General features: G+C 72.1%; 71 protein-coding genes and 1 rRNA gene (1 of these 72 running past the window's edge). 16 read left to right on the plus strand and 56 right to left on the minus strand.

Annotated elements, in window-relative coordinates; all coding sequences use genetic code 11:
* The 5 genes in view from ACFY3C_RS13520 to ACFY3C_RS13540 are tightly spaced (at most 6 nt apart) and all read right to left on the minus strand, a layout consistent with a single transcriptional unit that may run on beyond the window.
* Positions 1 to 922, minus strand: the 5' portion of a protein-coding gene (locus ACFY3C_RS13520) for an ABC transporter ATP-binding protein (RefSeq protein ID WP_390770822.1). The gene continues 137 nt to the left of window position 1, outside the view; only the first 922 of its 1,059 coding nucleotides appear in the window; the start codon lies at positions 920 to 922; its stop codon lies beyond the left edge, outside the window.
* Positions 915 to 1,889 (minus strand): ABC transporter ATP-binding protein, encoded by a 975-nt coding sequence (locus tag ACFY3C_RS13525; RefSeq protein ID WP_390770823.1) that lies wholly within the window; start codon positions 1,887 to 1,889, stop codon positions 915 to 917. The genes ACFY3C_RS13520 and ACFY3C_RS13525 overlap by 8 nt, the downstream gene beginning before the upstream one ends.
* A gap of 6 nt (positions 1,890 to 1,895) precedes the next feature.
* Entirely contained in the window at positions 1,896 to 2,876 is a 981-nt protein-coding gene (locus tag ACFY3C_RS13530; protein ID WP_390770824.1) for an ABC transporter permease, read from the minus strand.
* Positions 2,869 to 3,795, minus strand: coding sequence for an ABC transporter permease (locus ACFY3C_RS13535; RefSeq protein WP_390770825.1), 927 nt, complete (start codon positions 3,793 to 3,795; stop codon positions 2,869 to 2,871). The genes ACFY3C_RS13530 and ACFY3C_RS13535 overlap by 8 nt, the downstream gene beginning before the upstream one ends.
* Before the next feature lie 6 nt (positions 3,796 to 3,801).
* Positions 3,802 to 5,430: an ABC transporter substrate-binding protein gene (locus tag ACFY3C_RS13540; RefSeq protein ID WP_386578153.1), complete on the minus strand. Its 1,629-nt coding sequence runs from the start codon at positions 5,428 to 5,430 to the stop codon at positions 3,802 to 3,804.
* Between the two features lie 166 nt (positions 5,431 to 5,596).
* On the opposite strand from ACFY3C_RS13540, the gene ACFY3C_RS13545 reads away from it, so the two are divergent.
* Positions 5,597 to 6,406 (plus strand): class I SAM-dependent methyltransferase, encoded by an 810-nt coding sequence (locus ACFY3C_RS13545; RefSeq protein ID WP_390770826.1) that lies wholly within the window; start codon positions 5,597 to 5,599, stop codon positions 6,404 to 6,406.
* On the opposite strand, the gene ACFY3C_RS13550 is transcribed toward ACFY3C_RS13545, so the two are convergent.
* The 7 genes from ACFY3C_RS13550 to ACFY3C_RS13580 all read right to left on the minus strand — a co-directional run bounded on the left by ACFY3C_RS13550 (position 6,337) and on the right by ACFY3C_RS13580 (position 17,248).
* Positions 6,337 to 7,446, minus strand: coding sequence for an ABC transporter ATP-binding protein (locus ACFY3C_RS13550; RefSeq protein WP_386578151.1), 1,110 nt, complete (start codon positions 7,444 to 7,446; stop codon positions 6,337 to 6,339). The genes ACFY3C_RS13545 and ACFY3C_RS13550 overlap by 70 nt on opposite strands.
* A gap of 13 nt (positions 7,447 to 7,459) precedes the next feature.
* Positions 7,460 to 8,521, minus strand: coding sequence for an ABC transporter ATP-binding protein (locus ACFY3C_RS13555; RefSeq protein ID WP_390770827.1), 1,062 nt, complete (start codon positions 8,519 to 8,521; stop codon positions 7,460 to 7,462).
* Positions 8,522 to 8,536: 15 nt separating this feature from the next.
* Positions 8,537 to 9,514, minus strand: a complete 978-nt coding sequence (locus ACFY3C_RS13560; protein ID WP_390770828.1) for an ABC transporter permease — start codon at positions 9,512 to 9,514, stop codon at positions 8,537 to 8,539.
* A gap of 99 nt (positions 9,515 to 9,613) precedes the next feature.
* Complete coding sequence (locus ACFY3C_RS13565; RefSeq protein WP_390770829.1) at positions 9,614 to 11,410, minus strand: ABC transporter substrate-binding protein; 1,797 nt, start codon at positions 11,408 to 11,410, stop codon at positions 9,614 to 9,616.
* 102 nt (positions 11,411 to 11,512) lie between these two features.
* Positions 11,513 to 12,559, minus strand: a complete 1,047-nt coding sequence (locus ACFY3C_RS13570; RefSeq protein WP_390770830.1) for an ABC transporter permease — start codon at positions 12,557 to 12,559, stop codon at positions 11,513 to 11,515.
* 361 nt (positions 12,560 to 12,920) lie between these two features.
* A complete protein-coding gene (gene typA / locus ACFY3C_RS13575) occupies positions 12,921 to 14,828 on the minus strand; it encodes a translational GTPase TypA (protein WP_386578145.1) in 1,908 nt (635 codons plus the stop codon).
* 140 nt (positions 14,829 to 14,968) lie between these two features.
* On the minus strand, positions 14,969 to 17,248 hold the full coding sequence (locus tag ACFY3C_RS13580) for an ABC transporter family substrate-binding protein (RefSeq protein ID WP_390770831.1): 2,280 nt from the start codon (positions 17,246 to 17,248) through the stop codon (positions 14,969 to 14,971).
* Positions 17,249 to 17,535: 287 nt separating this feature from the next.
* On the opposite strand from ACFY3C_RS13580, the gene ACFY3C_RS13585 reads away from it, so the two are divergent.
* The 4 genes from ACFY3C_RS13585 to ACFY3C_RS13600 are packed head-to-tail and all read left to right on the plus strand — an operon-like array spanning position 17,536 to position 21,413.
* The gene (locus ACFY3C_RS13585) at positions 17,536 to 17,826 is read left to right on the plus strand and encodes a hypothetical protein (RefSeq protein WP_386578143.1); all 291 of its coding nucleotides are present in this window, start codon (positions 17,536 to 17,538) and stop codon (positions 17,824 to 17,826) included.
* Between the two features lie 22 nt (positions 17,827 to 17,848).
* Positions 17,849 to 18,670 carry a hypothetical protein gene (locus ACFY3C_RS13590; RefSeq protein WP_386578142.1) on the plus strand — a complete coding sequence of 274 codons (822 nt, stop codon included), beginning with the start codon at positions 17,849 to 17,851 and terminating at the stop codon, positions 18,668 to 18,670.
* A gap of 23 nt (positions 18,671 to 18,693) precedes the next feature.
* Positions 18,694 to 20,646, plus strand: a complete 1,953-nt coding sequence (locus ACFY3C_RS13595; protein WP_390770832.1) for a fumarate reductase/succinate dehydrogenase flavoprotein subunit — start codon at positions 18,694 to 18,696, stop codon at positions 20,644 to 20,646.
* On the plus strand, positions 20,643 to 21,413 hold the full coding sequence (locus tag ACFY3C_RS13600) for a succinate dehydrogenase/fumarate reductase iron-sulfur subunit (RefSeq protein WP_390770833.1): 771 nt from the start codon (positions 20,643 to 20,645) through the stop codon (positions 21,411 to 21,413). The genes ACFY3C_RS13595 and ACFY3C_RS13600 overlap by 4 nt, the downstream gene beginning before the upstream one ends.
* On the opposite strand, the gene ACFY3C_RS13605 is transcribed toward ACFY3C_RS13600, so the two are convergent.
* Both ACFY3C_RS13605 and ACFY3C_RS13610 read right to left on the minus strand, forming a co-directional pair.
* Positions 21,394 to 21,702, minus strand: a complete 309-nt coding sequence (locus ACFY3C_RS13605) for a hypothetical protein (RefSeq protein WP_390770834.1) — start codon at positions 21,700 to 21,702, stop codon at positions 21,394 to 21,396. The genes ACFY3C_RS13600 and ACFY3C_RS13605 overlap by 20 nt on opposite strands.
* Before the next feature lie 37 nt (positions 21,703 to 21,739).
* Complete coding sequence (locus ACFY3C_RS13610; RefSeq protein ID WP_390770835.1) at positions 21,740 to 22,831, minus strand: hypothetical protein; 1,092 nt, start codon at positions 22,829 to 22,831, stop codon at positions 21,740 to 21,742.
* 81 nt (positions 22,832 to 22,912) lie between these two features.
* Here ACFY3C_RS13610 and ACFY3C_RS13615 point away from each other — a divergent pair, with 81 nt between their 5' ends.
* Complete coding sequence (locus ACFY3C_RS13615) at positions 22,913 to 24,457, plus strand: hypothetical protein (protein WP_390770836.1); 1,545 nt, start codon at positions 22,913 to 22,915, stop codon at positions 24,455 to 24,457.
* Positions 24,458 to 24,604: 147 nt separating this feature from the next.
* On the opposite strand, the gene ACFY3C_RS13620 is transcribed toward ACFY3C_RS13615, so the two are convergent.
* The 6 genes from ACFY3C_RS13620 to ACFY3C_RS13645 all read right to left on the minus strand — a co-directional run bounded on the left by ACFY3C_RS13620 (position 24,605) and on the right by ACFY3C_RS13645 (position 31,271).
* Complete coding sequence (locus ACFY3C_RS13620) at positions 24,605 to 27,244, minus strand: SpoIIE family protein phosphatase (RefSeq protein ID WP_390770837.1); 2,640 nt, start codon at positions 27,242 to 27,244, stop codon at positions 24,605 to 24,607.
* A 249-nt stretch (positions 27,245 to 27,493) separates the two neighbouring features.
* Complete coding sequence (locus tag ACFY3C_RS13625) at positions 27,494 to 27,922, minus strand: ATP-binding protein (protein ID WP_386578135.1); 429 nt, start codon at positions 27,920 to 27,922, stop codon at positions 27,494 to 27,496.
* A 186-nt stretch (positions 27,923 to 28,108) separates the two neighbouring features.
* On the minus strand, positions 28,109 to 28,537 hold the full coding sequence (locus ACFY3C_RS13630) for a (deoxy)nucleoside triphosphate pyrophosphohydrolase (RefSeq protein WP_386578134.1): 429 nt from the start codon (positions 28,535 to 28,537) through the stop codon (positions 28,109 to 28,111).
* 50 nt (positions 28,538 to 28,587) lie between these two features.
* Positions 28,588 to 28,779, minus strand: coding sequence for an SPOR domain-containing protein (locus ACFY3C_RS13635; RefSeq protein ID WP_386578133.1), 192 nt, complete (start codon positions 28,777 to 28,779; stop codon positions 28,588 to 28,590).
* A gap of 336 nt (positions 28,780 to 29,115) precedes the next feature.
* Complete coding sequence (locus ACFY3C_RS13640; RefSeq protein ID WP_390770838.1) at positions 29,116 to 29,868, minus strand: GntR family transcriptional regulator; 753 nt, start codon at positions 29,866 to 29,868, stop codon at positions 29,116 to 29,118.
* 179 nt (positions 29,869 to 30,047) lie between these two features.
* A complete protein-coding gene (locus tag ACFY3C_RS13645; RefSeq protein ID WP_390770839.1) occupies positions 30,048 to 31,271 on the minus strand; it encodes a DUF4190 domain-containing protein in 1,224 nt (407 codons plus the stop codon).
* 105 nt (positions 31,272 to 31,376) lie between these two features.
* On the opposite strand from ACFY3C_RS13645, the gene ACFY3C_RS13650 reads away from it, so the two are divergent.
* Positions 31,377 to 32,597, plus strand: coding sequence for a serpin family protein (locus ACFY3C_RS13650; RefSeq protein WP_390770840.1), 1,221 nt, complete (start codon positions 31,377 to 31,379; stop codon positions 32,595 to 32,597).
* Here ACFY3C_RS13650 and ACFY3C_RS13655 read toward each other — a convergent pair.
* The gene (locus tag ACFY3C_RS13655) at positions 32,594 to 33,154 is read right to left on the minus strand and encodes a YbaK/EbsC family protein (RefSeq protein WP_390770841.1); all 561 of its coding nucleotides are present in this window, start codon (positions 33,152 to 33,154) and stop codon (positions 32,594 to 32,596) included. The two genes, ACFY3C_RS13650 and ACFY3C_RS13655, sit on opposite strands and share 4 nt — an antisense overlap.
* Before the next feature lie 263 nt (positions 33,155 to 33,417).
* Here ACFY3C_RS13655 and ACFY3C_RS13660 point away from each other — a divergent pair, with 263 nt between their 5' ends.
* Positions 33,418 to 35,145 (plus strand): BTAD domain-containing putative transcriptional regulator, encoded by a 1,728-nt coding sequence (locus ACFY3C_RS13660; RefSeq protein ID WP_390770842.1) that lies wholly within the window; start codon positions 33,418 to 33,420, stop codon positions 35,143 to 35,145.
* 343 nt (positions 35,146 to 35,488) lie between these two features.
* Here ACFY3C_RS13660 and ACFY3C_RS13665 read toward each other — a convergent pair whose 3' ends face one another.
* A complete protein-coding gene (locus ACFY3C_RS13665; protein ID WP_390770843.1) occupies positions 35,489 to 35,977 on the minus strand; it encodes a hypothetical protein in 489 nt (162 codons plus the stop codon).
* Between the two features lie 59 nt (positions 35,978 to 36,036).
* Positions 36,037 to 36,801 carry a 4'-phosphopantetheinyl transferase family protein gene (locus ACFY3C_RS13670; protein WP_390770844.1) on the minus strand — a complete coding sequence of 255 codons (765 nt, stop codon included), beginning with the start codon at positions 36,799 to 36,801 and terminating at the stop codon, positions 36,037 to 36,039.
* 236 nt (positions 36,802 to 37,037) lie between these two features.
* Between ACFY3C_RS13670 and ACFY3C_RS13675 the strand changes: the two genes are divergently transcribed.
* Positions 37,038 to 37,994, plus strand: a complete 957-nt coding sequence (locus tag ACFY3C_RS13675) for a TauD/TfdA family dioxygenase (protein WP_390770894.1) — start codon at positions 37,038 to 37,040, stop codon at positions 37,992 to 37,994.
* Positions 37,995 to 38,060: 66 nt separating this feature from the next.
* On the opposite strand, the gene ACFY3C_RS13680 is transcribed toward ACFY3C_RS13675, so the two are convergent.
* The 17 genes from ACFY3C_RS13680 to ACFY3C_RS13760 form a co-directional block, all read right to left on the minus strand.
* Positions 38,061 to 40,622, minus strand: coding sequence for an FtsX-like permease family protein (locus ACFY3C_RS13680; RefSeq protein WP_390770845.1), 2,562 nt, complete (start codon positions 40,620 to 40,622; stop codon positions 38,061 to 38,063).
* The gene (locus ACFY3C_RS13685; protein ID WP_145884418.1) at positions 40,622 to 41,401 is read right to left on the minus strand and encodes an ABC transporter ATP-binding protein; all 780 of its coding nucleotides are present in this window, start codon (positions 41,399 to 41,401) and stop codon (positions 40,622 to 40,624) included. Before ACFY3C_RS13685 ends, ACFY3C_RS13680 begins: the two co-directional genes overlap by 1 nt.
* A gap of 173 nt (positions 41,402 to 41,574) precedes the next feature.
* Positions 41,575 to 42,297: a hypothetical protein gene (locus tag ACFY3C_RS13690; RefSeq protein ID WP_390770846.1), complete on the minus strand. Its 723-nt coding sequence runs from the start codon at positions 42,295 to 42,297 to the stop codon at positions 41,575 to 41,577.
* 136 nt (positions 42,298 to 42,433) lie between these two features.
* A complete protein-coding gene (locus ACFY3C_RS13695) occupies positions 42,434 to 43,255 on the minus strand; it encodes a 4'-phosphopantetheinyl transferase family protein (protein ID WP_390770847.1) in 822 nt (273 codons plus the stop codon).
* Between the two features lie 30 nt (positions 43,256 to 43,285).
* Positions 43,286 to 44,674, minus strand: coding sequence for an alkaline phosphatase family protein (locus ACFY3C_RS13700; protein ID WP_390770848.1), 1,389 nt, complete (start codon positions 44,672 to 44,674; stop codon positions 43,286 to 43,288).
* On the minus strand, positions 44,671 to 45,828 hold the full coding sequence (eboE, locus tag ACFY3C_RS13705) for a metabolite traffic protein EboE (RefSeq protein WP_390770849.1): 1,158 nt from the start codon (positions 45,826 to 45,828) through the stop codon (positions 44,671 to 44,673). The genes ACFY3C_RS13700 and eboE overlap by 4 nt, the downstream gene beginning before the upstream one ends.
* Before the next feature lie 9 nt (positions 45,829 to 45,837).
* Positions 45,838 to 46,695 carry a TatD family hydrolase gene (locus tag ACFY3C_RS13710; protein WP_390770850.1) on the minus strand — a complete coding sequence of 286 codons (858 nt, stop codon included), beginning with the start codon at positions 46,693 to 46,695 and terminating at the stop codon, positions 45,838 to 45,840.
* A gap of 57 nt (positions 46,696 to 46,752) precedes the next feature.
* The gene (locus ACFY3C_RS13715; protein ID WP_390770851.1) at positions 46,753 to 47,412 is read right to left on the minus strand and encodes an EboA domain-containing protein; all 660 of its coding nucleotides are present in this window, start codon (positions 47,410 to 47,412) and stop codon (positions 46,753 to 46,755) included.
* Entirely contained in the window at positions 47,409 to 48,422 is a 1,014-nt protein-coding gene (locus ACFY3C_RS13720) for a sugar phosphate isomerase/epimerase family protein (RefSeq protein WP_390770852.1), read from the minus strand. Before ACFY3C_RS13720 ends, ACFY3C_RS13715 begins: the two co-directional genes overlap by 4 nt.
* Positions 48,419 to 50,113: a UbiA family prenyltransferase gene (locus tag ACFY3C_RS13725; RefSeq protein ID WP_390770853.1), complete on the minus strand. Its 1,695-nt coding sequence runs from the start codon at positions 50,111 to 50,113 to the stop codon at positions 48,419 to 48,421. The genes ACFY3C_RS13720 and ACFY3C_RS13725 overlap by 4 nt, the downstream gene beginning before the upstream one ends.
* Positions 50,110 to 51,309, minus strand: a complete 1,200-nt coding sequence (locus ACFY3C_RS13730; protein WP_390770854.1) for an inositol-3-phosphate synthase — start codon at positions 51,307 to 51,309, stop codon at positions 50,110 to 50,112. Before ACFY3C_RS13730 ends, ACFY3C_RS13725 begins: the two co-directional genes overlap by 4 nt.
* 42 nt (positions 51,310 to 51,351) lie before the next feature.
* Positions 51,352 to 52,143: a Tat pathway signal sequence domain protein gene (locus ACFY3C_RS13735; RefSeq protein WP_390770855.1), complete on the minus strand. Its 792-nt coding sequence runs from the start codon at positions 52,141 to 52,143 to the stop codon at positions 51,352 to 51,354.
* Positions 52,144 to 52,251: 108 nt separating this feature from the next.
* Positions 52,252 to 53,535 (minus strand): MFS transporter, encoded by a 1,284-nt coding sequence (locus tag ACFY3C_RS13740; RefSeq protein WP_390770856.1) that lies wholly within the window; start codon positions 53,533 to 53,535, stop codon positions 52,252 to 52,254.
* 77 nt (positions 53,536 to 53,612) lie between these two features.
* Entirely contained in the window at positions 53,613 to 54,581 is a 969-nt protein-coding gene (locus ACFY3C_RS13745; protein ID WP_390770857.1) for an ornithine carbamoyltransferase, read from the minus strand.
* A 5-nt stretch (positions 54,582 to 54,586) separates the two neighbouring features.
* Entirely contained in the window at positions 54,587 to 61,438 is a 6,852-nt protein-coding gene (locus ACFY3C_RS13750) for an amino acid adenylation domain-containing protein (RefSeq protein ID WP_390770858.1), read from the minus strand.
* Positions 61,435 to 66,456, minus strand: coding sequence for an amino acid adenylation domain-containing protein (locus ACFY3C_RS13755; protein WP_390770859.1), 5,022 nt, complete (start codon positions 66,454 to 66,456; stop codon positions 61,435 to 61,437). The genes ACFY3C_RS13750 and ACFY3C_RS13755 overlap by 4 nt, the downstream gene beginning before the upstream one ends.
* Before the next feature lie 64 nt (positions 66,457 to 66,520).
* Positions 66,521 to 66,751 carry an MbtH family protein gene (locus ACFY3C_RS13760; protein ID WP_390770860.1) on the minus strand — a complete coding sequence of 77 codons (231 nt, stop codon included), beginning with the start codon at positions 66,749 to 66,751 and terminating at the stop codon, positions 66,521 to 66,523.
* Positions 66,752 to 67,254: 503 nt separating this feature from the next.
* On the opposite strand from ACFY3C_RS13760, the gene ACFY3C_RS13765 reads away from it, so the two are divergent.
* The 4 genes from ACFY3C_RS13765 (at position 67,255) to ACFY3C_RS13780 (ending at position 72,629) form a co-directional block, all read left to right on the plus strand.
* Positions 67,255 to 68,199, plus strand: a complete 945-nt coding sequence (locus ACFY3C_RS13765; RefSeq protein ID WP_386578125.1) for a hypothetical protein — start codon at positions 67,255 to 67,257, stop codon at positions 68,197 to 68,199.
* A gap of 153 nt (positions 68,200 to 68,352) precedes the next feature.
* Positions 68,353 to 69,177: an Imm49 family immunity protein gene (locus ACFY3C_RS13770; protein ID WP_390770861.1), complete on the plus strand. Its 825-nt coding sequence runs from the start codon at positions 68,353 to 68,355 to the stop codon at positions 69,175 to 69,177.
* Between the two features lie 471 nt (positions 69,178 to 69,648).
* A complete protein-coding gene (locus ACFY3C_RS13775; RefSeq protein WP_390770862.1) occupies positions 69,649 to 71,070 on the plus strand; it encodes an FG-GAP-like repeat-containing protein in 1,422 nt (473 codons plus the stop codon).
* Positions 71,071 to 71,141: 71 nt separating this feature from the next.
* Positions 71,142 to 72,629, plus strand: a complete 1,488-nt coding sequence (locus tag ACFY3C_RS13780) for an FG-GAP-like repeat-containing protein (RefSeq protein WP_390770863.1) — start codon at positions 71,142 to 71,144, stop codon at positions 72,627 to 72,629.
* Between the two features lie 60 nt (positions 72,630 to 72,689).
* Here ACFY3C_RS13780 and ACFY3C_RS13785 read toward each other — a convergent pair whose 3' ends face one another.
* The 8 genes from ACFY3C_RS13785 to sbnA form a co-directional block, all read right to left on the minus strand.
* Positions 72,690 to 73,865 carry an FAD-dependent monooxygenase gene (locus tag ACFY3C_RS13785; protein ID WP_390770864.1) on the minus strand — a complete coding sequence of 392 codons (1,176 nt, stop codon included), beginning with the start codon at positions 73,863 to 73,865 and terminating at the stop codon, positions 72,690 to 72,692.
* Positions 73,862 to 75,319 (minus strand): condensation domain-containing protein, encoded by a 1,458-nt coding sequence (locus tag ACFY3C_RS13790; protein WP_390770865.1) that lies wholly within the window; start codon positions 75,317 to 75,319, stop codon positions 73,862 to 73,864. Before ACFY3C_RS13790 ends, ACFY3C_RS13785 begins: the two co-directional genes overlap by 4 nt.
* Positions 75,316 to 76,008 carry a 2-hydroxychromene-2-carboxylate isomerase gene (locus ACFY3C_RS13795; RefSeq protein ID WP_390770866.1) on the minus strand — a complete coding sequence of 231 codons (693 nt, stop codon included), beginning with the start codon at positions 76,006 to 76,008 and terminating at the stop codon, positions 75,316 to 75,318. Before ACFY3C_RS13795 ends, ACFY3C_RS13790 begins: the two co-directional genes overlap by 4 nt.
* Before the next feature lie 41 nt (positions 76,009 to 76,049).
* Positions 76,050 to 76,793, minus strand: coding sequence for a 3-oxoacyl-ACP reductase FabG (gene fabG, locus ACFY3C_RS13800; RefSeq protein ID WP_390770867.1), 744 nt, complete (start codon positions 76,791 to 76,793; stop codon positions 76,050 to 76,052).
* Positions 76,794 to 76,856: 63 nt separating this feature from the next.
* Positions 76,857 to 77,951 carry a beta-ketoacyl synthase N-terminal-like domain-containing protein gene (locus ACFY3C_RS13805; protein WP_390770868.1) on the minus strand — a complete coding sequence of 365 codons (1,095 nt, stop codon included), beginning with the start codon at positions 77,949 to 77,951 and terminating at the stop codon, positions 76,857 to 76,859.
* Between the two features lie 41 nt (positions 77,952 to 77,992).
* Positions 77,993 to 79,231 carry a beta-ketoacyl-[acyl-carrier-protein] synthase family protein gene (locus ACFY3C_RS13810; protein WP_390770869.1) on the minus strand — a complete coding sequence of 413 codons (1,239 nt, stop codon included), beginning with the start codon at positions 79,229 to 79,231 and terminating at the stop codon, positions 77,993 to 77,995.
* Positions 79,228 to 79,491: an acyl carrier protein gene (locus ACFY3C_RS13815; RefSeq protein ID WP_097252620.1), complete on the minus strand. Its 264-nt coding sequence runs from the start codon at positions 79,489 to 79,491 to the stop codon at positions 79,228 to 79,230. The genes ACFY3C_RS13810 and ACFY3C_RS13815 overlap by 4 nt, the downstream gene beginning before the upstream one ends.
* Positions 79,492 to 79,558: 67 nt before the next feature.
* The gene (gene sbnA / locus ACFY3C_RS13820) at positions 79,559 to 80,569 is read right to left on the minus strand and encodes a 2,3-diaminopropionate biosynthesis protein SbnA (RefSeq protein ID WP_390770870.1); all 1,011 of its coding nucleotides are present in this window, start codon (positions 80,567 to 80,569) and stop codon (positions 79,559 to 79,561) included.
* Between the two features lie 311 nt (positions 80,570 to 80,880).
* On the opposite strand from sbnA, the gene ACFY3C_RS13825 reads away from it, so the two are divergent.
* The 3 genes from ACFY3C_RS13825 (at position 80,881) to ACFY3C_RS13835 (ending at position 84,401) form a co-directional block, all read left to right on the plus strand.
* On the plus strand, positions 80,881 to 82,482 hold the full coding sequence (locus ACFY3C_RS13825; protein ID WP_390770871.1) for a tryptophan halogenase family protein: 1,602 nt from the start codon (positions 80,881 to 80,883) through the stop codon (positions 82,480 to 82,482).
* Between the two features lie 85 nt (positions 82,483 to 82,567).
* Positions 82,568 to 83,137, plus strand: a complete 570-nt coding sequence (locus ACFY3C_RS13830; RefSeq protein WP_390770872.1) for a flavin reductase family protein — start codon at positions 82,568 to 82,570, stop codon at positions 83,135 to 83,137.
* Positions 83,118 to 84,401 carry a cation:proton antiporter gene (locus ACFY3C_RS13835; protein ID WP_390770873.1) on the plus strand — a complete coding sequence of 428 codons (1,284 nt, stop codon included), beginning with the start codon at positions 83,118 to 83,120 and terminating at the stop codon, positions 84,399 to 84,401. Before ACFY3C_RS13830 ends, ACFY3C_RS13835 begins: the two co-directional genes overlap by 20 nt.
* 81 nt (positions 84,402 to 84,482) lie before the next feature.
* Here the strand turns inward: ACFY3C_RS13835 and trpD are convergent, their stop codons facing one another.
* The 8 genes from trpD to rrf all read right to left on the minus strand — a co-directional run.
* Positions 84,483 to 85,559: an anthranilate phosphoribosyltransferase gene (gene trpD, locus ACFY3C_RS13840; RefSeq protein ID WP_390770874.1), complete on the minus strand. Its 1,077-nt coding sequence runs from the start codon at positions 85,557 to 85,559 to the stop codon at positions 84,483 to 84,485.
* Between the two features lie 41 nt (positions 85,560 to 85,600).
* Positions 85,601 to 85,822, minus strand: coding sequence for a hypothetical protein (locus ACFY3C_RS13845; RefSeq protein ID WP_390770875.1), 222 nt, complete (start codon positions 85,820 to 85,822; stop codon positions 85,601 to 85,603).
* A 238-nt stretch (positions 85,823 to 86,060) separates the two neighbouring features.
* Entirely contained in the window at positions 86,061 to 86,648 is a 588-nt protein-coding gene (locus ACFY3C_RS13850) for an anthranilate synthase component II (protein WP_390770876.1), read from the minus strand.
* Positions 86,645 to 88,159 (minus strand): anthranilate synthase component I family protein, encoded by a 1,515-nt coding sequence (locus ACFY3C_RS13855; RefSeq protein ID WP_390770877.1) that lies wholly within the window; start codon positions 88,157 to 88,159, stop codon positions 86,645 to 86,647. The genes ACFY3C_RS13850 and ACFY3C_RS13855 overlap by 4 nt, the downstream gene beginning before the upstream one ends.
* A 42-nt stretch (positions 88,160 to 88,201) precedes the next feature.
* Positions 88,202 to 89,239 carry a 2,3-diaminopropionate biosynthesis protein SbnB gene (gene sbnB, locus ACFY3C_RS13860; RefSeq protein WP_390770878.1) on the minus strand — a complete coding sequence of 346 codons (1,038 nt, stop codon included), beginning with the start codon at positions 89,237 to 89,239 and terminating at the stop codon, positions 88,202 to 88,204.
* Positions 89,240 to 89,398: 159 nt separating this feature from the next.
* The gene (locus ACFY3C_RS13865; RefSeq protein WP_390770879.1) at positions 89,399 to 92,389 is read right to left on the minus strand and encodes a BTAD domain-containing putative transcriptional regulator; all 2,991 of its coding nucleotides are present in this window, start codon (positions 92,387 to 92,389) and stop codon (positions 89,399 to 89,401) included.
* Between the two features lie 314 nt (positions 92,390 to 92,703).
* Positions 92,704 to 94,890, minus strand: coding sequence for a DEAD/DEAH box helicase (locus ACFY3C_RS13870; RefSeq protein WP_390770880.1), 2,187 nt, complete (start codon positions 94,888 to 94,890; stop codon positions 92,704 to 92,706).
* A gap of 143 nt (positions 94,891 to 95,033) precedes the next feature.
* Positions 95,034 to 95,124: ribosomal RNA gene (gene rrf, locus ACFY3C_RS13875) — 5S ribosomal RNA — on the minus strand; the annotation flags it as partial.

Genomic DNA, 95,124 nt, shown 5'->3' on the forward strand with positions numbered 1-95,124 from the left:
CCTCCAGGGTGCAGCGTTCTTGGGCCTTCCAGCAGCGGGTGCGGAAGCGGCAGCCCGAGGGGATCTTCGTCGGGGACGGGACGTCGCCGGCGAGGATGATCCGCTCACGGTGGTCGCGGGCCTCGGGGTCGGGGACCGGGACGGCGGAGAGGAGCGCCTGGGTGTAGGGGTGGGTGGGGTGGTCGTAGATCTCGGCGTCCCTGCCGATCTCCACGATGCGGCCCAGGTACATGACCCCGACCCGGTCCGAGATGTGCCGGACGATCGACAGGTCGTGCGCGATGAAGACGAAGGAGAGGTCGAACTCCGACTGGAGGCGGTCCAGCAGGTTGATCACCTGGGCCTGGACCGAGACGTCCAGGGCGGAGACCGGCTCGTCGGCGACGATCACCTCGGGGCGCAGGGCCAGCCCCCGGGCGATGCCGATGCGTTGGCGCTGGCCGCCGGAGAACTGGTGCGGGTAGCGGTTGATGTACTCGGGGTTGAGGCCGACCACGTCCAGCAGCTCCTGCACCCTGCGGCGGCGGTCGCCCTTGGGGGCGGCTTCCGGGTGGATCTCGTACGGCTCCCCGATGATGTCCCCGACCGTCATCCGGGGGTTGAGGGAGGTGTACGGGTCCTGGAAGACCATCTGGATGTTGCGGCGCACCGCCTTCAGGGCCCGGCCGGACAGCCGGGTGATGTCCTCGCCCTTGAACCTGATCGAGCCCGCCGTCGGCCGCTCCAGGCTGCACAGCAGCTTCGCCACCGTCGACTTGCCGCAGCCCGACTCCCCGACGATGCCGAGGGTCTCGCCCTTGGCGAGGGCGAAGTCGACGCCGTCGACCGCCTTCACCGCGCCGACCTGCTTCTTGAACAGGATTCCCCGCATCAGCGGGTAGTACTTGACGAGGCCGCTGACCTCCAGGATCGGCTCAGCCATGCAGGCACTCCCTCCAGAAGTGGCAGGCGCTGCCGCGCTCCTCGGAGACCTCGTAGAGCGGGGGTACGTCGGTGCGGCAGACGTCCTGGGCCATCGGGCAGCGGGGGTGGAAGGCGCAGCCGGGCGGGATGTCCATGAGGTTCGGCGGCAGGCCCTTGATGGCGTACAGCTCCTGCCCCTTCTGGTCCAGGCGCGGGATGGAGTCCAGCAGGCCCCGGGTGTAGGGGTGGGCGGACGCCTTGTAGATGTCGTGGACGGGGGCCGACTCGACGATCTTGCCCGCGTACATCACGGCGATCCGGTCGGCCACGTCCGCGACGACGCCCAGGTCGTGCGTGATCAGGATCAGGCCCATGTGGTACTCGCGCTGCAGCTCCGCGAGCAGGTCCATGACCTGGGCCTGGACGGTGACGTCGAGGGCGGTGGTGGGCTCGTCGGCGATGATGAGGGCCGGCTCAAGGGCGAGGGCCATCGCGATCATGATGCGCTGGCGCATACCGCCGGAGAACTGGTGCGGGTAGTCCCTGACCCGCTCCTCGGCGGCCGGGATGCGCACCCGGTCCATCAGCTCGACGGCCTTGGCCCGCGCGTCCTTCTTCGACATCCCCCGGTGCACCACGAACATCTCGCCGAGCTGGTCGCCCACGGACAGCACGGGGTTGAGCGCCGACAGGGCGTCCTGGAAGATCATCGCCATTCCGGCGCCCCGGATCCTCCGCCGCTCCTCCTCCTTCAGCTTCAGCACGTCCTTGCCCTGGAAGAGGACCTCGCCCCCGGTGATCCGCCCGGGCGGCATGTCGAGGATGCCCATGACGGCCTGCGCGGTGACCGACTTGCCGGAGCCGGACTCACCGAGCACGGCGAGCGTCTCCCCCGCGTCCACCCCGTAGCTGACACCGTTGACGGCCTTGGCGACCCCGTCCCGGGTCCGGAACTCCACATGCAGGTCACGGACTTCCAGCAGCACGGCCACTCACCTCAGCTTCGGGTCCAGGGCGTCGCGTACCGCGTCGCCGAGCATGATGAAGGCCAGGACCGTGAGGGCGAGGGCTCCCGAGGGCCACAGCAGGGCGTGTGGGGCGTTGCGGATGTAGGGGGAGGCCGCTGAGATGTCGATGCCCCAGGACACGTTCGGCGGCTTCAGTCCGACGCCGAGGTACGACAGGGTCGCCTCCAGCGTGATGTACGTGCCGAGCGCGATGGTCGCCACGACGATCACCGGCGCGACCGCGTTGGGCGCGATGTGCCGCATCAGGATGCGGGAGTTGGAGGCGCCGAGGGAGCGGGCGGCCTGGACGTAGTCGTTCTGCTTGGCGGTGATGACCGAGCCGCGCGCGATGCGGGCGATCTGCGGCCAGCCGAGCAGCACCATGAACCCGATGACCGGCCAGACCGTGTTGCTGGTCACCACGGAGAGCAGGACGAGACCGCCGAGGACGACCGGGATGGCGAAGAAGATGTCGGTGACGCGGGACAGCACCGAGTCCCCCAGGCCGCCGTAGAAGCCCGCGAGCGCGCCGAGCACCGACCCGAGCACGGCGACGCCCAGCGTGGCGCACACGCCCACTGTGACGGACGTACGGGCGCCGTAGACGGTCCGTGTGTAGACGTTGCAGCCCTGGCCGTCGTACCCGAAGGGGGCTCCCGGCTGTGAGCCCTGCTGGGCCTTGGACAGGTTGCAGGTGAGGGGGCTGCCGGAGGCGATCGCCGAGGGCCACAGGGAGATGAAGACCAGGAAGAGGATCACCAGCCCCGAGACGATGAAGACGGGGTTGCGGCGCAGGTCGCGCCAGGCGTCGGACCAGAGGCTGCGGGGTTTGCCCGCCGGGCCGGTCCCTTCTGGTCCCCCTGGTGTCTTCTCCAGCGTCTCCGCTTCGCTCGCCGCCAGGTCCATCCCGCCGCCCGCGCCGGTGGGCGCGATCGCGCGATCGGGGTCGTACGGCTGCTCAGGCATAGCGGATCCTCGGGTCGAGTACGGCGTAGAGCAGGTCGACGAGCAGGTTGGCGATGAGGAAGACCAGGACCAGGATCGTCACGAAGCCGACCACGGTCTGGGTGTTCTGCCGGACGATGCCCTGGTAGAGCTGGTAGCCGACGCCGTGGATGTTGAAGATCCGCTCGGTGAGGATCGCGCCGCCCATCAGCGCGCCGATGTCGGCGCCGATGAAGGTGACGACGGGGATGAGCGAGTTGCGCAGCAGGTGCCGGGTGACGACGCGGTGCCTGGGCAGGCCTTTCGCGATCGCCGTACGGACGTAGTCGGACCGCTTGTTCTCCGCGACGGACGTGCGGGTCAGCCGGGTGACGTAGGCGAGGGAGACGGAGGCGAGGACGAGGCCGGGCACGATCAGCTCGTCGAAAGGGGCCTCCGGCGAGACGGACGGCTGGATCCAGCCCCATTGGACGCCGAGGAGGAGCTGGAGCAGCAGGCCGGTGACGAAGACCGGCACGGAGATGACGACCAGGGTGCCGAGGAGCACGCCCGTGTCGAGGGGCCGCCCGCGGCGCAGGCCCGAGAACACGCCCAGGGTGATCCCGATGACGATCTCGAAGAGGATCGCGACGATCGTCAGCCGGATGGTCGGCGGGAACGCCGTCGCCATCAGCTCGGTGACCGGCTGGCCGTTGAAGGCGGTGCCGAAGTCGCCGGTGAAGATGTGCCCCATGTACGTGAGGTACTGCTGCGGGAAGACCGGCTTGTCGAGCCCGTACTCCTTCCTGAGCTGGGCGGCCGTCGCCGGGTCACAGGCCCGCTCGCCGCACAGCCCGGCGATGGGGTCGCCCATCACGTTCACCATCAGGAAGATCAGCAGGGTGGCCCCGATGAAGACCGGGATCATCTGCAGCAGCCGCCGGACGACATAGCGCCCCATGGCGGCTCAGCCGACCTTGATCTCGTTGTAGACGGGGACGCTGAACGGGTTGAGGGCCACGTTGGACAGCCGCGGGGAGTAGCCCGCGCTGCCGTTCTGGTACCAGAGCGGGATGGCGGCCATGTTGTCCCGGACGACCCCCTCGGCCTGCTGGAAGGTGGAGACGGCCTTGGCGGCGTCCGTCTGGGCGTTGGCCTGGTCGACGAGCTGGTCGAAGTCCTTGTTGGACCACTTGCCGTCGTTGGAGGAGGCGTTGGTGTAGTAGAGCGGCTGGAGGAAGTTCTGGATGAGCGGGTAGTCCATCTGCCAGCCCGCCCGGAACGGGCCGCTCATCTTGTGCTGCCCGATCTGGTTGCGGAAGTCGGCGAAGGTGCCGACGGGGTTGCCCACGCAGGCCTTCTCGTTGCCGAGCGCGTTGTTGATGGAGTTGCACACGGCGTCGACCCACTCCTTGTGGGAGCCCGCGTCCGCGTTGTACGTGATCCTGACCTGGCCGCCGGGGAGCCCGCCGCCCTCCTGGATCAGCTTCTTGGCCTCGGTGGGGTCGTACTCGCAGGCCTTGCCGCACAGGCCGTCCTGGAAGCCGCCGGCCGTGCCGAGGACGGGGGAGGTCCAGTCGGTGGCCGGGGTGCGGGTCTTCTGGAAGATCGTGTCGGTGATCTGCTTGCGGTCGATCGCCATGGACAGACCGGTGCGGACCTTCTCCGAGCCCGCCTTGTTCCAGGCCGGGTCGTAGTACGGGAAGGCGAGGGTCTGGATGATGCCGGCGGGTGTGTTGATGTACCGGCCGCTCAGGTCGCTCTTGACGTTCTTCAGCTGCGCGGCGGGGATGTCGTCGACGAGGTCGAGGTTGCCGGCCATCAGGTCGGTGTAGGCGGTGTTGTTGTCGGTGTAGACCTTCAGGGTCACACCGGCGTTCTGGGCCTTGTCCGGGCCCGGGTAGCCGTCCCACTTCTTCAGGGCCATCTGCGCGCCCTTCGTGTAGGACTGGATGGCGTAGGGCCCGTTGCCGACCGGCTTGCTCAGCCAGGCCGAGTGGTCGGTGAAGAACGACTGCGGCAGCGGGGCGAAGGCCACGTAGCCGAGGGTGTCCGGGAAGCCGGAGAACTTCTGGTTGAGCTTGACGGTGAAGGTGTGGTCGTCCACGACCTTCAGACCCGACAGGGTGTCGGCGCTCTGCGACCCGCTCTCGGGGTGGACCTTGTCGTAGCCCTCGATGTAACCGAAGAAGTAGGCGTTCTTCTGGTTGTTCTTCAGGCTCGCGCCGTAGTTCCAGGCGTCCACGAAGGACTTGGCGGTCACCTTCTCGCCGTTGGAGAAGGTCCAGCCGTCCTTCACCTTGATGGTGAAGTTCTGCGAGTCCGTGGTGTCGATGCTCTCGGCGAGCATGTTCTCGGCCTGGGCGGTCTTCGGGTTGTACCGCTTCAGGCCCCGGAAGACCATGTCGAGGACCTTGCCGCCCTGCACCTCGTTGGTGTTGGAGGGCTCCAGCGGGTTCTGCGGGTCGCCCCAGGAGGAGCTGAGCACCCCGGCGGCGGTCCCGCCGCCGGTGTCCGCGCCGCCCCCGCAGGCCGCCGCGGCGAGCGCCACCGCCACCGCGCCGGCGGCCCGTCCGGCGTGCCTGGCTCCGCGCATGGGGTACCTCCTCGTGGTCACCTACCGGCAAATATCACATCAAAAGGTGCACCGCGCACACGTTACCTGCCCCTTTGGGTGAGCACCCGTCAGGCGGAGGACGGCGAGCAGGACAGAATCGTGGAATCGCTTACCGTTCAGCCGGACCAGCAGGCAGACTCCCGGCATGGTGGATCGCGCTTTCCGTGACGTCGAACTCGCCGCGCTGTACGAGAGGTTGAACCCATGGGGCCCCGGTGACGACTTCTACCTGGAACTGGTCATGGCGGCCGGATCGGTCCTGGACCTCGGCTGCGGTACGGGCCGGCTGCTGCGCGCCGCCCGGGAGGCCGGGCACCGGGGACGGCTCACCGGCATGGATCCGGCGGCCGCCATGCTCGTGCAGGCGCGGCGGGCGGAGCCGGACATCGAATGGGTGCTCGGGGACTTCACGACGCACCGGTGGGAGGGGGCGTTCGACCTGGTCGTGATGACAGGTCACGCCTTCCAGGAACTCCTCGGGGACGAGCAGGTGCGCAGCACGCTGCGCGGGGCGTGCCGGTCGCTGGCCGACGGCGGCCGGTTCGTCTTCGAGACCCGGAATCCGGCCGCGCGGGCCTGGGAGCGCTGGACCCCGGACCGGGTGCATGAGTTCACCGACGGGGACGGCGTCCCCGTGCGCGTGTGGTACGACGCCGATCCGGACCTCGTCGGGGACCGGATGACGTTCACCGAGACCTACGCCGGGGCGCGCTGGGAGCGGCCGCAGGTGTGCCGGAGCACCCTGCGGTTCCTGGACGCCGACGCGCTGGACGGCTTCCTCGGCGAGGCCGCACTGGCCGTCGCCGAGCGCTACGGGGACTGGGGGCGGGGGCCATCGGCCCCCGCCCCCAGTCCCGAGATCATCACCGTGGCCAGGGCCGCGGATCAGTCCTCGGAGGCGTGCTCCTCCAGCGACTTCAGCGCCGGGTCGAGGACGACGTCCTCGTCGCGCTGAGTGGTCGGCTCCTCCGGGAAGTGGCAGGCCGTCAGGTGGCCGTCCCGGTTCCCGGAGAGCTGGACCAGCGGCGGCTCCTCGCTCGCGCACTTGTCCTGGGCCTTCCAGCAGCGGGTGCGGAAGCGGCAGCCGGACGGCGGGGAGATCGGCGAGGGGACGTCACCGGAGAGCCGGATCCGCTCGCGGTCCTCGTCCTCGACCCCGACCTCGGGGACGGCCGACAGCAGGGCGTGCGTGTACGGGTGGCGGGGCCGGTTGTAGATCGCCTCCCGGTCGCCGACCTCGACCACCTTGCCGAGGTACATCACCGCGACGCGCTGCGAGAAGTGCCGCACGATGGCGAGGTCGTGGGCGATGAACAGGAACGCGATGCCCAGTTCCTTCTGGACCTCCTGGAGCAGGTTCACCACCTGCGCCTGGATGGACACGTCCAGCGCGGAGACCGGCTCGTCCGCCACGATCAGCTTCGGGTTCAGCGCCAGGGCGCGGGCGACGCCGATGCGCTGACGCTGGCCGCCGGAGAACTCGTGCGGGAAGCGGTTGTAGTGCTCCGGGTTCAGGCCGACGAGCTCGAGCAGCTCCCGGACCTTCTTCTCCCGGCCGCCCTCCGGCTCGATCCCGTTGACCTCCATCGGCGACTTGATGATCGTGCCGACGGTCTGACGCGGGTTCAGCGAGGAGTACGGGTCCTGGAAGATCATCTGGATCTCGGACCGCACGGGCGCCAGCTGGCGGCGCGACGCGTGGGTGATGTCCTGCCCGGCGTAGCTGATGCTGCCGCTGGTCGGCTCCAGCAGGCGGGTGATGAGCCGGCCCGTGGTCGACTTGCCGCAGCCGGACTCGCCGACCAGACCGACGCTCTCGCCGACGCCGACCGTCAGGTCGATGCCGTCGACGGCCTGCACCGCGCCGACCTTCCGCTTGATCGGAAAGCCGCCGTAGATCGGGAAGTGCTTGGTCAGGCCCTTGACCTCGAGGAGGGTCTCCGACGAGGTCGTGGTGGAGCCCTGCTGTTCGGGGAGGGTGAGGTTGTCGCTCATGTCTCGGTTCTCCCTACCGCAGCCGCGGCTGGATCTGGTCGATGAAGATGGTCTGCTTCTGGTCGGCCGTCAGGTGGCACGCGGCCGCGCGTCCCTCGCCCAGCACCGGACGCGTGTCCGAGCAGAGGCCGCCCTGCACCTCGTCCTTGAACGCGCAGCGCGGGTGGAAGCGGCAGCCCGAGGGCGGGTTGAGCAGCGAGGGCGGGGCGCCGGGGATCGGCGTCAGCTTCTCGTGCAGGTCGCCGTCCAGGCGCGGCATCGAGCTGAGCAGACCCCAGGTGTAGGGGTGCTTCGGCTCGTGCAGCACCTCGCGGACGCTGCCGCGCTCCACGGCCCGGCCGGCGTACATCACCAGCAGGTCGTCGGCCATGTGGGAGATGACGCCCAGGTCGTGGGTGATGAAGATGATCGCGGAGCCGAACTCCTGCTGCAGGTCCTTGAGCAGGTCCAGGATCTGCGCCTGCACGGTCACGTCGAGCGCGGTGGTCGGCTCGTCGGCGATCAGCAGGTCGGGGTCGCACATCAGCGCCATGGCGATCATCGCGCGCTGGCGCATACCGCCGGAGAACTGGTGCGGGTAGTCGTCGAAGCGCACCTTGGGCTGCGGGATGCCGACCTTCTCCAGCATCTGGATGGCCCGGTCCTTCGCCTCCTTCTTGGAGGCGCCGCGGTGCTTCATGAACGGCTCGGACAGCTGGCGGCCCACCGTGTAGAACGGCGACAGGGCGGTCAGCGGGTCCTGGAAGATCATCGCCATCTTGTTGCCGCGGAGCTGCTCCAGCTCCTTCTCCTTGGCGGTGACGAGTTCCTTGCCGTCAAGGATGATCTCGCCGTCGACGGTGGAGGTGCGGGGGTTGTGCAGGCCCAGGATCGTCAGGTTGGTGACGGACTTTCCGGAGCCGGACTCGCCGACGATGCCCAGGGTCTTGCCGCGCTCGACGTCGAAGGACAGGCCGTCGACCGCCTTGACGATGCCGTCCTCGGTGGAGAACTGCACCTTCAGATCGCGGACCGACAGGAAGCTCTCCGCACCGGTCGGGGCCGGAGTGCCCTCGGTCTTGGTCAGTGTGGTCACGGTGGTTCGTTCTTCCTAGGAGAGCCGGACGCGCGGGTCGATCCAGGCGTACGCGATGTCGGTGAGGATGTTGAAGATCAGGATGAAGAAGGCACCGAACAACATGACGCCCATGGTCAGGGGGAGGTCCTTGTGGACCGCGCCGTCCACCGCCAGGCGGCCGATGCCCTGGAGGGAGAAGGTCAGCTCCGTGACGACGGCACCGCCGAGCATGCCGCTGATGTCCATGCCGAGGACGGTGACGATCGGGATCAGCGAGCCGCGCCAGGCGTAGCGGAAGAAGACGTACTTGCGGGACATGCCCTTCGCGCGGGCGGTGCGCACGTGCTCCTCGGCGAGCTGCTCGATCATCGAGGAGCGCGCCATACGGGTGTACTGGGCGGTGAAGATGCTGGCCATGACGAGGGTCGGCAGCAGCATGCCGGTGAACCAGCGCCACGGGTCCTCGCTGATGGGCACGTACTGGGAGTTCTCCATCCAGCCCGTGCTGTAGACGAAGATCCACAGGACGATCGGGCCGAGGAAGTAGATCTGGAACGAGCTGAGCACCATCGAGGCGCCGGTGGCGACCTTGTCGATCATCGATCCGCGCCGGTAGGCGGAGACCATGCCGGCTCCGACACCGACCACGAGGAAGACGACCGCACCACCGGCGGTCAGCGTCAGGGTGGTCGGGAAACGGTCCTGGATGGTCGACCAGACCATGTCGCCCGAGTAGAACGACTGGCCGAGGCACGGGGCGCTGCAGTGACCGGTCGGGAAGTCACGGCCGGCGAAGATGCCGGTCATGAAGTCCCAGAACTGCTGGGTGATCGGCAGGTTCAGACCGAGTGCCTGCCGGATGTCCTCCAGCCGCTGAGGAGAGCAGTCCTTGCCACAGGCCAGGGAGGCGTAATCGGATGGCGCGGCGACGAACAGGAAGAACGTGGCGGCGCCGATGAGGAACAGGGTGACCAGGGCACCGACCGTGCGCCGGATGATGAACTGAAGCATGGCGGGAGGGCTGCTCTCTGCGGAGACGAGTGGGAGGTTTCACGGAGGTGCGGGGACGCGCTCCGCCTGGTGCGCGTCCCCACGATCAGCCGTAGAGAGTTACGACTTCTTCAGGAACAGGTGGTTGATGTCGATGAGGCTGGACACCGAACCGTAGCGGGCGCCGCCCACGTTGGACCCGGAGAGCTGGAACTGCTTGGTGTACCACAGCGGGGCCGCCGGGAGGACCTTCTCCAGCAGGTAGTGCTGGGCTTCCTTCCAGGTCTTCGCCGCCTCGGTCGGCTGCTGGGTCAGCGCCTTCTTGATCAGGGCGTCGACCTTGGCGTCCTTGACGTGCGAGTAGTTCGGCGCACCGTCGGCGACCTGGGTGCCGTCGTAGACCGGGGTGACGACGGTGGACGCGGACGGCCAGTCCTGGCCCCAACCCGTGATGTACATGTCGTACGGGTTGTCCAGCTTGCCGATCTGCTCGTAGTAGCTCGCGGCGTCGACCTCCTTGGAGACGACGTCGAAGCCGACCTTGGTCAGAGCGTCCTCGATGGCGACCTTGCGCTTCTGGCCGTTCTCGCTGTTGCCGTAGGCGAAGACGACCTTCTTCTCGGCCGCCGGGACGCCCTTCAGCAGCTCCTTGGCCTTGGCGATGTTGCCCTGCGGCGTCTTCAGACGGCCGTACGGGTCGTAGCCGGCCTCGTAGCCCGGCAGCGTCGGCGCGAAGAAGTTCGGGGCCACGTCACCGCCGTAGACACCACCCTCACCGGCGATGAGCGACTTGGAGTTCACCGCGTAGGCGATGGCCTGACGGACCTTGAGGTTCTTGACGCGGTCCAGGTTGAAGCTCAGCTGCATCACGTAGGGCTGGTAGCCCTTGACCGTGCGCTTGTTGACGGACGGGGTCTTGATGACGTCCTGGATCTGCGTGGCCTCGACGCCGCCGGTGAGCTGGATGGCGTTCTTGTCCTCGCCCTGGTCGGCGATCAGACGCTTGGTCTGGGTCGACTCGGTGACGCCGAACTGGAAGTTGAAGCCGTCCACGTACTGGTGGCGCACGGAGTCGGACTTCGGGTCCCAGTTGGTGTTCTTGACGAGCACCAGGGACTTGCCGTTCTTGTACGACTGGACCTTGTACGGGCCGGTGGCGACCGGAGCCTTGTCGTACTTCTCCTTGGTGTCGTCCTTCGTCGGGACGATGGCGTAGCCGGCCATGGCCAGCGTCTGCGGCAGGTCCGGACGCGGCTGGTCGAAGTGGAAGACGACCGTCTTGTCGTCCGGCGTGTCCAGGACCGACTTCGGCAGGTGCTTCTTGCCGAAGCCGCCGTCCGGCAGCGCCTTGCGGTAGTCGGCGCCGCTCAGCCAGGTCTGCAGGTAGGTCGGGCCGTCGAAGATGAACTTCGCGTACAGACGCTCGACGGAGTGGCGGACGTCGGCGGACGTGATGACGTTGCCCTTGGCGTCCTTGATGCCGTCCTTGAGGGTGAACGTCCAGGTCTTGCCGCCGTCCGACGACTTGCCGGAGTCGGTCGCCATGTCACCCACGACCGAGACGTTGCCCTTGTCGTCTTCCTTGAACTGGGTCAGGCGACGGAAGAGCAGGTTGGCGACCTGACCGGCGTCGGAGACGTAGGTCTGGCCCGGGTCCAGGTGCGAGAGGCCCGCCTCCTGGTAGACCGTGATCGTGCCGCCCGGCTGGGCACCGGTGATCTCCTCGGCCGGACCGGTGGAGCCGGCAGCGTCGGCGTACGTGACCGCCTTCGACTGGACCTGGGCTTCCTGCTGGTCCTTCTTGGAGTCCTTGCCGGTGTTGGTGCCCTTGTTCTCGGAGCACCCGGTGAGCGCGAGGGAGCCGGCCGCGATAGCGACGACGATGGCCTGCGCTCTGCGCGAGCTGAACGACTTCATGAGGCGAATGCACCTACCTGTCGGTTGTTATCCATGAGTACTGCCTGACGCGGCTGGTAGGCCGACTCGGGGGTGGCAGTCATCCCCCCTCCAGCGGACGAACTACCGCCCGGACTTGGGGTCGAACGCGTCCCGCACCGAGTCTCCGAGGAGATTGAAGGCCAGGACGAAGATCACCAGCGCCATGCCTGGGAAGAAGATGAACGCCGGGTCCTGCTCGGTGTACTTGGAACCGTTGGCGAACAGTCGTCCCCAGTCCGGGGTCGGCTCGACGAAGCCGACGCCCGCGAAGGAGAGGAAGGCGATGGTGAGGATGGTGCTGGGCAGCTGGTACGTGAACTGCACCAGGATCGGGGTCACCACGTTCGGCAGGATCTCCTTGCGGACGATCCGCCAGGGCGACGCACCGGAGACCTTGGCGGCCTCCACGAACTCGCGCTCACGCAGGGACAGCACGGTCGAGCGGACCAGGCGGGCCATACCCATCCAGCCGAGCACCCACAGCACGATCAGCATCGCGACCGCCCGGAAGTAGGTCGGCGTCTCCTCCCGCGGGTCCACGAAGAACGCGGTCACCACGGGCATGAAGGCGATGAAGAAGAGCTGCTGCGGGAAGGCGAGGAAGAAGTCGGTGACCCGGCCGATCCAGTAGTCGGTCTTGCCGCCGAAGTAGCCGCCGATCAGGCCGAGGATGATGCCCGTGCCCATCATCAGGACGGTCACACCGATCGCCATGAACAGCGAGGTACGCATGCCGTACACCAGCATGGCGAACACGTCACGGCCCACCTGCGGCTCGACGCCGAACCAGTGCGTTCCGGATAGACCGCCGAAGTAGCCGAGCGGCAGACCGAAGTCGTCGAGGACGGGTGTGTCCTGGTAGGTGGGGTCCTGCCCGTACAGCGTGTACGGGTCCGTCCCGCTGAGCTTGGTCAGCAGCGGCGCGGCCAGCGCGACGACGAAGTAGAAAATCACTATCGCGGCGCAGATGACACCGGTACGGTCACGCTTGAAGCGCTGCCACATCAACTGGCCGGGAGAGCGACCCTCGAGCTTCTTCTCCTCCTTGGCAGGAGTGGGCTTCGACTCGAGTTCGGGCTCCAAGGCAACCGACGGCCCGGAGCCTTCAGCCTTGGCTGGACTGGTCATGTGTGTTCTTCCCCCGGGGGGTTGGAGAGTTGAGCGCAGCGCAGATACCGGAGAGTTCTGCGGTTTGGGGGAACTTTCGCCAATGTGTTCAACGCGCGTCAAGGGCGGACGACATAGGGATCTCCCTACCGTCAATATTTTGAGCAAAAATTGCAAAGATCGACACCTGTGCGCGCTTGACACGGGCGGCGACAGACCGGCGAATCGGACACTCCGTCATATTTTTTTGTTTTACATGTCCGAAACGTGACGCGTGCTGCTCCGGTATCCGAACACTCGCCCCCTCCAGGGCCCGTGAGCACGCCGAAAGCCCGGCCCTCCTGTCGGCGGAGGACCGGGTCTTACGGGGTGTCAGGAGGCGTCAGCCGTGCTTCGCGCGGCTCGCGGCGCGGGCGCGCTCGCGGGCGTCCAGGTTCACCTTGCGGATGCGGACCGCCTCCGGGGTGACCTCCACGCACTCGTCGTCGCGGCAGAACTCCAGCGACTGCTCCAGGGAGAGCTTGCGCGGCGGGACGATCGACTCGGCCACGTCGGCCGTGGACGACCGCATGTTGGTGAGCTTCTTCTCCTTGGTGATGTTGACGTCCATGTCGTCGGAGCGGGAGTTCTCACCGACGATCATGCCCTCGTACACCTCGGTGCCGGGCTCCGTGAACAGCACGCCGCGCTCCTGGAGGTTCGTCATCGCGAACGCGGTGACGGCACCGGCGCGGTCGGCGACCAGCGAGCCGTTGTTACGGGTCTGCAGCGTGCCGAACCAGGGCTCGTGGCCCTCGTGGATGGAGTGGCCGATGCCCGTGCCACGGGTCTGGGTCAGGAACTCGGTACGGAAGCCGATCAGACCGCGGGAGGGCACCACGAACTCCATGCGCACCCAGCCGGAGCCGTGGTTGGACATGTTGTCCATGCGGCCCTTGCGGACGCCCATGAGCTGCGTGACGGCGCCCATGTGCTCCTCGGGCACGTCGATCGTCATGCGCTCGACGGGCTCGTAGACCTTGCCGTCGACGTCCTTGGTGACGACCTGGGGCTTGCCGATGGTCAGCTCGAAGCCCTCGCGGCGCATCTGCTCGACCAGGATGGCGAGCGCCAGCTCACCACGGCCCTGGACCTCCCAGGCGTCCGGACGCTCGGTCTCCAGGACACGGAGGGAGACGTTACCGACCAGCTCGCGGTCCAGGCGGTCCTTGACCTGGCGGGCGGTGACCTTGCGGTCCTTGACGGCCGACTTCGCGTCGGCGCCCTTGCCGGTGCCGCCGCGGCCGACCAGCGGGGAGGTGTTGGTGCCGATGACCATGGAGATCGCGGGCTCGTCGACCGTGATCAGCGGGAGCGGGACCGGGTTCTCGGTGTCGGCGAGGGTCTCGCCGATCATGATGTCCGGGATACCGGCGACGGCGCAGATGTCACCGGGGCCGGCCATCTCCGCCGGCTTGCGGGTGAGCGCCTCGGTCATCATCAGCTCGGAGATGCGGACGTTGCTGACCGAGCCGTCGCGCTTGATCCAGGCGACCGTCTGGCCCTTGCGCAGCTCGCCCTGCTCGACGCGGAGCAGGGCGATACGGCCGAGGAAGTTGTCGGCGTCCAGGTTGGTGACGTGGGCCTGGAGCGGGGCGGCCTCGTCGTAGGTCGGGGCCGGGATGTGCTCCAGGATCGTGGAGAAGAACGGCTCCAGGCTGTCGCTGTCGGCCGGGACCGTGCCGTCGTCCGGCTTGGTCAGCGAGGCGACGCCGTCACGGCCGCAGGCGTAGACGATCGGGAACTCGATCTGGTCCTCGTCCGCGTCCAGGTCGAGGAAGAGGTCGTAGGTCTCGTTGACGACCTCGTCGATGCGGGAGTCCGGACGGTCCGTCTTGTTGATGCACAGGATGACGGGCAGGCGCTGCTGCAGGGCCTTGCGCAGCACGAAGCGGGTCTGCGGCAGCGGGCCCTCGGAGGCGTCCACCAGCAGCACGACGCCGTCGACCATCGACAGACCGCGCTCGACCTCGCCACCGAAGTCGGCGTGGCCGGGGGTGTCGATGATGTTGATGGTGATCGGGTCCCCGCCGTCCTTGGGGTGATACTTCACCGCCGTGTTCTTGGCGAGGATCGTGATGCCCTTCTCACGCTCCAGGTCGTTCGAGTCCATGACCCGGTCGTCGACCTGGTCGAGCTGGTGGGCGGCGAACGCGCCGGCCTGCTTCAGCATGCCGTCGACGATGGTGGTCTTGCCGTGGTCGACGTGGGCGACGATGGCGACGTTGCGGATGTCGTGGCGCGTGGCCATATTGCGACGTACTCCCGGGATGTGAGGAAGGCCCTCTCGTACGTCCGTGTGACGCGGGCCCTGCCGGGCTTGACATGCCACGGCCTCACCCCATGTTACGTGGCCCTGAGGGGGTCGGCCTCCTCAGGGCCACGGCGGTCTCAGCTGCCGGACGGGCTCGGCGAGACCTTGGCGCCCTTTTTCAGGAAGCCCATGTCCTCGTAGACGGGTGTCTGGAACCCGAAGGCACCCGCGTTGACCAGGTTCTTCCGGGCTCCGACCAGCTGCGGGCGCTGGTAGAGCGGGATGGAGCCGGCGGCCGCCCAGATCCGGGAGTCCGCCTTGCGAATCAGGTCTCGCGCCTCGTCCTCGTCCAGCGTCGAGGCGGCCTGGTCGAAGAGCTGGTCGACCTGGTCGGTGCCGACCCGGGTGAAGTTCTGTTCGACGTTCACCGAGCCGTCGGCGGCCGGGACCGGCTTGGCGTAGATCGGCCGGGCGTCGGTCGCGGGGAAGGCGGAGGACGGCCAGGAGTACAGGGCGAGGTCGTAGTCGCCTGCGGCGACGTGGTCCTTGAAGTAGCTCTCGTCCGAGACCTTGGTGATCGTGGTGCGGATGCCGACCTTGTCGAGCATCGCCGCGATCCGCTCGGCGACGGAGTTCAGGGTCTCGGAGCCGGGCCCCGAGGGGAGCACGAAGCGCAGGGCGAGGGCCTTGCCGTCCTTGGCCAGCGGCGCGGTGACGGCGCCGGCCGGGGCCGCGGTGCCCTTCGGGGCGTAGGCGCCGGGGGCGCCGCCCTGCCCGCCGTTGTACTGCTTGCCGTCCTGCGAGAGGTGCTTGCCGCCCTCGTCGCCCTCGTCGCCCTTCTCGCTCTTCTCGCTCTTCTCGCTCTTCTCGCTCTTCTCGCTCTTCTCGCTCTTCTCGCTCTTCTCCTCGGCCGACTCGTGGTGCTTGCCCTTGTCGTCGCTGCCCTTGTCGTCCTCGCCGACGATGTACTGGCCGTCGTCGCCGCCGTCGGACTCCTCCGCCTTCTTCTTCTCGGCCTCGGCCTTCTTCTTCGCAGCCTCGGCGCCGGCCGCCTTCTCGGTCTTGTTCTGCTCCTTGACCGGTCCGCCGAGCACCCAGCCGGCGTCCGCGAGCAGCGCCGCGGCCTCCTTGGTGTCCACGCCGCCCAGGGCGCCGCTGTTGTCGACGTAGTCGGCCTGCCCGGACAGGGCGAGGTGGCTGCCGACCGGGACGGCCGGCAGGCCGAGCGGGGTCAGCACGAGCTTGGCCAGTTCCTCGCGGTCGATCGCGCGGGCGATGGCCTGGCGGACCCGCTCGTCCGTGAGGGGGCCCGAGGCGCCGTTGAGGGCGAGCTGGGTGTAGGCGGGCTCCAGCGACTTGCGGACGTCGAAGGCGTGCAGGTTCTCCTGCTCCTCCAGGTACCGGGTGATGGCCTTGCGCAGCTTCTTCTGGCCGGCCTTGACCTCGTCGGAGTCGAGGCCGTGCGCGAGGGCCCAGGAGCGCAGCTTCTTGGCGGAGGTCTTGCCGGCGCCCTGCAGCGGGGTGCCGGTGCCCCCCTGGCGGGAGGCGAGGTTGATCCGCTCGGCCTCGGCCGAGTCGATGTCGGCGAGGTCCACGGTTCCGTCGGCGAGCGCCGCCGCCCGCTTGTCGCGGTCCACGGCGTGCAGCACGATCTCGTTCAGCTTGGCGGGCTTGCCCCACCAGCGCGGGTTGCGGGTGAGGACGACGTCCTTGGTGGCGGTGTCGACCTTCTCGACCTTGAAGGGGCCCGCGGTCACGTCCAGCTTGCGGCGGGCGCCGTCGTTGAAGGCGTCCGGGGTGCCCATGACGTCCTTCGGGTACAGCGGGGAGAACAGCGACTTCCAGTCGGCGAAGGGGCGGGAGAAGGTGACCCGGACCTGGAGGTCGTTCGCGCCGCGCTCGATCTTCTCGATGCGGTCGTAGCCGGCGTTGCGGGCGGTCCAGTAGGCGCTGTCCTTTCCGGACAGGGCGCGCCACTGGGCGACGAAGTCGGCGGCGCCGATCTCCCGGCCGTCGCTCCAGACGGCCTGCTGGTTCAGCTTGTACAGCACGACCTGCCGCGGCTCGGTCTCGATGACCTTGGCGGACTCCAGATAGGCGGGGTTGGCCACCGGACGCCCGGTGGCGTCGAGGCGGAACATCGACGGCAGCACGGCCTGGGCGACCCGGGTGGTGCCCGCGTCGGCGTCCGCCTGGAACGTGTTCAGGGTCTCCGGTACGGCGTCCACGGCCCACTTCAGGGTGCCGCCCTCGGCCACCTGGTCGCGGGCGACGAGGTCGATGTCCTGCCCGGCCAGGGGACGGCTCGGCTCCTCGTCGGAGCCGCAGCCGGCGAGCAGGGACGCCGCGAGGGCCCCCGCGGTCAGGAAGGCGACCGAGCGCAGGACCGCGCGGATTCCGACGCCGTCGTGGGACATCTCTGCTACCTCCGGGAAGCCGAGGGCGTTATGATCACTTTTGGCCGTATATGGAGCTGATCAGATCTATGCGCCCAGTGAAGAGGAAAGGATCCGGCAACAGCGGGCGACACGACGACGACGGAAAGTAAGCCACCCGTGCGGCGCAACACACCCGGAGATGCACCCACGCGACTCCGCCAATCGATGCACATCTCTTCACAGCGACAGGTGTGACGCGCAACACTCCAAGGCGCATGAACGTTGCCGCCCAGGGCCCGCAGGACCCGTGGAAGTGAGGGCAAGTCATGTCCGTGCACGACGAACTGACAACCGTCCAGCGCAGCCTCGACGATCTGTACCGGTCGCTCGGGCGCCTGGAGAAGCAGCTGGGCAGCGGTGGCCTGGAGATGCGCCGGGTCCGGATGGACGCCGACCATCTGCGCGAGAGCCTGGCGCTGCTGCGGGACGCGGCACGCAGCCCGGCCGCCGCGGACCGGCCCGACCTCGTCACCATCTCCGACACGCCGTACGACATCAGCCTGTGGACGGACTCGGACGACGAAGGCCTGGGCGCCCGCGACCGGCACGCTCCCTGAACCGAACCGACCGGAGTCTGTCTTGGCGACTGGTACGGAACCTCAACAGAACAGCGGCGGCGTACGTTCGCGTACGCGCGCCGCGATCGACGCACCGCATCTGCGGACCGACCGCTGGTGGCTGGCGCCCGCCGTCACCGCGGCCGGTCTGTTCGCCTTCGTCGTCTACTCGACCTGGCGGGCCTTCGCGAACGCGGACTACTACGCGGCGCCGTACGTCTCCCCGTTCTACTCGCCGTGCCTGGCGCAGAACTGCGCGACCATGCACGCGGGGCCGAACGCCGACCTCTTCGGGAGCTGGTGGGCCATCTCCCCCGCCGTCATCATCCTGATCTTCCCGCTCGGCTTCCGGCTGACCTGCTACTACTACCGCAAGGCCTACTACCGCAGCTTCTGGGCGTCCCCGCCCGCCTGCGCGGTGGCCGAGCCGCACCGGACGTACACCGGAGAGAGCCGCTTCCCGCTCATCCTGCAGAACGTCCACCGGTACTTCTTCTTCGCCGCCCTGCTGGTCGCCGGCGTGCTGACCTACGACACCGTGCTGGCCTTCCGCGACGAGCACTACCGCTGGGGCCACATGGGCCTCGGCACCCTCGTCTTCCTGGTCAACATCGTGCTGATCTGGGCGTACACGATCTCCTGCCACTCCTGCCGGCACATCGTCGGCGGCAAGCTCAAGCACTTCTCGAAGCATCCCGTGCGCTACAAGGCGTGGCAGTTCGTCGGGAAGCTCAACGCCCGGCACATGCTGCTCGCCTGGACGTCCCTGGTGAGCGTGGCGTTCGCCGACTTCTACGTCTATCTCGTCGCGTCCGGCGTCTTCGACGATCCGCGCTTCTTCTAGAGACCCCAGTGAGGAACTGACTGATGTCCGTGGTGGACCGGCAGGAGTGGGACGTCGTCGTGGTCGGTGCCGGCGGCGCCGGGCTGCGGGCCGCGATCGAGGCGCGCGAGCGGGGCGCCCGTACGGCGGTGATCTGCAAGTCGCTGTTCGGCAAGGCGCACACGGTGATGGCCGAGGGCGGCATCGCGGCGGCCATGGCCAACGTCAACGAGCACGACAACTGGCAGGTCCACTTCCGTGACACCCTGCGCGGCGGTAAGTTCCTCAACCAGTGGCGGATGTCCGAACTGCACGCGCAGGAGGCCCCGGACCGGGTGTGGGAGCTGGAGACCTGGGGCGCGCTGTTCGACCGCACGAAGGACGGGAAGATCTCGCAGCGCAACTTCGGCGGCCACGAGTACCCGCGGCTCGCACACGTCGGCGACCGTACGGGTCTCGAACTGATCCGCACCCTCCAGCAGAAGATCGTCGCGCTGCAGCAGGAGGACAAGAGGGAGACCGGGGACTACGAGTCGCGGCTGAAGGTCTTCCAGGAGTGCACGGTCACCCGGGTCCTCAAGACTGTGCCTGACAGCGGCTCCGCCGCGGGGTCGCGCGTATCCGGAGTCTTCGCCTACGACCGCGAGTTCGGTCGCTTCTTCGTGCTGCGGGCTCCCGCCGTGGTGATCGCGACGGGCGGCATCGGCAAGTCCTTCAAGGTGACGTCCAACTCGTGGGAGTACACGGGCGACGGGCACGCCCTGGCCCTGCTCGCGGGCGGTGCGCTGCTCAACATGGAGTTCGTGCAGTTCCACCCGACGGGCATGATCTGGCCACCCTCGGTCAAGGGCCTCCTGGTGACCGAGTCGGTGCGCGGCGACGGCGGGGTGCTCAGGAACGCCGAGGGCAGGCGGTTCATGTTCGACTACGTCCCCGACGTCTTCAAGGAGAAGTACGCCGAGTCGGAGGAGGAGGGCGACCGCTGGTACGAGGACCAGGAGAACAACCGGCGCCCGCCCGAGCTGCTCCCCCGCGACGAGGTCGCCCGCGCCATCAACGCCGAGGTGAAGGCGGGCCGCGGCTCCCCGCACGGCGGGGTCTTCCTGGACGTGTCGACACGTATGCCGGCCGAGGTGATCAAGCGCCGACTGCCCTCCATGTACCACCAGTTCAAGGAGCTGGCGGACGTCGACATCACGGCGGAGCCGATGGAGGTCGGGCCGACCTGCCACTACGTGATGGGCGGCATCGCGGTCGACTCCGAGACGGCGGCGGCGCGCGGGGTGCCGGGGCTGTTCGCGGCCGGTGAGGTCGCGGGCGGCATGCACGGCTCCAACCGGCTCGGCGGCAACTCGCTCTCCGACCTGCTGGTGTTCGGGCGCCGGGCCGGCTGGCACGCGGCCGAGTACGCGGCGGGCGCGGCCGAGCGCCCCCCGGTCGCCGACACACAGGTCGACGCGGCGGCCGCGGAGGCCCTGCGGCCCTTCTCCGCCCAGCCGGAGGGCGAGGCGGGTCCGCCGGAGAACCCGTACACCCTGCACCAGGAACTCCAGCAGACCATGAACGACCTGGTCGGCATCATCCGCCGCGAGGGCGAGATGGAGCAGGCCCTGCAGAAGCTGGCCGAGCTGCGCGTACGCGCCCGGCGGGCCGGTGTCGAGGGGCACCGGCAGTTCAACCCGGGCTGGCATCTCGCCCTCGACCTGCGGAACATGCTGCTGGTCAGCGAGTGCGTGGCACGGGCCGCGCTGGAGCGCACCGAGTCGCGCGGCGGTCACACCCGCGAGGACCATCCGACGATGGACCGCGCCTGGCGCAACGTGAACCTGCTGTGCTCGCTGGCCGATCCCACCGGAGGCCTCGCGGCGACCGATCCCGCGCGCGGCCAGATCCGGCTGACCCGGGAGACCACCGAACCCATCCGCCCGGACCTGCTCGCCCTCTTCGAGAAGGAGGAGCTGGTCAAGTACCTCGCCGAAGAGGAGCTGTACGAGTGAGCAGCTACGAGGCCCGCTTCAAGGTGTGGCGGGGTGACGTGGAGGGCGGCGGCCTGGAGGACTTCGGGGTCGAGGTCCACGACGGGGAGGTGGTGCTGGACATCATCCACCGGCTCCAGGCGACCCAGGCGCCCGACCTCGCCGTGCGCTGGAACTGCAAGGCGGGCAAGTGCGGTTCGTGCTCGGCGGAGATCAACGGGCGCCCGAGGCTGATGTGCATGACGCGCATGTCGGTGTTCACCCGGGACGAGACGATCACCGTCACCCCGCTGCGCGCCTTCCCGGTGGTCCGGGACCTGGTGACCGACGTCGGCTTCAACTACCAGAAGGCCAGGGAGGTTCCGGCCTTCGTACCCCCCGCCGGTGTGGGCCCGGGCGAGTACCGCATGTTCCAGGAGGACGTGGACCGCTCGCAGGAGTTCCGCAAGTGCATCGAGTGCTTCCTGTGCCAGGACACCTGCCATGTCGTCCGCGACCACGAGGAGAACAAGAAGGCGTTCGCCGGGCCGCGCTTCCTGATGCGGGTCGCGGAGCTGGACATGCACCCGCTGGACGCGGCGGAGGAGACCGGCCTGGACCGCAAGGAGACTGCCCAGGACGAGCACGGCCTCGGCTACTGCAACATCACCAAGTGCTGCACGGAGGTCTGTCCGGAGGACATCAAGATCACGGACAACGCGCTGATCCCGCTGAAGGAGCGCGCGGTGGACCGCAAGTACGACCCGCTGGTCTGGCTGGGGTCGAAGATCAGGAGGAGGTCTTCGTAGAGTCCCGGCCGGGGCGCTGGGCGAGGGCCTGGATGACGAATCCGGCTACGAAGAGCGCGAGATACCCGAAGAACCCGACGTCGCCGAAACCGGCGTCGTCGAACGGCCCGAGGAACAGGAGCAGACTCAGCCCGAGCGTCGTGACCAGGGTGCCGTACCCCCACAGTCGCGGCCGTACCACCCGGCGGCGGGCGGGCCACGGCACCCAGTCCGCCGCGACGGACGCGATGCCGCCCGCCGCGAGCAGTGCCACGACCAGCCATGCCGCCACCACCAAGTACATGTGCATGACGATCAGCGTCCCACCGGAACGCCCGCCTCGGTAGTCATCCGGCCCAGTCCTTCCGGTACGCCCGCCAGTCCGCCTCCGTCGCCGCGAAGTCGACGTACAGGGCTACGCCGAAGCGGGCGCGGTCGGCGTCGGTGCGGGACAGGCCCAGGCGGACACCGCGTACGGCGGCCGGGACGGTCTCCGCGTGGGCCCAGTGGCCGAAGCGGTTCTCGTGGTAGAAGGGCAGGCCCATGAGGAGGTCGGTGGTGTCCGGGGTGACTTCCAGGGCGAGGCTGGTCTGCTGGGCCACATAGCCGCCGTACAGGCTCTCCAGCGGCTGCATCGTGTCGTACGACATCACGGCGATCTGGTCCACCCGGCGGGCCACCTGCCCGAAGTAGGCCTGTGACCACCACTTGGGGTGGCCGGTGGTCGCGCCCCAGAAGGAGTGGAACGCGGGCAGCGGGTCTATCTGGTGGGCCGCGACGGAGAGCAGTGCGTGGTGGGCGTGGGTGAGCGCGCGGAGGTCGTCCAGGAGGGAGAGGTAGTCGCTGTCGCCGGAGTGCAGGGGCTCCAGGTCGAAGTGGGCGCCCTCGAAGCCGGCGGCCAGGATCCGGCGGGTCGAGGCGACGACGGCGGTGCGGGTGGCGGCGCGCTCCAGGTGCAGGCCGTCGGGGGTCTCACCGGCCAGCTTGTCGCCCAGCCAGGCCTGGACGCGGATGCCGGGCAGCTCCCGGTGTACGGCTCTGATCAGCCAACGTGCCTTCGGATAGGCCGACTCGGGCAGGGTGCCGTCGTGTTCCAGCGGGCCCGAGTGGACGTACAGGTCGCGGATGCCGGTGCCCTGCAGACGGCGGGCGAGAGCTGTGACGTCCTTGTCGGTCTTGCGGCCGTCGACCCAGGCGTGGCCGAGCCACACGGCGTCGCGGTTCCGGGTCTGGGTCCCCTTGGCGGGGTCGCCGGTGTAGTTGAGGCGGAGGGCTGTTTCCGCGGCGAGGACGGGGAGGAGCAGGAGCGCTAGTGCGGCGGCAACGATGATGACGATGCGCCGGCGCCGGCGTCGTGGCCGTGGCTGTGGCCCCTGTGAGAGGTTTTCGCCGTCGGCGGCCTCCGCGCCCGTCGGTTCGCCGGTCTTCTCCTCGTTCAATCCTGCCTCCCGGTCTTCCTCGTCCCCCAGCCGTATCCGCCCCACTCGCGAAGCCGCCTACCTGCCCATACGCTCCAAAATGTGACGTCCTCCCTGATCCGGGGCCGGCCCCGGCGTGCCAAGGCGCACATACGGGTGCGGGTGACGCATGCCGTGCTGGGCGCGCTCGTGGGGGCCGGGTGGCTGGTGTTGCCGGTGATGACGGCCGGTGAGCATGATCCGGTTCCCGTCTCCCCGGCCGGGCCGGTCGCGAGCGCCGCCACGACGCAGCAGGAAGGGACGTCCGTCACCGATCTCCTCATGCCGCTGGTCGCCGTCGGTGCGGCCGGGGCGCTGGCCGGGTACGGCTATCTGCGGCGCACCCGGCGGGCCCGGACCCGGACGACGCCGGGCGTGGTGTCGGCGGCGCCGCCTGTGCCCACCGCGCTGGAGAACGAGCGGCAGGCCCGCGCCGCGCTGGTGCTGGCCGACGACTGTGTGCGCGCCAGCAGCGAGGAACTTCCCTTCGTCGAGGAGCTGTTCGGCAGCGAGGCCGTCGAGCCGTACGTGCACGCCCTGCGGGCCGCGCAGACCGAACTGTCGGCCGCGTTCGCGATATGGCGGCGGTACGAGGAGGGGGTTCCGGGGGACGCGAGTGCCCGGCGGCAGGCGCTGGTGGGAGTGGTCGGGCGGTGCGCGGAGGCGGGGCGGCGGCTGGATGCCGAGGCGGAGGGGCTTGACCTGCTGCGGGGGCTGGAGCAGGGGGTGGGCGCGGCCCTGGAGGTCGCCGAGGGGCGGTTCCGGGAGCTGACCGCGCGGACGGCGGCGGCCGAGGCCACGGCGGCGGAGCTGCACCTGCGGTACGCGCCCTCGGCCGGGGCCCCCGTGACCGGGTATGTCGAACAGGCCAAGGACCGGCTGGTGTTCGCCACGTCGCACCTCAACGAGTCCCGGCAGGCGGCCGATTCGGGGGACGGGCAGCGGGCGGCCCGCCGACTGCGCGCGGCCGAGGGCGGAGTCGCCCAGGCCGGTGTTCTCGTCGGCGGGGTCGAGCGGCTCGCGGCACAGCTGCGGGAGGCGGCCGCGCTGGTGCCGGCCGCACTGACCGGCGGGGAGGCGGAGATCGCCGAGGCACGGCGGAACGGCGGACGGCTGGCCCCCGGTGAGCTGCACGCGCGGATCGCCCACGCCGACGGGGTACTGGCCGCCGTACGCGCGGAGCTGACCGCCGGCCCGTACGACCCACTGGACGCGCTGCGGCGCATCGCCCGGGCGGTGGAGCGGCTGGAGGTGGGGCGCTCCGGAGCGGTGCAGGCGGCCGCGCGGCTCGTGTCGCACAGCGCGCTCGGTGGGGCCGAGGACTTCATCGCGGTGCACCGGGGGGCGGTGGGCGCTCAGGCGCGGGCACGGCTGGCGGAGGCGGAGCGGGCGCTCGGCTCGGGCGCCGACGCGGACGTACTCGCCCGAGAGGCCCGCGATCTGGCCGAACGCGATGTGCGGGCCCACGGCAACCCGTACGCCGACGGCCACGCCACCGGCCTCACCGGTGCCGTCCTCGGCGGAATCCTGCTGGCCGAGGAGCCGGACGGCGGTCCCCCGGCCAGCTTCGGCGGCCCGGAGACCCGGGGGCGCCGCCACCTCGGCTAGCCGCCGCGCTCCCTGGGGGCTCCGCCCCCAGACCCCCGCTTCCCACCCGCCCACCCGTCTCGGTCGGCCACGCGGGCACCCTCGCAGGTGGTCCCCGCCTGGACAGCTCGGTCGGATGCTGGAGGCGGAGCCCCCAGGTCGGCGTTGTCAGAAGAGGCTGAGCAGGGCCTCCGCCGGGTCCGTCAGGCTGTTCTCGCCTCCGGGGAGCGGGAGTTCGAACCAGACGGTCTTGCCGCGCGGCGTACGGCGTGAGCCCCACGCCGCGCTGAGTAGACCGACCAGTTGCAGGCCCCGGCCCCCCTCGTCGGTGTCGCGGGCACGGCGGCGGCGGGGCTGGACCAGGCCGGAGTCCCAGACCTCGCAGACCAGGGTGCGGTCCAGCAGCAACCGCAGCCTGATCTCGCCCTCGCCGTAGCGCAGTGCGTTGGTGACCAGCTCGCTGACCAGCAGCTCCGTGGTGTCGACCAGAGGCTCCATGTCCCAGCTGAGCAGCTGCGCGCGGGCGTATTCACGGGCCCGCCCCACACTGCGGGGCTCGCGCGGCAGCGTCCAGTCGCCGACGGAGTCGGCGGGCAGGCCCTGGACCCGGGCCATCAGCAGGGCGATGTCGTCCTCGCCGTGGTGGGTGTCGAGGGTGTTGAGGACGTGGTCGCAGACGTCCTCCAGGTTTCGATGGGTGTCGGCGCGCAGCGCCGTCGTTGAGGGGTGGTGGCCGGGTGACGGGTGGGCGGGGTCGGTCAGCGCGCCGACGAAGGCCTGGAGGCCCTCGTCCAGGGGGTGGTCGCGGGATTCGACCAGGCCGTCCGTGTAGAGGGCGAGCAGGGCGCCCTCCGGGAGTTCGACCTCCACCTCCTCGAAGGGCTCGCCGCCCACGCCCAGCGGCATGCCCGGCGGCACGTCGAGCATCAGGGCCGCCTCGCCGGGTTCCACCAGCACCGGGGGAAGGTGGCCGGCGTTGGCGAACGTGCAGCGTCTGGTCACCGAGTCGTAGACCGCGTACACGCAGGTGGCGAGGTAGACCTCGGAGAGGTCGGCGTCGCGGGGCTGGCGGGCCGCGCGGGTGGCCTGCTGGACGCCGCCGGGGGTGCCGAGGCCGCGGGCGATCTCGTCCAACGCCGAGAGGACCTCGGCCGGTTCGAGGTCGAGCAGGGCCAGCGTGCGGACCGCCGTACGGAGTTCGCCCATCGCCACCGCGGCGCGCAGACCGCGGCCCATGACGTCCCCGACCACCAAGGCCGTACGGTGGCCCGGGAGTTCGATCACGTCGAACCAGTCGCCGCCGACCTCCGTCGCCGCGTTGCCGGGCAGGTAGCGGCACGCGATGTCGAGGCCGGACGCCTCGGGGTCGCCGGGCGGGAGCAGGGATCGTTGCAGGATCAGCGCGCGTTCGTGCTCGCGGCGGTACAGGCGGGCGTTGTCGATGCAGACGGCGGCCCGCGCGGCCAGCTCCACCGCGAGGTCCCGGTCGCGGTCGCCGAACGGCTCGCTGCCCTTCGTGCGGGCGAACCGGGCGAGACCCACGACCGTGTCGTGGGCGACCATCGGCACCACCAGCATGGACTGCACGAGACCGCCGTCCTCGGCGGGGACGCGCTGCGGGCGGGCGGTGCGCAGGGCGTCCGCGCAGGGCGAGTTGAACGGGAAGTGGTGGACCGCGCCGACCGCGACGGGGTCGCCGTCGCCGTCGAACGGCGCGTCCGAGACGGCGCTGGCGAAGGCGACACGGCGCAGCTCCGCACTGCCGTCGGCGAGGCCGGGCGGGGTCTCGTCGCCGGTGAGCAGGCCCTGGTAGAGGTCGACGGTGGCAAGGTCGCAGAACCCGGGGACGACGACGTCGAGGAGTTCGCGGGCCGTGGTCTCCAGGTCCAGGGAGTTCCCTATGCGGGCGCCGGCCTCGTTGAGCAGGGCGAGGTTGCGCCGGGCTGCGGCGGCCTCGCGGGCTGCGGCGCGGCGGGCGGTGATGTCGGTGCCGAGCCAGGCGATGCCGATGGGCCGGCCGCTGCCGCTGTGCACGCGGTAGAGGTTGACGGACCAGTGCCGGCGCTCCTCGGAGCCCGGGACGAAGCCCGTGACATGCATGTCGGTGATGGAGTCGCCGGTCTCCAGCACACGGCGCAGGGTGGCCGAAACCCGCTCGGCCTCAGCGCGCGGGAGGTAGTCGTGAACTCCCTTGCCACGGTGGTCGTCCGGGGTTCCGCCGAAGATGGAGGCGAAGCGCATGTTGGCGCGGCGCACCCTGAGGTCTATGTCGATCAGCAGGAAACCGAACGGGGATTGACCGAAAATCGCCTGCGAGGCGGCGAGGTCGGTCTCGATGCTGCGCAGGGTGCGGACGTCCACCACTATGCAGACGGCGGCCTTGTCGCCCTCGGCGGTCCGGGTGGGCATGACGTAGACCTCGGCGAGTCCCTCCTCGCCGCGCGCCCCGTCCGGCAGGTCCGGCATCCGGAAGGGGACCACCCCGGTCCACTCCCGCCCGTCGAGGATTTCGGCCATCTTGTGCTGGCCGCGCTCGCGCAGATCGGGATCGATGAAGGCCTCGATGGGGTCCATGCCGACGGCGCGTTCGGCGGGGATCCCGAAGAGTTGCTCGGCGCGCAGGCTCCACTGCTCGACCACCCCGCCGGGGCTGATGGAGAAGGACGCGACCCTGATGTAGTCGTAGATCGAGCCGGGCGGACTGCTCTGCCACATGGCGTCGCCGGGCACCGCGGTCTGTACGGCCTGGCTCCTCGCGCCGCCCGACGGGTCCTCGGACTCCGTGGCCTTCGCTGGTATCTCGCTCACGCGAACCGTCCCCTCCAGCTCACCGCACCCGGCACCGGTCACCGGGGGCGGCTGCCCGCAGTATCCAGCACTACGGCGCCGCACGACACGGTGTTCACGATCACAGCTCGGTCCAGGCGTTTTTCGGACCTACTGCGACGACACATCCAGTCTTCTAACCAGGGAACACGCCCTCGAATCACGCACCCCCACCCCGGTACCGGGCGCGCGTCGCAGCATGGACGGCGCACGGCGGCCTGTACACCAGGCTCACCCGGGCACCGCCAGTTCGAACCAGACGGTCTTTCCGGTCTCGCCGGGCCGCGTCCCCCAGCGGCGCGAGGAGCCGGCGACCAGTTGCAGACCGCGGCCGCTCTCGTCCTCGGCGCGGGCGGTGCGCTCGCGCGGCGGGTCCGGGAGCGGGTCGGAGACCTCGACCAGCAGCGTGTCGCCGAGCCCGGCGGGGCGTACCAGCCGTACGCCGATCGGCCCGGTCGCATGCCGCAGGGAGTTCGTCACCAGCTCGCTGACCAGCAGTGCGGCCAGATCGGCGAGGCAGTCGAGGTCCCAGCCGTGCAACTGGCCCCGGACCGCGGCGCGGGCGGTGCGCACGGCGCCGGGTTCCGCGGGAAAGGTCCACTCGGCGCAGTCGCCTTCGGTGTCGATCACGCCGATCACTTCCCAGGCCAACGAGCCCACCCATGTCCGGTTTCGTGGGGTTAATGGGGACATACCCGGTATCCGGGAAGCATTACCGTGCGGAAGGGCGCGCGGTGGCACGAACGGCGTACGGGGCGCTCCGCGCAACTGACGTGGGCACCGGGCTTCAAGGGCGCCGGCCCTTCGACCGCCCGCCAGGGGGCTCCGCCCCCTGGACCCCCCGGCCTATGCCCACCCACCACCCGACTCCGTCGGCAGAAGGGCCAGAGTTTCAATTTCTCGCACCGCTGCCACGTCCTGGTCGAGCCAGTTCACGTCCCAGACCTCGTCCGGAGTCAGCCAGCGCACGTCGTCGTGGTCCTGGAGGGGGCGGGGCGCGGCGGAACCGGGGCGCAGGCGCGCGGTCCACACCTGGAGGACGTACGGGGATCGCAGGGGCCACTCCCCCGGCACGCGCTCGACCGCCTCGGTGTCGATGCCGAGTTCCTCGCGCAGTTCGCGCACCAGGGCGTCCTCGGGCCGCTCACCGGGCTCGACCTTGCCGCCGGGCAGCTCCCAGCGCCCGGCCAGTTCGGGAGGCGCGCTGCGCCGCGCGGCGAGCAGCCGGCCGGCGTCGAGCAGGGCGGCTCCCACCACCACGATCCGTTCGGTCATGGAGCGGAGCCTACGGGAGCGCGTCAGTGGTCAGTTGAGCGCGCCTGAGGTCAGTTGTGGGTGCCGTCGCCGTTCTGGCCGATGCGTTCGACCCAGTAGAGCTGCTTGTGGCCGCGGTCGTCGAGACTGTCGGCGATCTTCTGAGCCTCGGCCCGGGTCGCATACCGTCCCACGCGGTAGCGATTGCCGTTGTCGTCCTGCCTTATGACGATCCAGGGCAGGGCGACCGTGCCCTCACTCATCGCCCCCACCGTTCCTTCTCGCACCGCCCCACCCGCTTTCCCTCCCGGGCCCCCGTCGCGCCCCGCCTAAGGAAACCGCAATCCGCATATGCCCGAGCGTACGCCCTACCTTCACGCAGCGAATACGCCTTTTCACAAAGAGGTACGCAACCAGCCAGAACACAGGGGGCGCACGATGGGGAACGCGCCGCCCTACCCCCCTCTGTCGTGCGTCGGGGGCATATCGGGCGGACCCTGGATCACCTGGGAAAACGGCCGGAATGCAGCGGGCCGTAGGGGGCGGGTGCCGAATCACCGGGCGAGGACGCCCGCCCCGGGAGCGTGCGGGGGTGTGCGCTACTTCACTGGCAGGTGGTACGCGACCCGGTAGCGGTCGGCGGGGATCACGACGTCGGCGGTCTCCACGGGGCGGCCGGAGGCGTAGTAGGTGCGCTGGATGACGAGGACCACATGTCCGGGGACGCCGCCGAGGACGTGCAGTTCCTCGGCGAGGCCGGGGCGGGCGCCGACCTCCTCGGTGACGTTGTCCACGACGACGTCGATGGCCCGCATGCGCTCGACGACGCCCATGCCGCCGAGCGGGCCCTCCTCGGGCAGCATCACGGGCGTGCGGCCGGTGACGGCGAGGGGCTCCCAGGAGGTGGAGAGCATCATCGGCTCCCCCGCGTCCCGGAACAGGTACCTGGTGCGCATGACGCGCTCGCCGGGCTTGAGGCCGAGCCGCTCGGCGACGGCGGCCCCGGCCTCGGCCTGCTCGCTGCTGGACTCCCAGGTGCCACGCATCGTGGCGTCGGCCTGCTCCTGCCTGAAGGGCGTGGCGCCGGAGGGCGGCCGGAACCCGGAGCGGGCCACGCGCCGGGGCACCGGACGCTCGCGCACATACGTCCCGGAGCCGGAGCGGCCCTCGACCAGGCCCTCGGCCATCAGCACCTTGCGGGCCTCCAGCGCGACCGTGTCCGAGACGCCGTACTCCTCGCGGATGCGGGCCTGGGAGGGGAGCCGGGTGTGGGGCGGCAGCGAACCGTCGACGATCTTCTTGCGGAGATCACCCGCGACACGCAGGTACGCCGGCTGCTCACCGAAAGTCACTGGCCGCTCCCATCAGGTTGTACAGACAGCAACAGCCTGGCAACCGTGGGTTGTGCCATGCAAGCGAAGGCCAGAGAATCACTCGATGTGATGACTTGTGGCCGGGGAGGCCTTTACCCAGGCACTTTCTCCCCGCTATAGCCGCCGTCACACCTCTCCGTGATCACGCCCCGGCGCGCTCACACCGCCAGCGCGCCCCCGCTCCCCCCGCCGGAGTCGCCCGAGCCGCCGTCACCCTTCTCGTCGGCGGGCGGGGTGGTCTCCAGCCCCAGGGCCCCCCGCACGGGGACCGCCTTCTTCGGGTCGAGCAGCTTGAGCCCGGTGTCGTAGTGCTGGTAGAAGGCGTCCACGTCCTTCGCCTTCGCCGCCTTCGCCCACTCCGCCCGCGCCTTGTCCAGGTCGGACGCGAGGACGGTGACCTGCCCCACGGTGTCGGCGGGCCACTCGTTCGCGCGCAGCATCCGGGCCTGCTCGGCCAGGGCGGCCGACACCCGGCCCGCCCACGCCTCGTGCCCCGGCAGGTCGTCCTCGACGTACTCCGTGTCGGGGGCGGTGGCGAGGGCCGCGTTGAGGACGTGAGCCGCCTTCAGATAGGCGACCTGGTCGGGGTCCAGGACGGTCGCGTCGTTGCGCAGCGAGCCGGTGAGGTTCCCGCCCTCGGTCACGCTGCCGAACACGCAGGTGACCTCCCGGTCCCCGGTGGACCAACTGTCCTCGGTGGGCGTGAGGTAGTAGACGTCGACGTCGTCGGGCACGGCCCAGCCGTCCATCGCGTAGGTGTCCTGGAGGCCGTAGCAGCGCTTGTCGGCGGTGCCGCCGACCGAGTCGTCGCCGGGGTAGGCCCCGTCCTTCAGCAGGAAGGAGGCGAACACCTCGCCGTCGTGCTCGCCGGAGCAGGGGACCTTGTCGACGTCGTACGTCTCGCCGCTGAGGCTTCCGCCGGGCGCATCGAAGCACTCGCCCTTCGCCAGCGAGATGCTCGCGCCGTCGCGTGCGCCCTCCTTGACGCCCTCCCAGAAGGAGGACGCGCCGCCCGTGGCGAGCATCAGCACCCACACCGCGAGCCCGAGCCCGGACAGCACCGAGCCGCCGATCGCCAGCCCCTTGCCGCGCTCGCCCCGCCGGCCGATCTGCCGCAGCGCGATCAGCCCGAGCACCAGCCCCACACCCGGCAGACAGCACAGCACACCGAACACGAGCGAGGTGATGGCGAGTCCGTTGACGGGCGCCGGCTGGTTGTAGGGGCTGTAGCCCTGCACCCACGGCTGGTACGGCCCGTAGGGGCTCTGCGGGCCCTGCGGCGGCGGGTACGACGGCGGCCCGTACGGCCCCTGCGGGTACTGCTGGGGTGGCTGATACGGCCCTTGTGGCTGGTGGGGGCCGGGGGGCGGGGGTATGGACACCGGTACCGTGCTCCTGGGTCGGGGATTGTCGGACAGGCCCCAGCGTCGGCGGCTGGACTGACGTACGACTGGGCGCATGGTAAGCGGGGCACGAGTGGGGGCGGAATGAGGGTGGAACCCCGAGCGGACAGCCGGGTGGGGAACACCACCGTGGGTGCGGTGAACGGGCTCACCGCACGGTGGGCGGCGGCAGCGGCACCGGAGGGTACGGCGTTCTCGGCGGCCGGAGTCTGGCCCCTGCTGGCCTTCCTCGCGGACGGCGCGACGGGCGCCGCACGGGCCGAGCTGGCCGGGGCGCTCGGCGTGCCCGCGGACCAGGCGGCCGCCGCCGCACGGGAGTTGCTGGCCGGAATGCAGTCGGTGTCCGGCCTGGACGCGGCGCTCGGCCTGTGGACGCACGAGACGCTGCAGCTGCGCGAGGAGTGGCGGGCCGGGCTGCCGGCCGGGACGTACGGGGTGTTCGGGGAGGACCTCGTCACCGCGCAGGAGCGGCTGGACGCCTGGGCGGCCGAACGGACCGGTGGGCTCGTGGAGCGCATGCCGGTGACACTGACCCGGGAAGCACGGATGGTGCTGGCCAGTGCGCTCACGCTGCGCACGGACTGGCGGCATCCGTTCACCGAGACGATGCTGCGCCCGGACTCCGGTCCCTGGCAGGGCCGTTCGCTGCTCGGGCTGCACCGCAGGAGCGTGCGGCCGGACCGGATCGGCGTGACGAGTACGCCGGACGGCTTCGTGACCGCGCTGACGGTGCCCGGCGACAACGGCATCGACGTCCATCTGGTGCTCGGCGAGGAGCGGATGACACCGGGCCAGGTGCTCACGGCCGGGGTCGGGGTCGTGGAGCGCACGCTCGCGGTCACCGGGGGCGGGCAACTGCCGTTCGGGCATGTCGGCCCCGGCCTGCACGTGGAACAGCAGCCCGCGCTCGCGCCGGAGCCGATCACGCTGGACGTGCGGACGGTGGCGTACGAGGTGCGCGCCGACCACGATCTGCTGGCGCTGCACGCCCTGTTCGGGCTCACGGCGGCCCAGGACGCCGAGCAGGGCCACTTCCCGGGCGTCAGCGTCCTGCCGCTCGCCGTCCAGGACGCCCGCCAGTCCGCCCTCGCCCGGTTCGGCGCGCTCGGCTTCCGGGCGGCGGCGGTGACGGCGGTCATGCCGAGATACGGCGCCGGCGTCCCGCAGTACCGCTACGAGACGACCGTCGTGCGGGTGGCCTTCGACCGCCCCTTCGGCTTCCTCGCGGTCGACCGCGAGTCCCGGCTGGTGCTGATGGCGGGCTGGGTGACGGATCCGGCGCCGTATCCGGCCATGGGTCGTTAGGAGCGCCGCCCCTGCGGGACGTCCGCGCCGGGTCCGAGGACGCCCGCCAGCGGCGGGGTGGTCAGCGGGGCCGTGCGGGGGCGGGTCAGGGTGACGTACGCGGGCACCGGCAGGGCGATCGACAGGTCGAGGCGGGCCGCGTTGAAGTAGATCCAGTCGTTGTCCAGCAGGGCGGTGTCGACAACCAGTTCCAGGTCCGGGTCGAACGTGAACGGCACGACACAGCCGCTCACACAGCCCGACAGTCTTTCGGCCACCTCGCGTGCGGCGAAGGCGGCGTCCGTGCCGCCGTACAGCTCGCGCACCCGGGTCATGTCCAGGCGGCGGTCGCCGGGTACGACGGCCAGGACGTAGCGACGGCTGCGGCGGCCGGTGCTCACCCGCACCACCAGGCACTTGGCGGCCTGGTCCAGCGGATGGCCGCGCAGCTCGGACGCGAGGTCCGTACGGCCCTCGGGTGCGTGCGGTATCAGACGGTACGGGACGCGGGCGTCGTCCAGCAGCGACAGCAGTCGGTGGGAGGTGTCCGGGGGCAACAGGTCGAGGTCGCGGGGCACGGTGAGGCCTCTCTGTGAAGGACGGGCGGCGCTCTCACCGTGCCGGGCCTGCCTATATTTCTCCGCTGCGCACCCCCGCCACGGCGTTCCCCGTGCGGCCGGCTCCCCCGGCGATAACCCGCCAATAACGCCCCTCTCTAGCTTCTGGAACCGTAGAGATGGCTGGCCGCACCAGAAGGGGGTGGTGTCCCATGGAGTTCCGGGTCCTTGGGCCAGTGGAGGCGTGGCGAGGGGGTGAGCGGGTTGCCCTCTCCGGTTCGAAGATGCACACGGTGCTGGCGACGATGCTGCTCGCGCAGGAGCGGGTGGTGTCCGACAGCCGCCTGAGCGCATTGCTGTGGGGGTGGGAGCCGCCGGCGACGGCGAGCGCGCAGATCTACACGTACATGTCGCGGCTGCGCAAGCAGCTCGGCGAGGAGGTCGAGATCGTACGGCGGCCTCCGGGGTACGTGCTGCGCGCGCCCGGTGCCGTCGTGGACCTCGTGGAGTTCCGCAGGCGGGAGCGGGACGGGCGGCGGGCGCTGGCGGAACGGCGCTTCGAGGAGGCCGCCGACCTGCTGCGCGAGGCGCTCGGGCAGTGGCGGGGAGCCGCGCTGGCGAACGTCACCGAGCACATGCTGGACGCCGAGCTGGCGCCGCTCGAGGAGGAGCGGATGCTCGCCCTGGAGTCTCGCCTGGAGGCGGACCTTGAGCTGGGGCGGCACGAGCAGGTGATGGCCGAACTGACCGCCCTGGTCGCCGAGTTCCCGGTACGGGAGCGGCTGCGAGCCCAGCTGATGACCGCGCTGTACCGCTGCGGCCGGCAGGCCGACGCGCTGCACACCTACTACGAGGGCCGCAAGGTGCTGGCCGAACAGCTCGGCATCGACCCCGGCGAGGCGCTGGGCTCCACGTACCAGGCTGTGCTGGGCGGCGAGTTGGGGCTGGGACCGCGGCGCGGTGCGCAGCCGGCCGCACGGCCCGTGCCGTCGATGCTGCCCGCCACGGACGGCGAACTCGTCGGCCGGGAGCGCGAACTCGAGGCGCTGCGGGGGCGTCTCGGCCAGGGCGGCGGCGCGCCGCGGCGGATCCTGGTGACCGGCATGGCCGGCCTCGGCAAGACGGCGCTCGCGGTGCGGGCGGCGGCCGAGAGCGGCGGACTCTTCCCCGACGGGCTGCTCTTCGCCGAGCTGTGCGGACTCGACGGCGCCCCGCGGGCCCCGCGCGCGGTCCTCGCCCAGCTGCTGCGGGCGCTCGGCGAGAGCGACCACGTGCTGCCGGCCGGCGATCTGGACGAGCTGGTGCGGCTGTACCGGGCGCGCACGGCCGAGCGGCGGCTGCTGCTGGTACTCGACAACGTCAGCGGCGACCGGCAGCTCGCGCCGCTGCTGCCGGCCGGTGACTCGGCGGTCCTGATCACCAGCCGGAGCCGGCTGGCACGGGTGGCCGGCGGGGACACGCTGGCACTGTCGCTGCTGGACGACGAGGCGTCGCTGGAGCTGCTCGCCGCCCGGGCGGGCCGGCAGCGGCTGGACGACGACCCGGACGCGGCCGACGACCTGGTGGCGTACTGCGGCGGGCTGCCGCTCGCGCTGTCCATCGCCGGCGCCCGCCTCGCCGCCCGCCCGCACTGGACCGCGGCGCGGCTCGCGGCCCGGCTCGCCGACCCCGCCGTGCGGCTCGCCGAACTCTCCTTCGGCGACCTGGACCTGAGCCGGGTCCTGCGCTCCTCCGTAGAGCCGCTGCCGCCCGCGGTGCACGACGTGCTGGCCGGGCTCGCGGATCCCGCCCTGGGCGGCGAGCCGTTCTGCGCCCAGTGGGCGGCGGACCGGCTCGGCCTGACGGAGGACGCGGCGGAGAACGCGCTGGAGTCCCTCGTCGACACCGCCCTGCTGGACCTGTCCGGCCTGGACGACCAGGGCCGCCCGCTGTACCACTGCCACGAACTGGTACGCCTGCTCGCCGCCACCCTCGACCTCCCGGACCGAGCAACCGTCCGCGCGGGCCGGTGAGGGAGGCGTGCCGGTGCGGACACCCTGCTCGCCGGAGCCGTGGGCGGACGGGGCCTGCGAGCCCTGTGCGCGGGCCGGTGAGCGGCATGTGACGGGGCCGACACGCTGCTCGCCCCCGTCGGCGACAGCTCCGGGCCACCGGCCGTCCGTGCCAGGCCCTGCGGAGGCCGTACGGGTGCGGACACCCTGCTCGCCGACGACCTGGACGGACGGGGCCTGCGAGCCCTGTGCGCGGGCCGGTGAGCGGCATGTGACGGGGTCGACACAGTGCTCGACACCACCGGCCACGACTGCGGGTCACCGGCCGTCCGTGCCAAGCCCTGCGGAGGCCGTACCGGTGGGGTCACCAGGAGCCGCGGGCTCGGACGTAGGCCTGGCCGGACGGGGCGATGATTTCCTGGGCCACTGCCCAGGCGTCGGAGACGACGCGTTCGCGTGGTGGGCGGGGGGACTGGGTGATGGCCTGGGCGGTGACGGCCCAGACCGCGGCGACGGCGGCGGTCGCGCGTACGTCCACGGTGGGGCGGGCGGGGCGGATGCCGTTGCCGCAGACCTCGAGGCGCAGGCCGAGCGCGGCCGCCATCGCGTCGCGCACGCCACGGGCGACACCGGCGTCGGGGTGCGCGAACACCTGGGACGACAGCGGGTGTTCGTAGGCCTGGCGGACCCAGGTGCCCAGCCGCAGCCGTTCGCGGGCCTCCCAGCCGCCCGGGGCGGAGGGGCCGGGGTCGATGCGGTCGACGGCCTCGGCGAGGGTGTCGAAGTAGGCGATCAGGTCACCGGACGTGAGCAGAGGTGCCGCGGCGGGGGCGGCGACGGTCTGTACGGTCATGATGGGCTGCTTCCTTTCCTGGTCGGTGAGTTGACGCGAGGACGCCGCCGTGGGCGCACTCAGACGGGCGGGTGCAGGTGCACCGGTCCCCGGGCCGCCGGTCCCGCGGGGCGGGCCAGGGCGACCGCGAGGCGGTCGGAGAGCTGCAGGTCCTCGACGGTCCAGGCGGTGGCGTGGCCGTCGGCGTCGTGGGTGACGCGGACCGGTCCGGTCCGGTCGGGCAGGGTTTCCAGGCGGCCCAGTTCGGTGCCGGCCAGGCCCACGCCGACCGCCTTGACGACGGCCTCCTTGCGGGTCCACACCCGGTGGAACGCCCGCTGCCGGGCCGTACCCTCCGGGACGTCGCGCAGATGGCCGCGCTCGGCCGCGGTGAGCACGGTGTCGGACAGCAGCGCCTCCCGCACCGGCCGCAGCGCCTCGGCGTCGACGCCGATGGCGGTGCCCGCGCCGACCGCGAAGACGCCCCAGCCGGCGGTCCGGCTCAGGCTGATCGCGAGCGGCACGGCGGGGTGCAGCACCTGCGGCGGCCCATGGCCGTCCGAGCCGCAGCCCGGGCAGCGCCGGCGGCCCAGGTCGACATCGGCGGCGGTGGTGCCGAGGAGTTGACCGAGCGCGCGCCGGGCACCGGCCCGGGTGTGCACGAACTCGGCCGCGTCCCGCTCGGACAGCATGCCGAGCGCACGCCGGAACTCCGCCGTGGCCAGCAGCCGCAGATCGTCCGGGTCGACCCGGACGGGCGAGCGCCACCACCACACATGAGCCTCACCCCGGGCGATGAGCCGGTCCACCTCGGGATAGACCCTTTCCTCGCCTCCTTGACGCATCAGCACCACTCCCGCGTTTCCTCAGAGACGTCGGACACACAACGTCCGGACTTTTTGGCGGACTTCTCCGGGGCCAGGTTCCGTCCGCCCGCTATTTCCGCCCTATACAGCGTTTACGGCCCTTTTCCATAGGGCCGCGATAGGCGCTGCCCGGAAGCTTTTCCGAGCAATGCCGTCGACCAGAGGAAAACGCTGTGACGCAGACAGAGATTCTGGCTCCCGCCGTGCAGAGCACGGTGGCCGCACGCGAACTCACCGCGGCGGAGAAGACCGGCCTGATCACGCTGGCCGGCCGGCTGACCGGTCCGGAGCACCCGCTCATCGACTCCCCCGACTGGCTGGGCGCGGCCCGCGAGGCGACCTCGCTGCTGCCCCGGCAACTTCTCGACACCCTGCGCGCGTTCCGGCACGACCCGGGCGCGGACGGGGTGCTGCTGCTGCGCAACCTGCCGGTGACGGCGGGCGATCCGCTGCCGCCGACGCCGGGCGTGCCGAATTCCGTCGAGCGTGTTCCGACCACGGCCGCCGCCGTCATCGTCTCGGTCATGCTGCAACTCGGTGAGGTCATCGCCTTCCGGAACGAGAAGAGCGGTGCCCTGGTGCAGAACGTGGTGCCGGTTCCCGGCAGGGAGGAATCCCAGAGCAACGCCGGTTCGGTGCTGCTGGAACTGCATGTCGAGAACGCCTTCCACGACAACCGTCCCGATTACGTGGGCCTGTTGTGCATGCGCGAGGACCCGACCGGCGACGCCAAGCTGTGCACCTCGTCCATCCGCCGTGCGCTGCCGCTGCTGTCCGAGGTGACCCGGCGGGTGCTGGCCGAGCCGCGGTTCCTGACCGAGCCGCCGCCGTCCTTCGGCTCGCTGGGCGGGGTCCGCCCGGCACACCCGGTGCTGCAGGGCGACCTGGACGACCCCAACGTCCTGGTGGACTTCGCCGCCACGCACCCGCTGGACGAGCGGGCGAAGGCGGCGATGGCCGAGCTGCGCGAGGCTTTCGTCCAGACCATGGCGGCGCACCGGCTGCGGGTCGGTGACCTGGCCGTGGTGGACAACCGGGTCGCGGTGCACGGCCGTACCTCCTTCACCCCGAGCTACGACGGCGAGGACCGCTGGCTGGAGCGGGTGTACGCCCACCTGGACAACCGGCGCAGCCGGGTGGACCGGCTGGGCGGCGGCGCCGTCCTCAACTGAGGGACCCGCAGACCGGTTGAAGGGCCGGCCCCCACGAGGGGCCGGCCCTTCAGGCGAACGCTCGCGTCATTGCCGGGAGCCGATGACGTCCGCGGGACGTCCGGTCAGCGCCAGCCGGCCCGGCACCACGGTGGCCAGCAGGGCCAGCAGACCGCCGAAGCCGAGGACGGCGAGATAGGTCCCCGGTGCCACGGAGGGCGCCGCCGAGCCGGTCATGCCGATGCTGAACGCGGTGAGCACGGCGTAGGCGATGCCGGTGCCGAGCGCGGCCGCGACGAGGACGACGATGCCGGCCTCGATGCGCAGCATGCCCATCACCTGGCGGCGGGTGGTGCCGACCAGGCGCAGCAGCGCGAACTCGCGGAGCCGGTCGGAGACCGACATGGCGAGCGTGTTGACGACGGCGATCGCCGTGAACGCGATGATCAGGCCCATGGCGACGTAGTTGACCTCGGCGTTGTTCTGCTGCACCTCGGCCTGCAGGTCCTCGACCTGGGCGCGGTCGAGCACCCCGATGCCGGGGAACTGCCCGACGGCCTTCTGCAGCTGCTCGCGTCCCGCCTTGCCGTCACCGCTGGTGCGGACCAGGACGGAGGAGGCGAGCGGGTTGTCGACGTGCCGGGAGACCAGCGCGTGGCTCATGGTGAGGTCGCCGAAGCCGAGGCCGCGGGAGTAGACGGCGGCGACCTTCAGGTGGACGACGGTGCCGTCGCCGAGGGTCACCTTCAGGTCGTCGCCGACCTTCTTGCCGAGGTGGTCGGCGGCGACCTCGCTCATCGCGACACTGCCGTCGCCGAAGCCGTTCAGCGAGCCCTTCTGCACGTCCGGGTCCCAGGTCTCGCGCAGCCCCTGGGTGGACAGGCCCTGCGCCGGGTACTTGTCGAGGCCGATCCGTACGGAGGTCCGTACGACCTCGGTGACGGCCGTGACGCCGGGGGTCTGCCGCAGCGCCGCGGTCGCCTGCTCCGGTACGCCGGGGCCGGCGGAGGCCACCACCCAGTCCGCCTTGTTGCCCTCGCGGGCCTGGGCGGTGGCGGCGTCGCCCATGGTGGTCTGCACGAAGAACACCGTGCAGGCCATGCCGATCAGCAGCGCCAGCGGGGTGATCGCGGAGGCCATCCGCTTGGTGTTGGCGCGGACGTTGGCGGTGGCCAGGTGGCCGGCCACGCGCGAGGCACGCAGCGGGATGCCGAGCAGGGCGACGGCGACCCGGGCGATGAGCGGGCCGAGCAGCGACACCGCGACCGCGAGGACCACGACCGACAGGAACGTCACCGGCGTGGACGCGGGCTCGGTGTCCAGCACGCTGAGCACCACGAGCAGCACGATCCCGCCGGCCAGCGTGAGGATCCCGGCCAGCGTCCGGCCCCAGGCGAACCCGGGCCGCTCTACCGCGGACTCGGCGAGCGCCTCGGCGGGGCGGATCCGGGCCGTGCGACGGGCGGAGATCCGGGCCGCGGCCCACGCGCCCAGCAGGGCGGCGCCGACGGCGGCGAAGAACGGGAAGACGCTGAAGGTCACCTGCAGCGTGTCCGGGATCGCCTTGAAGTCGACGAACTTCCGGTGCAGCCAGTACGCGATGGGCAGGCCCAGCAGCGAGCCGGTCAGGCCCGCGAGCAGGCCGACGATCAGCGCCTCCCGGCCGATCAGCTGCCGCACCTGCTTGGGCGTGGCGGCGATCGCGCGCAGCAGCGCGAGTTCCCGGTAGCGCTGCTGGATCGACAGCGCGAAGGTGCCCACGACCACGAGGATCGCCACGAGCAGCGAGGTGCCGCCGATGGCGCCGCCCATGGAGACCAGCTTCACCCGGGCCTTGGCCGCGTCCAGGAACTCGACCGGGCCGCGGTCGCCGCCGGTGGCCACCTGGGCGGTGGTGCCGGAGAGCGCCTTGCGGACCTGGTCGGCGAGTTCGCCGGTGGACACGCCCTGCTTGGGCAGCACGCCGATCGCGGACACCTGTCCGTCCCGGCCGGACAGCCGCTGTGCCTCGTCGGCGGAGAAGAACAGCGAGGTCTGCTGCTTGAGGTCGCCGTCGGCCGGGGCCGCGATGCCGGTCACGGTGTAGCTGCGCGGGGCGTCGGTGGCCTGCACGGTGAGCTTCGCGCCGGGCTTGAGACCGGTGCGGGAGGCGAGTTCGCGGTCCACGACGACATCACCGGCGGCGCTGGGGGCGCGGCCGGCGACGAGCTTGAACGGGGTGAGGGCGGCGGAGGCCCAGGCGTGCCCGTAGGAGGGCTTGTCGTCGACGCCGGGGACGACCTGTCCCTTGGGGCTCACCGCGTAGGCGGGGAAGGTGACTTCGGGCACCACGGACCGGGCGCCGGGCACGGAGCGCAGCTTGTCGACCATGTCGGCGGACAGCCACACGCGCTCGGCGAGCGGCTTGGCCTTGTGCTTGACCTTGGTCTTGCCCTTCTTGTGCTTGACGGTGGTCTGGTGGACGTTCTGGTCGCCGCCGACGATGACCGGCGCGGCGGCGTACCGCTCGGTGCCGATGGTGCCGCGCAGACCGGTCTCCAGGAGGATGCCGCACGCGGTGACCAGGGCGGCGGCGCACATCAGCGCGAGGAACGCGCCGATGAAGCCGCCCTTGCGGGCCTTGAGGGTCTGAAAGGCGTAGCGCAGCATCAGGCCCACGCTCCCAGGTGCGTCATACGGTCGGCGACGCGCTCGGCGGTCGGGGCGTGCATGCGGTCGGCGATGCGGCCGTCGGCCAGGAACAGGACGGTGTCCGCGTAGGAGGCGGCGACCGGGTCGTGGGTGACCATGACGACGGTCTGGCCGGTCTCGTCCACGCAGTTGCGCAGCAGCGAGAGGATCTCCTTGGCGGTGACGGTGTCGAGGGCGCCGGTGGGCTCGTCGCCGAAGATGACGTCGGGGCGGGTGATCAGGGCGCGGGCGATCGCCACGCGCTGCTGCTGGCCGCCGGAGAGTTCGGACGGGCGGTGGGCCGCGCGGCCGCCGAGGCCGACGCGCAGCAGGATGTCCTCCAGCCACTGGCCGTCCAGCCGGGAGCCGGCCAGGCGGAGCGGCAGCTCCACGTTCTGCCGGACGGACAGGGCGGGTACGAGGTTGAACGCCTGGAAGACGAAGCCGATGCGTTCGCGGCGGAGCTTGGTGAGCTGGGTCTCGTTCATGCCGCCCAGCTCGGTGTCGCCGATGAAGGCCCGGCCGGAGGTCGGCTTGTCCAGTCCGGCCGCGCAGTGCAGGAAGGTCGACTTGCCGGAGCCGGAGGGCCCCATGACGGCGGTGAAGGAGCCACGGGCGATGTCCACGGAAACACCGTCGAGGGCCCGGACACCCCGGCCGCCGCGGCCGTAGACCTTGGTGACCTCCTCCAGACGCAGGGCGTGGCTCCGGGCTCCCGTGCCGCTGCGCGGCTGTGTGTTGGTCCTCTCGGTCCTCATGCGTGACCAGTCCTCTCCATCCATCGTCGTGGGGGTCGGGACGAACGTGGCCGGACGATCTATATCGGGGCTATGGTCGCGGAAGGGAGCGGGAGTTGACGGGTGATTTTCAGCCGACCGAGTCGGGTGGTGGGTGGGCGAGGTCGGGGTCCGGGGGGCGGAGCCCCGTGACGTCAGCGGCGGTGCAGACGGCGATATACGAGGGCTGCCGCCGTTGCCGTGAGGCAGAGGGCGTACGCGGCCACTACCCAAGTCGCAGGGGTGCGGCCCGCGGTGAGGCCGTGGATCACCGCGGTCAGCCAGCCGGCGTAGGAAGCGCCGTGGAGCATGCGGAACGGGCGGATCCAGCGGTGGGTGGCGAAGACGCCGCGCCAGACGCCCGTGGCCACGGCGAGGAGGAACAGGTAGCAGGCCAGGGTGCCGAGACCGACCAGCGCGTCACCGCTGCCCCAGCCGAGCGCCGCGGCCGTCGCGGCGACCCGGCCGCCGGCCACCTTCACGCCGATGTGCAGCAGCAGGAAGCCGATACCGAGCACGCCGAAGGCGCGGTGCAGGTGCTGGACGGCGGTCCGCGGACGGGGTGGCAGCACACCGCGCAGCGCGGTCGCGAGCCCCAGCATCACGGCCAGCGACAGCGCGACCAGCGCCACGACCCCGGCCATCTTGTCGAGGAACCCCCGCAGCGCCCCGCCCGCAAGACCGCCGCCCACGAGCACGCCGCCGGCCAGGACGAGCCCGGCGATCACGGAGAGGGGCCGGGGCGGCGGGGTGTGCGGCGGCCCGGTCCGCACCGCCGGCGCGACGGGCGCGGTGTCACCGGTGACGGTCTCACCCGTGACGTGGGCGGGGGCTTCGGCTTCGGGGGTCGCCACGGTTCCGTACGTGGGTCGGCTCATGTGTGCTCCCTGGCTGTGGAGGGCTGTGGGGCCGGACATGGGGCGGTTCCCGGCCTCCGCCGGGGAGGGCCGGGGGCCGGGAACCGCGTCTCTCGGTCGCCGAGGGGGGATCGGCTCCGAGGTCTGGAGTCGGCCGTCAGACGGCCGGGGGGTGGAGGTGGACCGGGCCGAGCGGGGTGGCCGACGAGGGGCGGGCCAGAGAGGCCGACCACGGGCCGTTCAGGTTCAGGTCCTCCACGTGCCAGGTGGTCGTACGGCCCTCGTGGATGTGGGTCACCGTCAGCGGGCCCTCCTGCCCCGGCGCCACGTCCAGGGTGTTCAGGGGCATGCCCAGCAGACCGAGGCCCACCGCCTTCACCACCGCCTCCTTACGGGTCCAGGCGCGGTGGAACAGGGACGTACGGCCGGGGCCCTCGGGGAGCGAGAGGATCCGGTCGGTCTCGTCCGGGGTCAGGACGAGCTGGGCCAGGGCCTCCGACTCCATCGGGCGGTACGCCTCCACGTCCACGCCCACCCAGTCGCCCGCCCGGACCGCCAGCACCCCGCACCCGTCGGTGCGGGAGAGGCTGATCGCCAGCGGGACCGGGGGCCGTACCACGGCGGGCGGGCCGTGGTCCGCGTCGCCGCAGCCCGGGCAGATGCGTCGGCCGAAGCGCACGGTGTGGGCCGGTACGCCCAGCAGCCCGGCCACCGCGCGCCGCGCCCCCGCGCGGGTCGTCGTGAATGCCGCCGCGTCCCGTGGCGCGTGGAAGCGCCGCATGCGGGCCCGTTCCTGCTCGTCCAGCAGCACGAAGTCCGCCGGATCGGTCGCCTCGCCGAGCGGCCACCACCACACGTGGGCCGCTCCGCTCTCCCGCAGCCGCGCCACCACCGCGCGTGCCGTCTCGGGTACGTACACCTCGCCGACGTCCGCCGCGTGGTCGATGTGCGCGGCGGCCGTGGCCGGTCGCGTGGTCATCCGTCCTCCTCTCTCTCGTCACGGCCGGTCTCAGGCCAGTCCGTTGAGGCGCAGGAGCAGCTCCTTGACCTCGGTGGCGTGGTAGCGGTCCCGTTCCTGAGCCGGGTCCGAGCACAGCAGCAGCGGCCCGTCCCGGTCCTCCGAGGGCAGCCGTCCATGGCTGCCCCTGACCAGGCCGGGGTCGAGCGGCACCACGGTCAGCGGTGCGCGCATCCCGGCCTTCTTGCGCAGCACGGTCCACGCCGCCTTGGCCTTCACCGCCGGGATCGACGGGTCGAAGAACAGCTCGGCGGGGTCGTAGCCCGGCTTGCGGTGGATCTCGACGCCGCGCGCGAAGTCGGGTGCGCGGTCGTCGTCGAGCCAGTAGTAGTACGTGAACCAGGCGTCCGGTTCCGACACGAGGACCAGTTCACCGGCGTCGGGATGGTCGATGCCGTACGCCGCCTGCTCGGTGCGGTCCCAGATCTCGTCGACGCCGTCCACCGCCTTCAGGACGTCCCGCACCCGCGGGATGTCGACGGGGTCGGCGACGTACACGTGCGCGGCCTGGTGGTCGGCGACGGCGAACGCCCGGGAGGTGTAGGGGTCGAGGTACTCCATGCCGCGCTGGGTGTACACCTCCAGCAGTCCGGCGCGGCGCAGCGCACGGTTGATGTCGACGGGCCGGCTCACCGGTGTGATGCCGTACTCGCTGAGCGCCACCACCGTCGTGCCCCGGTCGCGCAGGTCGGCGAGCAGCGGCGCGAGCGCGGCGTCCGTCTCCCGCGCCGCGCGGACCGCCTGCGGGCTGTCGGGGCCGTAGCGCTGCAGGTCGTAGTCGAGGTGCGGCACGTAGACGAAGGTCAGGTCGGGGCGGCGGCGGTCGACGACGTAGCGGGCGGCGCCGGCGATCCACCGGGTGGAGGCGATCGACGCCGTCGGACCCCAGTACTGGAACAGCGGGAACTCGCCCTGTGCGGCGGTGAGTTCGTCGCGCAGTCCGGCGGGCACGGTGTAGCAGTCGGGGGACTTGCGGCCGTCGTAGTGGTAGACCGGGCGCGGGGTGAGGATCGTGTCCACGTCGGCGCCCATCGCCCACCACCAGCACAGGTAGGCGGTCGAGTGGTCCGGGTCGCGGCGGCGGGCCGCCTGCCACACCTTCTCGCCCCGCACCAGGGCGTTGTGCTGGCGCCACATCATGACCTCGCCGTGGTCGCGGTGGTACCAGCCGTTGGCCACGGCCCCGTGCTCGCGCGGCAGCAGCCCGGTGGTCAGGGTGGCCTGCACGGTGGCCGTGACGGCCGGGAACACCGTGTCCAGGGGGGCCGTGAAGCCCTGCTCGCCGACCGCCTTCACATGCGGCATGTGCTCCAGCAGCCGCGGGGTGAGGCCGACCGTGCACAGCACGGCCGTCGCCGCCGTCGTACGACCGCCGCTCATGACGTCTCCTGCCGCAGCCCGAGGCCCGCCAACTCATCGCGCAGCCAGGTCAGTTCCGCGGCCAGGCCGAGCGCGAGGGTCTCGTCTCCGTGGCCGGGGAGCACGGACCAGGTGTACGTCTCGATCTCGATGTGGTCGGTGACCGCCCGCTCCCCCGCCAGCAGCGCCCGCAGGGTCTCGCGCAGCACGGGCCGGGTGCTCGCCAGCGGCGGAAGCGGGTCCTCGTGCAGGGGCACGTGGTAGTGGATGCGCCAGGGCCGGCTGCCGGGCAGCGCGCCGGAGAGCGCGGGGCCGAGGTCGTCGGTGCCCAGCAGCCGGCCGCCGCCGGACGGCTCCCGGGTCTGGTGCAGGAAGCGGGGCTCGGCGAAGTCCGTGAGCAGCTCCCGTACGACCGGGTCGGCGGGGTCGGCGACCTCCAGCGCGGTGGCTGCCTGGAGCTTGACGACCGGGATGCCCGCCTCGCGCAGCAGGGCCAGCGCCTCGGCCGGGTCCTCGTGGGCGACCGCCAGGTGGCAGGCGTCCAGGCACACGCCGATCCACTCGGAGTCGGTGCCGGCCAGCGCGTCGACGGCCTGCTCGGTGCGCTCCACGACGCAGCCGGGCTCCGGCTCGATACCGACCCGGACCGTACGGCCGGTGTCGGCGGCGATCTGCTTCAGCCCCTCGGCGAGCGCGTCCAGCTGACGGGCGGCCATCGCGCGCTGGGCCGACGTCCACACGGTGCGCCAGGCCAGCGGCAGGGTGGAGATGGACCCGCGGGCCCCCTCCGGCAGCAGCCCGGCCAGCACCCGGGCGAGGTCCAGCGTGTACTCCAGGCGGGCCGGTTCCGACCAGTCCGGGTAGTACACGGCCCGTTTGACGACCCGGGCGTGGAAGCCGCGGTAGGGGAAGCCGTTGAGGGTGACCGTCTCCAGGCCGCGCGCGGTCAGCTCGCGGCGCAGCCGGGCCACGGCCGCCGGGTCGGCGGCGAGCCGGCCCGCGGTCTCGGCGGGCAGCCACAGGCCGACGCCGATCCGCTCGGCGCCGGCCGCGACCCGCACCGGTTCGGCGTAGGCGGCGAGCTGGCCGATGATGCCGTCGAGGGTCTCGGCGGGGTGCACATTGGTGCAGTACGCCAGATGGACGGTGCTGCCGTCGGGGTGTCGCACACGCATGACTGCTCCTCAGCTCCCGCCGCGGGCGATGGAGTTGCCCGCGAACAGGCCTGCGGCCTGGGTGTCGTTGTAGCCGTCGAGGTCGAGCCGGCCGGACTGGCCGTAGAACGCGACCGGGTTGCGCCACAGCACCCGGTCCACGTCGTCCTCGTCGAACCCGGCGGCGAGCATGGCCTCGGCGGTGGCCCGGGTCAGCAGCGGGTCGCTGTGGCCCCAGTCGGCGGCCGAGTTGACCAGCATGCGCTCGGTGCCGTGCCGCTTGAGGACGGCGACCATGCGCTCGGGGGTCATCTTGGTGTCGGGGTAGATGGAGAAGCCCATCCAGCAGCCGGTGCCGGCCACCTCGTCGACGGTGACCTCGTTGAGGTGGTCCAGGACCACGTACGCCGGGTCGATGCCGGACTCGCGGATCACGTCCAGCGAGCGCTGGGTGCCGCCGGCCTTGTCGCGGTGCGGGGTGTGCACCAGGGCGGGCAGCCCGAACTCCACGGCGAGGGCGAGCTGCGTGGCGAAGGCATGGTCCTCGGCCTCGGTGACGGTGTCGTAGCCGATCTCGCCGACCGCCACGACACCGTCCTTGGCGAGGTAGTGGGGCAGCTGGTCGAGGACGGGGGTGCAGCGCGGGTCGTTCGCCTCCTTCGGGTTGAGGCCGATGGTGCAGTGGTGGCGGATGCCGAACTGGGCGGCGCGGTACGGTTCCCAGCCGAGCAGGGAGTCGAAGTAGTCGGTGAAGCTGGCCGGGGAGGTGCGTGGCTGGCCGAGCCAGAACGCGGGCTCGACCAGGGCGCGGACGCCCGCGGCGTGCATCGCCTTGTAGTCGTCCGTCGTACGGGACGTCATGTGGATGTGTGGATCGAAGATGCGCATGGCCGGGGCTTTCCGCTCGGGAGTGGATTCCGGGTTCGGGGTCGGGGTCGGGGTCGGTCAGTTGTCGGGGGTGGCGATGAGCCAGAGGTCGGCGGGCACGGTGCGGGACGCCGCGCGGCGCTCGGCGGCGAAGCCCAGGGCCATGCGGGCGAGTTCGGCGTCCCGTCGTTCGCGCAGGCCGGCGACCGTGCGCAGGGGGATGCCGGTGAACAGGCACTTCAGGACGGCCTGGCGCCAGCGGTACTGGTCAAGGTGGGTACGGGCGTAGGGGCCGAGGGCGGCCGCGATGAGGCGGGTGTCGTTGGTGCGGAGGGCGTCGTCGGTCAGGGGCAGGCCCGCGGCACCGATCGGGAGGAACGGGAGGGCACGGAGCACTCCGCGGCGCTCGGCCGCGTCGCCGCCCCAGTAGCGGGCCGCGGCCTCTTCGGCCAACTCATCGCTGTCGAGAGGGAGTTTGGTGAGGAAGAGGGCGCGGATGCCGTCCTCCACGTGCCAGTCGGCCCAGCCCGGGAGGGGGCCTCGGCCGTAGTGGCGGCCGGCCGCGGGGAAGCGGGGGTTCAGGGCTGTGGGGCCCTGTTCCTCGACCGCCGCGGTGTCCTCGGCGAGGCGTTGGCGCTGCGGCTCCGTCAGGACGGAGAGGAGGGACTCCTTCAGGGTGCGGGTGGTCAGGGCGTTGTGGATGGGCGCGGGGGCTTGGGCGAGGGTGGGGGCGGTCATGCGGCTACCTCCTTCGGGGGGTTGGGTGCGGGTGCGGGTTTGTGGGTGGGCATCCGGCCTTCGGCCGGATGCGTGTTCCCACCCGCACCACCCGTGCGGGTTTCGTGGTCGGGTGCGGGTGGCCCTTGTGGGGCGAAAGCGCCGTCGGCAGGTGCGGGAATCGTTGCGGCCGTCCGGTGCAGGAACTCGATGCTCTGGCGGGCCGTCGTCGTCGCGGCGTGGCTGTGGCGGGGCAGTTCCACAGAGACCAGGCCCGTGTAGTGGGCGGCGCGCAGGGCCTGGAGGATCGGCGGGAAGTCCATCTCCCCTTCGCCGAAGGGCAGGTGCTCGTGCACCCCGCGGCGCATGTCCTCGATCTGCACGTGGGCCAGCCGGTCCGCGGCCAGCGCCACGCAGCGCGCCTCGGGCCACGGCTCCAGACAGCGGCAGTGCCCGATGTCCAGGGTGAGCCGGAACCGTTCGTGGCCGCCGAGGGCGCGCAGCAGGCGGCGGTAGCCGGTGAGGTCCTCGACGAGCATGCCGGGCTCCGGCTCGAAGGCCAGGTCGATCCCGGCCCGCTCGGCCTCGGCCAGGGCCTGCGCACAGCCCTCCTCCAGCCGCTGCCAGGCCTGCTCCCGGGTGGTGCCGGGGTCGGGCGTGCCGCTCCAGAAGTGCACGGCCTCCGCCTCCAGTTCGGCCCCGATGCGGATGGCCCGGCGCAGCAGCTCCAGGCGCGCGGCGCGTCCTTCCGGTTCGGCGCTGACCAGGGTGGGGCGGTGCTTGCGCAGCGGGTCGAGCAGGTAGCGCGCGCCCGTTTCCACCACGACGGCGAGTCCGGCGCGGCGCAGGTCCCGGCCGACGCGGCGGACCCGGGGTGCGAGGCCCAGGGCGTAGGGGTCGACGTGCTGGTGGTCGAGGGTCAGGGCCACACCGTCGTAGCCGAGCCCGGCCAGGACGGAGAGGGCGTCGGAGAGCCGGTGGTCGGCGAAGCCGTTGGTGCCGTAACCGAAGCGGAGGCCTCCGGCGGTCATGTCGGGGACACCTTCCTGGCGAGTCGGGCCGCCTGCGGGAGGCCGGCGGCGAGGACCACGGCGAGCCGGGGAGCCCCGGCCCGCGCGACCAGCGCCGCCTGCAAGGGCAGCAGCGCGTGGATCCCGGCGCCGACCGCGGCCCTGACGCGTGCGGGGTCCTGCGGGGTGCGCAGAGCTGCCCACTGGAAGCGGGCGCAGGTCGTGGCGTAGGCGGCGCAGGCGAGGAGGGGTACGGAGGTCTTGGGCGCCAACAGGGCGCGCAGGGAGGGGAGTCGGGCGAGGAGGGTGGTTCGGGTGACGGCATCCGCCACCGGCAGGGAGCCCTGCCGCAGCGTCGCCAGGCCTGCCGGGGCCAGGCCTGCCGGGCCGTCCGGCAGCACCCGATACGCCGCCAGGCGCCCGAGGACAGCCCTGGCCGCACTGCGTGAGCCAAACACCGACCCGACCGCACCACGCAAGCCGAGCACCGCCCCAGCCGCACCACGTGAGCCACGCACCGCTCCAGCCGCACCACGCAAGCCGAGCACCGCCCCGGCCCCACCACGAGAGCCGAGGACCACCCCAGCCGCACCACGAGAGCCACGCACCGCCCCGGCAGCACCGCGTACGCCCAGCACCGCCCCAGCCACACCACGTGACCCGAACAAAGCCCCAGCCGCACCGCTCGCGCCCAGCACCGTCGCCGCCGTCACCGCCAGTGACACCAGTGGCTCGTGGCCCGCCTCGCCGTTCACCTCGTGGCGGCTGAGACGTGTCACCGCCCAGGTGTGCAGGCCGACCGTGGCCGCGGCGCGCAGGGCCGGGGCGGCAGGGGCGGGGCCCGTGCCGTGCAGTACGTCGAGGAAGCGTGCCGCCGCCATGGCCAGGGGGCCGAGCGGGGTGCGCTTCAGGCCGAGGTCGTACGCCCAGACACTGGCCGCGAGGGGCAGGGTGCGGCGCAGCAGGACCCGCCGTCCGCCGGCCAGCGCGCCCAGGCCGAGGCCCGCCGCGGTGAGTCCCGCGGCGATGCCGAGTGCGGTCCCGGCGCCGATCCTGCCGGACGGCACGGGCCGCTCCGGGCGCTCCGTCGCGTCCTCCTCCCGGTCCGCCCAGTCGTTGAGTGCCATGCCGGCCCAGTACAGGCTGACGGAGGACGCGGCCAGCAGCAGCGTCCGCCCGCCGGCGGGACGTCCCACGGCCAGCGCACCGGCGAACACGTCACCGGGCACGGTCAGCGCGGCGGGCGCCCGCACCAACTCGGCGACGTCGCGGGCATGTTGCCGCAGGGCGACGGAGCGGGGGCGGTATCCGGTGTCGTACGGCCGGCTCCGGCGAGGAGCGGCCGCCCCGGCAGGGGCATCGACGCCCGCCTGATCGGGGGCAGCGGCAGACGCACCGGCGCCGGAGACACCGGAGGCACCGGAGACGCCGGACTCCCCCGCCGTCTCCCCCCGGGCCGTACGAAACGCGCTCCCCGCCGCCCGCGCCGCCTCCCTGGCCGCACGGGCCAGGTCGGTGAGCGGGCCGCGGGGCCGGGGTGCCCGGGGTGAGGAGGCCGCCCGGGCCGTGGGCCGGGGCGGTGCGGCGGCGGAGCCGGCCGGGCGCGCCGGGCGGACCGCCGTCACCGTGCTCGCCACGGCCCGGCCCAGGGCGGCCACGGTCACCGCGGTGACCGCAGCCCGCCCCAGGCCGGACACCCGGGTCCTGCTCACCGTGCCCCCTCGGGCAAGCGTGTGCGCTCGGCGGAACCGGCCCAGGTGACGAGGTCGCCGTACTGGAGGGTCAGGTTGTGCTCCGTCGAGGCCACCGGGTCCTTGAAGAAGAAGCCGAGCGCGGGCAGGGCGCCGCTCTCGCCGCGGCGGTGGGCCAGGGCCGCGAGGCGGACGAGGTCCAGGACCAGGGGCGCGGCGAGGGCCGAGTCGCAGCCCTGCCAGGTGAACTGCAGCGACATGCGGACGCCGAGGAAGCCCTCGAAGGAGATGTGGTCCCAGGCGGTCTTCCACTCGCCCATCTCGGGCACGTTGTCGATGTGCACCTGGCCCTCGACCGCGTGCCCCACGGTCTCCTCCAGGGCTCGCTGCTTGGAGTCGGTCTTGCTGCGCGCCGCCGCCGGGTCGGCGAGAGTCGCCCCGTCGCCGCCGCCGAGCAGGTTGGTGCCGGACCAGGAGCGCACCCGCAGCGCGCGCTGCGCGAACATCGGGGCGAGGGCGCTCTTGACCAGCGTCTCGCCGGTCTTGCCGTCCCGCCCCGCGTGCGGCACCCCGCGCAGCCGGGCCAGCTCCTCCAGGGCGGGCAGCGCGGCTCCGGCGGACGGGGTGAAGTTGACGTAGGAGCAGCCGGCGTGGAAGGCGGCGTACGCGTACAGGGAGCTGGGCGGCAGCAGGGTGGTGCTGGTGGCCAGCGCCTTGTCGAGGTCGGCCAGGTCGAGGAAGGCGGGGTCGGGGTCGGGCAGCGGCTCGGTGGAGGAGACGTTCACGACCACCACCTGCGCGAGGCCGTGGCGGGTGCGGAAGTCCGCGATGTCCGCGGCGAGCCGGCGGGCGGTCGTGTACTGGGGTTCGCCCGCGCGCGGGGAGCCGTCCCGGATCTCCCGGTCGGCGGCTTCCAGGGCGGGTCGTACGGCGGCGGCGACGCGGGCGGGCAGTACGCCCGCGTCGGCCAGGAGGCCGGCCCTCGCCGACAGCGGCACGTCGACGATGTCGTGGCCGCCGAACACGAGGTCGGCGAGGGCCGGCAGGGATGCGCCACGGAAGACGGGGGACTCGGTGACGCATCCGGTCGCGGAGGCCAGATCAGCGGCGATCGCGGCTGTGCCGGCGACCACGGTGGTCGCGACCGAGCCACGGGCGCCGACCAGCCAGACGCCGACGCGGGGGGAGGTTCCGGGGGAGCGGTCAGTGTCCTGCATGGTGAGCTTGCCTCCTGCTGGTGGTGCCGTACGGAACGAGGGCTACTTGCCGAGGTCGGCCGGGAACGGGGAGATGTCGAAGGCCGCGTCCAGCTCGTCGCGGTCACGGCGCAGCCACTTGGCGGTGATGTGGCGCACGGTGTGCTTCGGCAGGTGCGGGTTGTCGGTGTGGTCGGTGATCGGCTGGGCCAGCGACTGCAGCTCCCAGGCGGCGCCCGCGAGCCGGTTGACGTGGGTCCACCAGCGGGGCTCGATGCCGAGCAGCACGAAGCCGGCCAGGAAGGGGTGCCAGCGGTGGTAGGCGTGCGTGGGCTCCGGCGGCGTGTAGTTCATCATGTGGACCTTCTGGCCGACCGGGCGGCGCGGGTCGAACAGCGTGCCCTGGCCGAACTCCTGGAAGGCGAAGACGAGTCCGCGCGGGTCACGGCCGTAGAACTGGTCGTAGACCGCGAGCTGGTTGCGCGACAGGACCTCGAAGGCGTCCTTGTTGGGCTGGATCAGCTCCAGGAAGCTGCGCGGGTAGCGGCCGCTCTTGCGGGTGGCGAGCCAGGCGTCGTACGTCTTGGTGAAGCCGCCGAACGGGGTGGTGATGGCGGTGACGGCGTCCTTCATCTCCTGCGAGGGGGTGTAGTAGGACATTTCGTCGTACTGGTACCAGAACTCGTTGGCCCAGCGGTCGCCGACCATGCCCGGCACGTCCGGCAGGGACGGGTGGCAGCGCTTGGGAGCGGCCGAGGCCGGCGCCGCGCCGATCAGCGTCGCGGCGGCGGCCGCGCCCGCCACGCCGAGGGCGGCCCGCAGCGCGCCCCTCCGGTCCAGGGTGTTGAGCGACATGGGTTCTCCTTACGAGGGGCGAAGCGTTGTGTCGGCGAGGGCCGAAGGTTTCCTTGGTACGACTTTCCAGGTCCGCCCTATCGGCGGCCTATACCGGGAATCCGCAGGTCAGGAAGGGCTTTCGGATTCGGGGTAGGGGGCCTTGCGCAGGCCCGGGGAGAGCAGGGCGCAGACGGCCGTGAGGGCCATGACCGCACTGAGCGCCAGCACCGAGCGGACGGGTCCGGTGGCCTCCAGCAGGAAGCCGGCGGCGACCGGTCCTGCCGCCATGGCGCCCGAACCGACCAGGTTGGCGAGGGAGTTGGCGCGGCCGCGCATCCGGTCGGGGGCGGCCCGCACCAGCAGGACGCCGCCCGCCACGTTGAAGACACCGCCGACGTAGCCGCTGGCCGCGAACAGCGCGCCGAGCAGCACGGGCGTGTGCAGGGCGGCGGCGACCGGGGCCATGAGCGCGGTCCAGGCGAGCAGTCCGCCGAGGACGAGGGTGCGCAGCCGCAGCCGGTGCTGCCACCAGCCGCCGGTGAGGGCGCCGACCAGTCCCCCGGCACCGCTCAGCGAGAGCACCAGGCCCACCTCGAACTGGGTGCCGTGGTGGTCCTGGATGCCGGTCATCACGGCCAGGTTGAGGCCCTGGAACAGGACGTTGGTGACGGCGACCGCGGTCATCACGGCCCGCAGGAAGGGCTGCCGCCACATCCACACCAGGCCCTCGCGGATCTCGGTGCCGATCCTTGCCGGCGGCGCGGTCCGCTGCTGCTGGAGCCGCCCACGGATGCCGAACAGGCAGAGCACCGAGGCGAGTTGGGCGACGGCGGCGGCCGCGTACGGCAGGGACGCGCCGAGCCCGACCAGTCCGCTGCCCAGCGGTTGCCCGGCGATCGCGGCCCCGCGGGTGCGGGCCTCGTTGCCGGTCAGCGCGGCCGGCAGCTGTTCCGCGGGGACCACGCTCGGTACGGCGGCCCGCTCGGCGAGCTGGTGCAGCACCCCGAGCGTCCCCTCGGCGAACGCGGCGACGAGCAGCGCCCACAGCCAGGTACGGCCGCTGAGCAGCAGCGCCATGACCAGCCCCGCGACGAGGGCCTGCCCGAGCCCGGCGGCCACCATGACCCGCCGCCGGTCCCAGCGGTCCACGAGCGCGCCGCCCGGCAGCTGCATCACCAGCTGCGGCAGCAGCAGGGCGGTGCCGACGAGTCCGGCGTCGCCCGGCGACCCGGTCGCCCACAGCACGGTCAGCGGATAGGCCACGGCGGTGGCCCGCCCGGCCAGCAGCGAGAGCCCGGCGCCGCCCCAGAGAAGACGGAAGTCGCGGTTCTGCCGCAGGGGTTGGGGGGCGGGTTCGGCGGAGACCTCGTCGGTGACCGTCATGACACTCTCCGCCACACTCTCCGTCACGCTCTCCGCTCTCCCCTCCTCGGCCATCAGCCACGGCACCTCCGCCGGATCGACGGCTGTCCGTCGTGTCGTACCGCTCATCGGACGGCCAGCGGGACCGGTGCCGGGGCGTGGACGTGTTCCAGGACCGCCATGGCGCTGTGCATCTTGTTGGTGGCCTGGGCGAAGGCGATGCTCATCGGGCCGTCCAGGACCTCGGCGGTGACCTCCTCGCCGCGGTGTGCGGGCAGGTCGTGCATGAAGACGGCGCGCGGGCTGGTCCGCCACAGGTCCTGGGTGATCTGGAACGGGGCGAAGATCTCCCGCCAGTTCGCGTCCGGCTTGCTGGTGCCGGTGGTCTGCCAGCGGGTGGTGTAGACGACGTCGTACGCCCCCTGGAGTGCCGCCATGTCGTGCCGCTCGGTGATCCGCGCGCCGGTGCGGGCCGCGTTCGCCCGCGCCCGCTCCAGGATCGAGGGGGTGAGGCCGTAGCCGCGCGGGGTGCGCAGTTCGAAGTCGACGGCCGGGTAGCGGGTGAGGGCGAGGGCGAGGGCGGCCGCGGTGTTGTTGCCCTCGCCGACGTACAGGACGCGCAGGCCCTCGATGCGGCCGAAGTGCCGCAGCAGCGTGGTCAGGTCGGTGAGTGCCTGGGTGGGGTGCTCCTCGGCGCTCATGGCGTTGACCACGGCCATCCGCTGCTGGCTCGCCCAGCCGCGCAGCTCGGCCTCCGGTCCCGCGGTGCGGGCGACCAGCACGTCGAGCATGCCGGAGAGCACGCGGCCGGTGTCCTCGGTGCTCTCACCGGTGTTGAGCTGCAGGTCGCCGGGGCCGTAGGCGATGAGGGAGGCGCCGAGCCGCAGCGCGCCCGAGGAGAACGCGGTCCGGGTGCGGGTGGAGGTCTTGGCGAAGTAGACGCCGGCCACCAGCCCGGCCAGCGGCCGGACCGGGCCCGCGAGCCCGGCGGAGAACTCCGCGCCGCGCTCCACGACGTGGTGCAGTTCCGGGTCGGTGAGGTCGTCGATGGAGACGAGATGGCGCACGCGGCGCCCGTCCGTACGGACGTCCATGAGGATCAGCTCTCCCTGTTCGAGTCGTTGGCGCGCTCGTCCAGCGCGGCGGCCAACCGGGCGATGGTGTGGTGGCGCAGTGCCGTGGGCAGATCCAGCGCGAGTCCCGCCCGCCGCGCCGCCACCAGCAGCGGCGGCACGAGCAGCGAGTCCCCGCCCAGGTCGCGGAAGTCGTCCTGGACGCCGACCTGTTCGAGGCCGAGCACCTCGGCCCACACAGCGGCGAGCCGGTGCTCCGTCGGGGTGCGCGGCGGGGCGTAGGGGTGGACGGCGGCCGCGGTGGCCGCGCGTTCGGCCAGGGCGCCGCGGTCGCGCTTGCCGTGCGTGGTGAGCGGGAGGGTGTCGACGACCGTGACGGTGGCCGGGACCAGCGCCGCGGGCAGGACCGTGCGCAGCCGGTCGCGGAGCGCGGCCACCTCCACCGTGTGCCCGTCCGCCGGCACCACCCAGGCGGCGAGGCGCCGGCCGCCGTCGGCCGCCGGTACCGCGCTGACCAGTGCGTCCCGGACGGCGGGGTCGGCGGTCAGGGCTGCCTCGGCCTCGCCGGGCTCGACCCGGTGGCCGCGGATCTTGACCTGCTGGTCGGCGCGCCCGGCGAACTCCAGGCTGCCGTCGGCGAGCCGGCGGGCCAGGTCGCCGGTGCGGTACAGGCGGGTGCCGGGCAGCCCATAGGGGTCGGGCACGAAGGCGAGGGCGGTGAGGTCGGGGCGGCCGGTGTAGCCGCGGGCGAGCCCGTCGCCGCCGAGCCAGACCTCGCCGGTGACGCCGTCGGGCACGGGCCTGAGGCCGGCGTCGAGGACGCGGACCAGGACGCCGGGCAGCGCCGAGCCGAGCGGTACGAGCGTGCGCCCGGACCGGGGTCGTACCCGGGCGAAGGTCGCCGCGACGGTGGCCTCGGTGGGCCCGTACTCGGCGGCCAGCTCCATGCCGTGTCCTTCGTCCGGCCCGCCGGCGGTCCGGATCCGCGCGGCCACCCGGTCGGCCTGGGCCGTCGGGTAGGCGTCGCCCGCGCACACCGCGAGCGCGGCCAGCCCGGCCAGCTCGCGGTCGCCCAACTGGTGTTCCAGCAGGGCCAGATGGCCCGGGGTCAGGCCGACGAAGGAGTACGGCGCCCGGCTCAGCAGCAGCGGCCCGAAGTCGGCCGTCTCGTACAGCTGCGGCAGCACGTGCACCGGCTGCCCGGTCATCAGCGGCGCGTACAGCGCGGGCATCCCGAGGTCGAAGCCGACCGGGGTGAACCAGGGTGCTCCCCCGTTCCCGGCGGCCACGTACTCGCGCACGGCCCAGTCGAGGTAGTGGGCGAGCGCCCGGTGGGACACCTCGACACCCTTGGGGGTGCCGGTGGAGCCGGAGGTGTGCAGGACGTAGGCCAGCCGGTCCGGGTCGTGCCGCAGGCCGAGCGGCGAGCCGTCGCCGTCGTGCGCCGCCTCCTCGGCGAGCACCAGGTCACAGGCGGGCAGCCGGTCGGCGTACGACGCCTGCGTGACGGCGAGTTCGATGCGGGCCGTGGCGATGCGCGCGTCGGGGGTGCACGGGTCGACCGGCACCTGGACGGCGCCCGCCTTCCACACCCCGAGCAGCGCGGCGACCAGGTCGGGGCCGCGGTCCAGGAGCACCGCGACGCGGGTCTCCGCGCGGGCGCCGAGGTCGCGCAGCCGGCGGGCGACGCGGTTGGCACGGGCGTCGAGGTCGCCGTAGGAGACCGTGAACCCGGTGCCGTGCAGGGCGGTCGCCCAGGGGGTGCGGGCGGCCTGCGCCTCGAAGACGGCCAGGGTGTCCACCGGGGTGTCGGGGTGGGGCAGCGCGGGCGCCTTGAGGCGGGCGCGTTCGTGGGCGTCCGGGAAGGCACCGGTGCTGTCGCCGTCGGCACCCGCACGGGCCATCTCGGTGAGCACGGCCTGGTACAGCCTGAGCAGCCGGTCGGCGGCGGCGCGGGAGAGGGTGCGGGTGCGGGAGGCGAGGGAGAGGTGGCCGCGCACGGGGGTGCCGACGACGACGGGGAACTCGTTGGGGCTGTCGTCGCGGCTGGCCATGATGTCGATCAGCTCGGTGTCGACCTGGCGGAAGTCCAGGTAGTGGAAGAGAACGTCGATCAGGTGCCGTTCGCCGCCCGGCAGCCGCATCGCGGGCATCGGGTACCGCCGGTGCGGCCACAGCGCCACCTCGTGCGCGAACACCTGCCGGGCCAGTTCGCCCCAGGTGCGGGCGCCCCGCTCGTACGGGAAGGGCACCGAGTTGAGGTACATGCCGGAGACCGTCTCGGCACCGGCCTGTTCGGGCCGGGCGTCGGCGACCATGCCGCCGCGGAACGCCCGGGCGGGCGTGAGCAGCGACAGCACCTTGCTGTGCGCGGCGTGCAGCACGCTCTTGTACGGCACCTCGGCCGCGGTCGCCAGCGCCCGCAGTCCCGGCTCCAGTTCGTCGAGCGAGAGGTCGAGACGGTAGCGCTCGTCGGGGCCCTCGGGATCGCCGGCCCAGCCCGCGGGTACGGTGAACTTCTCGTACCCCTCGACGATCCCGCGCCAGTACTCCTGGTCGGCGGGGTCGGACAGGGAGTGCAGCTCGGCGGCGATGAAGTCGGCGTAGCGGACGGCGGGCCTCGGCGGTGCCGGGGCGATTTCGCGGCCCTGGCGCAGGTCGTTGTAGGCGCGCAGGAGTTCCATCAGCTGGGAGTGGTAGCTCCAGCCCTCGATGACGGGGTGGCACTCGGTGATGGACAGCCACCAGCTCTCGTCGTCCAGCACGTGCACCGCCATCCGCATCAGCGGCGCCCGGGTCAGGTCGAACAGCTCGGCCCGGTCGCGGTCGGCGAACTCCCAGAGCGCGGTCTGCCGTTGCTGCTCGGGCAGGTGCCGCAGGTCCTCGTGGACGACGGGCATGGTCGCGGCGGCGTGCACCAGCTGGAGGGGCTCGGAGTAGCCGGACAGGGCGAAGGAGGTGCGCATCACCTCGTGCCGCTCGGTGATCAGGTCGGTGGCGCGGCGGAAGGCGTCCGGGTCGAAGGGCAGGTCGTCGCGGATCCGGAAGGAGGTGATGTTGTGGTAGCGGTTCTCGCCGCTGCCGCCGTGCATCTCGATCAGCATCCCGGCCTGGATGCGGGAGATCGGGTAGGCGTCGGTGACGTCGGCGGGCAGCGCGGCCCGGTCGGTGGCGTCGATCATGGCGAACGGCTCGACGGGCACGAAGCCGCCGGGTCCGGCGGAGCCGCCGCGGGGCACCGCGGCGCGCAGCCGGGCCACGGTGCGGTGCTCGAAGACGTCCCGCACGCTGGTCTCCCAGCCGGCCGCCCGGAGCGCCCCGACCAGGGCGACGGCGCGCAGCGAGTCCCCGCCGAGGTCGAAGAAGTTGTCGTGCACCCCGACCGTGTCGAGGCCGAGCACCTCGGCCCAGACGGCGGCCATCGCCCGCTCGTCGGCGTCGCGGGCCTCGACGTGCTCGCCGACGGCGGTCGCGGCCCGGCCCGGGGCGGGCAGGGCGCGCCGGTCGAGCTTGCCGTTGCCGGTCAGCGGCAGCGCGTCCAGCCGCAGGTAGGCGGTGGGCACCATGTACGGCGGCAGGGTCTCGCCGAGCCGGTCGCGCAGCGCGGCCGGGGCGAGGGCCTCCTCGTCGGCGTCCTCGGCGGGCACCAGGTAGGCGACGAGCTGCTGGTCGCCCGGGGTGTCCTCGCGGACCAGGGCGACGGCCTCGGCGACGGCTGGGTGGGCGGTGAGGGCGGTCTCGATCTCGCCGAGTTCGATGCGGTAGCCGCGCAGCTTGACCTGGTGGTCGACGCGGGCGACGAAGTCGAGGTTGCCGTCGGGCAGCACCCGGGCCACGTCGCCGGTGCGGTAGAGGCGGGCGCCGGGCGGGCCGTAGGGGTCGGGCAGGAAGCGCTCGGCGGTGAGGCCGGGGCGGCCCGCGTAGCCGCGGGCGAGTCCGATGCCGCCGATCCACACCTCGCCGGGCACGCCGACGGGCAGCGGGCGCAGCCGGTCGTCGAGGACGTACATGGTGGTGTGCGGGATGGCGCGCCCGATGGAGACCAGTTCGGTGGCCACGGGTCCGTCGCTGTGCGGGGCGAGGAAGTACGCCGAGTTGCCGACGGTGATCTCGGTGGGCCCGTACTCGGCGCCGAGCCGGGTGCCGTGCGGTCCGGCCGCCTGCGTCCACCGCTCGGCGAGCCGTGCGGTGAAGGAGTCGCCGGCCGCGATGACGAGACCGGCCAGCTGCTCGATCTGCTCATCTCCCAACTGCTGGGTGAGCAGGTGCAGATGGCCCGGGGTGAGCTTGATGAAGGCGTACGGGCCGCCCGCCGCCAGCTCGGCCCCGAGGTCGGCGGTGTCGAGGTCCTGCGGCAGCAGGTGCACGGACTGCCCGGTCATCAGCGGCGCGTACAGGTCGGGCACGCCGAGGTCGAAGGCGACCGAGGAGAACAGCGGCGCTCCACCGGTGCCGGCGCTCGCGTAGGCCTGCACGGTCCAGCCCAGGTAGTTGGCGAGCCCGCGGTGGGTGATCTGCACGCCCTTGGGCTTGCCGGTGGAGCCGGAGGTGTAGATGACGTAGGCGAGCCGGTCGAGGTCGCAGGAGGCCGGGAGTTCGGCGTCGGCGGCCTCGATCGCGGCCCGCTCGGCGGGGTCGTCGACGACGATCCGGCGCACGCCCTGGAAGCGTTCGGCGTGCCGGGACTCGGTGACCACGAGCGTGGTGGCGGTCTGGTCGAGCATGTAGGCGATGCGGTGGTCCGGGTACGCCGGGTCGATCGGCACATAGGCCGCTCCGGCCCGCCAGATGCCGAGGAGCACGGCGACCAGGTCGGGGCCGCGGTCGAGCAGGACGCCGACGGTGGCCTCGGGGCCGGCGCCGAGCGCGGCCAGGCGGCGGGCGAACCGGTCGGCGCGGGCGTCGAGTTCGGCGTAGCCGACGGCGGTGTCCGCGTACCGGATCGCCACGGCGTCCGGGGTGGCCGCCATCTGGTCGCCGATGGTCTCGATCACGGGGCGCAGGCCGGTGAGGTCGAGGGGCCGGTCGGTGCCGACGGGCTCGGCCGGGCCGTCGAGGAGCAGGGCGCGCTCGGCGGCGGAGAGGAAGTCCAGGTCGGCCACCGGGGTGTCGGGCGCCTCGGCGATCGCGGCGAGCAGCGCGCCGTAGTGGGCGGTGATGCGCTCGGCGGTGGCCGTGTCGAAGAGGGCGGTGGCGTACTCGAGGCTGCCGTGCAGCGAGCCGTCGGCGCGCTCGGCCAGGTGCAGGGTGAGGTCGAAGCGGGCGATCCGGCCGGAGGCCGGCACCGGGGCCGTGACCACGCCGGGCAGTTCGGGGCCGTCGGCGCCCTCCCCGCCGACCAGGTCGAACATCACCTGGAAGACGGGGGTGGTGGACAGGTCCCGGTCGGGCTCCAGCGCGTCGGCGATCCGGTCGAACGGGGTGTCCTGGTGGTCGAAGGCGTCCAGGACGGCACCGCGGCCGGCAGCGAGGAAGTCCCGGAACGGCACCTCGGGACGCCAACTCGCCCGCAGCGCAAGCGTGTTGTACGCATATCCGGCCATCCGCCGCAGCTCGGGCCGGGTGCGGGCGCTGGCCGCGCTGCCGACGCACACATCGGTCTTCCCCGCGTACCGGCCGAGCAGCAGCTGCCAGGCGCCGAGCAGGGCCATGAAGGGGGTCGCGCCGGTCTCCCGGGCCAGGGCCCGCACCCGGTCGGCGACGGCGGCGTCGACGTCGAAGCCGACGGCGGCGCCGCCCCCGTCCCGTACGGCGGGCCGGGGCCGGTCGGTGGGCAGCCCGAGCGGCCCGGTACCGGCCAGCCGCTCCCGCCACCAGTCCAGACCCCGCTCGGCGGCGGCCCCGGAGTGCCGTCCGGCCAGCCAGGCCGCGTAGTCGGCGTACTGCACGGGCGGCGCGGGCAGCTCGGCACCGGGGTCACGCCCCGCCACGGCGGCCGCGTACAGGGCCGACAGGTCCTCCAGCAGCAGCGGACGGGTCATCGCGTCACAGGCGATGTGGTGGACGACCGCGACCAGCACGTGGTCGTCTTCGGCGAGCCTCAGCAGCCGTACCCGCAGGGGGTGTTCGGTGGCGAGATCGATGGGCCGCGCGGCCTCGGCTTCTGTGAAGGCGACGGCTGCGGCATCCCGATCGGCGAACCTGCCGTCGACGAGCCCCTCGACCTCCGACCCGGCACCGGTGCTCCCGGAGGGGCCGGACGACCGTGCGGCCTCCGCCTCCGCACGAGCAACGGCCCCCGCATCACGGCCCGCAGACCTGCCCTCGGCGAAACCCGGGGCACCCGGACCCGCACCGGTGCCCCCGGAGGGGCCGGACGACCGTGCGGCCTCCGCCTCCGCACGAGCAACGGCCCCCGCATCACGGCCCGCAGACCTGCCCTCGGCGAAACCCAGGGCATCCGGACCCGCACCAGTGCTCCCGGCGAGGTCGGCGGCGTCGGTAGCCCCGGCGTCCCGCCCCGCCCCCTCCTCATCGGTGACGGGCGCGGCGTCTCGGTCCCCCGCCTCCACCAGGGCGAAGTCGGCCTCCCCCGCCGGGTCGATCACCTGGCAGGGCTCCGTGCCGTCGAGGGTGTAGCGGGTGCGGAGAATCTCGTGGCGGGCGGCGAGGGCGTCGACCGCGCGGCGCAGGGCGTCGGTGTCGAGGGTGCCGCGCAGCCGGTACGCCATGGGCAGCAGGTACTCGGGGCTGGCCGGGTCGAGCTGGTGCAGGAACCACAGCTGGCGCTGGCCCGCGGACAGGGCGAGCGGGCGGGTGCGGTCGGCGGGCGGGATCGCGGCCTGCTGCGGCCGGGTGGTGCCCTTGCGGGCGGCGAGCCGGCGGCGCAGCAGTTCGGCCCGCAGCTCTTCCTGGGTGGGCGCGGTGGGTGCGGTCACGGCTGGAACTCCCGGTGGGCGTGGGCCAGTTCGGTCTCGGTGAGCGATTCGATCTCGGCGCGTACGGCCTCTTCGACGGCGGTGGCGAGGCCTTGCACGGTGGGCCGTTCGAACACGGCCCGCAGGGGCAGCTCCACGTCGAACTCCTCCTGGATGCGGGCGATGACCCGGGCCGCCTTCACGGAGTTGCCGCCGATCCGGAAGAAGCCCTGGCGGGCGCCGACCCGGCGGGTGGAGCCGGGCCCGTACAGCTCCTCGGCCCAGATCTCGGCGAGCGCCTCCTCCACCGGACCCTCGGGCGGGCTGTACGGCTCGTCGGCGAGGGCCCGGGCCAGGTCCGGCACGGGCAGCGCGGCGGTGTCGACCTTGTTGTGGCGGGTGAGCGGCAGCCGTTCCATGCGGACCAGCAGCGAGGGCAGCATGTAGTCGGGCAGCCGCAGCGCGCAGTGGTCGAGCAGCTCGCTCTCGGCGGGCCCCTCGGTGCCGGGCGCGGGCGTGAAGTAGCCGACCAGCGCGGCCTCGGAGCCACCCGTGTGGACGGTGACGAAGGCCTGGGCGACGGCCGGGTGCTCGGCGAGCACCGCCTGCACCTCGCCGGTCTCCACCCGCCGGCCACGGATCTTGACCTGGCCGTCGGCGCGGCCGGCGAACTCCAGCGTGCCGTCGGGCCGCATCCGCGCCCGGTCGCCGGTGCGGTAGAGGCGCGCGCCGGGGGCGCCGTAGGGGTCGGGCACGAACGCGGCCGCGGTCAGTGCGGGCCGGGCGTGGTAGCCGAGGGCAAGTCCGGTGCCGCCGACGCACAGCTCGCCGGTGACGCCGTACGGCACGGGCCGCAGGTCCGCGTCGAGGACGTGGGCGGTGACGTGCGGGTAGGGGTGGCCGACGGGGACCGCGGTGGCGGTGTCGTCGGCGTCCCAGCGGGTCGCGGCGATGGTGGTCTCGGTGAGCCCGTACTCATTGATGAACCGCATCAGCCGGCGGGACAGCTCGCGGGCGAGCACGGGCGGGCAGGGCTCGCCGCCGGTCTGGCCCACGACCGGGCGGTGACCGAGGCCCGCGTCGATCAGCATCTGCCAGTGCGGCGGGGCCACCTGGAGGTGGCTGACCTCGTGCCGGTCCATGAGCCGCAGCTGGGCCGCGTGGTCCTGCTGCTCCCGCTCCCGCGCCAGGACGACCCGGCCGCCGGCGACCAGCGGCATGAACAGCTCGGTGCAGGAGATGTCGAAGGTCACCTGGGCGAGCGCCAGCCAGGCGTCGTCCGGCCCCTGCCCGAAGTCGAGGTGGGCCTGGGAGGCGCGCAGCATGGTGAGCAGCGAGCGGTGGGCGACGGCAACACCCTTGGGGCGGCCGGTGGAGCCCGAGGTGTACATGATGTAGGCGAGGCGGTCGGGGTCGTCGTACGGCTCCGGTACGGCCGTGACTTCGCCGGTCAGTCCCGCGTCCACGGTGCATACAGCCGCCTCGTGGCGCCCCGCCAGCCGCTCCGCGCCCGCGGCGTCGGTGACGAGCACCTGTGCGCCGGAGTCGGCGAGGACGTGGAGGGTGCGCTCGTCGGGGGCGGCCGGGTCCAGCGGGACGTAGGCGGCGCCCGCCTTCCAGGTGCCGAGGAACGCGGCCACCAGGTCCGGGCTGCGGCCCAGCATGACGGCGACGACCGTGTCGGGTCCGGCGCCAAGACCCCGCAGCCGGTGGGCGAACCCATCCGCGCGGCGCTCCAGTCGCGCGTACGTCCAGCTCTCGTCGCCGCACACCAGCGCGGTGTCCTGCGGCGCCCGGCGGGCCGAGGCGGCGATCGCCGCGTGCACGGTGGTGCCGGCGACGGTGTCCGCGCCCGGTTCCGGTCTGCCCCGGCCGCTCGCGAGCAGTTCGGCGCGCAGCGGCGCCGGCAGGATGTCGGCCTCGCGCAGGCGGCGCGCCGGGTCGTCCGTGACCGACTCCAGCAGCCGGACCCAGCAGTCGGTGAAGCGCTCGATCGTGGCCGCGTCGAACAGCGAGGTGGCGTACTCGGCGAGGCCGAGCAGCGAGCCGTCGGCCTGGCGCTGGAGCACCAGGGTGAGGTCGGTGCGGGCGGTGCTCCAGGCGCCGCGGAACGCGTCGGCGTCGGCGGCGCCGACCGCGGTGCCGGTGCGGCCCTCCTCGTGCAGGTCGAACATCACCTGGTAGAGCGGGGTGCGGGCCGGGTCGCGGGTGTCGTCGAGTTCCTCCACGAGCCGGTCGAAGGGCAGCTCCGAGTGGGCGAAGGCCTCCCGGGCGGTGTCGCGCACCCGCACGAGCGCGTCCCGGAACGGTGTGTCGGCGCCCGCGTCGCAGCGCAGCACCAGCGTGTTGAGGAAGTAACCGGCCACGTCGGCGACCTCCGGTCCGGTCCGGCCGGCGACGGGCACCCCGACCGGGACGTCCCAGCTGCCGGTGTACCGGGCGACCAGCGCGGCGAAGGCGGTGAGCAGCGTCTGCTGCAGGGTGGCCCCGCAGCTGCGGCCGAGGGCGGCGGCCCGCTCGGCGAGCGGGGCGGGCACGGTGAACACGTGGGCTCTGCCTGCCGCGTCCCGGGTGGCCGGGCGGGGCCGGTCGGTGGGCAGCTCGACCGGCAGGATGCCGTCCAACCGGCCCTTCCAGTACCCCAGTTCGGTGGTGACGAAGTCCTCGGTGAGGCGGCGACGGCGGTGCACGGCGTGGTCGGCGTACTGCACGGGCAGTTCGGGCAGCCGGGCGTCGGTGCCGGTGTGGGCGGCCTCGGCGAGCGCTCTGAGGTCGCGTTCCAGGACGACGGAGGACCAGCCGTCGCAGGCGATGTGGTGGATGCTCAGGACGACGGCGAGGGTGCCACGCCCGCGCACCGCGAGAGCCCGGCGCACCGGCCCGCGGGCGAGGTCGAAGGGGAGCGTGAACTCCTCGGCGACCAGGGCGTTCAGCTCTTCGGGGGTGTCGGCGCGGGCGGTGCGCAGCTCCCACTCGGCGGGCAGGTCGGCGATCTGCACCGGCTCGGCGCCACGCAGGGTGTACCGGGTGCGCAGGATCTCGTGCCGCTCGGCGAGGGCGGTCAGCGCCCGGCTCAGGGTGATGTCGTCGTAGACGGCGGGCAGGGTGAGGAAGACGGGCGCGTTCCACTCGGCGCTGCCCGGGCGGAGCCGGTCCAGCAGCCACATGCCCTGCTGCCCCGGGGAGAGCGGCAGGCCCTGCGGGTCGCGCGGCACGGGCCCCACGGGCTCGTCGGCGGCCGGCGCCGCGCCCTCCGAACGGGCGGTGAGCAGGTTGGCCTGCTGCTCCACGGTGGTCGCGGTGAGCAGGGCCGTCGCCGGGATGGTGCGGCCTGCGGCCTGGGAGAGTCCGGCGGCGAGCTTGTTGAGCATCAGCGAGGAGCCGCCGAGCTGGAAGAAGTCGTGCAGCGCGCCGATCTCGTCGGCCCGGGTGCCGATCAGCCGTGCCCACTCCTCGGCCACCGCCCGCTCGGCGGGGTTGCGCACCGGCACGTGCGCGGTGTCGGCGGCCGTGTCGGCGGGGTCGGGCAGCGCGGACCGGTCGATCTTGCCGTTGGGGGTGAGCGGGAACTCGGTGACCGGGACGTAGGCGGTCGGCACCAGCGGGTCGGGCAGCGAGCCGCGCAGGAAGGCGCGCAGCTCCTGCGGGCGCAGTGCCTCGCCGCGGGACTGCACCCAGGCGACGAGCCGGTAGCCGCCGGTGCCGTCCGGTACGGCGGCGGCGACGGCGGCCCGCACCCAGGGGTGGGCGGCGAGCGCGGCCTCGACCTCGCCGGGCTCGATGCGCACGCCGTTGACCTTGACCTGGTGGTCGAGGCGCCCGAGGTACTCCAGCGTGCCGTCGGCCCGCCAGCGCACCCGGTCGCCGGTGCGGTAGAGGCGCTCGCCGGGGCGGTGCGGGTCGGGCACGAAGCGCTCGGCGCTCTGGCCGGGGCGGCCGAGGTAGCCGAGGGCGAGCCCGACACCGCCGGCGTGCAGCTCGCCGGGGACGCCGACCGGGACGGGGCGGCCCGCCGGGTCGAGCACGACCACCCGCATGTTGCCGATGGGCCGCCCGATCGGCACCGCGCCGGTGTCCTGGGCCGGGTCCCAGCGGTGCTCGGTGATGTCGACGGACGCCTCGGTGGGTCCGTAGGTGTTCCAGATCTCGGCGCCGGGGGCCCGCTCGGCGATCGCCCGGCACAGTTCGGCGTGCAGCGGCTCGCCCGCGCTGAACAGCAGGCGCAGGCTGCCGGCCCGCTCCCAGCCCGGCTCCTCGACGAGCCGCCGGTACAGGGACGGCACCCCCTGAAGGATCGTTACGCCCCTGTCGGCCACCGTCCGCAGCAGCGCCGCCGGGTCGCGCTCGGCACCCTCGGGGGCGAGCACGACCGCACCACCGGAAACCAGCGGGGCATACAGCTCCAGACCGGCCGCGTCGAAACCGACCGTGGTCTTCAGCAGCATCCGGTCGCCGGCACCCAGCTTGTGCCGGTGGGCCAGCCACCGCACCCGGTTGGCGATACCGCCGTGCGGCACCAGGACGCCCTTGGGCCGGCCGGTGGAGCCTGAGGTGTGCAGCACATAGGCGGGCCGGTCGCCGTCAGCGGCGAACTCCACCCTCTCGTATGCCCCTTCACGCTCCACGGACTCCACGGCGATCCGGTGCCGGGCGGAGGCGGGCAGCCGGTCCTCGGTGGCGCGCTCGGTGAGCACGACCGGGTGGGCGGTGTCCTCCAGCACGGCCTCCAGCCGGGCCGCCGGGTGCTGCGGGTCCAGCGGCACGTACGCGCCGCCCGCCTGCCACACCCCGAGCAGCGCGGCAACCAGCTCCGGGCCACGCCGCAGGCACGCACCGACGAAGTCGCCGGGCCGCACCCCGGCCGCCCGCAGCCGGGCAGCGACGCGCCCCGCCAGCTCGGCCAGTTCGGCGTAACGGACGGCGCTTCCATCGGCGCGCAGAACGGCGGGCGCATCCGGCGTGCGCGCGGCCTGGGCCGCGAACAGTGCGGGGAGCAGCAGACGGCCGGGGACGCGTCCCGACTTCGCAGGCTCGTTCACGATCTCTCCTCCATCGGGATCTTCGGGGTCGGCATCGGAAGGGCTGGGCGCGTGGTACTGCGCCTCAGGCCGCCGTCGGCCCGGCCTCGGCCTCGGCCATACGGCGGCGCAGGCTCAGGGGGCGCATGTCGGTCCACACGGTGTCGATGCGCGCGAGGCACTCCTCGCGGGAGCCCTCGGTGCCCTCGGCATGCCAGCCGGCCGGCAGCGGACGCTCGGCCCACCAGATCGAGTACTGCTCCTCGTCGTTGAGCACCACGCGGTACACGGCACCGTCGGTCGTCTGTTCGGCCATGGGACGTCCCTTCAATGGGGTCAGTTCTGGCCCATGGTTGAACTCGGCGCTATCAGGGGCGTATCGGGTCTCTATACGCCCCCGGGCACGCCCTCTTGTGCGCCGCGGCGGCGGGGCAGGACGACGGGCGCCCTCGACGCCGGTGAGGGACGCTGTTGGTCGGAGGTCTTCGAAGTTGAGCGGTGGATGCACCGCGAGATTGGCAGCTCTGGGCCGCTCGCGACCTCTTCACGGGCGTCGGAGCTGGCCCAAATCTGCCAATCACCGTCCTTGGCGAGAGCTACGATCTCTACTGCCAGCGCCGCACGCACCGCTCAAGTTCGAAGACACCAACGCCTCCTTGTCCCGCAGGTCGGGCAGCACCGTCTCCGCGACGCCGGTGTACCGGAAGCCCTGGTGAGGCGGACCACCCGCCCGTCCCGTTGAGGCTCCACAAGTCGCCAACGGGACAGGTCCCTGAAACAACTGCGCGGTCGACCGCGTGCACCACTTATGGTCACGGCATGCGGCGCACAGACATCACTCGGGACGACGGCACGTGGACGGGCCTGTCCGTAGAGGTACAGACACGCCGCCAACCAGGTCTGTGCCTGTTCAGTGCCGAGCGGCGGCTGCTTCTTGCCCAGCAGTCGCGGCCCGTGCTCCTTGCCGCTGTCGACGAGGACCGCTGCGGAGTTGAGTTCTGGCGGACTGACGCCTACCGCTCTCTCATCCCGCCGTTGCGAGCCGAGGCGGGACGGGCTTTGGCCGGTCACCCGGATCGCTGGGCGTACCGCTTCGTAGAGCATCTGCTCGATTCACCAGGCAGCCCTCTGCACGACGGCCGATGGCTGCTCTCGTGCGAGAGCCCGCTCCTGCGCTGGAACCACGGCCGCCGGCCGCAGGCCGAGTACTGGAACTCCATGCTCATCCAGGGCCATCCGGACGGATACATCGACTGGTTCATCCATTCCGGCTCGTGGGAGATCCTCCCGCTGTGCCCGATGCCGGATGCGGGCGACGGCCGGGTCAAGGCGTACCGCAAGCAGGCTCGTGACGGAACGCTCCCGCCCGTCCTGTTGTGGTGGGTCAGCGGCTTGGACTGCCATCTGGTTCTGGACGGTCACGCGCGACTCGCAGCAGCGATCGCGGAGTCGGCCTCACCCTCGCTGCTGAGTCTGCACCGCACTGCACCGAGCGACGAGGTGGTCGCAGGCACCGAGCGGGCGGTGCACTCCTACAAGGCCGAACTGGCCCGCTTCGCCGAACTGCGCACCATCCACGGCGCCGCCGTTCCAGATGGTGCCGCCATCGCGGGCCCATCCCTTGCCCGCCGCCTCCAGGAACTACACACGGCGCAACGGCCCACCTGGGCCTGGCCGCTGCCAGGCGGGGAAGCCCAGTGGCGCCGCATCGCACGTGAGGTGACTGCCAACCAGTGGTCCGGAAACGGTTGGTCATCAGCGTGATCGATACCCGGGTGCAGGCCTGCGTTGTCAGTGGGTACTGCCAGGATGACGTGCATGACGATCAGGGAAGTGACATGTCACGGAGTCGCACAGCAGCGGATTGAGGACACCCTCCAGCGCGGGTTCCGCCGGGCCGTCGACCATTGCTCCGACATGCGCCACAACGGCCGGCCCCTACGTCAGGGCCTGCGGGAAATGGGCGGCGACCTCCTCGACCTCGCCGCCGCCCACACCCTTCAGGATCCCGCCCTGGAGACTCCGCAATCCCGCACCGTCCTGCTCACCGCAGCGGAGTGCGCTCTCGGGGAGCTGACTTTGGGCTGCTTCCCCCACGGCGACTTCCACGTCCCCCTCCCTCTCGTCGACGAGACGCTCAGAAACGCGGACATCTATTACCGGGAGTTCAGGGAACCGACCACCCCGGCGACCACGGCGCAGACCTGGGTCAAGGCCTTCGCCCTGTGCGTGATCAGCGGCCTGATATGGGAGCGCAGCCGAGTGATCGGCCCGCTGCTGCACGAAGACTTTGCGCCCGCCATCCGTGACGGAATCCCCCACTCGAAGCGGAAGTCGGTATCGGCACCCGCCGACCTGGCCGAAATGGACGCGCTGTGCGCATACCTGACGGTCGTACAGGGGCAGTATCCCGGCGCGGTCCCCGGCCCGGTCCCGCTGGGCAAGCCGGACATCGCAGCCCGTGCGCGGGCGGCCGCGCAACTCGATGCGGCTGGCGTGCTGACGCCGGATCAGCGGTTGCTGCAGGTCCTGCTCGATGACGACCAGGTTGCCTTCGAATCCGCCCTGGGAGAACGGCTCCTGACGCACCGCGAGAACGTCGGCACCGACCCGGCCCCCGGAAGCCTGCTGCCCGTGGGGGCCGTTGCGGTGGCCGCGCTCGCCTCCCTCGCGCATGGCTGGCACCTGGGCATCCGGTCCGCCTACCTGCCCGAATCCGTGATGCGCGCCCCGCAGCAGTAACCGCCGGTGAGAAGACACGCCGGAAGCGTGCGGGCCCCCGCCGCCAATGACGGCATCGGGGGCCCTGGGCAAGGAACACTCACGCGGCGCTGTCCCGCCTCGGCCGAGGCAGAGGGCGAGCGCGACGCCGTCGTCCTCGATGACATGGTTGGCGCCCTGCCCGTGGTGTGGGGCTGCATCGGGTGAGCCGCGTCGCCTAGCAGCGCGCTGCGCGCGGTGCTCCAGCGGCGCAGCGGCGCCCGGTCGTACGTGCCCAGCGCCGTACGTTTCAAGCCGCCTCGACGAGCCCCCCGCACCTGCGGTGCCCAGCCGTCGAGCGCCGCGTCGAGGTCGGCGCACTCTGCTGCGCTGGTCCAGGCGGTAGCGGTGGTGATGGCGCGCGTTCACCTTGTGCTTTGTCGTGTACAACCCTTCGTTCATCACGCGTGTCGTACGTCGCTGAAGCCTCGGTTCACTGACGGGAGCATGACCTTGCGCATACGTACCTTCGCCGTTGTGGTGGCTGCCGCCCTGGCCTGTGCGGGGCTGGGCGCTCCCGGTGCCGTTGCGGCGCCCTCCGGGCTGTGGGACGACTTCAACGGTGACGGGTATCGCGATCTGGCCATCGGCACGCCCAAGGCGAGCGGTGGCACGGTCACCGTCCTCTTCGGCTCGTCTTCCGGCGTCAGCCCCGCCCGGTCGGTGAACATCACCCAGAACACCCCGGGCGTTCCCGGGACCTCGGAGTCCGATGACCAGTTCGGCGAGAGCGTCACCAGCGGTGACGTCGACGGCGACGGCTACGCCGATCTGATCGTCGGCGCACCCTACGAGCAGATCACGGGTAAGGCGAACGGCTCGGTGACCATCGTCTGGGGCGGAGCGAATCCGTTCACGTCCGGCGGCACCATGCTCACCGCCCCGAACGCCGAGGCCGGCGGGTTCGGGACGGGCGCCGCGTTCGCCGACCTCGACGGCGACGGCACCGGCAACCTGGTCGTCGTCGGTGGCAACACCTTCTGGTGGTACGCCGACGGGAAGCCCACCCAGGACGGCGCGCTGGCGCCGGAGGTGGGGTTCCTGCCCGAGGGCGTACGCCTGGACGGGATCGTCGCCGGTCACTTCTCCGCCACCGACGGCAGCGACTTCGTCGTGCACGGCGGCCGCTCGGACAGCACCGGCGCCACCCACGGTTACGTGGGCCTCCTGCGCGGCGGTCCCGGCGACATCGGCTCCGGCTACACGGTGCTGGCCGACGGCACCGGAGCGGGCGGCACCGCCTGGGATCAGGCCGTTGCGGCGGGGGACATCGACGGCGACGGATACGACGACCTGGTCACCGGCAACACGGAGACCGGTAAGGGCGGTTCATTCACCGTGCGGTACGGCAAGGCCGCCGGACTGCCCGCCACGGGCACCCGGTACACCCAGGACAGTGCCGGTGTGCCGGGCATCGGCGAGGACTACGACGGCTTCGGCGCCGCCGTCGCGGTGGGCGACGCGACCGGCGACGGCTACGCGGACATCGCGGTCGGCGCCTCGTACGAGGACGTGGACGGCCACCGAAACGTCGGCAACATCGATCTCTTCAGGGGCAGTTCGGCCGGACTGACCACGAGCGGGGCCCAGTCCTTCCACCAGGCCACGCCGGGCGTACCGGGCGCCGCCGAGGCCGGCGACCACTTCGGCTCCTCGCTGCGGCTGGGCGACATCAACGGCAACGGCAGGGCGGACCTGGCGATCGGCGCGTTCGGCGAGGACGTGGTGCCCGGCGGGTACGACGACGGGGCGGCGTGGGTGCTGCGCGGCACGAACTCGGGCCTGACGACGTCGTACGCAACCGCCTTCAACGCGACGGACTTCGGCTATCCGGTGGTCGAGGGCCGCAAGTTCGCGGATGTCTTCGCCCACTGACCACACCGGTTCATACCGGTTCATACCAGTTCACATCGATTGCCTTGAGTACCACCAGGAGAACGACAACGATGCGTAACAAGATCCTTTCCGCGACGGTGATCTGCGCGGCGACCCTGCTGGGCGTTACCGCGCCCACCACCGCGCAGGCCACCGACGCCGCCGCGCCGCAGGGAGACTTCAACGGCGACGGCTACCCGGACCTGGCGGTGGGCGTGCCCTCCGGGCAGGTCGGCGACAAGGCCAAGGCCGGCTATGTGAACGTCGTGTGGGGTGGCCCGGACGGTCCGGGCAAGTACGGCTCCGTACGGATCAGCCAGGCCACGAGCGGAGTGCCGGGCACCCCCGAGGCGGGTGATCTCTTCGGCTCCGCGGTCACCGCCGCGGACGTCGACGGCGACCGCTACGCCGACCTGGTCGTGGGCGCCTCCAGCGAGTCGCTCTCCGCCGACAAGTCCGCCGAACACGGCACCGTCACCGTGCTGCGCGGCTCTGCCTCCGGCTTCACCAGCGGTGGCTACACGGTCGCGCAAGGTGCGAGCGAGTTCTCCCGGATCGGCGCGGTGATCGCCGCCGGGGACGTGACCGGCGACGGCCTCACCGACCTGGTTCTCAGCCGCAGCGGCGAGGAGCACGGCGGCGCTGTGCTGCGTCCCGGCCCGCTCACCGCCGACTCCCCGGACACCCTGAGCGGGGAGATCGCCGGAGCGGACTTCGGCGGCGTGAGCGCCCTGACCACCGGCGACTTCGACGGCGACGGCGACGACGACCTGGCGGTCTCGGTCTCGGCGTCGGAGAGCAGATTCGTCCGGGTCTACCGCTGGCAGGGGGGCGCCCCGGAGCAGCTGTGGAGCACCACGGCCTCCGCCGCCTCCCTCGCCGCCGCCGACTTCGACGCGGACGGCACGGACGACTTGGCCCTCGGCTCCTGCTACCCGAACTACGAGGCCGACGCTCCGGACTGCGCGGACTACTCCACGGGTCGTGCCGAGGTGTTCAAGGGCGGACTGGTGAAGGTGGCGTACGGCTCGAAGTCCGACGGCTTCGGCACCCGCACCCAGGAGATCCAGCAGGACACCCCGGGCGTCGCCGGCACCGCCGAGTCCGAGGACCGCCTCGGCGCAGCGCTCGCCGCGGGCGACATCGACGGCGACGGCCACGCCGACCTCGCCATCGGCGACGCGTACGAGGCGGTCGGCTCGCAGCAGAACGCGGGCACGGTGGTCCTCGTCCACGGCACCGCCACCGGCCTGCTGTCCTCCGGCGGTACGGCGACGAGCGTCGGCTTCACCCAGAACAGCAGCGGCGTCCCGGGCACCGCCGAGACGAACGACCGGTTCGGCGCATCGGTCCGCCTTCAGGACTACGACGCCGACGGCTACGCGGACCTCGCGGCAGGCGCTCCCGGCGAGAACTCCGCCCAGGGCGGCGTCTGGCTGCTCCCGGGCACCGCGCAGGGCACGACGGCGACGGGTTCCAGGGCCCTGACGCCGAAGAGCCTGGGGCTCCCGTCGTCGACGAGCGCCCTGGAGTACGGGCTGGTGATCGGGCGCGGCTAGCGAGCCCCCACGCCTTGGCCCCCGGCGCCGGTGACGACATCGGGGGCCCTGGGGTGTCGGTCAGGCGGCGTTGTCGCCGGACATCTCGTCGTAGAGGCTCTGCTCGACGTCGTGCGAGAGGATCCAGGACACGTCGGCGGCCTGGTCCCGTACGCCCTTGCCGGGCCCCCGGCCGCCGCCGTCCCGCGAGCCCAGTTGCACGCGCGTGGTGTGCGGGCGGCGCACCGCCTCGTAGCGGGCCAGTGCGGTGGCGATGCCGTCGCCGCCGGGGCCGGCCTCGGCGAGGCAGACGGCTAGTGCGATGCCGTCCTCGATGGCCTGGTTGGCGCCCTGTCCGTGGTGCGGCAGCATCGGGTGGGCCGCGTCGCCGAGCAGCGTGGTGCGGGCGGTGCTCCAGCGCCGCAGCGGCTCGCGGTCGTACAGCGCCCAGCGCCGTACGTCCCGAGCCGCCTCGACGAGCCCCCGCACCTGCGGTGCCCAGCCGTCGAGCGCCGCGTCGAGGTCGGCGCGCTCCGCGGCGCTGGTCCAGGACTCGGCGTGGCCCTCCGGTGCCGGCGCGACCACGACGTAGGTGAACTGCCGCCCGCCGCTGACCGGGTACACCAGCACGCGTGCCGTCGGCCCGGCGAACATGTACATCTGCGTGGGGTCGAGCCCGGGCACGTCGGCCGCGTCCACCAGGCCGCGCAGCGCGCTGTTGCCCGAGTAGCGGGGCTGCTCTTCCCCGGCGAGCGAGCGCCGCACCACCGAGTGCAGCCCGTCCGCGCCCACCAGGGCGGAGGCCCGGGTCGCGGTGCCGTCGGCGAAGCGCAGGGTGACGCCCTTGCGGCTCTCCTCGTACGCCACCAGCTCGCGCCCGGTGTGCACCCGCGAGGCGGGCAGCAGGGAGGCCAGCATGCGGTGCAGGTCGCCGCGGTGGACGGTGAGGTAGGGCGCGCCGAATGCGCGCTCCCAGGCCGTACCCATCTCCTGCCGGGTCACCAGCGAGCCGTCGTGGAAGGCCCGCACCTCCAGCGCCTCGGGCCGTACGGCGGCCCGCTCCAGTTCGCCGGCCAGTCCGAGCCGGTGCAGCAGCCGGGTGCCGTTGGGCCCCAGGTGCATGCCGACGCCCTGTTCGCGCAGGGTGTCGCCGCGCTCGTAGACGTGCACGTCGATGCCCCGGTGGTGCAGGGCCGCCGCGGCGGCGAGTCCGCCGATACCGGCGCCGGTCACCGCGATCGTGGTGGTCGTCATCATCGGTGGTCCCAGGCGTTCTCGAAGGAGTCGAAGGAATCGAAGGAGTCGTACGACTCGTCGGTCGCGAAGTCGTCGTAGGCGCCGGAGTCGCCAAGTGCGAGAAGGGCGTCCAGGTCGGCGGCGCCGGCCAGTTCCACGTCCGCGATCCGCGTGTCCGGGTCCCGTACGGCGGCCGCGAGCAGCCGCTCGTAGCCGTCCGCGAGCCGCTCCACGCTCGTGCGGTCCAACACGTCGGTGTCGTAGGAGAAGACGGCGGTGACGCCGTCGGGGGTCTGTTCGATGCGCAGCAGCAGGTCGAGCTGGCCCTCCTGCTGCGGTACGTCGATGAGGGCGATGTCGAGGCCGGCGTAGGAGATGGCCGGGCCGACGGCCGCGCCCGGCGGGACGTTGGGCACGGGCGGCTGCATGCGGTCCATCTGGACCAGGAACAGCGCGGCCCGGAACAGCACGGTGTCCGGGAAGGCGAGCCCGCAGGGGTAGCGCACCCCGAGCATGCCCCGCATGATCCGCTCCCCCGCCTGCCCGGCCGCCGACCGGAACGTGGTGTCGGGGCGGAACTCGGCCCGTACCGGCATGGTGTTGAGGAAGCAGCCGATCAGGTCCCGTTGGCCGCGCCCGGAGCGCGCCGAGGCGGGCACGCCGAGCAGGAAGTCGTCCTGGCCGCTCCAGCGGTGGGTGAGGGCCTGGAACACGGCGAGCAGATAGGCGAACGGGGTCACGCCGGCGGCGTGGGCGGCCGGGCCGAGTCCGTCTGCCGACTCCGGCGCGAGGCGTCGTACGACCGTGTCGCCGCGCAGGGAGCGCACCCTCGGCCGGTGCCGGTCCAGGGGCAGCTCGGCGGGGGCCGAACCGCTCACCGCGGCCCGCCATTCCTCGGCGGCCCTCAGGCCCGCGTCGGAGGCGGTGAAGCGCAGTTCCTCGGCCGCGTACTCGCTGTAGGAGGAGGTCAGCGGGCGCCAGGCGGGTGCGGTGCCGGTGGCGTGCGCCGCGTAGGCGTCCAGGACGTCACGGACCAGCAGCCAGCGCGAGGTGAAGTCGCTGACGATGTGGTGGGCGGAGGTGACCAGCGCCCAGTCGTCGTCGGTGCGTCGAAGGAGGACGACGCGGAAGGTGCCCGCCTCCAGCCGGAACGGGCGCGCTCCGGCCTCCTCGGCGGCCTGGAACAGCCGGCTCTCGTCGGCGCCGTCCAGGTCACGGAACTCCAGCCGGATCACGGGCTGTTCGGCAACGACGCGGACCGGGCGGCCGTCGTGCTCGGTGAAGACGGAGCGCAGCAGCTCCTGCCGCTCGCCGACCGAGGCGACGGCCGCGTCCATGGCGGCGGGGTCGACCCGGCCGCGCAGCCTGAGCGGCATCACGATGTTGTAGGCGGCGCTGTCCGGGGCGATGCGGTACGCCGTCCACATCGACTCCTGGATCGTGGTGAGTGGCAGCGCGCGTACGGCGGTGCTCATCCGCAGCCTCCCGCGTGGCTCAGGTCGGAGGTGCGGCCCGCGACGACGGACAGGTCGGCGGCGTCGGGGGTGGTCTCCTCGCCCGGCTGGTCGAAGGAGGCGACGAAGTCGGCCACCCGGTCCAGGCCCCAGTAGGGCTCCGAGCCGTTGATGAAGTACGGCACGCCGAACACGCCGTCGTGTACGACGTCCAGCAGCGCCTTGGCGCCCTGGGCGCGCAGCTCGGGGTCGTCGGTGTCGGCGGCCTCGAAGCCGAGTTCTGCGGCGAGTTCGGCGACCGTGGCCGGGTCGCAGAGGTCGCGGCCCTCCAGCCAGCGGGCCCGGCCGGCCCGCTCGACCCAGGCCTGGCCGAGGCCATGCCGCTCGGCGACGAACCAGGTCAGGTGCGCGGGCTCCCACCACGGCTCGGCGTCCACCGGCCAGGTCAGCTCCAGGCCGCGGGCGGTGGCCAGGCGGCGCACGTCGCGCAGGATGTAGAACTGCTTGGCCCGGGACATGGGCGTGTACGGGAACTCGGCCCCGGCCTCGGCGAGCAGCTTCTGGCTTCTCTCGTCGGGCTCCCAGAAGGGCCGCCACTCGAGCCGGTCGAGCAGGTCGGGGCGGTGGGCGCGCAGCGCGCGCAGGGCGAAGAAGTTGTAGGGGCTGCGCAGGTTGAAGTAGAACCGCGGCGGCCGGGCGGCGCGTGGCATGGCTGATTCCTTCCGTGATGCCGTGATCAGACGACCCGTGGTCAGACGACCAGTCCGCCGTCGATGGCGAAGACCTGTCCGGTGATGTACGAGGCGCGCTCGCCCGCCAGGAACGACACCAGTTCGGCGACCTCCTGCGGTTCGCCGAAGCGGCCCAGCGGGATGCGGCGGGTCATCTCCTTGACGTGCTTCTCGGAGAGCCCGCCGGTCATGTCGGTGCCGATGAAGCCGGGGGCGACCACGTTGGCGCGGATGCCGGACCGGCCGGCCTCCTTGGCGAAGGCCTTGGTGAGGCCGATGATCCCGGCCTTGGACGCGGAGTAGTTGGTCTGGGTGGCGTGGCCCTCCGCCGCGACCGAGGAGAGCGTGATGACCGTGCCGCGGCGGCGCTTCATCATGGGGAAGGCGAGCGCCTTGACGAAGTTGTACGTGCCGTCGAGGTTGGTGCGCAGGACGGCGTCCCAGTCCTCGTCGGCCATCATCGCCAGATGGCCGTCCCGGACGATGCCGGCCGCGGTGACCAGGACGTCGACCGGCCCGAGCCGGTCCTCGGTCTGCTGCACGAAGTCGGCCACGGCGGCCCGGTCGGTCACGTCGACCCGGCGTGCCAGGGTCCGCGCGCCGTGCGCCTCGGCCGCCTTCGCGGCCAGCTCGCCCGCCTGCTCGTTGGACTGGAAACACAGCGCCACGTCGTAGCCGTCCCGGGCCAGCGTCTCCACGACGGCCCGCCCGATACCGCGCGATCCACCGGTGACGAGCGCCACCGGCCTCGGTGTGTCGGACATGGACTTGCCTCTCTCCTGGGGAAGTTCGGACCGTTGGTTGCGGAAGTGTCGGGGGTACGGCCGTCAGGCCAGGCGCAGCAGCACCGCGCCCGCGGTGCCGTCGCGGTCGACGGCGGTGACCAGGGTCAGCCGGTCCACCAGGCTCGGGTCGGTCTCCGCCTCGGCGAGGACGGCGGCGAGCTGGAAGGCGGCGGAGGCGGCGCCGGCGTCGCCGACCAGGGAGCGAACGGGCAGCCGGTTGCCGGTGAGGCCGTCCAGGGCGGACTCCTCCTGCTTGCCGAGCAGTCCGGGCGGGGTGCCGGGGGCGATCAGCTCCACGTCGTCCGGGGCGGCGCCCGCGGCGGCCAGCACGTCGGCGACACAGCGCTCCAGTGCCGTACCGGCCCGCGCGGTGTCCTGGAAGGCGCGGAAGCGGGAGCCGAGGACGGTGGCGAGGACCGGACGGCCGGACTCCCGGGCGTCCGCAGCGTCCTGAAGCAGGAACAGCGCGGCGCCCTCGCCGAGCGGCTGCGGTGCGCCGCCCCCGTGGTCGGCGACCCGCTCCAGGCGGGCGCGCTGCACGGAGAACTCCTCGGCCGCGCCCGCGAGCAGCGCTCTGCCGTGCCCGCCGCGCAGCAGCCGGGAGGCGTACTGCAGGGAGAGCAGCGCGGTCGCGGCGCCGCCGGAGACGGTGACGTTGGGGCCCTTGAGGGTGTGCCGGATGGCGCTCTGCCCGGTGGGGCAGTTCATGACGGTGTTCGGGAAGCGCGCCGGGTCGACCAGGTAGGGCTTGTCACCGGTGAGCGCGTCACGCGTGAAGTCCATGATCGACTGCACGCTGCCGGAGGTGCCGAGGACCAGCCCGGTCGACTCCGGGTCGGCGGCGAGCCCGGCGCCGTACTCCGCGAGGAGCATCCCGACCGTGGCGGCCGCGATGCCGGTCACCCGGTCCATGGAACGGGTGCCCTTGCGGCCCAGTACCGCCTTGATGTCGAAGCCGGGGATCAGCCCGGCCTCCTCGTACGGCACCGGCCAGTCGGCGCCGTCCAGCGGGGCGATCGCACGCCGTCCGGACGCGAGGCCCTCGGCGAAGGCGGCCCTGCCCAGTCCGTACGGCGAGGACACGGCCCAGCCCGATATCACCAGCTCCGCCGGCGGCGCGCCCGTTTCGGCTGCCATGGCGTCCCACTCCCCTCTTTTCTCGGGTGTCTGTGTCTGTCTCAGGCCGCGGTCGGCACGGGTGTGTCCCACCGGCCGAGCACCAGCACCGCGTTGTTGCCGCCGAAGGCGAGGCCGTTGTTCTGCACGACCCTGAGGTCCGCCTCGACGGCCTCGTTGGGCACGCAGTCGACCGCGCACTCGGGGTCGGTGGTGCGGTGGTTGACGGTGGGCGGGATGAAACCGTCACGCAGGGCGAGCGCGCAGGCCGCCGAGGCGAGGGCGCTGGCAGCGCCCATGGTGTGCCCGATCATCGACTTGATGGAGACGGTGCGCGGCAGTTCCGCGCCGAACACCTGCCGGATCGCGCCGACCTCGGTGACGTCGTTGGCCTTGGTGCCGGTGCCGTGCGCCGAGATGAAGTCGACGTCGGCCGCCTCGATCCCGGCGTTGCGGTGTGCGGCCGTGATGCAGCGGGCGATCGAGTCGCGGTCCGGGGCGACGGGGTGGCTGGCGTCGCAGGACAGCCCGTAGCCGAGCACCTCGGCGTAGATGCGGGCGCCGCGGGCCAGTGCCGACTCCAGCGACTCCATGAGCAGGATGCCGGCGCCCTCGCCGGTCAGGATGCCCTGCCGGTCGGCGTCGAAGGGGCGGCACACGTCGGGTGCGATGGTGCCGAGCCGGTAGAAGCCGGTGAAGGTCTTGCGGCACAGCGCGTCCGCGCCCCCGCACAGCGCCATCTCGACGTCGCCGGAGCTGATCGCGTCGTAGCCGTATCCGACGGCGTAGTTGCCGGCGGCGCAGGCGGTGGGGACGGTGACCGTCTCCACGTCCTCCAGGCCGAGTTCGCGCACGATCCCGGCGGACAGCCGGCCGGGCCACACCCGGCGGGCGACCACGGCGTCGAGCACGTCGTCGCCTGCGGTGACCTGCAGCCCGGTGAGGTGGTCCAGGTCGCGGGACTCGCCGTCGGTGGTGCCGACGGAGACCAGCGACCGGACGTCGCGCACCTGCTCCTCGGTGAGGCCGGCGTCGGCCACCGCCATCCGGCTCGCGGCGACCGCGAACTGGGCGGCGCGGCCGAGGTCGTCCGGGGACTGCTCGGTGATCCAGGTCTCGGGCTCGAAGTCGGTGATCTCGCAGGCGTTGGAGTAGGCGAAGCCGGTGGTGTCGAAGGCGGTGATGGGCTTCACGCCGCTGCGCCCGGACCGCAGGCCCGCGCCGAACGCGTCCACTCCGGTGCCGATGCTGGTCACCACCCCGAGGCCGGTGACGACCACCCGATGGCGGGCGCCGGTCACTGGGCCTTGGCCTCGGCGACCACGGCGTAGACGCCGGCGAGGTTGACCATGCGGCTCAGCTCGGACTGCTTCAGGGTGATGCCGAAGGTGCGCTCCAGGGAGGCCAGGATCTCGATGGTGCGCAGCGAGTCGGCGTCGTGCTCCTCCTTGAACAGGCTGGTGTCGGTGACCTCGTCCAGCTCCAGCTCGAGGATGTCGCAGACGATGTCCTTGATCTGGCTCTGCTCGGTCTCGTCCAGGGCGGGGATCTGCGTGGTCATGGGAAGCCTCCGTAAAGGGGATGAAAGGGGGTTCCGTGGTCGATGCCGACCATGCTGGGCGGGCCGGCTATCGATGCCCTATATCGGCCAACTCACCTGTGTTCGCGGCGGGTTGGGGGAACACGGTGTCGTCCTCCCAGAGGTGGGAGACCGCGCCGAAGTGACGCCGTACCCAGGCGTCGTCGTAGATCGTGTCGAGGTAGCGGTCGCCGCCGTCGGGCAGGATCAGGACGACGTTCGCGCCGGGTTCGACCTGGGGCAGGACGCTCTCCAGCGCGGACACGACCGCACCTGAGGAGCCGCCGGCGAGGATCGCCTCACGCCGCACCAGCCGCCGGCAGCCCACCACACAGTCCAGGTCGGTGACGTGGATGACGTGATCGGCGTCGGCGGTGCGCAGCAGCTTGGGCCGTACCGAGGCACCGTGCCCGGGCACCAGCCGCTTGCAGCTCGCGGTCGACCCGAAGAGCACACTGCCGACGGCGTCGACGGCGTGCACGGTGGTGGCGAGGCCCCCCTGCCGGATGTACTCGGCACAGCCGCCCAGGGTGCCGCCGGTGCCGGCGGCCAGGACCAGGTGGTCCACCTGCCCGTCGAGCGCCTCGGCGATCTCCCGCATGGTGGTCAGGTGTGCCTGCCGGTTGAGCGGGTTGGCGTACTGGTCGGGCCAGTACGAGTCGGGGGTTTCGGCCAGCAGTTCGGCCACCCGGCGCAGCCGCGCGGGCAGCAGTTCACCGGTGACCGGGTCCGGATCGCGGACCACTTCGACCTCGGCGCCGTAGGCGCGCAGGATCGCGATGTTCTGCTGGGTGGTGCGGGCGTCGACCACGCAGACGAGGCGCAGTCCGAAGTACCCGCAGATCTGGGCGAGTCCGATCGCGAGGTTGCCGGAGCTGGACTCGATCACCGTGGAGCGGCCGGGCACGAGTTCCCCGGACCGGATCCGGCCCAGCACCATGCCGAGCGCGGAGCGGTCCTTGACACTGCCGCCGGGGTTGAACCGTTCGGCTTTGGCCAACAGCCTGCCGGGGAATCCGGGGACGAGCCGTTCCAGCTCGATCAGCGGGGTTCCCCCCACCGCGGAAAGGATTCCCTTGAGTCCGGCCTGCGGAGTGCCGGGGAGTCCGCCCGGCCCCGGGGCAACGGCATTCCCGTCTTCGTACGGCATCTGATGCAGCCATCCTCTGCTGGGAGTTGCGGGGCGGTTTTCTATGCCAACCGACAATCGCCGGGCCGCCTATACCTCACCCATACAAGGCTGCTCAAGCCGAGATTCCAGCCATCTATAGAAGCGGCATAGCCGGCCCTCCGAATCTGGCGTGGAATCGCTCGACAGCGCCGGGACGAATGTGCTCCCGACCCACCCGACCAGGAGAGAGAGCCCCGCATATGACCGATACCGACTCGCGTATCCGTAAGGTCGTCATTCTCGGCGGCGGTACGGCCGGCTGGATGACCGCGGCCTATCTGGGCAAGGCTCTGCAGGGCACTGTGGACATCCAGGTCCTGGAGGCGCCCGCCATTCCCCGGATCGGCGTGGGCGAGGCCACTGTTCCCAATCTGCACCGCGTGCTCTTCGACTATCTCGGGATACCCGAGGAGGAGTGGATGCGTGAGTGCAACGCCAGTTTCAAGATGGCGGTGCGCTTCGTCAACTGGCGCACGCCGGGCCAGGGTGAGCCCGAGGCCCGCACGCTGGAAGACGGCCGGCCGGACCACTTCTACCACCCGTTCGGCATCCTGCCGGACCACGACAACACGCCGTTGTCGCACTACTGGTTCAAGAACAAGCACGAGGGTCGTACGGACCTGCCGTTCGACTACTCCTGCTTCCGCGAGCCCCCGGCGATGGACGCCAAGCTCTCCCCGAAGTGGCTCGACGGCACCCCCTCCACCCGCTACGCCTGGCACTTCGACGCGGCGCTGGTCGCCGACTTCCTGCGCCGGTTCGCCACCGACAAGCAGGGCGTCGAGCACGTCCAGGACGAGATGGTGCAGGTCGAGCAGGACGAGCGCGGGTACGTCACCGCGCTGCACTGCAAGTCCGGGCGGGTGCTGGAGGCGGACCTGTTCGTGGACTGCTCGGGCTTCCGCGGGCTGCTGATCAACAAGGCCCTGGGCGAGCCGTTCCTGGACATGAGCGACCACCTCATGTGCGACAGCGCGGTCGCCACCGCCGTCCCGCACGACGACGAGGCGAACGGTGTGGAGCCGTACACCTCCGCCATCGCGATGTCCTCCGGCTGGGCCTGGAAGATCCCGATGCTGGGCCGCTTCGGCTCCGGCTACGTCTACTCCAGCAAGTTCACCTCGCAGGACGAGGCGACCCGGGAATTCTGCGAACTGTGGAATCTGGACCCGGCCGAGACCAAGTTCAACCACGTCCGTTTCCGGGTCGGCCGCAACCGTCGTGCGTGGGTCAACAACGTGGTGAGCATCGGCCTCGCCTCCTGCTTCCTGGAGCCGCTGGAGTCGACCGGCATCTACTTCATCACCGCCGGCATCTACCAGCTCGCGAAGCATTTCCCGGACCGCACCTTCAACCCGGCGCTCATCGACAGTTTCAACAACGAGATCGAGGTGATGTTCGACGACACCCGCGACTTCATCCAGGCGCACTTCTACTACGCCCCGCGCAATGACACCCCGTTCTGGCAGGCCCAGAAGGAGCTGACGCTGCCGGAGAACATCCAGAAGAAGATCGCGGCCTACAAGGCGGGCCTGCCGATCAATTCGCCGATCGCCGACGAGTCCACGTACTACGGCAATTTCGAGGCGGAGTTCCGCAATTTCTGGACCAACGGCAGCTACTACTGCATCTTCGCCGGTCTCGGCCTGGAACCCGACACCCCGCTGCCGGCCCTCGCCCACAAGCCGGAGTCCGTGGCGGGTGCCGAGCCGCTGTTCGAGCAGGTCCGGCAGCAGCAGGAGCACCTGCTGCAGACCCTGCCCAGCACGTACGACTACCTGCGCCGACTGCACGGCAAGTAGGCCCAGGTCCAGCACCGTACGGCGGTGCCCGTCGCTCCCCGGCGGCGCGGCACCGCCGGCCTCTCACGGACAGGAGTCCTCCTGCATGAGCACATCCCTGAGCACGTCGTCCGGCAACACCGACATACGCCCGCTGATGTCCTGCTTCCCGTCCGGGGTCTCCGTCGTCACGGCGCTCGACGCGGACTCCGTCCCGCGCGGGATGACCTGCAGCTCGCTGGCGAGCGTGGCCCTCGACCCGGCGACCCTGGTGGTCTGCCTGCGCACCGTGGGGCCCACCCTGCAGGCCGCCCTGGACAGCGGCCGGTTCGCGGTCAACCTCCTGGACGAGCGGGCCCGCGACGTCTCCGACCTGTTCGCCTCCGGCGACGCCGACCGCTTCGAGCGCGCCGAGTGGCGGCTGCCCCTGGGCGCCGGCGGCCCCCATCTGACCGGGGCGGCGCTGGCCGTCGCGGACTGCGACGTCGCGCAGGCGGTCGAGGTCGGCGACCACACGGCCGTCTTCGGCCGGGTCAGCGCGGTCACGCTGGCGGACGCGGGCGAGCCCCTGCTGTACGGCCGCCGCCGGTACGCCCGCTGGTCGGTGGCGACGAGCCCGCTCGCCGAGATGTCGGTACCCCTCGAAGGAGACGCCCGTGTCAGCACCCGCCTTTGACCCGCTGCCGGACCTGCTGATCGCGGTACCGGTGGTCATCGCCGCCTGCCGGGCCGGCGCGGGCCTGTTCCGGCGCCTGGGCCAGCCCCCGGTGATCGGCGAGATCACGCTGGGCATCCTGCTCGGCCCGTCCCTGCTCGGCTGGCTCTCACCGTCGTTCCAGCACTGGCTCTTCCCGCCCGAAGTGCTGCCGTACATCGGCGCGTTGGGCAATCTGGGGCTGCTGGCCTTCATGTTCCTGGTCGGCCTGGAGCTGGACCTCTCGGCGCTGCGCGGCCACAGCCGCTCCGCGGTGGTCGTCTCTCAGGCCAGCATCGCGCTGCCGCTGGCGCTCGGTTCGCTCCTCGCGCTCGGCATGTACGGCACGTTCGCCCCCGAGGGTGTGGGCCGGCTGCCGTTCGTCCTGTTCATCGCGGTGTCGATGAGCATCACCGCGTTCCCGGTGCTGGCCCGCATCCTCACCGACCGCGGCATGTACACCACCCGTCTGGGCTCGCTGGCGATGGCCTGCGCGGCCGTCGACGACGTGACCGCCTGGTGCCTGCTGGCCGTGGTGGCGGCGGTCGGCGCGAGCGGCTCCCTCCAGGACGCGGCGCTGACGGCACTGTGGTCGGTGGTGTTCCTCGCGGCGATGCTGCTGGTCGTACGGCCGCTGCTGGCGCGGGCCGCCGAGCGGGCGTCGCGGGCGGTGGAGTCCACCGTCCTGGTGGTGCTGTTCACGGGCCTGTGCCTGTCGGCCTTCGTCACCGACCGGATCGGCATCCACGCCCTGTTCGGCGCGTTCCTGTTCGGCGTGGTGACCCCGCGCGGCTCGCGCACCGTCGAGATCTCCGCGGCCCGGCTGCGGGCGTTCACCGTCCCGGTGCTGCTCCCGCTGTTCTTCGTCAGCACGGGCCTGAAGACCGATGTCGCCCTGCTCACCGGCGACTCCGCCCAGTGGCTGTGGGCGGCGGCGGTGCTGGCGGTGGCCGCCCTCGGCAAGTGGGGCGGCAGCACGGCCGCGGCCCGGCTGGCCGGCGAGACCTGGCGGGACGCGATGTCCATCGGCGCGCTGATGAACTGCCGCGGCCTGACCGAGCTGGTGGCCCTCAACCTCGGCCTCCAGCTGGGCGTGATCGGCCCTGCCCTGTTCACGATCCTGGTCCTGATGGCCCTCCTCACGACTGCGATCACTTCTCCTGCGCTGACGTGGTTCCGTCGGGTGCCTGTCCCGTCGGCAGCCTCTGAGCGCCGTTCAGCGATATCCAGCCCGTCCGGCGTTTGAGGACGAGGCCCGTTCAGGGCCGATAGCGGGGGTCTGGGGGCGCAGCCCCCGGGGCGGTCACACCAGCCCCGGGGGCCCACCTCACGCGGCCGGCGACAACGCCCTCTTGCCGGTCGCCACCACCCACCGCTCCAACGTCGCCCGAGCCGCCCCGGAGTCCACGGAATCCGCCGCCCGGCCCAGAGCAGCACCGATCCGCTCGGTCACCGTCGAACCGCCGGCGTCCTCCGCGGCAAGCGCAGCCGCGGCCGACAGCAGCACCGCATCCCGCACCGGACCAGGTTCACCGTCCAGCACCCGCCAGACGACCTCCGCGTTGTGCACGGCGTCCCCGCCCCGCAGCGCCTCGACCGGCGCGAGCGCGATACCGACGTCCCGCGGATCGAAGGTCTCCTGCCGCAGCTGGCCCCCGGCCACCGAGAACACGGTGGACGTGGTCGTCACCGTCAGCTCGTCCAGCCCGTCGTCGCCCCGGAACACCAGCGCGGTGGCCCCCCGCCGCGCCAGCACCCCGGCGACCAGCGGCAGCAGCCGCGGGTCGGAGACCCCCACGGCGTGCGCCGCGGGAGCCGCCGGATTGGTCAGCGGCCCCAGGGCGTTGAACACGGTAGGAATGCCCAGCGCCCGCCGTGCCCCGGCCGCGTGCCGCATCGCCGGATGGAAGTCGGGGGCGAAGCAGAAGGTGATCCCGGCCTCCTGCGCCACCGCGGCGACCTGCCCCGGCGGAATCCTGAGACTCACGCCGAGCCGCTCCAGTACGTCCGCCGACCCCGAGGCCGAACTCGCGGCCCGGTTGCCGTGCTTGACGACCCGTACGCCGGCGCCCGCCGCCACGATCGCGGCCATGGTGGAGATGTTGACGGTGTTCGCCCCGTCTCCCCCGGTACCGACCACATCGACGGTCCTCCCCGGCACGTCGATGCGCACGGCGTGCGCCATCATTCCTCGTACGAGCCCCTCCAGTTCGCCGACCGTCTCCCCCTTGGCGCGCAGGGCGACCAGGAAGCCGGCGATCAGGGCGTCCGGGGCCTTGCCCCGCATCACCTGGTCCATGACCCACGCGGTGTCCCCGCCGGACAGGTCACGGCCGTTCAGTACGGACCCGAGCAGTGCGGGCCAGGAGCGTTCCGTCCGCTCCGTCTCAGTGCCTGTGCTCACAGGTACTCTCCTTCGGTCCGTGGTCGGCCCGTCGCCCCGGCCTAGCTCCAGGGGTCCACGCTGCCGTCGGTCAGCGTCACGGTGACCCCGTCGCCGGAGACCACGACGCCGGCCTGAATCCCGCCGTCGGCGACCGCGGCCGGCCGCTCCTGCGCCTCGGCGTGGTCGGCGCCGGCCACCGCGGTGAACACGGCGCCCGCGGTCAGCGCGGCGAGGACGAGGGCCTGGAGCTTGTTCTTCCGAGCGGTCTTGACGAGCTGCATTTTCGTCTCCCGTTGGGTTTTCGTTGCTGCGGTTCGTTCCGACAGCAAGAAATCTATGGGGGTGCCGCTTCGCTTTATTATCGACCGAGCTTCGCCCCCGCACGCCCGGCGATAACGACGATATACGCGCAGGTCAGAGGCGGTCCCCGAGAATGCGGACCATTGAATTCCGATGCCCCGGAAGTGGAATCGGCACCGGTACGGGTAATTCCGCACACGGTGCCGTTAATTCCGCTCGTCAAGCGACCCGCTCCACCGTCGCCGCGCCCCTCAGGAAGTTCTCCAGCAGCCGCAGCCCGCCGAGCGTGGTCACCGACTCGGGATGGAACTGGACGCCCTCGACAGGCAGTTGCCGGTGTCTGAGTCCCATGACATATCCGTCGTCCACGGCCCGTGCGGTCACCGTCAGCTCCTCGGGCAGCGGCTCGGCGACGATCAGCGAGTGGTACCGGGTGGCGGTCACCTCGGTGCCGAGCCCGGTGAACACCCCGGCCCCGTCATGGCTGACCGGGCTCGTCTTGCCGTGCTTGAGCCGCTCGGCGACGGCCACCTCGGCCCCGTAGGCGAGCCCGATGGCCTGGTGGCCCAGGCAGATGCCGAGCAGCGGCACACGCCCGGCGAAGGCGTGCACGAGTTCCACGTGCCCGGAGTCGGCCGGATGCCCGGGCCCCGGTCCGAGGACCACCGCGTCCGGCGCCCCGGCCAGCAACTGCTCCGGCGTTCGGGTACCCGAGCGCACCACCTCGGTGCGTGCGCCGAGGGTGCGCAGGTACTGGTCGATGATGTGGGTGAAACTGTCGTAGGCGTCTACGAGCAGGACGTTCACGGCAGCAGCTCCTGACCGGTCAGCGCCCAGTAGGCGGCGCCCATCTTGTGCAGCGTCTCGCGCCACTCCGCGTGCGGGTCGGAGTCGGCGACGATGCCCGCGCACGCCTGTGTGGAGTACGTCGTCCCGTCGTGGGCGACGGTACGGATGCACAGCGCGAGCCGGGACCAGCCGCGCACGTCGACCAGGCCGACGGCACCGGCGTACATGCGCCGCGGCTCGCTCTCCAGCTCCTCGATGATCTCCATGGCGCGGATCTTCGGCGCGCCGGTGACCGTGCCGGCCGGGAAGGTGGCGCGCAGCGCGGACCAGGTGTCCTCGCCGGGCGCGAGCCGCCCCTCGACGCTGGAGACCAGGTGGAAGACGTGCGAGTACGTCTCGACGGTCATCAGCCGCTCGACGGCCAGCGTGCCGGGGCGGGACACCCGGCCGATGTCGTTGCGGCACAGGTCGACCAGCATCACGTGCTCGGCGCGCTCCTTCTCGCTGGCCCGCAGGGCGGCGACGCGGGGGCCGTCGACGGCCGGGTCGCCGCTGCGCGGGGTGGTGCCGGCGATGGGCCGCATCACGATCCGGTCGCCGCGGGTGGCGAACAGCACCTCGGGGCTGGCGCCGATGAGGGTGGTCCCGCCGCGCGGCACGAGGTACATGTGCGGGGACGGGTTGCGGTGCCTCAGCCGCCGGTAGACGTCGAGCGGGGCCAGGTCGGTGGTGACGTCGATGCGGTGGCCGATCTGGATCTGGTAGATGTCCCCGACCCGGATGTGCCCGAGGCAGCGTTCGACGTTCCCCAGAAACGTTTCCTCGTCGGTGCTGTCGTGCACCGCGTGCGGCGCGGGCGCCTCGGGTACGGCGCCGGGCACCGGCCGCAGCCGGGCGACGGCCGCCGCGACCGTGCCGGGGTCGGCGGGCGGGAAGTCCTCGCTGTGCGCGGTGCGCAGCGCGACGGTGCCGGTGGCGCCGTCGTAGTGGACGACCTCGCGGAACAGGGTGAGCACCAGGTCGGGTCCGCCGTCGGAGGTGCGCCGCGGCAGCCGTTCCATGTGCCAGGCGGCGCCGTAGCCGACGGTGGCGAGGAACCCGAAGGCGTAGGTGTCCGCGGGGACCGCGGTCTCGACGGCGAAGGCGCGCTCGGCGGCCCGCAGCAGCTCCCACACCTGGTCGTCACAGGCGAGCGCCCGGGCCCCGCCCGGCAGCGGGGCGAGGTCCAGGGTGTCGGCGGCGGCGAGCAGCGCGTCCACGACCGGGGCGATGCCGTCGACGGTGACCCGGTCGGCGTGCACCTGGAGTTCGGCGAGCCGGCCGTGGCCGACGAGGGAGTCCCCGCCCTCCTGTTCGGGCGCCTCCAGGCTCTCCAGGAGGAACACCTCGCCGTCACCGAGGCGTTCGCGCAGGGTGTCGTACAGGGCGAGCGGGTCGTGCGGGGGCAGCGGGGTCTCGTCGACGCGGACGGCCACGGGCCGGCGCCGGGCGCCGGCCGCGTGGGGCGGTGGGTCGAGCAGGGTGGTCACGGGTGGGGCCCCTTCCTCGGGGTGGTCCGGTCAGGAGTGCGTTCAGCCGTAGCGGCGCAGCTCGTGGAAGAAGTCGGGCTGGACGGAGAGTTCGCCAAAGGCGTGCAGGGTGTCGTACACGTGCTTGCCGAGCGCGAGGTCCAGCACGCCGAGGCCGAACGGGGAGAAGAACACCGGCCGGTCGGCGGGTACGCCCCGCTCGCCGGTGAGGACGTCGTACAGGGTGCCGTCGATGAAGTCCCGGCCGCCGGTGAGCTGTTCGGCCAGGTGCGGGGAGGTGTCGGCCTTCAGGCAGTGCTCGATGTCGTCGACGAAATTGGCGCCGGTGAGGATCACCTCGGGCGCGAGGTCGCGCAGCGACACGTGCAGCACCAGCGGGTGGTGGCCGAACCAGCCGGGGTCGGTGATGTGGGGGGTGCCGGCGATGGTGGCGAAGACGATCAGATCGCTGCCGCGGACCAGGTCCTCGGCCCTCTCGTGCACGGTGACGCGGCTGCCGTCCGCCGCCCGCTCCAGGTAGCCGGCGAATCCGGCCGCGTGCTCGGCCGACAGGTCGTGCACGCCGGTCTCGTCGAACTGCCAGCCGGCATCGGCCAGGAACTGGTGGATGTAGCGGGCGATGAGTCCGGTGCCGACGAATCCGACCCGCCGGGGCCGCTCGCCCCGCCCCCGGCTCAGCACGTCCGCGGCCAGCGCTGCCGAGGCCGCCGTGCGGGCCGCGCTGATGATGGAGCTCTCCAGGCAGGCCAGCGGATAGCCGGTGTCGTGGTCGTTGAGGATCAGCACGGCGGAGGCGCGCGGCAGTCCGGCGGCCACGTTCTCGGGGAAGCTGGAGATCCACTTCAGCCCGTCGACGCGGACCTGGCCGCCGATGGACGCGGGCAGGGCGATGATGCGGGAGGCCGGGCGGTCGGGAAAGCGCAGGAAGTAGGACGGCGGATTGACGGTGTCACCGGCGCCGTGGACGCGGTACGCCGTCTCGATCAGGCCCACCACCTCCCGGTACCGGCCGTCGAGTACCCGGTGGACCTGGGCCCCGGAGATCACCGCGAAGGAAGGCGCCTTGGCAACGGGCGGCATCTTGAACTCCACACTTCGGCGGACGTCTGTCCCAGCCGAAAGTAGGCACGTCCCTTATCGGCTGATTATTGGGCGTCTACATCACGTGCTGCGGTTCGATAGCTGCTGCGGAACAGGACGAGCTGCGGTACGCGGTACAGGACGTGCACGGGACGGATGTCAGCCGGAAGCGTCCTGGCCCGGCTTCTCGTCCAGCCGGGACAGCAGCCGTTCGGCCTGCGCGCGCCAGCGGGGCGAACCCGTCCGCAGGAACACGGCGTGGGCCGCGCTCGCCCGCTCCCGGGCGGAGTCGAGCCGGCCCTGGCGGCAACGGGCCTCGCCGAGAACGAGGTTGATCTGACCGTCGACGAGCGGGCTGTCGATGCGTTCGACGACTTCCAGGGCCTCCGAGAGGGTCGCCTCGGCGGCGTCCACGTCACCCGCGCCGAGCCGGGCCTCGCCGAGACCGAGCAGGGCGTAGGCGAGACCGACCAGATCGGATTTGGCCTGCACCAGCTCGATCACCTGCAGAAACGCTTCTTCTGCCTTAGGGAAATCGGACCGGGCAAGATGCACACGGCCGAGCCGGTGGATGGTCTGCGCGGCGCCCCGCTTGCTGCCCCGGTCGATCGACTCCATGATCCGCACGGCCTCGACCCCCAGCTTCATCGCCAGCTCGGTGTTGCCCCGCTCCAGCTCGATCTGGGCCATGTTGTCCAGCGCGTGCGCCTCGGAGGAGATGTCGCCCACGGTGCGGAAGATCGCGCCCGCGCGCTCCAGCCGGGTCATGGCGAGGTCGAGGTCGCCGCTGAACCGCTCCAGGATCGAGAGGTTCCGCAGGTTCAGCGCCTGCCCGTGCGGCTCCCCGGCCTCCTCGAACAGCGCCATCGCCTCGGTGTACCGGGCGTGCGCCTCCTCCAGTCGCCGGTAGGACTGGGCGACCCCGCCGAGCTGGTGCAGCATGGCCGCCTGGCCGAGCAGGTTGCCGGCGCGCCGGGCCGCCTCCAGCGCGACCTCGGCACACTCCCGCCAGTCCTCCAGATAGTGCCGGGTCTCGAAGAGCACGGCGGCGGACACCGTCAGGTCCCAGGCGAGGTCGTCCATCTCCAACTCCGCCGCCTGCGCCACCGCGGCCACCAGCGACAGCCGCTCGGCCTCCAGCCACTCCAGCGGCGAGGAGAGCAGTTCGTCGGTGTGGATACGGTCGAGGGGGCGGCGGGACGCGGGGCTGTGCACCACGCTGAAGTGGCCGCCGTACTCCCGCCGGTGAGCCTCCTCGGCGAGGGCGAGCCAGGTGCGGAAGGCCCGCTCCCGGGCGACCCGCTGCTCCGGATCGGGCTCCTCGGCCTGGGCCCGTTCGCGGGCGTACAGCCGCATCAGGTTCTGCAGCCGGTAGCGCAGCCGGCCGGTCGCGTCGACGCCGACGACCTCCAGGAACTGCGCGTCGACCAGATCCTCCATGAGCCGCTCGGCGTCCAGCACGTCGACGTCGAGCAGCGCACCGCCCACCCAGGCGGCGAAGTCCGGCACGTCCAGCAGGCCGAGGCGCCGGTACAGCCGGGCCGTGTCGTCCGGGAGATAGCGGTACGACAGCTCGAAGCTGGCCCGCACCTGCGCCGCGCCCTGGCTCAGCTCGTCCAGCCGGCGCCGCTCGTCGCCAAGCCGGGCCACCAGGTGCCGTACGGTCCAGTGCGGTTTGGAGGCGAGCCGGGCGGCGGCGATGCGCAGCGCCAGCGGCAGCCGGTCGCACAGGTCGGCGAGGCGCCGGGTGTCGGCGCGGGCGGAGTCGATGCGCTCCTCGCCGACGATCCGCCCGAGCAGCTCCACGGCGTCGTCCCCGGGCAGCACCCCGAGGTGGACCCGGGCGTCCTGCGGCCAGGTGACCAGCTCCTCCAGCTGCTCCCTGCTGGTCACCAGCACGGCGCAGCCCCCGCTGCCCGGCAGCAGGGGCTGGATCTGGGCGAAGGAACGGACGTTGTCGAGCACCAGCAGCACCTGCCGCTCGGCGAGCACGCTGCGGTAGAGCGCGACGAGGTCCTCGGTCTCGGTGGGGATCTGGTCGCTGGACACCCCGAGCGAGCGCAGGAACCTGCTCATCGCGTCACGGGCCGGGGTCGGCTCGTGGTGTTCGTCGTAGCCACGCAGGTCGGCGAAGAGGCGGCCGTCCGGGAAGTGCTGGGCGGCGCGGTGCGACCAGCGCACGGCGAGACCGGTCTTGCCGACCCCGGCGATGCCGGTGATGAGCCCGATGGCGGGCCCGTGCTGCCGGTCGCGGCTCGCGACCAGCGTGTCCAATAACGCGAGTTCCACCTCGCGCCCGGTGAAGCCCGGGACGTCCGGCGGGAGTTCGGAGGGGACGACGAGGGTGTCGGCGCGCAGCGCGTCACTCGCCGGTACGGCCGGTGCGGGCGCCAGCGACGGGTCGTCGCGCAGGATCGCGTCGTGCAGTCCCTGCAGGTCCGGGCCCGGCTCCATGCCCAGTTCCTCGATGAACTGGGCACGCGCCTCCCGGAAGGTGGCCATCGCCTCGGCGCGCCGGCCGGACCGGTACTGGGCGAGCATCAGATGGTGCCGGGTCCGCTCCCGCAGCGGCTGTTCACGGACCACGGAGGTGAGTTCGGGCACCAGGTCGTGGTGGTTGCCCAGTTCCAGCTGGACGGCGGTGGCGTCGTCGTAGGCGTTGAGGCGGTGGCCCTCCAGGCGGGCGGCCTCGTCCTCGACCAGGGAGCTGGAGATGCCGGCGAAGGCGGGACCCCGCCACAGCGCGAGGGCCTGGGTGTAGGCCCCGGCGGCCTCGGGGAGCCGGCCCTGCTGCACGGCGGTCTCGGCGGTCTTCACCAGCCGGGCGAACTCCAGCACGTCCACCGAGTGGCCGTCGGGTCTGAGCACATAGCCGGGGTGGGCGGTGACGATGGTGTCCTCGGCCGCGCCCTGGCTCTTGAACGTCTTGCGCAGTGCGGCGATCACGATCGCGATCTGGGTGCGGGCGGTGGCCGGCGGGTGGTCGTTCCACACGGCGTCCACGAGGGTGTCCACCGGGACGATCCGGCCCGAGTTGAGCAGCAGCAGAGCGAGCACCGTTCGCTGGCGCGCACCGCCGATCGGCAGACTTCGGCCTTGTGACGTCACCGTCACGGGCCCGAGTACCTCGAACCTGAGCCGCTCGCCCACGGATGTTCCCCCAGAACTTCCATCCCACGTCCCGCCAGGTGGCCCAGCCGACGAGAATACCCGAGAAAGTGAACTTGCCCCCCACTGATTTCACCGGCCGCCCCTTTCACCGGGTACGTCACAGCGAAATCCGAGATTCCCCTTTTACTTGCCGAGAGCACGCATTTCAGGAATGCGAATTCGCATGTCGGGACCTCCCCCGTTTCGACTCATTGTGCGAACGTGCCGACCCTCAGCGCAAGTTCCGTGACACGCCGCGCGGGAGTTCACTGCCGGAAATACGCGCGGACCCTGACGGGACCAGGCGCCGCGCACTATTCGCCCTGTCCATCCTGTTCATCCTGTTCGTCGGTCGTACCCAGGCGGGCCTGTTCCTCCTCGACGATCCGGCGGGCGATCTCGGTGTCCGACACGTCGACCGCGTCCGGGGTGGCTTCCGCCACGGCGCTGCGGCGGGCGTAGGCGTCGAACAGGCGGGTCTTGTTCTCCAGCATCTTCACCAGACGTTCGTCCACCCCGCCGGTGGCCAGGAGGCGGTGCACCCGGACCGACCTGACCTGGCCCATGCGGTGGGCCCGGGCCACCGCCTGGTGCTCGATGGTCGGCTTGATCTGCGGTTCGCAGATGACCACGACGGAGGCGGCCTGCATGTTGAGGCCGACGCCCGCCGCCTGGATCTGCGCCAGCAGCACCGCAGGACCCGCGACCGCCGTGAAGTCGTCGACGACACGCTGCCGTTGCCCGGCCGGGACGCTCCCCGTGAGCGGACCGAACACGGGGGTGCCGCCGGGACTCGCCTCGAGTGTTTCCCGCACCACGCCCAGCACGTCCTTGAAGTTGGAGAACACCACCGTCTTCTGGCCGTTCTCGCCGGCCTCCTGGACGATCTCCCGAAGGCGGTTCAGCTTGGCCGACTGCTCGGGGCGCAGGTACGCGGCCCTGCGCATCGCCATGAAGTTGCCTGCGCGGACGGCTTCGCGGTAGGCCTCCTCGTCCGGGGCGCTCAACTCCTCCCACTCGTCGATCTGCTGGAGGCTGGGCAGCTCCGTCAGTACGTCCTCCTGGTTGCGCCGCAGATACACCGGGGCGACGGCCTTGCGGAAGGCGACCGACCCGGCGAGCGCGTCCCGTTCGCCGAGGGATTCCGCGAGGCCGGGATCGAGCATCCCGACCAGGTTGCGGAACTCGGCGACCCGGTTCTCCATCGGGGTACCGGTCATGAAGAGGGCGCGCTCGCACCGCTCCGCCCACAGCGCGACCGCCTGGGACCGCTTGGCCTTCGGGTTCTTCACGGAGTGCGCTTCGTCGACCACGAGCATCCCGACTTCGCCGCCGCCCGGCGCGGGGAAGCCACGCAGCGCGTCGAACGTGGTCACGCCGACCCCGCCCCGCCCCTTCCAGTCGGCGAACGCATCGTGTCGGTCGGGTCCGTGGAGCAGCATGCCGCGCAGGGTGCTGCGGGCCTCGATCTCCCGTGTCCAGTTCACCAGGACGCTCGCCGGGCACACCACCAGGAAGTGGCTGTGGCCCTCGGCGGCCAGGTGCGTCAGCGCGGCTATCGCCTGGATCGTCTTGCCCAGACCCATCTCGTCGCCGAGGATCACCTTGCGCCGGGCGAGGGCGAACCGCGCGCCGAACTCCTGGTAGCCGCGCAGGGAAACCCGCCGGTGGGAGTCGTCCAGATGTTGGCTCCGGACATGCTCCGCAATGTCGTCCGGTAGGAACCCCTCCGCCTTCGCAGCGTCGGGCACACCTCCGGAAAGCTCGGCCAGCAGGCTGTAGTACTCGGCGGAGCGAAGCTCGAAGTCGACCCAGGCCGCGACATCGGTGGAAGGCCCGCGCAGCAGATCCACCGACGCCTGGGCGAACAACTCGGGCAGACCCGCCTGCTCCGCCTCCTCCACCAGCGCCCGGATCTCCGCGACCGCCGCCAGCGCACGGGCCTTCTTGTCCCGGCCGGCCAGCAGCATCCGGAACCGTCCGGCGGCGGGCCGGGCGTCGGCCAGCAGCGGCCCGAGGCGTCTCGACAGCCCGGCGGCCGCGTCGACCGCGCGCCGGGCGTCCGGGCCGGCCTCCACCAGTACGTGCAGAGCCAGGACGAGGGCGGTGGTCCTCGGCTCCGGCCGGTCCACGTCGATGTGGACGGCGACGGTCTCGTGCGCGGCCTCGGAAAGCCGGCGGGCCGCGGCGAGCATCTGGTCGACGGTCCGCTGGCCGACCCCGGGAATCTGCCGCAACCGGTAGGGACCCGCTTCCAGGACCTGCCCCACCGTACGCAGTCCGCTCTTCTCGACATTTCCCAGCCGCAGACGTCCCTCGGTGACGTCCTGCAGCCGAGCGACGGGGATGGCATCTAGCTCCCGCCCCACCGCCTCGTCGAGCATCGGCTTCAGCGCCGCCCGCACCGCCTCGACGACCCTGCCGTGATCGTCGCCCACCGCCTGCGCCACCGCGTACAGCCGCGCCCCACCCGCGACCACATCCCGCTCACCCCGCCCCACACGCCCCGCCCTTCTCACGCCGTCGGGGCATCCTCCCACCGATGGGCACTGCCCGCCTGGATGCGCCCGCCGCGCGAGGAAGGCTGGTTCGCGAACGCAGAAAAGCCCCGCACCATACGGTGCGGGGCTTTCCCACAATGATTGTTCGGCGGCGTCCTACTCTCCCACAGGGTCCCCCCTGCAGTACCATCGGCGCTGTGAGGCTTAGCTTCCGGGTTCGGAATGTAACCGGGC

The sequence above is a fragment of the Streptomyces sp. NPDC001410 genome (assembly GCF_042895235.1).
Taxonomy (GTDB): Bacteria; Actinomycetota; Actinomycetes; order Streptomycetales; family Streptomycetaceae; genus Streptomyces.

What these genes read in the sequence shown, in the direction of transcription:
- ACFY3C_RS13680 (WP_390770845.1), bottom strand. Translation starts at nt 40,622, where the DNA reads ATGCTGCGCTACGCCTTTCAGACCCTCAAGGCCCGCAAGGGCGGCTTC.
- ACFY3C_RS13830 (WP_390770872.1), top strand. Translation starts at nt 82,568, where the DNA reads ATGAGCACATCCCTGAGCACGTCGTCCGGCAACACCGACATACGCCCG.
- ACFY3C_RS13540 (WP_386578153.1), bottom strand. Translation starts at nt 5,430, where the DNA reads ATGCGCGGAGCCAGGCACGCCGGACGGGCCGCCGGCGCGGTGGCGGTG.
- ACFY3C_RS13570 (WP_390770830.1), bottom strand. Translation starts at nt 12,559, where the DNA reads ATGACCAGTCCAGCCAAGGCTGAAGGCTCCGGGCCGTCGGTTGCCTTG.
- ACFY3C_RS13710 (WP_390770850.1), bottom strand. Translation starts at nt 46,695, where the DNA reads ATGCGCATCTTCGATCCACACATCCACATGACGTCCCGTACGACGGAC.
- ACFY3C_RS13765 (WP_386578125.1), top strand. Translation starts at nt 67,255, where the DNA reads ATGCGGCGCACAGACATCACTCGGGACGACGGCACGTGGACGGGCCTG.
- eboE (WP_390770849.1), bottom strand. Translation starts at nt 45,828, where the DNA reads ATGCGTGTGCGACACCCCGACGGCAGCACCGTCCATCTGGCGTACTGC.
- ACFY3C_RS13560 (WP_390770828.1), bottom strand. Translation starts at nt 9,514, where the DNA reads ATGCTTCAGTTCATCATCCGGCGCACGGTCGGTGCCCTGGTCACCCTG.
- ACFY3C_RS13790 (WP_390770865.1), bottom strand. Translation starts at nt 75,319, where the DNA reads ATGAGCACCGCCGTACGCGCGCTGCCACTCACCACGATCCAGGAGTCG.
- ACFY3C_RS13715 (WP_390770851.1), bottom strand. Translation starts at nt 47,412, where the DNA reads ATGACCGCCCCCACCCTCGCCCAAGCCCCCGCGCCCATCCACAACGCC.
- ACFY3C_RS13545 (WP_390770826.1), top strand. Translation starts at nt 5,597, where the DNA reads ATGGTGGATCGCGCTTTCCGTGACGTCGAACTCGCCGCGCTGTACGAG.
- ACFY3C_RS13670 (WP_390770844.1), bottom strand. Translation starts at nt 36,801, where the DNA reads ATGCGTCAAGGAGGCGAGGAAAGGGTCTATCCCGAGGTGGACCGGCTC.
- ACFY3C_RS13720 (WP_390770852.1), bottom strand. Translation starts at nt 48,422, where the DNA reads ATGACCGCCGGAGGCCTCCGCTTCGGTTACGGCACCAACGGCTTCGCC.
- ACFY3C_RS13595 (WP_390770832.1), top strand. Translation starts at nt 18,694, where the DNA reads ATGTCCGTGGTGGACCGGCAGGAGTGGGACGTCGTCGTGGTCGGTGCC.
- ACFY3C_RS13805 (WP_390770868.1), bottom strand. Translation starts at nt 77,951, where the DNA reads ATGGCAGCCGAAACGGGCGCGCCGCCGGCGGAGCTGGTGATATCGGGC.
- ACFY3C_RS13700 (WP_390770848.1), bottom strand. Translation starts at nt 44,674, where the DNA reads ATGAGCGGCGGTCGTACGACGGCGGCGACGGCCGTGCTGTGCACGGTC.
- ACFY3C_RS13770 (WP_390770861.1), top strand. Translation starts at nt 68,353, where the DNA reads ATGCGCCACAACGGCCGGCCCCTACGTCAGGGCCTGCGGGAAATGGGC.
- ACFY3C_RS13585 (WP_386578143.1), top strand. Translation starts at nt 17,536, where the DNA reads ATGTCCGTGCACGACGAACTGACAACCGTCCAGCGCAGCCTCGACGAT.
- ACFY3C_RS13735 (WP_390770855.1), bottom strand. Translation starts at nt 52,143, where the DNA reads ATGTCGCTCAACACCCTGGACCGGAGGGGCGCGCTGCGGGCCGCCCTC.
- sbnB (WP_390770878.1), bottom strand. Translation starts at nt 89,239, where the DNA reads ATGCCGCCCGTTGCCAAGGCGCCTTCCTTCGCGGTGATCTCCGGGGCC.
- ACFY3C_RS13825 (WP_390770871.1), top strand. Translation starts at nt 80,881, where the DNA reads ATGACCGATACCGACTCGCGTATCCGTAAGGTCGTCATTCTCGGCGGC.
- ACFY3C_RS13635 (WP_386578133.1), bottom strand. Translation starts at nt 28,779, where the DNA reads ATGAGTGAGGGCACGGTCGCCCTGCCCTGGATCGTCATAAGGCAGGAC.
- ACFY3C_RS13730 (WP_390770854.1), bottom strand. Translation starts at nt 51,309, where the DNA reads ATGCAGGACACTGACCGCTCCCCCGGAACCTCCCCCCGCGTCGGCGTC.
- ACFY3C_RS13685 (WP_145884418.1), bottom strand. Translation starts at nt 41,401, where the DNA reads ATGAGGACCGAGAGGACCAACACACAGCCGCGCAGCGGCACGGGAGCC.
- ACFY3C_RS13760 (WP_390770860.1), bottom strand. Translation starts at nt 66,751, where the DNA reads ATGGCCGAACAGACGACCGACGGTGCCGTGTACCGCGTGGTGCTCAAC.
- ACFY3C_RS13845 (WP_390770875.1), bottom strand. Translation starts at nt 85,822, where the DNA reads ATGCAGCTCGTCAAGACCGCTCGGAAGAACAAGCTCCAGGCCCTCGTC.
- ACFY3C_RS13535 (WP_390770825.1), bottom strand. Translation starts at nt 3,795, where the DNA reads ATGGGGCGCTATGTCGTCCGGCGGCTGCTGCAGATGATCCCGGTCTTC.
- ACFY3C_RS13565 (WP_390770829.1), bottom strand. Translation starts at nt 11,410, where the DNA reads ATGAAGTCGTTCAGCTCGCGCAGAGCGCAGGCCATCGTCGTCGCTATC.
- ACFY3C_RS13785 (WP_390770864.1), bottom strand. Translation starts at nt 73,865, where the DNA reads ATGATGACGACCACCACGATCGCGGTGACCGGCGCCGGTATCGGCGGA.
- ACFY3C_RS13665 (WP_390770843.1), bottom strand. Translation starts at nt 35,977, where the DNA reads ATGACCGTACAGACCGTCGCCGCCCCCGCCGCGGCACCTCTGCTCACG.
- ACFY3C_RS13550 (WP_386578151.1), bottom strand. Translation starts at nt 7,446, where the DNA reads ATGAGCGACAACCTCACCCTCCCCGAACAGCAGGGCTCCACCACGACC.
- typA (WP_386578145.1), bottom strand. Translation starts at nt 14,828, where the DNA reads ATGGCCACGCGCCACGACATCCGCAACGTCGCCATCGTCGCCCACGTC.
- ACFY3C_RS13650 (WP_390770840.1), top strand. Translation starts at nt 31,377, where the DNA reads ATGAGGGTGGAACCCCGAGCGGACAGCCGGGTGGGGAACACCACCGTG.
- ACFY3C_RS13815 (WP_097252620.1), bottom strand. Translation starts at nt 79,491, where the DNA reads ATGACCACGCAGATCCCCGCCCTGGACGAGACCGAGCAGAGCCAGATC.
- ACFY3C_RS13745 (WP_390770857.1), bottom strand. Translation starts at nt 54,581, where the DNA reads ATGGACGTCCGTACGGACGGGCGCCGCGTGCGCCATCTCGTCTCCATC.
- ACFY3C_RS13580 (WP_390770831.1), bottom strand. Translation starts at nt 17,248, where the DNA reads ATGTCCCACGACGGCGTCGGAATCCGCGCGGTCCTGCGCTCGGTCGCC.
- ACFY3C_RS13780 (WP_390770863.1), top strand. Translation starts at nt 71,142, where the DNA reads ATGCGTAACAAGATCCTTTCCGCGACGGTGATCTGCGCGGCGACCCTG.
- ACFY3C_RS13630 (WP_386578134.1), bottom strand. Translation starts at nt 28,537, where the DNA reads ATGACCGAACGGATCGTGGTGGTGGGAGCCGCCCTGCTCGACGCCGGC.
- ACFY3C_RS13795 (WP_390770866.1), bottom strand. Translation starts at nt 76,008, where the DNA reads ATGCCACGCGCCGCCCGGCCGCCGCGGTTCTACTTCAACCTGCGCAGC.
- ACFY3C_RS13690 (WP_390770846.1), bottom strand. Translation starts at nt 42,297, where the DNA reads ATGAGCCGACCCACGTACGGAACCGTGGCGACCCCCGAAGCCGAAGCC.
- ACFY3C_RS13530 (WP_390770824.1), bottom strand. Translation starts at nt 2,876, where the DNA reads ATGCCTGAGCAGCCGTACGACCCCGATCGCGCGATCGCGCCCACCGGC.
- ACFY3C_RS13695 (WP_390770847.1), bottom strand. Translation starts at nt 43,255, where the DNA reads ATGACCACGCGACCGGCCACGGCCGCCGCGCACATCGACCACGCGGCG.
- ACFY3C_RS13660 (WP_390770842.1), top strand. Translation starts at nt 33,418, where the DNA reads ATGCACACGGTGCTGGCGACGATGCTGCTCGCGCAGGAGCGGGTGGTG.
- ACFY3C_RS13605 (WP_390770834.1), bottom strand. Translation starts at nt 21,702, where the DNA reads ATGCACATGTACTTGGTGGTGGCGGCATGGCTGGTCGTGGCACTGCTC.
- fabG (WP_390770867.1), bottom strand. Translation starts at nt 76,793, where the DNA reads ATGTCCGACACACCGAGGCCGGTGGCGCTCGTCACCGGTGGATCGCGC.